At 40.7% G+C, this 115,343-nt stretch carries 106 protein-coding genes, 2 pseudogenes and 1 riboswitch (1 of these 109 cut by a window edge); of the genes and pseudogenes, 91 read left to right on the top strand and 17 right to left on the bottom strand.

Going from position 1 to position 115,343, the window contains the following annotated elements; all coding sequences use genetic code 11:
* The 21 genes from MHI32_RS14065 to MHI32_RS14165 all read left to right on the top strand — a co-directional run.
* Positions 1 to 194 carry the 3' end of a sugar phosphate isomerase/epimerase gene (locus tag MHI32_RS14065; protein WP_076219693.1) on the top strand. It extends 568 nt beyond the left edge of the window, so the window shows 194 of its 762 coding nt (coding positions 569–762); its start codon lies beyond the left edge, outside the window; it ends in the stop codon at positions 192 to 194.
* A gap of 32 nt (positions 195 to 226) precedes the next feature.
* Positions 227 to 1,315 carry a Gfo/Idh/MocA family oxidoreductase gene (locus MHI32_RS14070; RefSeq protein ID WP_312148057.1) on the top strand — a complete coding sequence of 363 codons (1,089 nt, stop codon included), beginning with the start codon at positions 227 to 229 and terminating at the stop codon, positions 1,313 to 1,315.
* 30 nt (positions 1,316 to 1,345) lie between these two features.
* Entirely contained in the window at positions 1,346 to 2,347 is a 1,002-nt protein-coding gene (locus MHI32_RS14075) for a Gfo/Idh/MocA family oxidoreductase (RefSeq protein WP_076194274.1), read from the top strand.
* A gap of 236 nt (positions 2,348 to 2,583) precedes the next feature.
* The gene (locus MHI32_RS14080) at positions 2,584 to 3,624 is read left to right on the top strand and encodes a hypothetical protein (RefSeq protein ID WP_076129344.1); all 1,041 of its coding nucleotides are present in this window, start codon (positions 2,584 to 2,586) and stop codon (positions 3,622 to 3,624) included.
* A 216-nt stretch (positions 3,625 to 3,840) separates the two neighbouring features.
* The gene (locus MHI32_RS14085) at positions 3,841 to 5,349 is read left to right on the top strand and encodes a malate:quinone oxidoreductase (protein ID WP_076129345.1); all 1,509 of its coding nucleotides are present in this window, start codon (positions 3,841 to 3,843) and stop codon (positions 5,347 to 5,349) included.
* A gap of 139 nt (positions 5,350 to 5,488) precedes the next feature.
* Positions 5,489 to 5,905, top strand: coding sequence for a GntR family transcriptional regulator (locus MHI32_RS14090; protein ID WP_076129346.1), 417 nt, complete (start codon positions 5,489 to 5,491; stop codon positions 5,903 to 5,905).
* A complete protein-coding gene (locus MHI32_RS14095; RefSeq protein WP_076280707.1) occupies positions 5,902 to 6,588 on the top strand; it encodes an ABC transporter ATP-binding protein in 687 nt (228 codons plus the stop codon). Before MHI32_RS14090 ends, MHI32_RS14095 begins: the two co-directional genes overlap by 4 nt.
* Positions 6,585 to 7,430 carry a hypothetical protein gene (locus MHI32_RS14100; protein ID WP_076305068.1) on the top strand — a complete coding sequence of 282 codons (846 nt, stop codon included), beginning with the start codon at positions 6,585 to 6,587 and terminating at the stop codon, positions 7,428 to 7,430. The genes MHI32_RS14095 and MHI32_RS14100 overlap by 4 nt, the downstream gene beginning before the upstream one ends.
* Before the next feature lie 24 nt (positions 7,431 to 7,454).
* A complete protein-coding gene (locus MHI32_RS14105; RefSeq protein ID WP_340012553.1) occupies positions 7,455 to 8,669 on the top strand; it encodes a hypothetical protein in 1,215 nt (404 codons plus the stop codon).
* A 207-nt stretch (positions 8,670 to 8,876) separates the two neighbouring features.
* Positions 8,877 to 9,359 carry a DUF2975 domain-containing protein gene (locus tag MHI32_RS14110; RefSeq protein WP_038570783.1) on the top strand — a complete coding sequence of 161 codons (483 nt, stop codon included), beginning with the start codon at positions 8,877 to 8,879 and terminating at the stop codon, positions 9,357 to 9,359.
* A 10-nt stretch (positions 9,360 to 9,369) separates the two neighbouring features.
* Complete coding sequence (locus MHI32_RS14115) at positions 9,370 to 9,585, top strand: helix-turn-helix transcriptional regulator (protein ID WP_076129351.1); 216 nt, start codon at positions 9,370 to 9,372, stop codon at positions 9,583 to 9,585.
* Positions 9,586 to 9,587: 2 nt separating this feature from the next.
* Positions 9,588 to 10,364 (top strand): DUF817 domain-containing protein, encoded by a 777-nt coding sequence (locus tag MHI32_RS14120; RefSeq protein WP_076135041.1) that lies wholly within the window; start codon positions 9,588 to 9,590, stop codon positions 10,362 to 10,364.
* A 184-nt stretch (positions 10,365 to 10,548) separates the two neighbouring features.
* Positions 10,549 to 11,205 carry a CatB-related O-acetyltransferase gene (locus MHI32_RS14125; protein WP_340012554.1) on the top strand — a complete coding sequence of 219 codons (657 nt, stop codon included), beginning with the start codon at positions 10,549 to 10,551 and terminating at the stop codon, positions 11,203 to 11,205.
* A 150-nt stretch (positions 11,206 to 11,355) separates the two neighbouring features.
* Positions 11,356 to 11,871 carry a GNAT family N-acetyltransferase gene (locus MHI32_RS14130; protein WP_076219091.1) on the top strand — a complete coding sequence of 172 codons (516 nt, stop codon included), beginning with the start codon at positions 11,356 to 11,358 and terminating at the stop codon, positions 11,869 to 11,871.
* 30 nt (positions 11,872 to 11,901) lie between these two features.
* Positions 11,902 to 12,138, top strand: a complete 237-nt coding sequence (locus tag MHI32_RS14135; protein WP_076219092.1) for a DUF3977 family protein — start codon at positions 11,902 to 11,904, stop codon at positions 12,136 to 12,138.
* Positions 12,139 to 12,254: 116 nt separating this feature from the next.
* Positions 12,255 to 13,643: a serine hydrolase gene (locus MHI32_RS14140; protein ID WP_076305070.1), complete on the top strand. Its 1,389-nt coding sequence runs from the start codon at positions 12,255 to 12,257 to the stop codon at positions 13,641 to 13,643.
* 1 nt (position 13,644) lies between these two features.
* Positions 13,645 to 14,334, top strand: a complete 690-nt coding sequence (locus tag MHI32_RS14145; protein WP_076302003.1) for a hypothetical protein — start codon at positions 13,645 to 13,647, stop codon at positions 14,332 to 14,334.
* 75 nt (positions 14,335 to 14,409) lie between these two features.
* Positions 14,410 to 15,492, top strand: a complete 1,083-nt coding sequence (locus tag MHI32_RS14150; RefSeq protein ID WP_340012556.1) for a CHAP domain-containing protein — start codon at positions 14,410 to 14,412, stop codon at positions 15,490 to 15,492.
* A gap of 19 nt (positions 15,493 to 15,511) precedes the next feature.
* On the top strand, positions 15,512 to 15,694 hold the full coding sequence (locus MHI32_RS14155; RefSeq protein ID WP_076194255.1) for a hypothetical protein: 183 nt from the start codon (positions 15,512 to 15,514) through the stop codon (positions 15,692 to 15,694).
* Positions 15,695 to 15,783: 89 nt separating this feature from the next.
* Positions 15,784 to 16,182, top strand: a complete 399-nt coding sequence (locus MHI32_RS14160) for an Rrf2 family transcriptional regulator (RefSeq protein WP_036678138.1) — start codon at positions 15,784 to 15,786, stop codon at positions 16,180 to 16,182.
* Positions 16,183 to 16,290: 108 nt separating this feature from the next.
* Positions 16,291 to 16,983: a class I SAM-dependent methyltransferase gene (locus MHI32_RS14165; protein WP_340012558.1), complete on the top strand. Its 693-nt coding sequence runs from the start codon at positions 16,291 to 16,293 to the stop codon at positions 16,981 to 16,983.
* Between the two features lie 336 nt (positions 16,984 to 17,319).
* Here MHI32_RS14165 and MHI32_RS14170 read toward each other — a convergent pair whose 3' ends face one another.
* On the bottom strand, positions 17,320 to 18,228 hold the full coding sequence (locus MHI32_RS14170) for an aldo/keto reductase (RefSeq protein ID WP_340012560.1): 909 nt from the start codon (positions 18,226 to 18,228) through the stop codon (positions 17,320 to 17,322).
* Between the two features lie 161 nt (positions 18,229 to 18,389).
* On the opposite strand from MHI32_RS14170, the gene msrA reads away from it, so the two are divergent.
* The 4 genes from msrA (at position 18,390) to MHI32_RS14190 (ending at position 22,462) form a co-directional block, all read left to right on the top strand.
* Complete coding sequence (gene msrA / locus MHI32_RS14175; protein WP_076185882.1) at positions 18,390 to 18,902, top strand: peptide-methionine (S)-S-oxide reductase MsrA; 513 nt, start codon at positions 18,390 to 18,392, stop codon at positions 18,900 to 18,902.
* A gap of 169 nt (positions 18,903 to 19,071) precedes the next feature.
* Positions 19,072 to 20,262, top strand: coding sequence for an ArsR family transcriptional regulator (locus MHI32_RS14180; RefSeq protein ID WP_076129361.1), 1,191 nt, complete (start codon positions 19,072 to 19,074; stop codon positions 20,260 to 20,262).
* 98 nt (positions 20,263 to 20,360) lie between these two features.
* Positions 20,361 to 21,068, top strand: a complete 708-nt coding sequence (locus tag MHI32_RS14185) for a response regulator transcription factor (protein ID WP_175620041.1) — start codon at positions 20,361 to 20,363, stop codon at positions 21,066 to 21,068.
* Positions 21,065 to 22,462 (top strand): HAMP domain-containing sensor histidine kinase, encoded by a 1,398-nt coding sequence (locus MHI32_RS14190; protein ID WP_340012562.1) that lies wholly within the window; start codon positions 21,065 to 21,067, stop codon positions 22,460 to 22,462. The genes MHI32_RS14185 and MHI32_RS14190 overlap by 4 nt, the downstream gene beginning before the upstream one ends.
* A 60-nt stretch (positions 22,463 to 22,522) precedes the next feature.
* On the opposite strand, the gene MHI32_RS14195 is transcribed toward MHI32_RS14190, so the two are convergent.
* Complete coding sequence (locus MHI32_RS14195) at positions 22,523 to 23,071, bottom strand: PadR family transcriptional regulator (protein WP_076129363.1); 549 nt, start codon at positions 23,069 to 23,071, stop codon at positions 22,523 to 22,525.
* Between the two features lie 154 nt (positions 23,072 to 23,225).
* On the opposite strand from MHI32_RS14195, the gene MHI32_RS14200 reads away from it, so the two are divergent.
* Positions 23,226 to 24,674: an MDR family MFS transporter gene (locus MHI32_RS14200; protein ID WP_076185870.1), complete on the top strand. Its 1,449-nt coding sequence runs from the start codon at positions 23,226 to 23,228 to the stop codon at positions 24,672 to 24,674.
* A gap of 78 nt (positions 24,675 to 24,752) precedes the next feature.
* On the opposite strand, the gene MHI32_RS14205 is transcribed toward MHI32_RS14200, so the two are convergent.
* Entirely contained in the window at positions 24,753 to 25,247 is a 495-nt protein-coding gene (locus MHI32_RS14205) for a DUF6803 family protein (protein ID WP_076129365.1), read from the bottom strand.
* A 129-nt stretch (positions 25,248 to 25,376) separates the two neighbouring features.
* On the opposite strand from MHI32_RS14205, the gene MHI32_RS14210 reads away from it, so the two are divergent.
* Entirely contained in the window at positions 25,377 to 26,057 is a 681-nt protein-coding gene (locus MHI32_RS14210) for an HAD family hydrolase (protein WP_076219101.1), read from the top strand.
* The gene (locus tag MHI32_RS14215) at positions 26,054 to 26,650 is read left to right on the top strand and encodes a GNAT family N-acetyltransferase (RefSeq protein WP_340012564.1); all 597 of its coding nucleotides are present in this window, start codon (positions 26,054 to 26,056) and stop codon (positions 26,648 to 26,650) included. The genes MHI32_RS14210 and MHI32_RS14215 overlap by 4 nt, the downstream gene beginning before the upstream one ends.
* A gap of 626 nt (positions 26,651 to 27,276) precedes the next feature.
* Here MHI32_RS14215 and MHI32_RS14220 read toward each other — a convergent pair.
* Positions 27,277 to 28,329: a 2,3-butanediol dehydrogenase gene (locus MHI32_RS14220; RefSeq protein WP_076308544.1), complete on the bottom strand. Its 1,053-nt coding sequence runs from the start codon at positions 28,327 to 28,329 to the stop codon at positions 27,277 to 27,279.
* 316 nt (positions 28,330 to 28,645) lie between these two features.
* Here MHI32_RS14220 and MHI32_RS14225 point away from each other — a divergent pair, with 316 nt between their 5' ends.
* The 16 genes from MHI32_RS14225 to MHI32_RS14300 all read left to right on the top strand — a co-directional run bounded on the left by MHI32_RS14225 (position 28,646) and on the right by MHI32_RS14300 (position 48,828).
* Positions 28,646 to 29,668, top strand: coding sequence for a LacI family DNA-binding transcriptional regulator (locus MHI32_RS14225; RefSeq protein WP_076185862.1), 1,023 nt, complete (start codon positions 28,646 to 28,648; stop codon positions 29,666 to 29,668).
* Between the two features lie 112 nt (positions 29,669 to 29,780).
* A complete protein-coding gene (gene cysK / locus MHI32_RS14230) occupies positions 29,781 to 30,713 on the top strand; it encodes a cysteine synthase A (RefSeq protein ID WP_340012565.1) in 933 nt (310 codons plus the stop codon).
* A gap of 921 nt (positions 30,714 to 31,634) precedes the next feature.
* A complete protein-coding gene (locus MHI32_RS14235) occupies positions 31,635 to 33,164 on the top strand; it encodes a TPM domain-containing protein (protein WP_340012566.1) in 1,530 nt (509 codons plus the stop codon).
* A 174-nt stretch (positions 33,165 to 33,338) separates the two neighbouring features.
* Positions 33,339 to 34,466, top strand: a complete 1,128-nt coding sequence (locus MHI32_RS14240) for a phosphodiester glycosidase family protein (protein ID WP_076125850.1) — start codon at positions 33,339 to 33,341, stop codon at positions 34,464 to 34,466.
* Between the two features lie 120 nt (positions 34,467 to 34,586).
* Entirely contained in the window at positions 34,587 to 35,519 is a 933-nt protein-coding gene (locus MHI32_RS14245) for a LysR family transcriptional regulator (protein ID WP_076105621.1), read from the top strand.
* A gap of 16 nt (positions 35,520 to 35,535) precedes the next feature.
* The gene (locus MHI32_RS14250; protein ID WP_076184511.1) at positions 35,536 to 36,651 is read left to right on the top strand and encodes a 5-methyltetrahydropteroyltriglutamate--homocysteine S-methyltransferase; all 1,116 of its coding nucleotides are present in this window, start codon (positions 35,536 to 35,538) and stop codon (positions 36,649 to 36,651) included.
* A gap of 139 nt (positions 36,652 to 36,790) precedes the next feature.
* On the top strand, positions 36,791 to 37,918 hold the full coding sequence (locus tag MHI32_RS14255; RefSeq protein ID WP_339190943.1) for a 5-methyltetrahydropteroyltriglutamate--homocysteine S-methyltransferase: 1,128 nt from the start codon (positions 36,791 to 36,793) through the stop codon (positions 37,916 to 37,918).
* Positions 37,919 to 38,083: 165 nt separating this feature from the next.
* On the top strand, positions 38,084 to 38,806 hold the full coding sequence (locus MHI32_RS14260) for a YebC/PmpR family DNA-binding transcriptional regulator (protein WP_036678376.1): 723 nt from the start codon (positions 38,084 to 38,086) through the stop codon (positions 38,804 to 38,806).
* 7 nt (positions 38,807 to 38,813) lie between these two features.
* Positions 38,814 to 38,876: riboswitch (Fluoride riboswitch) on the top strand.
* A 67-nt stretch (positions 38,877 to 38,943) separates the two neighbouring features.
* Complete coding sequence (locus MHI32_RS14265; RefSeq protein WP_340012567.1) at positions 38,944 to 40,254, top strand: voltage-gated chloride channel family protein; 1,311 nt, start codon at positions 38,944 to 38,946, stop codon at positions 40,252 to 40,254.
* Positions 40,255 to 40,699: 445 nt separating this feature from the next.
* Positions 40,700 to 42,265, top strand: a complete 1,566-nt coding sequence (locus tag MHI32_RS14270; RefSeq protein WP_340012568.1) for an ABC-F family ATP-binding cassette domain-containing protein — start codon at positions 40,700 to 40,702, stop codon at positions 42,263 to 42,265.
* Positions 42,266 to 42,360: 95 nt separating this feature from the next.
* On the top strand, positions 42,361 to 43,650 hold the full coding sequence (locus MHI32_RS14275) for an amidase (RefSeq protein WP_076125842.1): 1,290 nt from the start codon (positions 42,361 to 42,363) through the stop codon (positions 43,648 to 43,650).
* A 169-nt stretch (positions 43,651 to 43,819) separates the two neighbouring features.
* A complete protein-coding gene (locus MHI32_RS14280) occupies positions 43,820 to 44,410 on the top strand; it encodes a sigma-70 family RNA polymerase sigma factor (protein ID WP_076125840.1) in 591 nt (196 codons plus the stop codon).
* On the top strand, positions 44,388 to 46,013 hold the full coding sequence (locus tag MHI32_RS14285) for a DUF4179 domain-containing protein (protein ID WP_340012569.1): 1,626 nt from the start codon (positions 44,388 to 44,390) through the stop codon (positions 46,011 to 46,013). The genes MHI32_RS14280 and MHI32_RS14285 overlap by 23 nt, the downstream gene beginning before the upstream one ends.
* An 89-nt stretch (positions 46,014 to 46,102) precedes the next feature.
* Positions 46,103 to 46,330: a hypothetical protein gene (locus MHI32_RS14290; protein ID WP_076190427.1), complete on the top strand. Its 228-nt coding sequence runs from the start codon at positions 46,103 to 46,105 to the stop codon at positions 46,328 to 46,330.
* Between the two features lie 129 nt (positions 46,331 to 46,459).
* Complete coding sequence (locus MHI32_RS14295; protein ID WP_340012570.1) at positions 46,460 to 47,617, top strand: DHHA1 domain-containing protein; 1,158 nt, start codon at positions 46,460 to 46,462, stop codon at positions 47,615 to 47,617.
* Between the two features lie 68 nt (positions 47,618 to 47,685).
* Positions 47,686 to 48,828: a copper amine oxidase N-terminal domain-containing protein gene (locus MHI32_RS14300; protein ID WP_340012571.1), complete on the top strand. Its 1,143-nt coding sequence runs from the start codon at positions 47,686 to 47,688 to the stop codon at positions 48,826 to 48,828.
* A gap of 74 nt (positions 48,829 to 48,902) precedes the next feature.
* Here MHI32_RS14300 and MHI32_RS14305 read toward each other — a convergent pair whose 3' ends face one another.
* Entirely contained in the window at positions 48,903 to 49,703 is an 801-nt protein-coding gene (locus MHI32_RS14305; protein ID WP_076125834.1) for a polysaccharide deacetylase family protein, read from the bottom strand.
* 330 nt (positions 49,704 to 50,033) lie between these two features.
* Here MHI32_RS14305 and MHI32_RS14310 point away from each other — a divergent pair, with 330 nt between their 5' ends.
* Positions 50,034 to 51,575 carry an ABC transporter ATP-binding protein gene (locus MHI32_RS14310; RefSeq protein ID WP_340012572.1) on the top strand — a complete coding sequence of 514 codons (1,542 nt, stop codon included), beginning with the start codon at positions 50,034 to 50,036 and terminating at the stop codon, positions 51,573 to 51,575.
* The gene (locus MHI32_RS14315; protein WP_340012573.1) at positions 51,568 to 53,331 is read left to right on the top strand and encodes an ABC transporter ATP-binding protein; all 1,764 of its coding nucleotides are present in this window, start codon (positions 51,568 to 51,570) and stop codon (positions 53,329 to 53,331) included. The genes MHI32_RS14310 and MHI32_RS14315 overlap by 8 nt, the downstream gene beginning before the upstream one ends.
* 26 nt (positions 53,332 to 53,357) lie before the next feature.
* Here the strand turns inward: MHI32_RS14315 and MHI32_RS14320 are convergent, their stop codons facing one another.
* The gene (locus tag MHI32_RS14320) at positions 53,358 to 54,254 is read right to left on the bottom strand and encodes a LysR family transcriptional regulator (protein ID WP_076125828.1); all 897 of its coding nucleotides are present in this window, start codon (positions 54,252 to 54,254) and stop codon (positions 53,358 to 53,360) included.
* A 133-nt stretch (positions 54,255 to 54,387) separates the two neighbouring features.
* On the opposite strand from MHI32_RS14320, the gene MHI32_RS14325 reads away from it, so the two are divergent.
* The 5 genes from MHI32_RS14325 (at position 54,388) to MHI32_RS14345 (ending at position 57,620) form a co-directional block, all read left to right on the top strand.
* Positions 54,388 to 55,617, top strand: coding sequence for an MFS transporter (locus MHI32_RS14325; protein WP_340012575.1), 1,230 nt, complete (start codon positions 54,388 to 54,390; stop codon positions 55,615 to 55,617).
* 56 nt (positions 55,618 to 55,673) lie between these two features.
* Complete coding sequence (locus tag MHI32_RS14330) at positions 55,674 to 56,075, top strand: NUDIX domain-containing protein (protein WP_076125824.1); 402 nt, start codon at positions 55,674 to 55,676, stop codon at positions 56,073 to 56,075.
* A 190-nt stretch (positions 56,076 to 56,265) separates the two neighbouring features.
* Complete coding sequence (locus tag MHI32_RS14335) at positions 56,266 to 56,691, top strand: DMT family transporter (protein WP_076190424.1); 426 nt, start codon at positions 56,266 to 56,268, stop codon at positions 56,689 to 56,691.
* A gap of 31 nt (positions 56,692 to 56,722) precedes the next feature.
* A complete protein-coding gene (locus MHI32_RS14340) occupies positions 56,723 to 57,181 on the top strand; it encodes a DMT family transporter (RefSeq protein WP_076125820.1) in 459 nt (152 codons plus the stop codon).
* 121 nt (positions 57,182 to 57,302) lie between these two features.
* Entirely contained in the window at positions 57,303 to 57,620 is a 318-nt protein-coding gene (locus MHI32_RS14345) for an iron-sulfur cluster biosynthesis family protein (RefSeq protein WP_076125818.1), read from the top strand.
* A gap of 101 nt (positions 57,621 to 57,721) precedes the next feature.
* On the opposite strand, the gene MHI32_RS14350 is transcribed toward MHI32_RS14345, so the two are convergent.
* A complete protein-coding gene (locus MHI32_RS14350) occupies positions 57,722 to 58,330 on the bottom strand; it encodes a TetR/AcrR family transcriptional regulator (protein ID WP_076190423.1) in 609 nt (202 codons plus the stop codon).
* Between the two features lie 257 nt (positions 58,331 to 58,587).
* On the opposite strand from MHI32_RS14350, the gene MHI32_RS14355 reads away from it, so the two are divergent.
* From MHI32_RS14355 to MHI32_RS14390, 8 genes are all read left to right on the top strand, one after another.
* Positions 58,588 to 59,355 carry an SDR family NAD(P)-dependent oxidoreductase gene (locus MHI32_RS14355; RefSeq protein WP_076125815.1) on the top strand — a complete coding sequence of 256 codons (768 nt, stop codon included), beginning with the start codon at positions 58,588 to 58,590 and terminating at the stop codon, positions 59,353 to 59,355.
* A 326-nt stretch (positions 59,356 to 59,681) separates the two neighbouring features.
* The gene (locus tag MHI32_RS14360) at positions 59,682 to 60,317 is read left to right on the top strand and encodes a GNAT family N-acetyltransferase (protein ID WP_340012576.1); all 636 of its coding nucleotides are present in this window, start codon (positions 59,682 to 59,684) and stop codon (positions 60,315 to 60,317) included.
* A gap of 35 nt (positions 60,318 to 60,352) precedes the next feature.
* Positions 60,353 to 61,036, top strand: coding sequence for a response regulator transcription factor (locus tag MHI32_RS14365; RefSeq protein ID WP_076125811.1), 684 nt, complete (start codon positions 60,353 to 60,355; stop codon positions 61,034 to 61,036).
* Entirely contained in the window at positions 61,037 to 62,038 is a 1,002-nt protein-coding gene (locus tag MHI32_RS14370) for a HAMP domain-containing sensor histidine kinase (protein WP_076305504.1), read from the top strand. It abuts the gene before it with no gap.
* Between the two features lie 95 nt (positions 62,039 to 62,133).
* A complete protein-coding gene (locus tag MHI32_RS14375; protein ID WP_076125806.1) occupies positions 62,134 to 62,817 on the top strand; it encodes an ABC transporter ATP-binding protein in 684 nt (227 codons plus the stop codon).
* A complete protein-coding gene (locus MHI32_RS14380; protein ID WP_340012579.1) occupies positions 62,814 to 65,417 on the top strand; it encodes an FtsX-like permease family protein in 2,604 nt (867 codons plus the stop codon). The genes MHI32_RS14375 and MHI32_RS14380 overlap by 4 nt, the downstream gene beginning before the upstream one ends.
* A gap of 143 nt (positions 65,418 to 65,560) precedes the next feature.
* Positions 65,561 to 66,955, top strand: a complete 1,395-nt coding sequence (locus MHI32_RS14385; RefSeq protein ID WP_076125803.1) for a protoporphyrinogen oxidase — start codon at positions 65,561 to 65,563, stop codon at positions 66,953 to 66,955.
* Between the two features lie 187 nt (positions 66,956 to 67,142).
* The gene (locus MHI32_RS14390) at positions 67,143 to 67,409 is read left to right on the top strand and encodes a CD3324 family protein (protein WP_038570858.1); all 267 of its coding nucleotides are present in this window, start codon (positions 67,143 to 67,145) and stop codon (positions 67,407 to 67,409) included.
* 191 nt (positions 67,410 to 67,600) lie between these two features.
* Here MHI32_RS14390 and MHI32_RS14395 read toward each other — a convergent pair.
* Positions 67,601 to 68,240, bottom strand: a pseudogene (locus MHI32_RS14395) (DUF2935 domain-containing protein).
* Between the two features lie 325 nt (positions 68,241 to 68,565).
* On the opposite strand from MHI32_RS14395, the gene MHI32_RS14400 reads away from it, so the two are divergent.
* A complete protein-coding gene (locus MHI32_RS14400) occupies positions 68,566 to 69,117 on the top strand; it encodes a GNAT family N-acetyltransferase (RefSeq protein ID WP_076125801.1) in 552 nt (183 codons plus the stop codon).
* Between the two features lie 190 nt (positions 69,118 to 69,307).
* On the opposite strand, the gene sleB is transcribed toward MHI32_RS14400, so the two are convergent.
* Complete coding sequence (sleB, locus tag MHI32_RS14405) at positions 69,308 to 69,901, bottom strand: spore cortex-lytic enzyme (RefSeq protein WP_254847639.1); 594 nt, start codon at positions 69,899 to 69,901, stop codon at positions 69,308 to 69,310.
* A 223-nt stretch (positions 69,902 to 70,124) separates the two neighbouring features.
* On the opposite strand from sleB, the gene MHI32_RS14410 reads away from it, so the two are divergent.
* A complete protein-coding gene (locus MHI32_RS14410; RefSeq protein WP_076125797.1) occupies positions 70,125 to 70,676 on the top strand; it encodes a YdhK family protein in 552 nt (183 codons plus the stop codon).
* Positions 70,677 to 70,767: 91 nt separating this feature from the next.
* Here the strand turns inward: MHI32_RS14410 and MHI32_RS14415 are convergent, their stop codons facing one another.
* Positions 70,768 to 72,402, bottom strand: a complete 1,635-nt coding sequence (locus MHI32_RS14415; protein ID WP_076125795.1) for an MDR family MFS transporter — start codon at positions 72,400 to 72,402, stop codon at positions 70,768 to 70,770.
* A 29-nt stretch (positions 72,403 to 72,431) separates the two neighbouring features.
* The gene (locus MHI32_RS14420; protein WP_340012582.1) at positions 72,432 to 72,860 is read right to left on the bottom strand and encodes a MarR family transcriptional regulator; all 429 of its coding nucleotides are present in this window, start codon (positions 72,858 to 72,860) and stop codon (positions 72,432 to 72,434) included.
* Positions 72,861 to 73,128: 268 nt separating this feature from the next.
* Here MHI32_RS14420 and MHI32_RS14425 point away from each other — a divergent pair, with 268 nt between their 5' ends.
* The 7 genes from MHI32_RS14425 to MHI32_RS14455 all read left to right on the top strand — a co-directional run bounded on the left by MHI32_RS14425 (position 73,129) and on the right by MHI32_RS14455 (position 81,156).
* Complete coding sequence (locus tag MHI32_RS14425; RefSeq protein WP_340012583.1) at positions 73,129 to 74,190, top strand: MoxR family ATPase; 1,062 nt, start codon at positions 73,129 to 73,131, stop codon at positions 74,188 to 74,190.
* Positions 74,191 to 74,192: 2 nt separating this feature from the next.
* Entirely contained in the window at positions 74,193 to 75,992 is a 1,800-nt protein-coding gene (locus MHI32_RS14430; protein WP_340012584.1) for a peptidase, read from the top strand.
* Positions 75,993 to 76,028: 36 nt separating this feature from the next.
* Positions 76,029 to 76,490: an NUDIX hydrolase gene (locus MHI32_RS14435; RefSeq protein WP_076125878.1), complete on the top strand. Its 462-nt coding sequence runs from the start codon at positions 76,029 to 76,031 to the stop codon at positions 76,488 to 76,490.
* 72 nt (positions 76,491 to 76,562) lie between these two features.
* A complete protein-coding gene (locus MHI32_RS14440) occupies positions 76,563 to 77,633 on the top strand; it encodes a stalk domain-containing protein (RefSeq protein ID WP_076125789.1) in 1,071 nt (356 codons plus the stop codon).
* A gap of 171 nt (positions 77,634 to 77,804) precedes the next feature.
* Positions 77,805 to 79,670, top strand: coding sequence for an acyltransferase family protein (locus tag MHI32_RS14445; protein WP_340012586.1), 1,866 nt, complete (start codon positions 77,805 to 77,807; stop codon positions 79,668 to 79,670).
* Positions 79,671 to 79,760: 90 nt separating this feature from the next.
* Positions 79,761 to 80,267, top strand: coding sequence for a sigma-70 family RNA polymerase sigma factor (locus MHI32_RS14450; RefSeq protein WP_076125785.1), 507 nt, complete (start codon positions 79,761 to 79,763; stop codon positions 80,265 to 80,267).
* 1 nt (position 80,268) lies between these two features.
* A complete protein-coding gene (locus tag MHI32_RS14455) occupies positions 80,269 to 81,156 on the top strand; it encodes an RsiV family protein (protein WP_076125783.1) in 888 nt (295 codons plus the stop codon).
* Between the two features lie 594 nt (positions 81,157 to 81,750).
* Here MHI32_RS14455 and MHI32_RS14460 read toward each other — a convergent pair.
* A complete protein-coding gene (locus MHI32_RS14460; RefSeq protein WP_076125781.1) occupies positions 81,751 to 82,335 on the bottom strand; it encodes an AAA family ATPase in 585 nt (194 codons plus the stop codon).
* 231 nt (positions 82,336 to 82,566) lie between these two features.
* Between MHI32_RS14460 and MHI32_RS14465 the strand changes: the two genes are divergently transcribed.
* The gene (locus tag MHI32_RS14465; RefSeq protein ID WP_036677991.1) at positions 82,567 to 84,123 is read left to right on the top strand and encodes an ABC-F family ATP-binding cassette domain-containing protein; all 1,557 of its coding nucleotides are present in this window, start codon (positions 82,567 to 82,569) and stop codon (positions 84,121 to 84,123) included.
* A gap of 110 nt (positions 84,124 to 84,233) precedes the next feature.
* Positions 84,234 to 85,349 carry a phosphotransferase gene (locus MHI32_RS14470; RefSeq protein ID WP_340012588.1) on the top strand — a complete coding sequence of 372 codons (1,116 nt, stop codon included), beginning with the start codon at positions 84,234 to 84,236 and terminating at the stop codon, positions 85,347 to 85,349.
* Positions 85,350 to 85,421: 72 nt separating this feature from the next.
* Here MHI32_RS14470 and MHI32_RS14475 read toward each other — a convergent pair whose 3' ends face one another.
* Complete coding sequence (locus MHI32_RS14475; RefSeq protein ID WP_076125876.1) at positions 85,422 to 87,083, bottom strand: ribonuclease J; 1,662 nt, start codon at positions 87,081 to 87,083, stop codon at positions 85,422 to 85,424.
* Between the two features lie 129 nt (positions 87,084 to 87,212).
* On the opposite strand from MHI32_RS14475, the gene MHI32_RS14480 reads away from it, so the two are divergent.
* The 6 genes from MHI32_RS14480 to MHI32_RS14505 all read left to right on the top strand — a co-directional run bounded on the left by MHI32_RS14480 (position 87,213) and on the right by MHI32_RS14505 (position 93,458).
* On the top strand, positions 87,213 to 87,689 hold the full coding sequence (locus tag MHI32_RS14480; RefSeq protein ID WP_076184542.1) for a GNAT family N-acetyltransferase: 477 nt from the start codon (positions 87,213 to 87,215) through the stop codon (positions 87,687 to 87,689).
* 117 nt (positions 87,690 to 87,806) lie between these two features.
* Entirely contained in the window at positions 87,807 to 88,340 is a 534-nt protein-coding gene (locus MHI32_RS14485; RefSeq protein WP_076125775.1) for a TetR/AcrR family transcriptional regulator, read from the top strand.
* Between the two features lie 13 nt (positions 88,341 to 88,353).
* Positions 88,354 to 88,680, top strand: coding sequence for a multidrug efflux SMR transporter (locus MHI32_RS14490; protein WP_036677974.1), 327 nt, complete (start codon positions 88,354 to 88,356; stop codon positions 88,678 to 88,680).
* 17 nt (positions 88,681 to 88,697) lie between these two features.
* Complete coding sequence (locus MHI32_RS14495; RefSeq protein ID WP_076217536.1) at positions 88,698 to 89,057, top strand: multidrug efflux SMR transporter; 360 nt, start codon at positions 88,698 to 88,700, stop codon at positions 89,055 to 89,057.
* Positions 89,058 to 89,347: 290 nt separating this feature from the next.
* Entirely contained in the window at positions 89,348 to 92,824 is a 3,477-nt protein-coding gene (locus MHI32_RS14500) for a discoidin domain-containing protein (RefSeq protein WP_340012590.1), read from the top strand.
* A 292-nt stretch (positions 92,825 to 93,116) separates the two neighbouring features.
* Positions 93,117 to 93,458 (top strand): DUF1801 domain-containing protein, encoded by a 342-nt coding sequence (locus MHI32_RS14505; protein ID WP_036677965.1) that lies wholly within the window; start codon positions 93,117 to 93,119, stop codon positions 93,456 to 93,458.
* A gap of 80 nt (positions 93,459 to 93,538) precedes the next feature.
* Here MHI32_RS14505 and MHI32_RS14510 read toward each other — a convergent pair whose 3' ends face one another.
* Positions 93,539 to 93,961 (bottom strand): MarR family transcriptional regulator, encoded by a 423-nt coding sequence (locus MHI32_RS14510; RefSeq protein ID WP_172628892.1) that lies wholly within the window; start codon positions 93,959 to 93,961, stop codon positions 93,539 to 93,541.
* A 276-nt stretch (positions 93,962 to 94,237) separates the two neighbouring features.
* On the opposite strand from MHI32_RS14510, the gene MHI32_RS14515 reads away from it, so the two are divergent.
* Entirely contained in the window at positions 94,238 to 95,761 is a 1,524-nt protein-coding gene (locus tag MHI32_RS14515; RefSeq protein WP_076217540.1) for an MDR family MFS transporter, read from the top strand.
* A 79-nt stretch (positions 95,762 to 95,840) separates the two neighbouring features.
* Here MHI32_RS14515 and MHI32_RS14520 read toward each other — a convergent pair whose 3' ends face one another.
* Complete coding sequence (locus MHI32_RS14520; protein WP_076278428.1) at positions 95,841 to 96,926, bottom strand: helix-turn-helix transcriptional regulator; 1,086 nt, start codon at positions 96,924 to 96,926, stop codon at positions 95,841 to 95,843.
* A gap of 128 nt (positions 96,927 to 97,054) precedes the next feature.
* Here MHI32_RS14520 and MHI32_RS14525 point away from each other — a divergent pair, with 128 nt between their 5' ends.
* The 10 genes from MHI32_RS14525 to MHI32_RS14570 all read left to right on the top strand — a co-directional run bounded on the left by MHI32_RS14525 (position 97,055) and on the right by MHI32_RS14570 (position 108,296).
* Complete coding sequence (locus MHI32_RS14525) at positions 97,055 to 98,134, top strand: saccharopine dehydrogenase NADP-binding domain-containing protein (protein ID WP_340012591.1); 1,080 nt, start codon at positions 97,055 to 97,057, stop codon at positions 98,132 to 98,134.
* Positions 98,135 to 98,169: 35 nt separating this feature from the next.
* The gene (gene cysC / locus MHI32_RS14530) at positions 98,170 to 98,736 is read left to right on the top strand and encodes an adenylyl-sulfate kinase (RefSeq protein WP_076125754.1); all 567 of its coding nucleotides are present in this window, start codon (positions 98,170 to 98,172) and stop codon (positions 98,734 to 98,736) included.
* 166 nt (positions 98,737 to 98,902) lie between these two features.
* Positions 98,903 to 99,673 (top strand): flavodoxin family protein, encoded by a 771-nt coding sequence (locus tag MHI32_RS14535; RefSeq protein ID WP_340012592.1) that lies wholly within the window; start codon positions 98,903 to 98,905, stop codon positions 99,671 to 99,673.
* 76 nt (positions 99,674 to 99,749) lie between these two features.
* Entirely contained in the window at positions 99,750 to 102,134 is a 2,385-nt protein-coding gene (locus MHI32_RS14540) for a polyprenyl synthetase family protein (protein WP_340012593.1), read from the top strand.
* 166 nt (positions 102,135 to 102,300) lie between these two features.
* On the top strand, positions 102,301 to 102,798 hold the full coding sequence (locus MHI32_RS14545) for an RNA polymerase sigma factor (RefSeq protein ID WP_076125874.1): 498 nt from the start codon (positions 102,301 to 102,303) through the stop codon (positions 102,796 to 102,798).
* Between the two features lie 17 nt (positions 102,799 to 102,815).
* Positions 102,816 to 104,297, top strand: a complete 1,482-nt coding sequence (locus MHI32_RS14550) for a DUF4179 domain-containing protein (protein ID WP_340012594.1) — start codon at positions 102,816 to 102,818, stop codon at positions 104,295 to 104,297.
* A gap of 58 nt (positions 104,298 to 104,355) precedes the next feature.
* The gene (locus tag MHI32_RS14555; protein WP_076278432.1) at positions 104,356 to 104,982 is read left to right on the top strand and encodes an HAD family hydrolase; all 627 of its coding nucleotides are present in this window, start codon (positions 104,356 to 104,358) and stop codon (positions 104,980 to 104,982) included.
* A gap of 223 nt (positions 104,983 to 105,205) precedes the next feature.
* The gene (nhaC, locus tag MHI32_RS14560) at positions 105,206 to 106,573 is read left to right on the top strand and encodes a Na+/H+ antiporter NhaC (protein WP_340012596.1); all 1,368 of its coding nucleotides are present in this window, start codon (positions 105,206 to 105,208) and stop codon (positions 106,571 to 106,573) included.
* Positions 106,574 to 106,667: 94 nt separating this feature from the next.
* Positions 106,668 to 107,888, top strand: a complete 1,221-nt coding sequence (locus MHI32_RS14565) for a GNAT family N-acetyltransferase (RefSeq protein ID WP_076280668.1) — start codon at positions 106,668 to 106,670, stop codon at positions 107,886 to 107,888.
* An 84-nt stretch (positions 107,889 to 107,972) separates the two neighbouring features.
* Entirely contained in the window at positions 107,973 to 108,296 is a 324-nt protein-coding gene (locus MHI32_RS14570; protein WP_076302052.1) for a hypothetical protein, read from the top strand.
* Positions 108,297 to 108,340: 44 nt separating this feature from the next.
* On the opposite strand, the pseudogene MHI32_RS14575 reads toward MHI32_RS14570, so the two are convergent.
* Positions 108,341 to 109,207 (bottom strand): annotated as a pseudogene (locus MHI32_RS14575) (deoxyribonuclease IV).
* Between the two features lie 200 nt (positions 109,208 to 109,407).
* Positions 109,408 to 110,439 carry a M23 family metallopeptidase gene (locus MHI32_RS14580; protein ID WP_340012598.1) on the bottom strand — a complete coding sequence of 344 codons (1,032 nt, stop codon included), beginning with the start codon at positions 110,437 to 110,439 and terminating at the stop codon, positions 109,408 to 109,410.
* 191 nt (positions 110,440 to 110,630) lie between these two features.
* On the opposite strand from MHI32_RS14580, the gene MHI32_RS14585 reads away from it, so the two are divergent.
* The 4 genes from MHI32_RS14585 to MHI32_RS14600 all read left to right on the top strand — a co-directional run bounded on the left by MHI32_RS14585 (position 110,631) and on the right by MHI32_RS14600 (position 114,953).
* Entirely contained in the window at positions 110,631 to 111,386 is a 756-nt protein-coding gene (locus MHI32_RS14585) for a response regulator transcription factor (protein ID WP_036677929.1), read from the top strand.
* Complete coding sequence (locus tag MHI32_RS14590; RefSeq protein WP_340012600.1) at positions 111,383 to 113,134, top strand: HAMP domain-containing sensor histidine kinase; 1,752 nt, start codon at positions 111,383 to 111,385, stop codon at positions 113,132 to 113,134. The genes MHI32_RS14585 and MHI32_RS14590 overlap by 4 nt, the downstream gene beginning before the upstream one ends.
* Positions 113,135 to 113,328: 194 nt before the next feature.
* A complete protein-coding gene (locus MHI32_RS14595; protein ID WP_340012601.1) occupies positions 113,329 to 114,195 on the top strand; it encodes an SDR family oxidoreductase in 867 nt (288 codons plus the stop codon).
* 212 nt (positions 114,196 to 114,407) lie between these two features.
* Positions 114,408 to 114,953 (top strand): CueP family metal-binding protein, encoded by a 546-nt coding sequence (locus tag MHI32_RS14600; protein WP_076217553.1) that lies wholly within the window; start codon positions 114,408 to 114,410, stop codon positions 114,951 to 114,953.
* The last annotated feature ends 390 nt before the right edge of the window (positions 114,954 to 115,343 follow it).

Below are 115,343 nucleotides of genomic sequence, written 5' to 3' on the forward strand. Positions count from 1 at the left end.
TAAAAGATATGGCGATTGTTAATAGAAAACAGATCTTTGCTGAAATCGGTGAAGGGAATATGAACTATAAAGAAATTATCAATGTCTGTCGCGAAACGGGTGTTGAATGGTTCGTAGTGGAGCAGGATGTTTGCCGCCGTGATCCTTTTGAAAGCTTGGAGATCAGTCTGCGGTATCTTCTTGATACCTTATAGAATGGAGTAATACTAATAGAAGGAGGGTTTCTATGAATCGAAAAAATGGGATGACCTATGCACCAACGTATGAATCCAAACCCGTAGTGAAGCCGGGGGAATTCATCATTGCCGCTATTGCCCTAGATCACGGTCATATTTACGGGATGTGTAACGGACTGGTTGAGGCAGGGGCAGAGCTGAAATGGGTATATGATCCGGACGAGGAAAAGGTCAGAAGTTTTATTAGTAAATATCCCGGTGTCAAAGCTGCCGGATCAATGGAAGAAGTTCTGGAAGATCCCGAAGTACAATTAATTGCAGCGGCCGCAATTCCATCTGAACGAGGACCTTTAGGCAATAGAGTAATGGCTCACGGTAAGGACTATTTTACGGATAAAGCCCCCTTTACGACCCTGGAACAGCTTGAAACCGCTAGAGCAATGGCAGCTGCAACCAATAAGAAATATATGGTCTACTATAGTGAACGCCTTCACGTTGAAAGCGCTATCTATGCGGGGCAGCTGATTCAACAAGGCGCTATTGGCCGTGTCCTGCAAGTCATTGGATTAGGGCCACATCGTCTAAATGCTCCTAACCGGCCGGAATGGTTTTTCCAAAGGGAGAAATATGGTGGGATTCTATGTGACATAGGCAGTCATCAAATAGAACAATTTTTGTATTATGCAGATTGTCAGGATGCTTCGGTTATTCATAGTAAAGTGGCCAATTACAATCATCCGACTTATCCCGAATTAGAGGATTTTGGTGATGCTACTCTTGTAGGGGACAATGGGGCAACACAATATTTTCGCGTGGATTGGTTTACCCCTGATGGGCTGGGCACTTGGGGAGACGGGCGCACGATGATTATGGGGACTGAAGGATACATTGAACTGCGTAAATATACTGATATAAGTCGTTCAAATACACCGGATCATGTGTACTGGGTCAATGGGGAAGGGGAACATTATGAGCATGTAGCAGGAAAGGTTGGTTTTCCTTTCTTTGGTGAGCTAATCCTTGACTGTCTGAATCGGACAGAGCTGGCGATGACACAGACCCATGTGTTCAAAGCTGCCGAGCTATGTCTGAAGGCTCAAGAGCAAGCGATCAATCTAACCCCAGCAATACTCAGATAACGATGGAATGATGAACGGAGGGTAATATAGATGAAAGAACTTGGAGCAGCCATTATTGGATGCGGAGCCATTTTCCCTCTTCATGCAAAAACATTAACAGGCATCGATGGTGTGAGACTACTTGCGGTTGCAGATATTGATGCTGATAAAGCATTGCAGACGTCTAATGAATATGACTGCCAAGCCACTAATGATTATAGAGAAATTTTAAAGGATGACCGTATTCATGTTGTACATCTCTGTACGCCTCATTATTTACATGCAGAGATGGCTACGGAGTTGTTACAAGCAGGAAAACATGTCCTTACCGAAAAGCCTATGGCGGCAGATCTTCCTTCAGCCAGACGAATACTTGAAGCCGCACAGCAAAGCACAGGTCAGCTTGGTGTGGTGTTTCAGAACCGTTATAATGATGCCTCGATGTATATTAAGCAGGTGATTGACTCAGGAATATATGGGAAGCTGCTCTGTATGAAAGGAATCGTAACCTGGCACCGTAGCGAAAGTTATTATAGCGATAGTAACTGGAGAGGACGCTGGTCTACGGAAGGTGGAGGTCTGCTAATTAACCAAACCATTCACACACTGGATTTACTTCAGTGGTTTGGTGGAGAGGTGGCATCGGTGAAAGGGAGTATTACCACGGATGTGCTAAATGGGGTCATAGAGGTAGAAGATACCGCCCATGCCTGCATCGATTTCACTAGTAATGTCAGAGGGCTTTTTTATGGTACAAATACCTATCTGGAGAATTCTCCAGTGGAGCTGGAGCTAGTTTTTGAAAAGGGTACTATCAACCTCCGCAGAGATCATTTGTATCTTTGGAAGGATGGAAAGGAAACCTTGCTGTGCGAGCCTAGTTTCAGTGCCACGGAAGGTAAATCCTATTGGGGCACCGGGCATAAGAGACTGATTGAGGACTTCTATGAGCATGTCGCCAGGGGTCAAAAGTTTTGGTTGGATGGTGCTGAAGGGATAAAAGCGCTGGAGTTGGTGGCGGGGATTTATAGTTCATCGCAGAAGGCTGAATAAATAATAAATAAGCTGTATCAAAAGTAGAGTAATCTACGAATGATACAGCTTATTGTATTTTAATGTAAACCACTTGTACTCAATCCTCCTAAATCAACGAAACTCTAAATAACCTGTAACCTTCCTTGATAGCTTGTCCATGGGGTTGATTTATGTAATTATGTTCTTGGGTAAGTAATTCGTAGATTTACAATAAATATACACTGATGATTAACGGCAAGTAGGAGGGATTAGGAATGAGTGTTACATGGAAAAGAAGGATTCTGATCAATGATCCCATTTCACTAGATCCAGTTCAGATTCAGCAAGACTTGTACAGCGGCAACCAAGTTATTGTCCAGTTCTCTGATCCATCGACCTATGGTTCGATTCTGGATGAAGTAAATGAGCTTTGCGCGCGTTTTGATGAAAATTTTGGAGTGCGTTTTTATGGCCACTATTCTGTATCCTTTGATTGTGAGACACTCCTGCAGATTCCAAATGTTAAAATGCTGCTGCTGAATTGTCTTCACCAGGCACATAACACGAACGTATTGGCTAAGCTGAATAACCTGTATAGTCTGAGCGTGGGGATATATGAGCTTGAAAATCCGGAAATTCTGAGTATAGATACGTTACGGTCTCTAAGTATTTTAAATATTAGCTCGGAGAAAAAGATGCTTAATCTGGAATACCTAAAAGAATTCTCCCGTTTAGAACAGTTGCATGTTATAGGTAAGGTTAAAAACCTTGATGCTATTGGAGATCTGGAGGATCTTACCTATCTCGCGCTGCACTCCATCAGCAACAAACCCTTACATTTTATTAATCGGCTAAAGAAATTGAAAGACCTACGTATTTTACTTGGAGGCAGAGAACATATTCAGGACATCGAAGAAAATGAAATCGAGAGCCTGGAAATTTGTAGAGTCCGTGGCTTTCATGACCTGAGTAATATTTCGGTTTTTCGTGCGTTAAAAAAGCTTGTGATTGAAGATCAAATCCAGCTACGTGAGATTAACTTTGATCAGCAGATGAAGGCACTGGAAGAGCTAACGATTATGAATTGCAAAACATTGGCTCATTTGACGGGAATGGAGCAATTACCTTTTCTGCACAAGCTTCGTATTTTCAAAACGGCGATCGATTTTGATTCATTTATAGAACAAGAGCTTCCAATCGGCTTAACCACAATAGAGTTTGCAACTTTTAAAAGAAAAGTAGATCAGGAAATTCAAAAAACAATAGTGGGGTTGGGCTATCAAAACGGAATTGTCTACAATGAGAACAGGGCATGATGCAGCCTTTTTTTGTTCCATAAATCTTGAGGACTTATTTCTATCTTTTTTACAAGCTTTTAAATATTTTATTTTTTTCATATAATAGTAGATATTAAATTTATAAATAATTGTAATACACCATGATAAGGTTATAATTGATACAGAAAAGGTGTGACGCCTAAGAAGGAGCGCCCACATCCTTTCTGCAAAATTCAGGGGATAAGGATGGTAATAATGGGCAAAAGTGCAACTGATACAGACGTCATTTTAATTGGTGCCGGAATCATGAGTGCGACTTTAGGAACACTTTTGAAGGAATTAGTACCGGAATGGAAAATTAAAGTATTTGAAAAGCTTGAAAAAGCAGGGGAAGAAAGCTCTAATGAATGGAATAATGCAGGAACCGGGCATGCGGCGCTCTGTGAGCTTAATTATACTGTTGAAAAGCCAGACGGATCTATAGATATTAGCAAAGCTATTCAGATTAATGAACAGTTTCAGCTTTCGATGCAGTTTTGGTCTTATCTTGTAAATCGCAAGCTGATACATACTCCCCAGGACTTTATTATGCCGTTACCTCATATGAGTTTGGTGCAAGGGGAGAAGGATATAGCTTTTTTAAAGAAAAGATTTGAAGCGCTCTCAAAAAACCCATTATTCCAAGGGATGGAATTTTCTGCTGACTCTAAAAAACTGATGGAATGGATTCCGCTTATTATACAAAATCGTCCTGCGAACGAATCCATTGCGGCTACAAAAATTGACTCTGGAACGGATGTTAACTTTGGTGCTTTAACGCGTATCTTATTTGAGCATTTAAAGAGTAAAAACGTCGATCTTCATTACAAACATAGTGTCAATAGTATGAAGCGCAACAGTGCTGGCTTATGGGATCTAAAAATCAGAAATGCCAGCGGTAACATTGAACAACATACAGCGAAATTTGTGTTCATTGGTGGCGGGGGAGGAAGCCTGCACTTACTGCAGAAATCCGGTATTCCTGAAGGAAAACATATCGGTGGATTCCCAGTAAGTGGTATTTTTATGGTGTGTAATAATCCGGAAGTTATTGCGCAGCATCATGCCAAAGTATACGGCAAAGCTAAAGTTGGAGCCCCTCCAATGTCCGTACCGCACTTAGACACAAGATTTATCGACAATAAAAAATCACTGCTATTTGGACCATTTGCCGGCTTCTCACCTAAATTTTTAAAAACGGGCTCAATGTTTGATTTAATAACTTCTGTGAAACCGGATAACCTCATAACAATGCTGTCGGCAGGTGCTAAAAATATGTCATTAACAAAATACCTGATCGAACAAGTGCTGTTATCGAAAGAAAAACGTCTGGAAGAACTGAAAGAGTTTATCCCCAATGCCAAAATTGAAGATTGGGATCTTGTTGTAGCTGGTCAGCGTGTGCAAGTTATCAAAGATACAGAAGCTGGCAAAGGCACACTTCAATTTGGTACGGAGGTTATTAGTGCCGCTGATGGTTCGGTCGCCGCATTGTTAGGGGCTTCCCCTGGAGCTTCTACGGCTGTTCACGTGATGCTTGAAGTGCTTAACAAATGTTTCCCTCAATATATAAAAGAATGGGAACCCAAAATTAAAGAAATGATTCCTTCTTATGGTTTGTCACTAATGGATAATCCCGTGCTTCTGCAGAAAATTCACACTACAACAGCAGATACACTGGGTTTAGGTGGAAAAGAACATGTTTTTAATCAAAAGGTGTTTTAGTAATAAAAGAGCTGCCGAGAGGCAGTTTTTTTTTTTGCTCAAATCTGAACTATTGACACAAAAGTGTATTACACGTATAGTACATAAATGAGATGTATGAACCACTTAGTACACACACTTAGTATATGGAGTTGGTTGTATGACAGAAGAACAGAAATCAGGCGTCAGCTTTAATATTCGTGAGCCGGTATATATTCAAGTTGTGCGTCATTTCAAGGAACAGATCGCCACAGGGCAAATCGGAGCGGGAGACAAAATTCCTTCACGGCGTGAACTGGCATCAGTAATGAAGATTAATGCGAACACGGCGCAGAAGGCATATAAGGAAATGGAGGAACAGGGTTTGATCGTAACAGAAGGGAATTCCCCGAGCCGAATTACACAGGATCAACAAATCCTAAACTCGATTCGAGCTGAATTAATCGAAAGTGCAGTGGATATATTCATCAGCTCCATTCAGAATATTCAAATTCCAGTTGAAGAACTGGTAGAGATCATAAAGACAAAATATACATCCGAGCGCAAGTTATCTCCAGAGGGTGGTGACACAAGATGATCCAAGTGAATCAGATGGTGAAGAATTATGGATTCAAGAAGGTACTAAATGGTGTTAGCTTCACTGCTGCCAAGGGAGAGATTACCTGCCTGATCGGAATCAATGGTGCCGGGAAGTCAACAGTGCTGAAGTCCATCATGGGACTGACACCATTCAAAGGGGAAGTCTTAATCGATAATGTATCACTAACACCTGCGATGTATGAGAAAATCACTTTCATTCCAGATTCGTTAACGATGCCCTCTAATATGCGAATTGCTGATTGCTTGAGCTTTATGGCTGACTTTTATCGGAATTGGAACGCTGAACGTGCAAAGGAAATGCTTAAGTTCTTCCGACTGAGCTCTTCAGATCGCGTATCCTCATTGTCGAAAGGGATGGCTGCGAAGGTGAATTTGTTGCTGGGACTTGCCTTGGATTGTGATTACATTCTAATGGACGAGCCGTTCTCGGGAATTGATATGTTCAGCCGCGAGCAAATTACTGATGTGTTCACGAGTGAATTGATCGAGGATCGTGGTGTGATTATTACAACTCATGAAATTAACGATATTGAGCATTTAATTGATAAAGCGGTCTTGCTACAGCACGGGAAGGTAGAACGTGAATTCTACTGTGAAGAAGTTCGCGAGCAGGAAGGTAAGTCCATTACGGACGTAATGAGAGAGGTGTACATGAAATGAGAGCTTTTGTGAAGCTATTGAATTTTGAAATGAACCGATTTGCCAAAATATATATTGGACTCATGGTGCTGACAGTTGCCTTGCAGCTTGCAGCAGTCACCATCGGTGCTAATCATTGGCTGGATTCTGCGAATGAGGCAATGAGAGTGAATCAGTGGACGCTTGAGCAATATCACAATGTGACTGGATATATTCAGCTAAACAGTATGCTGTATGCTCGCTATAATGGACTTCTATATTTCGGACCCATATTTTTGAGCATAACAGTGTTGCTAATATATAGCTGCTTCATCTGGTACCGTGACTGGAGAGGTAAAAATACGATAGTATATCGCCTGCTCACCTTGCCATCCAATCGGGCGAATTTGTATTTTGCCAAGCTGGTTACGATCTTGCTATTCGCATTTGGACTTGTTGCCCTGCAAATTGTGCTTGTGCCACTGGAGCGTTTGATAGCACAGTCGATTCTTCCTGCTGAACTATATCGGAACATCTCGGTATTTGATTATTTGAAGTATTCTACTGTGCTTAAAGTTCTGGTTCCGCCCTACTTTTCTGAGTTTGTTCTATATTATGGACTGGGCATTACGGGCTTGATCGCCTTGTTCACAGCGATTCTAATGGAGCGGAGCTACAGACTGAAAGGGATCGGCTTTATCTTATTATACTTAGCGGTTCTAGCTGGATTAGCCTCAATACCCTATCTTATGGGTTATAGCAGATATGATAGCTACTTTTATCCCGGAGAAATCATAGGTGCTTGTCTCGGATTAATAGTGATTATTGCTGGAGGTTCGCTTTGGTACAGCTTGTATCTATTGCGTAAGAAAATATCGGTATAATTGAAGGGGTATGGAGGTTAGGGAATGAGAAAATATATGGTTACCGTCGTTCTTGTAGTGTTCTCGGTTGTTACAATCGGGACGTATTATGTACAGGCCTCACAAGAGACACTACCTAATTATAAGCTGACGATGGTTCAAGGGGATGCTTCTCTCGTTGAAGGTATAGCCTTATACGGAAATTATCTGACTAAGGGTAGTGTTTTTGGCATCAAACGAGCTAATATCACTACAAATGGTACAGATTATCCAGATGAAAAGTTAACGATCAGCCAAAGCTTAAACCGAAGACCAGTGAATACACAATTGGATAAATGGAGGGATCAGCATCGTCAGTTCATGCGTGGGAAGAAGAACTTAGCTGGGTTCTATGAAAATCAGGATATGCTTGCTTACGTGAATTGGACCGTAGATAAGCAGCAATCAAATGATCCATCAGCGAAGAAAAATGCTAGACTCAGTATTTCTGTGCTTAATAAGCAAAAAGATAATACGCAGGAAATCAGATCCGATATCAATGTGGATCATGATGTTTCAGATATCTATGTACAAAATGTACAGCTTGTTGATCAAGAGCTTGTTGCAATGGTGTTTTTGAATCACGGCGCCAAAGGTTATGTAACTGAACCGCAGATTATCCGTGTTAATCTAACAACAAAGGAGATTACGAATGAGCCGCTCGTATTACCAGGAGCTAAATCTGAAGCAGCAAATGGGGATAATCAATTCGTTAGGTTAGCCAATCAAAATCTGGATCACTCGGATCAATGGATTTTAACAGTTAGTAAAGATAATCATAAAAAGGCATATCAAGTAGATGTTGCAACAGGACAAATCTCGCCGCTCGCGTTCCAAGGGCATGAAATGTTATTGAATAATATTATGAATGCGTATGGACAGAAAATTTATTTCCTGCAAAAAGCTGTATCGGGTAAGGAGAATATAGGATTTACTGTGATTTCTTACGATCTCGTAAGTAAAGAATATGAGACTACTCTGAAGAATACAAATATAGATTTAAGTGAAAACATTACCTATGATTTTAAACAAGACTATCTCTATATTGTGGGTTATAAGAATATGGGTAATAAGTACTTCAAAGGTAATCGTCTGTATGTATTCAATTTGACAAGCGGTAACCTTGAATACGAAGGAAAAGCAGTATCAACAGAGGTTACAAATCAGGCTGAAGATGAAGCTAACATGGATTTGAATTTTATCGATCTCGGTCAGTATTAGAATTACTTGTAGAATAGAAAAATAGAGATAAAGAGATATGAAAAGGTACCAAGGCCGAGCTAATGACTTCTAATAGTCAATTAGCTCGGCCTTTTAGTCGAAATTATAAAACAACCAATAATCACTGTATATCGATTAAAATATATTGTAAAACGATAAATAATATGATAAATTCAATTCACAATAAATCTGTGAGGTGTGTTTTTTATGGAAAGAGGATCAACACTTTTTTTAAGGGCAGCGGTTATTCTTATTGGTATCCCGGTGCTTGCTTTGTGCATATTTGTGGTGCCGGAAATAGCGAGTTTCGCAGCAGAACTGTATCCGGATTATAGTTTATTGAAATATCTCATTGCCATTGATTTGTATGCCTCGGCGATACCTTTTTACTTTGCACTGTATCAAGCTTTTAAACTGTTAGGCTATATTGACAAAAACAATGCTTTCTCGGAAATGTCTGTGCAGGTTTTAAAGAAAATAAAATATTGTGCAATCATCATCAGTTGCTTGTATGTAGTTGGTATGCCACTCTTTTACCTCATGGCGGAGAAAGATGATGCCCCAGGGATTATAGTCATCGGCTTGATTATCATTTTTGCCTCCATGGTGATTGCCGTTTTTGCTGCAGTTCTACAAAAGCTTTTAAAAGAAGCTATTGATATAAAATCAGAAAATGACTTAACTGTCTGAGGTGAAAACAATGGCGATTATAATTAATATCGACGTGATGCTGGCTAAAAGAAAAATGAGTGTTACTGAGCTTTCGGAGAGAGTTGGAATAACAATGGCTAATCTTTCTATATTGAAAAATGGAAAAGCAAAAGCGGTGCGATTATCAACGTTAGAGGCAATTTGTAAGGCTTTGGAATGTCAGCCTGGAGATCTATTAGAATACAAAAATGATGAGGAAACATAAGAATGAAGTCAATAACACAATTACTGCATTTCGGATATCATCAGGCGATGAGTTGCATATTTCCAGTTGCGATTTTTGGGACTTTAGCTCTTTCTAACATAATAGAAATGCCTTTTCTTTACCGTTATGATGCCATTCTTCTAATACTGCTTACAGTGCAGTACCTCATGTACCGTACTGGATTAGAGACGCTGGATGAAATAAAAGTAATCTGTGTGTTCCACGTTATTGGTTTATTGCTGGAAATCTATAAGGTAAAGATGGGTTCATGGGCATACCCTGAGCCAGGGTTTACGAAGGTGTTTGGTGTACCCCTCTATAGTGGATTTATGTATGCAAGTGTCGCAAGCTTTATGTGCCAGATATGGCGAAGATTGAAAATGGATATGACCGGTTGGCCGGGGCTTGCTTCAGCGGGATTGTTGGGAGGAGCCATCTATTTAAATTTTTTCACACATCATTTCATTCCTGATTTTCGTTGGTGGCTGACAGCGCTTGTGGTTGTTGTCTTCTGGAAAACATGGATCATTTATAGGGTACGGACGGTTACCTATCGAATGCCCTTGACACTGGCCTTTTTTATTGTAGGATTTTTTATCTGGTTAGCTGAAAATATCGCTACATTTTTTAATGCATGGAAATATCCTGATCAATATCAAACGTGGCAACTGGTTAGTTTCAGTAAGATCAGTTCGTGGTTCCTTCTAGTGATCATTAGCGTCATTATAGTTGCCCAGCTTAAACATGTTAAGGCTAGCCGTAATCCGATAAATTCATAATTGAGCTGAGTTGGGACAATACGGTTGATTTGACGAATAAATCATTCGTTTGTTACAATGACGGCATCAATTAGGAAAAGGATGAGGACGATGGTTCGTCGTTTGAAAAGGTTTAAGAATGTCGCTACTGCATCAAGCTTCTAAGTATAAATGAATTACATTACTTAGAAGCGAGGGAAAGAAAATGAAACAACATCAGTTCAGCCACTGGTCTGAAATTAAGTATTTAAAGGATATTGTCACCAACCCAATGATTGAGGTAGGAGAGTACTCTTACTACTCTGGTTATTACGATAATCTTGATTTTGAAGATGGGTGTGTCAGATACATTTGGGGTGATGAACAATCAAGAAAGTTGTTTAATCCCAGTGAAGATTATGGTTGGCATTTAGATAAATTGATTATAGGAAATTATGTTTGTATTGCTAGTGGTGTAATTATTCTCATGGGTGGGAATCACAATCATCATCCTGAATGGATTACCGTGTATCCTTTTGTAGACCAGATTGCAAACTCTTACGAATCCAAAGGGGATACAATCATTGCTAGTGATGCCTGGATTGGGATGAATGCAATGATTATGCCCGGTGTGAAAATAGGCGAAGGTGCTATTGTTGCGGCAGGATCAGTTGTTGTAAAGGATGTCCCACCGTATACGATAGTAGGCGGCAATCCTGCTAAAGTGATCAAGCAACGGTTTACAGATCAAGAAATCGAAAAGTTAAAGGAAATGCGCTGGTTCGATTGGAAACGTGAGAAAATTGAACAAGCCACGTCTATCTTTTCCAGTTCATCTGTTGATCAATTATATGACTTTTACCTTAAAGAAATAAAAAAATAACAAAATCAGAACAGGCTGCCGGTATATTCGGCAGCCTGTTCTTTTATCTGACAGGTTCGTTTAACAATAATTGTTTTTTACCAGATTAATCCTAATTAGTATGTTAATATAGGAATGGACTCATTTAATAAGTTAGGAGGAAATTATATTATGGCCTTACCTTTACAAATCCGTCGAATGACACAAAACGATATTGATATTATACATATGGGGTTATCTGAGCATGACGTAAGCCAACCTCTTGATTATGTCCAACGTTGTTGGCAAGAAAATCAAAATGAAAAGCGAGTTACACTTTTAGCTTTTTGTGAAAATGAGTTTGTTGGATGGGGACATGTGGTATACAGGTCGGAATATCCTTATTTTGCAGAGAATAATATACCTGAAATTCAAAACTTTGACGTCATCCCGCCATTTAGGAAACGTGGGGTAGGAAGTGTATTAATTGAAGCTCTTGAAAAAGATGCTTTTACTATATCTAATACTATTGGTATTGGATTTGGATTATACGCTGACTATGGAACCGCACAACGGATGTATATAAAGCGTGGTTTTATCCCTGATGGGCGAGGAATCATGTACGATAATAAGCCTATTGAGCCTGGGGCACATGTTTGTGTGGACGATGATCTCTGCCTTTATCTTATAAAAACTATTGAGCAATAAAAGCAGCTCTTGTACGGGGGGAGATAGATTCTGAAGTATATCGAATTTGGTATCGGCAATACATGGCTTATTAGAACTGAAACGGAGTTAGAGGATGGAACGGAATATGAAGAAAAAGGCATAGTGACACCGGTAAAGTTCCGCTCGTTATATTTTAGGATTTGGATTGGCAAAACTGTAATCATTCTAGACTTAAAACAAGGCTTGAAAATATGTAAGAAGAGTCGTAAAACGTTGAAGATTATTTTTGGTATAACAAGTCTTTAGGTTAAGTATGACAAGGTTGCCGTCTAAATGAACAAATGGAGGAGACCTGACACGAGACTTAGTGCTCTACCTGAGAATTATTAAAAACTCAAAATATAACGACAAGCGAGGTTTAAATGGATAATCCAGAGAATTTGACCCAAGCGCTGTCTAAGTTTTATGAAGAACTTGAACGATCTGATTTACCGGTTAATACTTTTATGCTATTACGTAAGGGAGAAGTTATTACCGAGTTTTATCGTCAACCGTACCGCAAAAACGTTCCCCAGGTTTTATTTTCTCTAAGTAAGAGCTTTACATCTATTGCAGCAGGCATAGCATGGGATAACGGTTATTTTGAATTAACGGATAAAGTGGTTTCTTTTTTCCCGGATCAGCTTCCTAGCTCAATTTCACCTAATTTAGAGAAGATGACGATACATCATCTTCTTTCCATGAATACAGGACATAACAATAGTATCTATGGTGCGATAGCCAAGCAAAATGATTGGGTTCGTGCCTTTTTAGCTTTGGACGTAGAAGATGAACCGGGAAGTTATTACAATTACAATACACACGCCACTTATATGGTTTCGGCTATTATCGAAAAGACGACTGGAGAAAATCTTGTTGATTTTTTAATGCCAAGATTATTTACGCCATTGGACATAGAAAGACCAGAATGGGAGACTTGCCCGTTAGGAATTGTTGCTGGTGGAATGGGACTAAGCATACCAACAGATGGAATCGCGAAATTTGGCCAGATGCTCCTCAATCAAGGGGTTTACAATAGTCGTAGAATTGTTTCGAAAGATTATTTAAAGCTGGCGCTAAATGAACAAAGCGATAATCGTTGGGGACAAAATAAGGCTGACTGGTCAAACGGATATGGTTATCAGTTCTTTATGTGCAGGAATGGATGTAAGATGGGGAATGGAGCTTTTGGTCAATTGTGTTTCATTGATCCGAGTCAAGAGATTGTGATTGCTGCAACTTCAAGTTTTACCGAGATGAAGAAGTTACAGGATTTTTTAGATATCATATATGCAAAATTACTGAACTTTGATTGGCCAACGGTTGCATCTAACATTATAAAACCTCCTACATTTACCTCCTTAGTAAACAGGATAGTTAAAGTAGATTATAGATCGTACAGTGGAATTTATATCTTTGAAGATAATAAGCATAAAATCAAAGAATTAACACTGAAGTTTGAAGATGAGCACCTTAGTTTTTCTTTACTTTACGACGATCATTTAGATGAATTTCCGTTCGATTTTTTAAGGCCTACCCATGCAAAAAGTTTATTTATTAAAGACTTATCCCTTAGTGAGCAGGAAGTTTGTACATCTGCAAGCTGGCAATATGATGATTCCAAATTAATCCTCACGGTAAATTACATTGAAACCCCTTACGTAGTTGATTACACTTTGAGTTTTAGCGGTAAAAAAATTGAACTGCATATGCATAGGAATCTTTCCTTAGAGGATAGAGAAGACATAACTGTTATTGGTTGGGAGGGATGAAATGACCAAGGGTAAAGGTTGGATAGCTGTTTTATTTTTGCTGTTTTCTTTAGTTTTTGTGGGAATCACACATCAGGGTACTATGTTTGGGGATTACCTCTTCAGAACCATTGGAATTCCGCCTTGGAGCGAACCTGCGACAAACCATGGTTTACATTATTCAGCAATATTCGGGATCATTTTGTTAATTTTCAGTGGGAGTTTAACTATAAAGCACTTTAGACAGTGTTATAAAAAATATGTAGGCAGAACCGTTTTGCTTGCTATCATCATTTTCATTATATTATATCCATTTCTAACAGAACGATTGTATTATCTTGTGAATATGAACAATGATGGAATTGAAGTTGTGGATTTTCTGGAAAAAGATTCGCACTGTATGTACGGTACTCAAGAGGATATTGTGCAGGTTCAATGTACAATCAGGCTAATCAACTATGGCGGGCAAAATGAAACCGTTATGATCCGTCCAATCTTTCGAGAGTACGGTAATCCTCAAGGGATCTGGTCATTCGCAGAGGTTCAGCCGCAAGAGATTACCTTGTTACCAAGATCTAATATTAAACATAACATTCACTTTGAGAGTAAGTCTGACGCTCGGATTGCTGAATTCGGGGCGAACGGTAATACCGATTATTTTGGTGTGGAGTTCGTCAAGGATGGACATAAAAAGGAAGTCATTAGGGACTGAATTAATAAAAAGATTCATGTCAGTATTAGTTTTGATATTATTACAGCTGAGTAGTAACGGAAGGGAAGGTTTCCAGTGACTCAACGACTGATAACAAAAGTGAACCAGCGCCTCGATAGTGTGCGTGTGCTGGTTCAAGAAATGATCATGTCTATAGGTAGCGAACAATGGAAACAGGAAGCGTGTGTTCACCTGTACGGAGTGTCTAGTTTCGCTTCATTGCTTGCCATGAAAAGAGAACAAAATCAGGAATTGGCAGCCATTATAGGACTGCTTCATAATTATTATTTCTTCAAAACCGGAGTCAAGGAATTTCCAGGTCCCAACAGTGCTGATACCGTAAGGCCTTTATTAAGAGACTTGAATATGTTTACCAAAGAAGAGCTGACTCAAATTCTAAAGGCAATCTTCCATCAAGGGGACAGGAATAAAGTTCAGGGTCCCTATGAAGAGATTCTAAAGGATGCTCAAGTTCTACAATCATATTTTCAGAATAGGAATTGTATCTTAATGCCTCAGGACAATACTAGACTTCGGAATGTACTTCGTGAAATGACGATTCCAGAGGATTTTTTGGAAGAGATAGATTACAGTAGCGGGGCTGAAGTTCACCAGCCTACGGATAAACGAGGTAAGTTAGCTACTATTGCTGAAGCATTTGGAAAAGAAAACATTGTTGGAATACCAGGAAACGAACGATATCGAGAAATTTGTAAATATTGGCCTGACCAAGCGATTTATAAAGTATTACAAAACAATTGGTGCGCAGCATTTGTATATTACTGCTGTATGCAAGCTGGATTTCTGCTGCCGATTCGATATCCGAATGCTGATTTTCGATTAGCTGGCGTAGGGGCTTGGTTAGAGTGGGCGCAACTACCTGAGACCGCATTTTTTTATTTTGACGGGCAAGAGGGGTTTACTCCTCAGCGTGGTGATATTGTGATTTATGAAAAATTGCTAACTAATGACCCTCACGATCATACAGGTATTGTTTTAGCATGCGATGACAAGGAGATCTTAGTTGCTGAAGGAAATAGGGATAATCAGAATTATTCCAGTGTTTTCTACAGAGATCGCTGGCATTGCGTATATGGCTATATCCGTATCGCTAATGACTATGAATTTGAGTTTAATGGTGAGTATACTCCAATTTAGTTGAGGGGAGTTCATTCGGATGATCACAGTTAAGAATATTATGGCTGAGTATTTATTAATGTCTAACCCTAATTTTGAATTATTTTCAGAACAAGCTCTGGAAAAAAATACGCTGCAACAGCAAAAACATCTATATAAAACTCCGGTTTTTATCGTTACTTTTGAAGCAAAAAATGAGCCAGCTTGGGACAAAGATTCTTGAGCTTCTTCTCTTTTAAAAAGCGAACATACTTGCCTTTTAGCAATGTTAGAGTTATCATAGATTTCTAAAGTCGTTAATGGAGGTGCTGAATGAAATATTCCCAAGCGACAGATTATGCACTTCATGCAATGCTCTATATGGTGACGGTGGCGTCTGATAAGCCGGTGGGTGTTCAATTGCTTGCTGAGAAGTTAGGTGTTTCCCAAACCTATCTGTCCAAAATGATGACTAAGCTAGTGAAGGCTGGATTGATTCAATCTGCACCTGGTGCTAATGGTGGTTATCGTCTCAGACGCAAGTCGGAAGAAATCTCTTTTTTGGATATTATCCATGCAATCGAAGGAACGGCTTCCTTTTTTGAATGCAGTCTAGATCACGGAAGTGAATGTCTGATTCAACAGGTTGTGATTGACGCTGAGCGACAGATGGAGCAGTACTTAGAGAACACGAAAATTGCAGATTTGGCAAAAACGATGAAGACGGAGTAAAGATCCGTTCTTTTTTCGGGTTTATTAGAGACAATATAAATCCGTAATGACTTTAATGTGGGTTTTGATACTGAAATGTGAAGTTTAAAACAATGGAGGATGATTACAATGACTGAAGAGCAAAAATTAAATGCCAAGAGAGCGACCTATGAAAAAACCACTCATATTTCGATTCCCTCTTATGATTCATTATTTTCGATGATCCAATCTTATTTTCGCTTCGAATTAGGTGACATCCCTGTATCTATGCTCGTGGTCGGTGCGGGGGGAGGAAATGAATTTTCGGCATGGGGGCCATCTAACCCAAACTGGACATTTACTGGAGTGGATCCTTCGGAAGATATGCTAAAGATTGCGAGATTAAAGATAGATGAACTGGGCCTAGAGAGCCGTGTCAGTCTGATTCCTGGGACAATCGATGATCTTCCTCAGCAGGACTCAAAGTTCGATGTGGCAAGTTGTATTTTGGTCCTTCATTTCATCCATGATGTTCAAGAAAAATTGAAATTGCTTCGCTCCATAAAGGATAATCTGAAACCGGGTGCTCCATTTGTTCTCGTAAGTGCATATGGAGATTTGGATGATCCTGAACTCCACGACAGAATAAACGTATGGAAAAGCTTTTGGGTTGCAGGGTATGAATCTCCCGAAGCGTTTGATAATGTAAGTAACAATATTACGAAAATTTCTTTCCTTCCCGAAAAACAAATTGAAGAGTTATTGAAAGAATCAGGCTTCACAAGAATCACTCGATTTTATTCTACTGGAATTATGGCAGGCTGGATGTGTCACGCGGAGTGACTTGAATACTTTCGGACCCAGATGACGTTATTTGTATATATTTAGGCGTTGGAGCATGATTTCGGACTCCAGTGCTGCTATTCCTTAAATAGAGGGTGATATATGGTGATTATCATGCTCATAGCGGCTATGGAGTCCGCGAGCACCCTTAATATAGGAAAAAGTAGCGTATAAGGTCAACTGTGTCCTATAGTGCGATTCATAAGTGTGATTAGTACTTAATTAAACCAAGTTTAAGGATTAGATCAGCGATCAGGTAGCTTCAAAAAGGAGGGGGTGCCCAACAGCCATTGTATGGCTATGGACACCTCATTGTTTTTAACGAAAGTGACTAATCTATACATGAAGCTTGTAACGATTTGCTTTGCTTATCCGCTGAATGTCTGCAAGTTCCTCCGAAGTGAGTGGAGCTACATCAGCAGCCATTACATTGCTTTTTAATTGCTCCAGACTGCTTGCCCCAGGAATAATAACGGCTACAGATGGATTAGCTAGTGGATAATGAAGCGTTGTTTGTGCAAGATTGCGAGAGTCACTAGTTTCCTGCGAAAGCTGATCATGCAAATTCAGAAGTTCCTCACTACTGTAATCTAAGTAATTCTTCTCGGCTTTGCTGCGACCACGCTCTGATAGAATGCCCCCTGCTAAAGGCCCGCGTGCGATCATGCTAATTCCATGCTTAGCTAGCAGAGGAAGGATTTCTTCCTCAGGACGTCGATCTAAAATGCTATATTGGCTCATAACACTTACGATATTTGATTTTTTCACATATTCTCTAATTACATTAGGACGAATAGAAGAGATCCCATAATAGCGGATAAGACCCTCTTGCTTAAGTTCTTCAAAAGCTTCAATCGTTTCGTCAATTGGATCTTCAATAGTGCCGCCATGCAGCTGGTATAGATCGATGTAATCGGTTTGCAGCCGTTTAAGACTATCTTTGACTGCATTTTTAATATAGGCTTTTGAAGGATCCCAGCTCCAGCCTTCTTGGCCGGGAATTCTGCGGTTGCCAACTTTTGTGGTCAGGATTACATCCTGTCGACGTTGACGAATGGCTTTGCCAATAATTTCTTCATTACGGCCCTCATCATAAAGATCTGCTGTATCAACAAAATTGATTCCTTGATCGAGTGCTTCATGAACAATGGAAATGGCTTTCGCCTCATCCGTACCCAAAGACATACAGCCAAGTCCTATCTCACTTACATACAAATCAGATTGTCCTAAACGATTTTTTCTCATAGCGCATTCCTTTCTACTTCTGTTGTTGTTATATTATAACGTTTTGGAGAATTGAATTCTAATGGTGCTTCGGACTTCCATTGACTTTATGATCTTTTGGCTTTATCGTCATAGCATATATTATTTATTAGATGAAGATAGATAGGGAGAGATTTGATCATATGGAACAAGCGATGTTTGCAGGCGGATGTTTTTGGTGCATGGTGACACCGTTTGAGGAATTACCAGGCATTCATGGAATTGTATCGGGATACGCGGGAGGGTTAACTGAGAATCCAACCTACGAAGAAGTCAAAACCGGAACAACGGGGCATTACGAGGTTGTGCAGATTACGTTTGATCCAGCGCTTTTTTCATACGAGAAGCTGCTTGAATTATATTGGCCTCAGATTGACCCTACCGATGATGGTGGGCAATTCCAGGATCGAGGAACTCAGTACCGGACAGCGATCTTCTATTATAATGAAGAACAGCGTTTAGCAGCTCTTGCCTCGAAGGAACAGGTTGCGGTCAGTGGCAGATTCTCCGGTCCAGTCGTTACGGAAATTCTTCCGGCGCCAACTTTTTATCGTGCAGAAGAGTACCATCAGGATTATCATCATAAGAATCCCAAGCACTACAAAGAAGATCGGGAGCAATCCGGTCGGGATACTTTTATCGCTAAACACTGGTAAGTGTTGAAAAAACTTTAAACCAAGAGCATCCTGAGTCATTCATGGCTTACGGGATGCTCTTTTTGCATTATATACAAATTTTATTTATTTTAAATTCTACATACTTTCCACACATTTGTAGACTAAACTACTCTAAATCAAGCGAGAACATCACACAGGAGGGTTTAGGATGAAAAAAATCATACCATTTGTTGCCGTTAGTTTGCTTTTGAGTACAGTGTTAACAAGCTGCCAATCAGGCAATAATGTTCCATCTAAGGTTAATTCGCAAGCTAGTTCTGCAACGGTGGAGCAACCATGGATAGCTACGAAGAATACTACTCGTATTAACACTTCAGATCCGATTCAAGCCGCAGTGTTAGTTTCTCAGACTTTATGGACTGCGCAAACAAAGAATAATAGACCTTCAAGTGTAGTTTTGACGGATGTGAGTAATTGGCAGATCGCCGCAGTTAGTGCAGATTTGATTCATCATCCCAGTAATGGGCCTGTACTGTATACTACAAAAGAAGGGGTTCCTGAGGTTACTCTCGCTGAACTTAAGCGACTGAATCCAATAGGTGCTGAAGGCAATAAAGGGGTTCAGGTAGTGCTTGTTGGGCCTATGGCATCCAATGTCGAACAACAATTAAAGGCCATTGATTTAAAAGTAGACCGGATAGAAGGGGATGAGCCAGCGGCAGTAGCTCAGGCTATAGATACTTATTACGCCAAAGCAGCGGGTGAACTTCCAAAGTCGGTCATTATTGGTTCTATGGATAGCCCTGAGTACACGTTGCCAGCAGTGAATTGGATCGCACATATGCCTGAACCTCTTCTCTTTGTAACCAAAGACGAAATTCCTAACTCAACGGTCGAGGCTTTAAAAGAACGTGGAGGTAGCGCAACCATTTACATCCTAGGACCAGAAGACATTGTCTCAGCAGATGTAGAAAAGCAATTAAAAGAATACGGAACAGTTCTCCGTATAGCTGGAGAAGATGTTTTTAAGAACGCTATAGCTTTTGCAAGTTTTAAGGATGCCAATAACGGATTCGGCTGGGGAATCAATACACCCGGTCATAACCTGTCTTTGTTAACCACGGATTCAACGATGCTCGCTATCGCCGCTGCGCCTTTTTCTCATTTGGGGAAACATGCGCCGCTTATTTTTACGGAAAAAGACGGGCTGCCAGATTCAGTAATGGAGTATATGATGGAGCTTCAACCTAAATTTCAAGATTCACCAGCAGAAGGTCCTTACAATCATGCTTGGATAACTGGGGATAACCTTACAATAAATGAGCGAGCACAAAGTGAAATCGATGACATGCTAGAAATCTCACCTGCTGCAGGAGGCAATCCGCATTCCGGCCACTAACCATCATCACAGGCTGGCATCATTTAGGGATGATGTCGGCTTGTTCTGTGTTTTTTTTGTATAATGAGAAGAACTAGGTCATAAAGAGGGTGAACGGCTTGAATAAGCTACAGATACTGATCGTAGATGATGAATGGAACATGCGGAATTTATTGCGGATTTATTTAAGTAAAGAAGGGATGTCTACAAAAGAGGCGTCAACGGGTCATGAGGCACTCCAACTGTTGAAACAACACAGCTTTGACCTAATCTTGCTGGATGTGATGATGCCGGATATGGATGGCTGGCAGGTCTGCAAGCTGGTGAGGGAGTCAAGCTCTATCCCAATTCTAATGCTAACCGCACGTTCTGAAACCAAGGATAAGGTACGTGGTCTCGGTATAGGCGCAGATGATTATCTTACTAAACCGTTTGAGCCGGAAGAATTAGTGGCTAGGATTTATTCTCTGCTGCGGCGTTCAACACTTACTTTTGTTCAACAACCTCAGGAAAAGGTGCTCACATACCCTGATTTTAAAATATACCCAGAAGCTAGGGAGGTACATATTCAGGATACATCCATTGAATTCACGCTCAAGGAGTTTGATCTACTGGCCACTTTGGCGCAAAACACTACCCGGGTTTTTACGAGAGAAGAACTGGTGGAGCGATTATGGGGGAATAATTATGAGGGGGAGAATCGTGTTATTGACACTCATATTAAGAATATCCGCGAGAAACTACATAAAGCAGGCCTAGCCTATAATCCGGTTCAGACGGTGTGGGGATTAGGTTATAAATTTCATGCTCCCGGTAATCAGGTATGAAAAATAACATCATCGGACTTAAGCTCGGTTTTGTTATTATGTCTGTTTTTGTGGTTGTTTTGCTTGTTCTTGGAATTACTATAGACCGGATGTTTACAAGCTTCTATTACAACGAGATGCAAAAAGAGACGGAGGAACTCACCTCACATTTTATTGGAATGGCGGAATCGCAGGATAGTTCAAACGAGCAGATGATGAGTACCTTTGCAGAATTTTCGGATGTCAGTATCTTTAATATCTCGAAGGATGGCCATGTGATACTCCACTCGGGTGCACATGATCGTATGGATCGTTCATTCATCCAAGCTTCGGATGTTAGCCGGATTTTCGCTGGGAAAAGTGTTGATTTTGAGTATAAAGATCCTGCTGGACATTCTTATTTTATCATTGGAAAACCAATAATGGAGGGGGATACAACTCAGTCTGCACTTTATGTAATGTCCTCTACAGAGAGCATGAAGCAATCTTTGGCTTCCATCCGGAACCTCCTGCTGATTGCAGGAATAGGGGCTTTTATATTGGCTTTAGGGATCACTGGTGTGATCGCCATGATTTTGTCCAGACCTCTGATCAAGATGCAAAAGGCAACCCGGAAAATCGCGGCTGGCGAGCTGGAAACGAGACTGTCTATACGTAGTAACGATGAGATTGGTTTTTTGGCAGAGGCCATAAATGATCTGGCTGTCGATCTGCAACGATACAGGGATACAAGGCAGGAATTTCTGGCAAATATCTCACATGAGCTGAGAACGCCCATTACATATTTGGAGGGGTACACCAAGGTTATAAAAGATGGACTTTACGAGACCGAAGGGGAAAGAGATCTATACCTGGACATCATTCATCAGGAAGCACATCGGCTCCAGCATCTGGTGGATGATTTATTTGAACTGGCAAAGATGGAGGAAGGAAAGGTTACACTTACCCAAGAGTGGATCGATCTCAGTAAGCTAGCGGAACAAGCCGTGCGCAGAGTTGAACTGAAAGCAAAAGAGAAGGGATTACACCTGAAGCTTCAGCTTAGCGGAGATGCGTATATGATCCGTGGAGATCAAAAACGTATGGAACAGATTATAATGAACCTTCTGGAAAATGCAATTCGTTATACGGATGAAGGCGAGATTATTGTTCATGTGGAATTTGCAGCGGATGCTGCAACTCTAATAGTTGAAGATACAGGAATAGGTATTCCTGAGAAAGAGCTTCCCTATATCTTCGAACGTTTCTACCGGGTAGAGAAATCACGTTCAAGACAATACGGTGGTTCAGGTCTGGGGCTTTCCATTGTTAAAAAGCTGGTGGAATTGCATGGAGGCAAGATTCGAATGATGAGTCAGCCTGGAGCGGGTACTCGTTGCGAGGTGCAACTATTTAATCTATCTAAATCCGAATAAATGTAAGTAAAAAGAGACTTCAGATACAAAATGAGGTCTCTTTTTTGCATGTTTATAATGTTATTTATTCGACTCCAGCTCTTCAAGTGCCCATTCGCAAAATTGTATAGAGCTCTCCATATCAAGCACACGTTTGTGGATCAGTAAATAACGTCCAAAAGTGGTGGCTTTTAACTCACGCGTCTCACCGCGTTCATCACGTAAGACTTCGTTTGCTTTGAGCAAAACCTTGTATCGCTCCAGCTCACTTTTACAAAACTCTGCACGTTTTAGCAATAGGTCCTTGGCTTCTTCCGGGTTGGATAGCCATAAGCTATACAGCTTAAAATGCAGCTCATCCCGTAGCACCGGAGGCTCTGCAGTAGTTTCCACCCATTGCCGCAATTGCTCCAGTCCTGCTTTCGTAATGGAGTATTCTTTTTTATCCGGTTTATCGGTCTGTTCAATGAGCTTAAAGGTGATATAACCTTGCTGCTCCATGCTCATTAATAGAGGGTAGATTTGACTATGTCCAGCACGCCAGAGCGGCTTGATATTCTGAGTTAATTCATATCCAGACAATGAGTTAGCGCTAAGTAAAGCTAGAAGTCCATAAGACAGTGTATTCATTACTATAAAGCCCTCCAGTTATTATAAATCCGTTTTCATTGAATTTTTCGGGGATATGTCATCATTGACATATTGATCATACGATTATAACATTATTCAAGTCACCTTATATATGTAAAAGTAGACATATAAAAAAATAATGAGGAGGGGAAGCATGGAAGAAAATCAAGCAAGCAAAATACATTTTTGGCCGATCATGATTGCCATATTCTTCGGAAATTTCGTCTCTGTCTTAAGTACAACGACGATCAACATTGCTGTTCCTCTTTTAATGGATCATTTCAATACGAGTCTGAACACCATGCAATGGATGGTCACGGGTTTTATGCTGGCGACAGGAGTAACCGCACCACTCGCCGGCTATCTCGGAGGAAGATTCAGCTACAAAAGGCTTTATCTTTTCGCCTTGATGGGATTCACCATGTTCTCTTTGTTTTGTGCTTTGGCATGGGATCCAACATCATTAATTGTATTTCGGATGCTTCAGGGTTCGTGCAGCGGTCTCATCATGGCTTGTACGATGACCATCATATTTCAAGTAATACCGGGAGAACGCAGACCTTTTGCAGTAAGCCTCTGGTCGTTATCCGCGATGGTCGCGCCAGCCATAGGACCAACGTTTAGCGGGTGGCTGCTCCAATATGCCAGCTGGCATTGGTTATTCTTAATTAACATCCCTATTGGAATCATAGCTGTTATTCTAACCCTAACGTTAATTCCATATTATCGAATGAATATTCCGAAGTCATTTGATATTCCTGGTTTCCTTACCGTTGTCCTCGGTAGTTTATCATTATTAACTGCATTTAGCCAAGGCAATAGCTGGGGATGGACTTCGTGGAAAACCTTATCGTTAATCCTTTTGGGAGTTGTGTTGTTAGTTTTGTTTGTTTTGCGCGAGCTGAAGGCGGAGGTACCTCTGCTGAATTTGCGTGTATTCCGTAATCGCCGTTTTACCGCCATGCTTAGTATCTATAGTTTAGTTACGATTGCGATGTATGCCGGAACCTATTTAACCCCTTTGTTCTTACAAACGGTAGAAGGGGCTACAACGCTTAAAACTGGGCTGATTTTATTGCCGTCCTCGATCCTCCTTGCCTTATTGAGTCCAATCGTAGGTAAGCTGTATCCAAAGTTCGGACCTGTGAAGTTGATTTCTGCGGGTATTTTATTTATATTCATCGGTTTATTCATGCTTAGTCGGCTGCAAACGAACATATCTTATAGCTTTATTATGTGGGCGATGGTCGTTCGTAATCTCGGCATTGGACTAGCCAATGTTCCAAGCAGTACAGCCTCAATGGAGGAAATTCCTGTCGAATGGTCTGGGCATGCTACGTCGATCAACAACTGGGTTCGCAATGTGTTAAGCTCACTTGGGATTGCAGTATTCACCTCCCTGCTGTCGAGTAGATCCTTACTCCACTCTAAAGAGTTGATCAGCTCCGGTGCAAGTAATACAGATTCGATACGTTTGCTATCGTTCACGATGGGTGTGAATGATGTTTTTGTGGTAGGTTCCATTATTGTGTTGTTTGGATTTCCACTGATGTTTTTATTACGCAAGAAGCGTACTGTGGTAACTGTACAAAACGCAGGATAACCGGTACGATACAAAAAGCAGATCAAGGTTTTATCCTTGATCTGCTTTTTGTCTTAGATTACGTTTTGTTAATAAACTTTAATGCATCATATCGCCCATTCCACCCATACTCCCTACAATTTCCGGATTAATCATCCCAAATATCATCGCGATATGCGCCACGACCAAGAATCCACTAATAAGCAGAAAATGCAGCTTCATCTTGTGCTCTTCCGATCGTTTACGGGCAATCAGACCAAGATCTAACAAAGCCAGTGGCAATAAGAAGAGTACTCCGCTTAAATAGAAGCCCACGGCTACGATATCAACCCATGTGTGCCATTCCCCATTCACAGACAAAGGAATAAACGCAGTTGGGAACAAGTAGAGAAATACACCTGTGAAATATATCCCTGCGAGTATGCTGCAGACTTTGTTGAAGGATCGTAGTGGGCCTGTTAGATTCTTGGTGAACAAAATAATAAACTCTGTAATGGTAATCGTCTCAGCAAAAATCACGGGGATGGCCATGAATATAATCAAATTCCAAGGCTGGTTGTCCGCTAGCAAAGACATGTAATGCGTCATGTTCATAAGATACTCCTCCGATAATATGTAATAGCTTCAGTTACTTATCGTATTCGAGAAGTATGTGGAAAGTATGTGGAAACGAAGGTATGATAAATATATGCAATAATATCAGTCGAGGGGAGCAAGACAACCGTGGGAAGAGGATTACAAAACATTTTATTTGATTTAGATGGTACTTTAACAGACCCCAAAGAAGGCATCACCAAAAGCGTAGAATACGCTTTGAACAAATTTGATATACAGATCGAGCATTTGGATGAGCTTCTTCCTTACATAGGTCCTCCGTTATATGATTCATTTATCGAGCTGCACCATTTCACTGAGGAACAAGCGCTTCAAGCGGTTGCTTTTTACCGGGAGCGTTACAGTGCCACGGGATTATTTGAGAATATGGTGATTGAAGGTATACCCCAATTGCTGGAGGGACTTAAGACGAATGGATACTCATTGTATGTAGCAACCTCCAAACCGACTGTTTTTGCAGCACAGATTCTTGAGCATTATAAGCTCGATCATTATTTCAAACATATCGGAGGAAGTAATCTGGACGGTACCCGTTCTAAGAAGCAAGAGGTTATTCAGTACGTGCTTGATGAGAATGACATACATCCAGAGGAAGCGGTAATGATAGGAGATCGTAAGCATGATATCATCGGTGCTATTGGCTGTAGTGTTGAATCCATTGGAGTGACTTTTGGTTATGGTCCCAAGGAAGAGCTTGAACAAGCCGGAGCAGACCATATCGCCTTTCGTGTGGAAGAAATTGCAGATATCATTCAGCATATTTCATTGAGAGAACGGTGCACCAAATGAGTGTTATGAATACTGAAATACTTGACGGGAAATCGATTAAGCTGGTTCCAATAGATGAAAGTCATGCAGAAGGATTGGCGAGAGTGTTAAGAAATCCAGACATCTGGGAATTTACCTGGCGAAAAATAACGTCGGACGAGCAGGTGCAAGGATTAATCTCAACAGCTTTAGCGAATCAAAAGAACGGTTCACAAATTACCTTTACTATCATTGATAAAGCAACGGAGCGAATTATCGGAACCACTCGTATTATGCATCCGGATTTGGTTCATCGTAACGCTGAAATTGGATGTACCTGGATCTCACCAGACTATTGGAGAACTAGTGTGAACACAGAAGGCAAGTCGCTGCTGCTACACTATTGTTTTGAAGAACTAAAGCTGATCCGCGTAGAATTTACAGTGGTCGCGAACAACTTGAGGTCACAAAGAGCAGTAGAACGAATAGGGGCGGTTAAAGAAGGGGTTCTGCGCAAGCATAGAATCAAGTCTGACGGATCGATTCATGATAATGTGGTCTTTAGCATATTGGATACCGAATGGCCTGCTGTAAAAGAGAATCTGCATTATTTGATAATTGATAAATACGCATAAGTATAGATGAATCAGAGTGGCGACGGAAGCAATTTGTTAAAGCAGAGTGAGTGTTTAATTGTATTTTGTACAACTATAATTCCTTAATTGGTCGGGGCATAGATATAACTGTATTTAGTACATCTATATTCCTCATTTAATTCCTTATAGGTGGATTTTCAGGGTTTTAATTGTACAGAATACAATTAAAACAAGAATAGTTACTTTTGCATACGGAATAAGTGTACAGAATGCAGTTATTTCGCATTTACCCTATATCACTCTCCATTATCTCATTCGAATCCTTTAATTTCGGTACCAGAAGTATACCAAGAGGGAATGCACCGGAAGCTACGTTCTGTCTGAAAGGATTTCTTCAAGGCATCAGACTTGCAACTCCTGCTTAGTGAGGATGAATATACTTGGTGGATCAGCGGATGATTAAGCGAGTTAAGCCAGAGCGTATAAGGATTTGCCCATAAATTTGCTTAAACACCCCCCACAGATCAAAAACACCAGGCAGTGATACTCCAATCCCGGAGAATCGCTACCTGGTTTTTTTTAATAACAGAGACCGCTACAAATTCTAGAAAGAGCTGCTTGGAGCAGCGCCTTCTTTTATGATTCAGCCAATAGGCTGCTTATGGTTATTGTTTAGGACTTACAAGGATTTTCACTTGATTTTTTTCTTTCAAAAGAGCCTCAAACCCGTGATCAATCACTTCATTCAGTTTAATTCTCTTAGTAACAAGTTTTTCAGCAGGGAAGTACCCTTGTTCCATCAAGCTAATTACAGCTGGGAAAACATCACGGTAACCAATGATACCAGTTAAGTTGCGTTCTTTAAGTACGATATTGTTTGGAGTAATCGTAGCATCTTTTTCGAAAATACTAACGATCATGATTTGTCCACTCAATTTAGTGGAATTAATGGCTTGGGTTAGAACGGGAGGTACGCCTGTCACTTCAAACGCAACATCTACGCCACCATCGGTACGTTTTTGAATTTCTTCGACCACATCATATTGTTTAGGATCGATTACAATACCACCAAGCTCTTCAGCTTTACTCTTACGTTCCTCGGAAAGTTCTACTACATAGATTTCAGCAGCGCCGGATGCTTTCAAAGCTTCAATGACCAGCAAACCGATTGGGCCAGCACCGAATACTACAGCTTTATCTCCAACCTTCAGTTGACTGGAACGAACAGCGTGTAGAGCAACGGCAGAAGGTTCCACGAGAGCACCTTGTTCATAGGATAAGCTGTCTGGAATTTTGTGCACCATATGTTGGTCTGCTGCGACGTATTCTGAGAATCCACCGCCACCACCAGCCAAACCTAGGAAGCCCATTTTTTCACAAAGATTATATTTACCTTGTCGACAAGCCACACATTCACCACATGCAAAAACAGGCTCTACGACGACGCGATCACCAACATTAAACTTGCTAACGCCTTGACCTACTTCTACGATTTGTCCAGAGAATTCATGTCCCATTACGACTGGAGCTTTTTCACCAGTAAGGGGATGATCTGTTCCTTGGGGAATGAAAATAGGACCGGCTACATATTCGTGAAGATCGCTGCCACAAATTCCGCACCATTCGATTTTGATTTTCACTTTTCCTTCAAGGGCTGCTGGTTCTTCAATCTTTTCTAACCGTAGATCTTTGACGTTATGCCATCTTAATGCTTGCATATCATTCATCTCCTAGATTAATAATTAAATAATAAATAGTATTTTATTTCTGGAAAAGAGGAAACGTTTCCGAGAACAAATATGTCACATAATTTTCATATTGTCAAATTTAAATATTGAAAATATTAATATTGAAAATTAGTGAAATTTTTCACTAAAATAGAGTTATATCAAGCCTTTAGGCTCACAGTGGCAGCTGAGATAAGTATTCTTCTATGTACTATTATGTTATAATCTATACATTGGAATTTTGATTTTAGATGAGTGGAATAGAGATAAATACGAAAACGATTCCGGAAATAAGGGGACTATCAGAGTGGCTAATAAAAACAAAGTAACCATAGAGGATGTAGCGAAACGGGCGGGGGTAGGTATTGCTACTGTCTCAAGAGCCATTAATAATTCAGAGGGAATTAGTTCCAAGACCAAGGCGCTGGTACTGCAAGTGATTGAGGAGATGGGTTTCACTCCAAATACCTCTGCGCAAAGCCTCAAAATCCGCCAAACGAAGCAAATTGCTCTGGCCGTTCCTGACATTCGCAACGCAATTATTCCGGATATCGCCTGGTCCGTAGAGCAAGCCGCCAAACAACATAGCTATCGGGTAATTCAAATTAATACTTCTGGCAACCCGCGCACTGAGCTCGAAACGATTCGTGAGGTCAAAAAATTACATGTAGATGGACTCATTATCATGCCTCTTGCTTATCCAAAGACCATGGTAGAGTTAATTAATAAATCGAGTGTTCCGGTCTCCATCATTAACTACGGGAAAAGAATCACAGAAAATGTGAAAGCTGACGTCGTTAGTTTGTCACGTTTTGAAGGACAATTAGTGATGGAGCATTTAATCAATATCGGTCGTTCTAGAATTGCATATGCAGGGGCACAAAAAGATCTTATTGAAGATCGTTATCTTGCTTATCAGCAAGCTTTAAATCAAGTGGATATTTCGCTTGTTTATTTTGGCGAAGACTTTTCCTTGCAAACTGGACTACAAGCCGCTGACTATTTCTACAGCCTGACGCATATGCCAGACGCTATTTATGCAGTGAATGACATGGTGGCCATAGGTATTGTGAATCGGTTTAAAGAATTAGGCGTACGTGTTCCTGAAGATGTGGCGGTGGTTGGGGTAGATAATAACGCATGGACAACTATCACAACGCCTCAGATTAGTTCAGTTTCCATCATGGGGAATGAAGTGGCACGATTAGCCACACAGCTTCTTTTGCAACGTATTCAGGATAATATTACCGGGGAGTATCAAAGGGTGCAGCTTGATCCACGATTAATCGTGCGAGAGTCAAGTGTTTCGGTTAGACGTAGTACGAATTAAAGGCCTCAAGTTTGCGACTACTAAGAATGAATAGGTTGTAAATCCTTTAAATCCTGCTAGACTTAATACAGAGTAATTTGATTGGAAATTAAGAAATGAGGTGCGGATCATTATGGCTAATATTTATAAGAGCTTAACCGATCTGATCGGAAATACACCGTTATTAGAGATTTCAAAGTATAGTAAAACCCAAAACGTAGAAGCAAGGGTTCTTGCCAAGCTGGAATCTTTTAATCCTGCAGGTAGTGTTAAAGATCGTATTGGATATGCAATGATCAAAGATGCGGAAGAGAGAGGTCTCATTAATAAAGATTCTGTCATTATTGAGCCTACTAGTGGAAACACTGGGATAGGACTTGCTTTTGCAGCTGCTAGCTTAGGGTATTCACTGATCATCGTCCTACCAGATACATTTAGTATTGAACGCCGTAAATTAATGCTGGCATTAGGTGCTGAGCTTGTGTTAACACCGGGAACTGAAGGAATGAGCGGAGCTGTAAGAAAGGCAGAACAATTAGCTGCGGAAATTCCAAATTCATTTATTCCCCAACAATTCAGCAATCCTGCGAACCCGGAAATACACAGAACGACTACAGCAGAGGAGATTTGGCGGGATACCGATGGAGATGTTGATATTTTCATAGCGGGTGTTGGTTCTGGAGGCACTATCTCGGGTGTTGGGAAAGCGTTGAAAGAAAAGAACCCCGCAGTCCAAATTGTCGCCATCGAGCCGTTTGACTCTCCTGTTTTATCAGGAGGCCGTCCTAAGGGACATGGGATTCAGGGCATTGGAGCAAACTTTATTCCGGAGAATTACGATAATGAAGTGGTGGATGAGATTTTTCAGGTGAAAAATGATGATGCCTATAGCGTATCACGTGCACTTGCGAGAACAGAAGGATTGCTGGTGGGTATCTCCTCCGGAGCAGCTGTTTACGCAGCTACACAAATCGCTAAGCGTCCTGAGAATAAGGTCAAGACCATCGTGGTGATTCTGCCGGATACCGGTGAACGTTACTTAACTACTACGCTGTTTGATTTTTAACGGAACATGAGCGCTAGATCCAAGGAATTGGCTTTAAAAAGCAAGCAAAAGGTTCAGCTATAGGCTGAGCCTTTTTGTTGTTGGAGTATTGGCTGTATATCTCCAGATAACGGGTACCTCAAGTAACTTAGTAGTTTAAGGGGGATTCCAAACCTCCCATTTTGTATAGTAGCCAAGGAAGTTCAGTGTGTTACGGACCGTATTGCAGCTATTTCGCCTTTTCAGCTCATTTTGCTGCGTTATCGGACTGAATAGCACTTATTGGCCAACATTTGCGGATAAGTGGTGTGGTTTTGAGCAAATAGCTGCAACTGAGTCCGATAGCCTGCCGCAAACGCTCAAATAAACAGAATAACGTCTCCTGAGTCCGATGAATCGGCGAAAAGTGTGTTATCCAGCAGGGGATTCCAAAACTCCAATGTACCTCAAGTAACTAAGAAGTTTAAGAAGGATCCAAAACTCCCATTATCTCAAGTAACTTAGAGAGTTCAGGGTGTTACGGACCGTATTGCAGCTATTTCGCCATTTAATCTCATTTTGCTGCGTTATCGGACTGTATAGCACTTATTGGCCAACATTTGTGGATAAACAGTGTGGTTTTGAGTAAATAGCTGCAACTGAGTCCGATAGCCTGCCGCAAACGCTCGAATGAACAAAATAACGTCTCCTGAGTCCGATCCATCGGCGAAAAGTATGTTATCTCAGTAGGAGATTTCAAAACTCCAATGCTCTTGAGTTTGATCCATCAACACAACACGATGATTGCCCCTAAAGCGACTTGCACGCCTCAAATCACCCGCCTCACAAACTCTAACCGTTTTTTCCTGTTGTGTAATTTCCAGTTTAGAATAAAATGGAACTATTCCGCTAACCGCGCGTAACCGATAAATAAGAGAGATAATGATAGATCAGGAGGTACATATGAACACGAGAACTCTAAAAATACTGCTACATACCACACTTGCTGCCTTATTGTTAAGTCTATTGCTTTTGCCGGCCGTAAGTTTAGCCAAAACTGCTGTACCTAAGCATACAGGGTCATTTTATGTGAATGATTTTGCGAATGTGATTGACGAGAAAGCAGAGAATTACATGGTGAACTACGGTATTCGATTACATCAGGCTACTGGAGCTCAAGTTGTGCTTGTAACTGTCGACTCTACTGAAGGGGTTTCGATGGAAGAGTATGCAAAATCGCTTTTCAATAGCTGGGGTGTGGGGGCTGCGGATAAAAATAACGGGCTGCTGCTGCTCCTTTCTATAAAAGATGATGATTACTGGGCGGTACAAGGTAAAGGTATAGAGGAATCATTGCCTAACAGTAAGATTAAAGAGATTCTTTCACAATATCTTGAGCCGGATTTCGCAGCTAAAACATACAGTAATGGTGCTAGGAAGACGTATGGAGCTTTTATTCAAGCTATGGGTGGCACTTGGGCAGAAAATGTTGGCACCAAAAATTACGTATCCGATAATGCGGGTGTGCTCAAAAAAGTAACTAAAGACTATCTGAACGATTCCAGCAACAGATATAAAACAACAACCGGAAGTGGAATTTATGTGGTCACCGTAAAAAATGCTGGAGATAAAACATTGCAGGACTATACTTATATGAAGTTTGCTTCGGTAGGTGCTGGTCCTAAGGATGTTATGCTTGTATTGGACATAGGCGGAGACAACTATCATGTTCTACAAGGCAAGGATATCGACAAGGTTTTAACCAATGAGGTTATTAGTGATATTTTAAATACCGTGCTTGAACCCCAATTTGTGAAAAAAGATTACGGTACGGGAGCTACAACGACAGTTAATTCGTTCTACAGTTTCTTGTTAGCGAGAGCGGATCATCCGCAAGGAGTCACAGGAAACAACGGAAACAATGTTAATCCTGGGACTACAACGAATTCTGGTACTTCCTCTACTACAGCTACAAGTGGAGGTGAGGCGGTTAGTAAAAGCAAGGCTTTTCTAATTTTCTCAGCGATTTTTGGTTCGCTCATCTTATTTGGATTTACTGCTTCACGACGCAATAGATATATAGAAATGTATGGTTTGCCATTTAATCCATATAGCCAAAGGAATATACGCCGTTATGGTCCTTGGCATGGTCAAGCGGATTACGGTTATGGCAGACGCTGGCACAGACGTTATTATCATCACCACCATAGGAATACAAACAATTCGCAATCAAGTTTCTGGGGAAACAGTGGTGGCGGAGGCTCTACTAACGGTGGCGGTGCAGGACGGTATTCCTCAAGCAACGAGAACCATGGTGGTGGAGGTTCCAGCAGTGGTGGAGGAGCAGGAAGACATTCTTCAAGCTCATCCAGCCGCAGCTACTCAGATGATGATGATAGAGGCTCATCAGGTGGCGGCGGTTATTCCGGCGGTGGTGGCTCATCAGGTGGCGGCGGTAGCGCTAGCAGCGGTGGTGGAGTAGGAAGACATTAGAATTTGTTTAGCTTTAGATGAGCAGGTAGCCAAGATATTGGAAACCTGCTCGTTTTTTGTTTTTGAATGCTGACTATTTCTCAAACAGAAACTTTTAACGAAAATCATCGTCTATGATAAGGACGAGTTGTACATATTATCAAATTAGTAATATTTAGGGAGGGATACTCAGAAGTGAGCACTTCATCATTACCTCAACGTTCCAATGCACGCAATAAGAAACCTGTAAAGAAACCAATAAAAAAGCGGAAGAAACGGAGTTTTTTTCGCACCTTATCCAAAGTTTTTTTATTCTGCTTATTTTTAATGATCGCTGCTGGTGGATGGCTTTATTTTGCACCCTCGGCTCAGAACTTACGTTATACAATCGCAGATACGTTAATTACAACACAACATCGCTATATGGCTAAATATATTATAGGTGAAGATCAACTGAAGGACCGGGTAACCGAATATACCGCCCGTTTTGAAGAGATGGGGGACGAAATAGATACACATACGATTGCTCCCGAACCTGAGGTGGTAGAGAAGCCGCTTGTCGAGATTGAGAATGTCTCAGGCAGTGGCTATACCGGATATGTAATGATTGTTAATGATCCAACCAAAGTCCGACTAGGAATACCTAATAAGATTGGTTCAGGTGAAAAAGTAACCAGTATGGTGAAGCGTACAGGCGCTATCGCTGGAGTTAACGGTGGTGGGTTCGCTGATCCGAACTGGAAAGGTAACGGGTTTAAACCCATAGGAATTGTAGTCTCACAAGGTAAGTTATATTACAACGGTCTTGGCGGTAAAAAATCTACACAGATTGTTGGTCTGGATAAACAAGGAAAAATGGTTGCAGGGAATTATACGCTAGATGAGATTAGTAAAATGGGGGTTCAGGAGGCAGTTACTTTTAGCCCGCGGCTAATCGTCAATGGCAAAGGATTGATTAAGAATGCAGCGGAAGGTTGGGGGATTGCACCTAGAACAGCAATGGGTCAGCGGGCAGATGGCGCTATTATTTTTGTAGTAATTGACGGTCGACAGCCTACTTATAGTATTGGAGCAAATCTCTATGATGTGCAGCAGATTTTGCTTAAGCATGGAGCCGTGATAGCGGCTAATCTTGATGGTGGTTCTTCTACGGTACTAGTAAAAGACAATGAGATTATGAATAAACCTTCATCCCAATATGGTGAGCGGTATTTGCCTACAGCTTTTTTAGTTTTTGAGCATCCAGAACAGGTTGATATGCCAAATATCTGGAAAGGACTAGATCCTGCCAAGATTGATGCTGGGAAAAAGAGAACACAATAAGTACGCGTTATTGGGCACATAATAAGGATTATCTTGGAATGAGATGTGTATTTATGCTACGATATCAGCTAGTATGAAACAGAATGTAGTACGAATAGGTCTGGAACAGGGGGAATAGGAGTGACGTTGCAGCAGCTCCGCTACGCTATCGAAATTGCAAATAGTGGCTCCATGAATGAGGCGGCAAAGAAACTCTTTGTTTCTCAACCGAGCCTGTCCAACGCTATTAAAGAGCTTGAAAATGAACTTGGGATTACCATCTTTGAAAGGACGAACCGTGGAATCAGCATTTCTGTAGAAGGAATGGAATTTCTCGGATATGCCCGTCAAATCATTGAACAAACAGAGCTTATGGAGAATCGTTATACTGGGAAAAAGCGTAGCCCAATCTATTTTTCCATTTCGACTCAGCATTATGCTTTTGTGGTAGATGCTTTTGTGAGTCTCATGAAGCAAAGTGATGTCTCAGAGTACAACTTCAGCTTGAGAGAGACGCAAACCTACGACATCATCGAAGATGTGCGTACTCTCCGTAGCGATTTGGGGATTCTTTATATTAACGAGAGCAACTATAAGCATATGAATAAGCTGTTCAGTGACGGTAATCTGAAATTCACGCCACTCTTTAATACTGACCCACATCTTTATGTTAGAACTGGACATCCGCTTGCCCAGAAGGAAAGGATCTCGCAGGACGATATTTTACCTTTTCCGTATATTACTTTTGAACAGGGTGAGAACAATTCACTTCACTTCTCGGAGGAAATGTTAAGTTTTTCTCAGATTGAGAAGAATATTAAAGTGAATGACCGGGCAACCTTGACCAATTTATTAATGGGCACGGACGGTTATACAGTGGGTACAGGAATCATGGCATCCGATCTGAACGGTAATGGACTGAAGACGATTCCATTTGAGAGTAATGAAGTATTCACGGTTGGTTGGATTGCGCATAAAGATCGTAGACCTAGTGTGATGGCATCCAAGTATATAGAAATCTTAAATGACTTGGTTTCCGGAAGTTATTTTGATCTAAATCATTTTTTACTATAGCTGTAGGAGGATCGGTATGATTAGACCCGTAACTGGCACCCAGAGAAATGCTCCACCCTTTCGCTATGATATCGTCGGCAGCTTCTTGCGTACGGAAGAGATTAAAGCAGCCCGCCTCCAATATGAGAATGGTGAAATTACAGGTAGTGAGCTTTATGAAATAGAGAATATTGAAATTGCTAAACTACTGGAATTAGAAAAGGAAGTAGGATTATTAGCAGTAACAGATGGTGAGTTTCGCCGTTCCTGGTGGCATCTTGATTTCTTTGTCGGAATTAAAGGAACTGAAAAGATTAACTTAAACCAAGGGAATGGAAGAGCCGAAACGGTTCAGCGTGCAGAATCATTCCGAATTGTTGACCGGATTTCCTTTGAAGATCATCCCATGCTACAGCAATTTATAAAGCTCAAGGAAATGGCGGGAGACCGGTTACCCAAAATGACGATCCCTTCACCTGCCCTATTTCACTTTGTGGAGGAGTTTAATGGAAATGAAGTTTACCCTGATAAGGAAACTCTATTTCAAGATATCATCGCGGTTTACCAAACTGCGATTCAAGCCTTTTATGATGCAGGCTGCCGTTACCTTCAGTTAGACGACACAACTTGGGGAACGCTGAGCAGTGGCCGACATCGCGCACATTTACGCAGTAGAGGTACAGATCCCGATCAGTTAGCGAAGGATTACGTTAGGCTGATCAATGAGAGTATTGCGAATCGTCCGCATGATATGACCATCGCGCTGCACGTTTGCCGAGGTAATTTTCGCTCCACTTGGTTCGCTGCTGGCGGTTATGAGCCTGTTGCCGAGGTGCTTTTTTCCAATACCAAAGTTGATGCCTTTTTCTTGGAATATGATAATGAACGAGCTGGCGATTTCGAGCCCTTACGATTTATTAAAGACCAATTTGTAGTGTTGGGATTAGTAACGACCAAACATGGGGGTCTGGAGAGTAAAGAGCAGCTTAAGGCAAGAATCGAAGAAGCCGCGCAATATGTAGATATTGAGAAGTTGTGCCTAAGCCCTCAGTGTGGATTTGCTTCTACGGAGGAAGGAAATATTCTAACTGAAGAAGAGCAGTGGGATAAAATACGCCTTGTGATCGAAACCGCCCGAGAGGTCTGGTTATAATTAAATAAGCTAATTTGGTGGCCTGCTATAGCGTAAGCTTATGGTAGGCCATAGTTTTTAGGAGTTACCCTGTCCTGATTGTACAGTGCTATAGTGAATTCAACAGAAAAGCACAGACAATAAAGGAGGACGAACCCCTATGAGTACCATCCAAAAAGGAAAACAAAGAACTGAAGTGCCATTCAGAGTAGATATCGTTGGCAGCTTCTTACGTCCGGAAACGATTAAGAGAGCTCGTGTCCAATATCAAAATAATGAAATCTCCGCTGATGAATTGCGCAAGGTTGAAGATACAGAGATTGCCAGAGTTGTGAAAAAACAAAAAGCGATTGGATTAAAAGGTGTAACGGATGGAGAGTTCCGCCGCTCCTGGTGGCATTTAGATTTTATGTGGGGCCTTGAAGGGGTAACAAAGAAAGTCAGCCCAGTGGGCTACCTGTTTAATGGTGTAGAGACCAGAGCGGAAACTGCAGAATTATCCGGTAAAATCCGTGGGACTAACCATCCAATGATCGCTGACTACAAACAATTGGTTAGCATAGCGGGAAATGATGTAGTAGCGCGCCAAACGATTCCTTCGCCAGCGCAGTTCCTTGCTGAACTTCAGCGCAATCAAAAGACTACTGTAGCTGTTTACGACAAGCAGGATGAACTTGTGGCTGATATTGCTGCAGCTTATCGTGAAGTTATTCGCGATTTCTATGAGGCAGGTTGCCGTAATCTGCAATTGGACGACTGCACATGGGGTATGCTCTGTGATAAAGGATATTGGGAAGCCCGTCAAAAAGAGGGTGTAGATGTTAACGAAATCGCTAAGCTATACGCATTTGTAAATAACGAAGCGATTAAAGATCATCCAGCAGATATGGTTATCACGATGCATGTATGCCGTGGGAACTACGCGTCCACTTGGGCAGCATCCGGCGGATACGAGCCTATCGCAGAAGTGTTATTTGGAACGGTAGATGTAGATGGTTTCTATCTGGAGTTCGATACGGATCGGGCCGGAGACTTTGCACCCCTTAGATTTATTAAAGATCAGCAAGTGGTTTTAGGTTTGTTCAGTTCGAAGTCAGGTGAGCTTGAGAATAAAGAAGAAATCATTGGACGGATTAAAGAAGCTTCGCAATATGTGGATATCAATCAGTTGTGCCTGAGCCCACAATGTGGTTTTGCCTCTACGGAAGAAGGAAACCATCTGACAGATCAACAGCAATGGGATAAACTGCAGTTTATTAAAGAGATTGCAGATGAAATTTGGCAGTAATCTATAAAAAATTAGCAGGCTCCTGATTGAATCAGGGGCCTTTTTCTATCTGTATTGTGACAGCTTAGAGGATTAACCTACTACTGCACTTTACTAGAGCTATCGAAGAAGGGTATAATAAGTAACAATTGTTTTTAATTCATGTTGAAAGAGAGCGGGAACAATATGGGTCGTAAGTGGAATAATATTAAAGAAAAGAAAGCTTCCAAAGACGCAAACACTAGTCGTGTTTATGCAAAGTTTGGTGTTGAGATTTATGTAGCAGCAAAGAAGGGTGAACCCGATCCAGAAGCGAACCGGGCCCTGAAAGTTGTATTAGAACGTGCAAAAACTTACAATGTACCAAAAGCGATCATTGACCGTGCGCTTGATAAGGCTAAAGGTAGCGCTGAAGAAAATTATGAAGAGCTTCGTTATGAAGGATTTGGACCTAGCGGTTCAATGATCATCGTTGATGCGCTCACAAATAACGTTAATCGGACAGCTCCATTGATCCGTTCAACCTTCAGTAAGAATGGCGGAAATATGGGTGTCAGCGGATCAGTAGCTTACATGTTTGACTCTACGGCCGTTATAGGTGTGGAAGGTAAAACTGCTGATGAAGTAATTGAAATGATGTTTGATGCAGAACTTGATGTACGCGATGTGCTGGAAGAGGATGATGCAGTTATTGTTTATGCAGAGCCTGATCAGTTCAATGCAGTGCAAGAAGTATTCAAGAATGCAGGCATCACTGAATTTACTGTTGCTGAGTTAAACATGCTTCCACAAAACTATGTGGCACTCCCAGAAGATGCTCAAGCTCAATTCGAGAAATTGATTGATGCTTTGGAAGACCTGGAAGATGTTCAACAAGTGTATCATAACGTAGATTCAGAAGAAGAATAATTTAAGTTTTATAAAGGGCGATGGAGTTCGCCGTAACTGTCTCTCTGAGACTAATGACTCCTACCAGTGTGAGCTTCCCTGGTAGGAGTCTGTTTTATTGTTGAGACTAATTTATTTTGTCCTTAGGAGCTGTCGAGATGAATCCATGGTCTACCCGATGGTTTGAAATCACTAAGAAGCGAAGTTATTTTGCTCTTTGGAGTACATTTATCAAATGGATTGTGCTCGGCAGTGTAGTTGGTATTTTATCCGGCACCGCCTCTGCTTTTTTTCTAAAAAGCTTGGATTACGTAACAGATGTACGTTTAGAGCATCCAGGGCTACTTTATTTGTTGCCTCTTGGGGGAGTATTTGTTAGTTTCCTATATATGCGTTACGGAAAAAACAGCGCTAAAGGAAATAACCTTATTATAGAACAAATTCAGGATGGTAACGAGACCATTCCATTACGGATGGCACCCTTAGTATTGTTCGGGACACTGGTAACCCACTTATTTGGTGGATCCGCTGGGCGTGAAGGGACAGCTGTTCAAATGGGCGGAAGCCTTGCGGAATGGTTCGGAAAGCTGATTAAAATCAGTCCTCTGGATCGTAAGATACTGTTAATGTGCGGGATCAGTGCAGGCTTTGGTTCTATTTTCGGAACACCGCTGGCTGGAACCTTATTTGGTCTAGAGGTAGTAACCATTGGACTTATTAGCCAACAGGCATTACTTCCATGTTTTGTGGCTAGTTTTGTTGGTGATCTGGTCACCACTCGATTGTGGGGTGTTCATCATACACACTATGTAGTGAACGAATTTCCAGCTTTAAGTTTAATGATTATTCTAAAAGTGGTATTGGCCTCTGTAATTTTTGCTCTCGTGAGTATGCTTTTCAGTGAACTGACTCATTTTCTAAAAAAAATCTTCACCGCCAGGATAAGCAATCCAATGATAAAAGGTGCCGTAGGTGGATTAATTATCATTGCCTTAGTATTCCTTGTAGGGTCTCGTGATTACTTAGGCCTCGGAATTCCGTTAATCAAGGATTCTTTTGAGGGAGATGTCTCGCCGTTCGCTTTTTTATGGAAGCTGATCTTTACCGCCTTTACCTTAGGAACAGGATTTCAGGGTGGTGAGGTTACTCCGTTATTTACGATTGGTGCCACACTAGGAAATGTCTTGGCTGGAATATTACATGTTTATGGACCCTTTTTAGCTGCCCTCGGTTTTATTGCTGTCTTCTGTGGAGCTACTAGCACGCCTATCGCTTGCTTCTTAATGGGGATCGAGCTGTTTGGTTCGGAAGGAGCCATATACATGTTTATCGCTTGTGTGGTGAGTTATTTATTCTCCGGACATAGTAGTATTTATACTTCACAGCTTATTGGTGTATCGAAGAGCCAGTTCATTACTATTCCTCAAGGGACTAGGATCGGTACGGTCAAACGCGCCCGCAAAAAATAACAGCACCTCTCGGATGGTGGTTGACAAGTGCGGATACACGATTTAAAATGTAGCCAAACGAAGGGATGGTTCAACATGATTCATGTGGAAACTGAAAAATTATATACCAGAAGCTGCTCCGAACAATCGGATACAAACGATGAAACGTTGTCCGGAGCTTAATCAAAAAGCGAATCGCTTTTTATATCATCGAAAGATAGCTAGGTCATTTTAGTGTGATTATTCATGCTTATTTGATTACGCCATCTTCCGATGTTAATGATTAAGAGGCTGTAGACAATTTTCGTCTACAGCCTTTTGTGTTTATAATGTTCAGTTTCCAAACTGACAATTATCTATTTGTGCCGTCTATTCGTGCACTAATAAGCAGAAGGCTTGCGCCCAAGGGCGCGGTGTCTTCTGCTTTTTTTGTGCTTAAAAACAATTATAGAAAAGAGGAAAGCAAATGAGTTTACTTGAGGTTTCTAATGTATCACATGCTTTTGGAGATAAAGTGCTGTATAAACAGGTTTTTTTGGAAGTCTACAAAGGGGAGCATGTAGGTGTAGTGGGTCAGAATGGAACAGGGAAAAGCACATTGATTGGTATTCTGACGGGCGAGGTGACTCCTGATGGTGGAACGATTAAATGGCAGCCCAATATCAAAATAGGTCATCTTGATCAATACGCGGTTATTGATGGGTCAAGTACCGTTCAAAGTTATTTAAGGAGAGCGTTCACTGAATTATACGAAATGGAAGAAAAGATGAATGCACTTTATGCGGAATGTGCTGTTACTGGCAATGAAGTGCTTTTGCAGAAGGCAGCAGACCTTCAGGAACGACTTGAGGCGCTCGACTATTATTCTATCGAGAGCAATATCAGTAAAGTGGTTACGGGGCTAGGATTAAATGCAATGGGGATGGACCGTCCTATTGATCAGCTTAGTGGGGGGCAGCGAACCAAAGTTATATTGGCAAAGCTGTTGCTTGAACAACCTGATGTGTTATTGCTCGACGAGCCCACCAATTATCTCGACACCACGCATATTAACTGGCTTGCTGAATATCTGATAGCGTTCGATCAAGCCTTCATTGTGGTCTCTCATAACTACACTTTTCTCGATAAAATATCAACAAGCATTTGCGATATTGAAGGGGAAACGATTAAAAAATATCATGGCAAATATGCTGATTTTTTGAGACAGAAGGAGCATTTTCGCGAAAGCCATATCCGGCAGTACCATGCACAGCAGAAAAAAATTGAAGCCACTGAGCAATATATCCGGAAAAATGGTGCTGGTGTTAATTCTAGAATTGCCCGTGGCCGTCAGAAGCAGCTGGATCGTATGGAGAGAATCGCTGCACCGACGTTTGTCACTAAAGCATCTATCCGTTTTCAAGAGCTTCCTGTTACTGCACAAGTTGCGCTTAGAGTAGACCATCTTGTGGTTGGTTACGATAAGCCGCTGCTTCCAAAATTAACATTTTCCATTCGAGGAGGACAAAAGATAGTCATAGCAGGCTTTAACGGCATCGGAAAATCAACATTGCTGAAAACATTAGTTGGTCAAATCCCCTGTGTTGCCGGAGCATTCCGCTTTGCCGAACAAGTCTCTATTGGTTACTACGAGCAAGATTTAATTTGGGAAAACGATAGCATGACACCCATTGAAATCGTCGCATCGTTTTATCCAAAATTGACTATTAAGGAAATACGTCGTCATCTAGCATTATGTGTTGTAAAAGATAGTCACGTTACACAGCCTATCCGTACACTCAGCGGTGGCGAACAATCCAAAGTTAAGCTGTGTCTTTTATTGCTTACAGCATGTAATTTCTTAATCTTAGATGAGCCCACTAATCACTTAGATGCCGAAACAAAAGATGCTTTACAGAATGCTTTAATCCAATTTAAAGGTACAGTGATTCTGGTTTCTCATGAGGAGCAATTTTATCAAGGGTGGGTGGATCGTGTAATCAATATTGTGGATGAAAATAGAAATAGAGAACTAAAGTATAGCCATAGATAAGGTTACCTAGTAACATGAAGCTGTTCCAAATTAATACAATCGTCTTTAAATGGCTTCCTGGTTTAAGTGAATATTAAGGAGGGCTCCAATCAGACATGTACATTAATAAATCTTCGTTAGCTCAGTTTGCTCAGGGCAATAAGACCTCAGATGTGACCATGGATAGATATCTTACACAATATTTAGATCTTTACGATAAGGTAGAACCACACGTGCGTGCTTTTGTGCCAGAGGAGAACCGAGCAGATAGAATAAAAAATGAAGTGGCTAGGGTAAAAGAGAAGTATTCGGAATTTCCTAAACCATCGCTATATGGAATACCTGTTGGAATCAAAGATTTAATTCACTTAGACGGGTTGCCTACCTGTGCAGGGTCGAACCTTCCCCCACAAGCTTTGACGAAGTCTGAGGGCAGTTTTATTCAAAAGCTTCGGCAAAAAGGGGTTTGGTTCACCGGCAAAACAGTGACGGAGGAATTTGCTTATGCCGGACCTATCACGACCCGTAATCCTCATCAGCTGGATCATACGCCTGGCGGCTCTAGTGCAGGCTCTGCTGCTGCGGTTGCCGCGGGTATCTGTCCATTTGCGATAGGTACACAAACCTTGCGTTCTGTTATGGCACCTGCTTCATTTTGCGGAGTGGTCGGCTTTAAACCTAGTTATGCGCGTATCCCTATAGATGGTGTCCAATTGATGTCGCCATCTTTTGATACGTTTGGATTTTTCACTCAGGATATGGAGGGTATGGACTTTCTCGCCGCGGAGCTAGTAACAGAATGGAAACCATTTAATGAAGCTCGTAAACCTGTGCTAGGGATACCCGAAGGTGTATACATGACATTATTGGAGGATGACACCAAGATAACCTTTCAGAAGCAGCTTAAGAAGCTTGAGGAAGCAGGGTTCAGCATAAAAACAGTTGCGATGCCGTGGGAAGATAGCTTTATCTACGGAGATGCCATGGTGCGGTTTGTTCACGGAGAAATGGCGCAAGTCCATCATTCACTATTTGATATTTATAAAGATCTTTATGAGGATACCGTACGGCGGGCTATTTTATCTGGACGAACCATCACTGAGGAAGAACTGGAAGGATATCGTAGCGGACAAATCAAGCTCAGAAATGATCTATTAGATGTGCAGAAATCACAGGGGATTGATTTGTGGGTTTCGCCAGCTCAGGCAGGAACAGCTCCGCTGTGGGGTTCACGAACCGGATGGACCGGAATGACGGCCATTTGGTCATATGCTGGAGCGCCTGCGGTGAGTATTCCAGCTGCCTCTATAAATAACATGCCATTAGGATTTCAATGTATCGGGGCATATGGCAGGGATGAAGAGTTAATTTATTGGAGTAAAGTGGTTTCTTTAGCGCTTCAGTGATTCTATGGCTTTAGAAATGGATCAATTATTGTATTTTGTTCTAAAACGTAATCGGTAGATTACACAGTAGGTCTTCGTTTTATTTGAAGATCTACTTTTTTTTGTATAAAGTGAGAGTTTTTTTAATAGGGATCGTCTATATAGTATCGTGCTTCAAGGAGGCTTCAAGGTGAAGGGACATGTACCGAAAGTTGAAAAAGAGGATGAGAGGCTATGGATCCAAAATGTTCTCGATGGACATAAAGAAGACTATTCGTATCTTGTAAATCGATATAAGAATAAAATTTATGGGCTTTTGCGAGGAATGGGAGCCAATCATCAAGATGCACAAGACATAACGCAGGAGACGTTTATTAAAGCTTACCGTAAGCTGGCCTCACATGATTTGGATAAGAATTTTGCGGCGTGGCTATATGCTATCGCGACTAATTTACTGAAGGATTTGTGGAAAAAAGACCGACCGACAGCGAGTTTGCCGGACGACAATGCCGAACATTCTCTTTCGGATAATCCAGAAGAAGAATTAATGCGATCGGAGCATCGCACAGAGCTGCTTCACCTGATGCAGAAGCTCCCGTCTAATTATCGTACGGCTTTACTGCTTCGTTATACCAATGATTTAAGCTATGAAGAAATGTGTATGGTTCTAGATGTTCCATTAAGCAAGATTCAAAATGATTTATACCGGGCTAAACAGCGTTTGAAGCAGCTAATTACACTCCAGGAGGTGAAGACCGATGAGGTGCTTAAATTCCTATGAGATCGAAGAATATATTTTAAGCAAATCTATCTTACGAGATCAAGCCGTAGCTGAACATATGGCAACTTGTACGCATTGTAATATGATCTACGAAGCAGAGCTTGAGGAACAAGCTGAATGGTCGCAGGCTATGTATGAAGAGCGCTTACCAGATTCATTTACTGCTCAAGTAATGGCTTCTTTGGAACAAGTAGAGCTTGAGGAATTTACTCCAACACAAAGGAATCGCAAGCATCCGAAGCGCAATAAGTTGCTGAGATTATTTATGGGTGCGGCGTTGTTACTGGTTGTGCTAAGTGCCGTGATCTTATATTCCGTTCCTACACTGGCAGAGACTTTACGTTCTCTTTTTGTAAAAAACAACATGGACATTGGCCTTCTACGAGCACAAGAATTTGGGTTGGTAGAGCATCCTAATATTAAGGTGAAGGATAAGGGCTACACAATCAAAATAGATGAAGCAGTGGCAGATCCTACACGGGTAATTGTTGCGTTACAGTTGTTTGGACCAGATGGAAAGCATGATAAAAAGCGGTTGGCCCTTAATGATGGGAACAGTATTGCGATTAAGGATGATCAAGGGAAGGTTGTTGGGGAGTTATACGATATAGGATTTACCAGTGACTTTTACTATTTGATCGCTAATTTCACTGAACCTCTGCAAACTGATCGAATTACGGTCGAAGGTCATATTACTGAATTGGGAAGTGAACGCAAGAACATCCCTACTCTTAAAGGCGATTGGAATTTCAATTTTTCTATGGATATGACAGAAGCGAATAAACAAACAACCTCCATGCCACTAACGGGTAGCTACACCTCCCCGGACGGTTTAACTATGACCTTGAAAAAATTAACTCATATGGTGCAAGGTGTTCGTTTTGAGTTTGATACGCAATTGAGTGAAGAGGCATTGACCCGTTCTCCTGGCGAACTATGGAAGCAACAGGGCTTGAAATTCCATTTTGAGGATACAGCAGGCGAAGAGATTCACAGTGTTAATGCTAGAAAGTTTCCTAATAAGAATAGCGTGATGTCCTACTCTAACCTTCCCGGGGCAACAAAGGGACTTATGCACTGGAGCTATACGTTTAAATATTTACCTCAGGATACGCCTTATACTTTCGTATTGGATGGATATTTCATCCCAGAGAAGGATGGTTCTAGTGTGCAATTTGAGCCTGCCAAGTTGAAAGAACAGCCGATTCCCTTTGCATTTGACGGGGATGAACTGATGTTAAATGATTTTACAGTGGAGTCATCTCCCGATAACAATGTATCAGCGAAGGAAGGTGTATTACATTTTAGAGGAAGATTGAGAAATGAGTTTTTAAATAGTGAATGGATATTTAAGACACTAGATGGCAAGGAGTACAAACTCACTGAACAAGGAGCTTTTACTACTAAAGGGGTAGGATGGAAAGATGGTTATATTGAATTTATCGAGTCTCAGTCAAATAATCAAAAGAAATATTTCCAATTCCGTGCCGATGGCCTTACACAAATTCCCGAGCAGCTTCAATTAGTGCGCACGATAAACAATCGAATGTATGCTAATGTAGACTGGTCCGTTCCTATCATGGAAGCTAGCAAAAAAGAGTAAATATAGTTATTTGGTTTCCGGATTGTACAAGCAAATAAGGGGGAATAAGCATCTCATATACTATCACAATCGAAAAGAGGTGGTAGTTTATGACTGCTGCAGAGAAGAGAAAAATTCAAAGAGCTTTGAACGCATTGCGTAAGCAAAGAGTGGTTCTGAAAGAAAGTCTTAAAAGAATTGAAGCCATTCTTTGCAGGTTGCCTATTGGCAGTCGTGAAAGATTTGAATTGTTAGCAGTAAGAGACTCAATAGTAGAAGCGCTTCGACTAAATGCAATTGCCATTAGAAATTTAAAAGATGCTACTTGTTCTTGTTAATTACCCTAATACCAGTTCTACGCAGTTTTTGCGTGGAGCTGGTTTTTTTGAAATAATAAGATTCAAACTATCCGTTATGATACTATAAACTTAATATGTCGATAACGTAAAAAAGAGAGGAAACCATTTATGACTAACAAACTATACTACAATTCTACATACCAGACTGATTGGCCAACCCGTGTGACTGAAACCATAGAACGAGAAGATGGGCTTTATGTTCTTTTAGAAGAGACGGCTTTTTATCCGCATGGTGGTGGACAACCCTGTGATCTTGGAGCTATTCAGGGAATCCCTGTGCTTGATGTAATCAGTGAGGAAGAGCTTGTACTGCATAAGCTGGAACGTTTACCTAATGAGGAATCGGTAACTTGTCAGATCGATTGGAATAGAAGATTTGACCATATGCAGCAGCATAGTGGCCAGCATTTGCTCTCAGCGGTTTGTCTAAAATATAACTTTATGACCTTAAGCTTTCATTTAGGTGAGGACTATTGCACTATTGATATAGAAGTGCCAGAACTGTCTGCTGATCAACTGTACTCCATAGAGAGAGAAGTTAATCGGCAGATTTACTTAAATCACAATATTCTCAGCTATTTCGTAACAGGGGAAGAGGCTTCACAGCTTAAATTGGTTAAACAGCCAAAAGTGACAGACAACATCCGGATTGTTGAGATCAAAGATGTTGAATACAACGCTTGTGGGGGGACACATGTGTCCTCAACAGGTGAAATTGGGATAATTAAGCTTTTGAAAGCTGAGAAAATAAAAGGGAACACACGGATTTATTTTAAATGTGGATATCGTGCTTTAGAGGAATTTAATACTAGTCAGCAAATCCTTGGTACACTATCTTCCAAATTCAACACAGGCAAAGATGAGATTATTGATCGAATTGAAAAATGGGAAAATGAACAAAAGCTGCTGCAAGCTGAAATTTACCTGCTTAAAGAAAAAAATGACGACTATGTTGTGCAAGAGCTTTTAAATGAGCAAGCGGGAAAGATGATCGCACAAGTATTTGAAGATAAATCGCTAAAAGATCTACAGAGCTTAGCAAATAAGCTGACTTCGAAATGTGATCTTCCTGTATTATTAGCTACTTCTGCGGAGAATAAGGTTGTTTTTGCGCAGAATGGGAGCACGGAGATTTCCTGTGGAGCTTTTTTCAAAGCTCATCTAGGCAGCTATAATGGTAAAGGCGGGGGCAGCGATAAACTGGCGCAAGCAGGATTCCCAACTTGGGAGGATGCTTTGGCATTTTATGAGTTTGCTAGAGGGTGAGAAGAAACTTTTTCCATTATCTTCCGTCTAATTACATATGATTATAAGGTCGAAGGAGACGGATATAAATGAATAAATGGAAGGTAACACTAGGGATCTTTGCAGTTTTGATTTTAAGTACTGGGTATGGAGCGGTATCTGCGCAAGCAGACAAGCAAATTCAATTCAACTATAAAGAAATTGGAATCAGCAGTAAACAAGTGATCGCGGAGAATACAACTTTTGTACCCTTGAAATCACTTGCAGATGCTATGGGTTATACGTTATCGTGGGATCAAAAATCCAAAATGGCCAAGCTGGTACGTCCAGAGCGTGAAGTCATCTTCACCGCGGGTACTGCATCGTCAAAAGTGAACGGGGCAGCGATGGCATTAACAAAATCTCCTCGTATCATAAAAGGTTCGTTGTACTTGCCATTGGTCTCTGCAGTCAGTGTACTCGGGGGTAAAACCGCGCTCAATAAAACGGATGGGGTTATCCAAATCGTAGATGAACCTAGATTTGTTGCTGCTTCTGTAGAAGGTAGATCCTATTGGATATCTCAAAAAAACGCTAATTTATATTACCGGGCTACGGCAGCCGGGAAACCAGTAATTATTGGCCAACTACCCCTTAAGGAGTCAGCTTACAATCATGGATTTGAGATTAAAAAACTTGGAAATGGCACGGACTTACTCCAGTTAACGGACAATCACTATGCAATGTTTAATGATTTCAGCAACAGCTATCAGGTACTAGTTCAAGCAGGTACAATAATTAAGCAAATGGATTATCATTATATGATCTCTGCTTATCCACATGCGCCTCAAGTACCTTCCACTCAGGTGTATATGACCGATGGGAAGAATGTTCAGTATATTACTAAGGATGGCGGTTTGGGCAAGTTGTTTGAGATGGAGAAATTAACCGGGGCAACCGGTGATTTCATAGTGGAGTACGCCGCGGAGGATGTGGCACTTGTTCGCTTATTAGATACAACACAATTATATATTGTCTACAGCAGTACAGGAGAAATCGTCAATCTCAGTGAACAACTGATTACTAGTGAGGATCGTAAAGAATGGGATAAAGTAAATGATGGCAGAGATCAATACATTCTGAGCAGAATGTTAGGGATGAAAAGCCGTAAGGGGAATGTGCTGACATTCACCTATACGCCAATCCTTGAGGAAAAAGCAAAAACAGTGACATATACACTTCTAGCGAAATAATTCGGAATCACATCAATATAATTAGTACAAAAAAGGAGCGGTGTTGAACATCGCTCTTTTTTATGTATTTATGATTATTTCGTTGTCATCATACTTCCACCCTTAATCTGAACGGGTTGATCATTTATAGATACCCAAACATCTATGGCAGAATTGTTGCGGATAATCGTTTTGTCGGCACTTAATTTCAGTGAATACAGGGCAGTGACATAATCATAAATCTCAATATTAGTAGCGTACCAAATATCTGAATGTCCACCTGCTTGTTGGCAAAAAGTTTCGATTAACTCCCAATTGTTCTGCTGTGCGAACTCATAGCTATGGCCCCAAACATAACAGAGTCTTAGTTTCTGGGAGGGTCCTTCCATTGTGAATCGCTCCCAAACCTGATGCAGATCTTCAATATGGTGGCAGGTTGGATGCCATTCCATGAAATTAAGAGGCATATCAAACTGTTTGGTAGAGTGAACAGTGCGGCTGTATTCAATTCCAACGGACTGAAGTGGTGCAATTATCTCCTGAGAGTATGTACCGTAGGGGTAGGACATGCCTCGCACTGGATAATCCACCAGCTTTTCCAATCGTTTACGGTCTTCGAACAACTCTTCAATTACCATCGGTAAAGGAAGACGCTCTAGATGTGGGTGAGTAACGGAATGGGCGGACACTTCATGATTCCTGAGCGAATGCTTAACATCAGCGGGCGATAAGAACCCAGGTGCATTGATCATTGCACTATTTAAATGGAAGGTCCCTTTGATTCCATATTGATCAAAAATACCAGCCAAGCGGATATCGTGTTTCTGGCCGTCATCATAGCTCATAGTGAGCGCCTTTGATAATCCGCCTGGGAATAAGTTGAATTGAAGTTTCATGAATTCACACTCCTATAATTTGGTGAGCTTGAAAGTACTTCTTCCAATTATAAACAATTAACGTTATAATCAGATTCCACGTTTGAAAAGGAAAGAGTTTTCAGTGAAAAATATACACTTAAGGAGAGATGCTATCTGCCTGACTTTCTCTACGTTGTAAAGCTACTCTATGTAAAAGACAAAAGAAACTCACTTTTATATTTTATCACTAACCTGCTGAGCCCACCAATTCTATTTGCAGAGCTGTTCATAACGAAATATGTGGTTGACCTCATTCAGAACTTCACGACTAACGCCTACCTACATATCTTACTATTGGTAAGTTCACTGATGTTAATTTTATATCTGGCTGGCATCAATGGTTCTCTTCGAGCCATTTCTGTAACCAATTTAACGGCAACCAGTATTTATGAACTGGAACATAGTATTTTGGCTAAGACCTCTAAATTATCGACGGCTTTATTGGAAGATCCCGCAACAAAAACGATTAGAGAAAAAGCAAAACGGCTTTCCCTGATCGATTTTTTAGATCAATGGACCGGGGTGACAATCCACTTTATAACATTGATCGCACTAATCGTAGTCCTATCCTGTTATGGCTTTTATATCCTGGCAATGTTCATTTTAGTAGTACAAATTCTGCAGCTTTACCTCATCAGATGGATGTCTCGGAAAGTAGAGGCCATTTCAGCGAATCAAACCTCCTCTGTACGAATGATTAATTATATCGTTGATTTGCTGGTTAGTAGAAATACCCTCCCGGAAGTAAGAATGTACGGAATGTCCTCCTACTTGGTTACCACAATGAAAGAGATCTTTAATGGGAATTTCAAACAAATGCACCGAAAAGTTATTTTATCTGAGACCTTAAGCTTCTCCCAAAGTATAACTATGACTTTATTAAACGGGCTTACGATTGCTATTTTAGCAATTACGCTTGGAGGTAGCGGGCAGAGCGCCGGACTTTTCGTATTATTACTTCAGATATCTAGTCAATTATTTATTGTCATTCCTGCACTAACAAGGATGTATTCTGATCTGACCAAAAGTCGCGTGCGCTTCAATGAGTATAGTGCGTATTTGGAACTTGAAGAGCAAGTTCAAAGAGATCCGGAAGATTCCATAAGGAATACCGATGCGATGCAGATCATAATTCAGCAGTTGAATTATCGTTATGCAACCAATGCACAGGACACGCTTAAAAATATAAACATGACCCTCAAACCTGGTGAACGAGTTGCTTTTGTAGGTGAGAATGGTTCAGGAAAATCCACGCTCATCAAGCTGATAGCAGGGTTATATCATCCAACAGCGGGAAACATCCAGTGGTTTAATGGAGAGCAGGAAGTTCTGGCTCATAACGTCACAAAGGGTGTGAGAGTTGTTTTTCAGGATTTCACTAAATTACATAGACCAATTCGAGAAAACATAGCCATGGGGAATATTGCTGCCATGTATGACGATTCAAGATTATTAGCTGCGATGAGAAAAGCAGAAGCCGATTCTTATGGTGTTGCGTTGGATACTTTAGTAGGTCCACAGTTTGGGGGGATTGATCTGTCTGGTGGACAATGGCAAAGACTTGCGATTGCACGTGCATATCTCAACAACGGCTCGCTTACGATTTTTGATGAACCTACTGCAGCCCTCGATCCTTACGCGGAACAGCAGGCGTTTGAAACCTTTATGAAATTAGGAGAGCAGCAGACCTCCATTATTGTGACACATCGGCTATATATGTCCAAATTCGTTGATAGAATTTTTCTGTTTGAGCATGGAGAAATCGTTGAAAGTGGAACACATGAAGAATTAATGAAGTTGGATGGTAAGTACAGGGGAATGTTTAACCGCCAGTCCTCTTTATATGGCTGAGAAAGGAGAGATTCTGCTGAGAAGAGACCTTAAGAATATTTTAACGATACTGGCACGGATGGTTGGAAAAAGTCCAGCAATCTCAACAATAACGATCATAGTTCCTGTAATCAGTGGATTATTAACTTTTTACTCGTATTCTGTTCAAGTTCATATCATTAATGCAGTAGCTGCTGGTGCGATAACCTTTCTTCCGATTCTATGGTTTGTTTTAATTCATGGGGTACAAGCCTGTTCAGTGAGTATAACCAACATAATGAAAAGTCGAATGAATGCGGAACTAACTCTCGCTTTCCAATCCGAGCTGATAGATATTGCAAACCAAGTTGACTTTGAGGATTTTGATGATGAAGAGTTTGGGAACAAGCTGCAAAGAGCTAAAACAATAGTTGGAGAAGATTTAGAGGGAATTACTGGTTTTTTGCTGTCCAGTGTAGGGAATGTCTCAGGACTTATAAGTATCATCTGGTTATCGGCTACAAGTGGATATTTTTTTGTCACACTGGTGGTGGGTTTAATGATCGTATCTACTTTATCTTTTCGAATGTTTACAGAGATTAAAGTTAGAAGAACAGGGCGAGAGCTTACTTTTGACGGAAGAATGGGAGATTATCTAGCTGTAACTTTGGAAGATCCTAATGCGATTAGGGAAATGCGAATCTATAACTCTATCTCCTATTTTACGGATCTCTGGGCAAAGCTTATGAAAAAGCAGCATGATAAAAGGTATAGTGCCAGGAAATTCGAGATCAAAACAGGGATGATTGTGGCTATGGTTCAGACGAGTGCTATTTTTATCGTATTGGTCTATCTGTTAAGTAAAATGGGGGAGTCAAATACAGTTACTGTGGGGACAATCTCAGTATTATTTCTGGCTTTGTTAACTTGTGGTGGTAAAATCATGAGTTTGACCTGGCCGCTAAGCAAGCTTTACATCAGCAGCAGTAAATTATATGACTTAAATGAAGTGCTTACCTATAAAAATAGAGATTTCCGAAAAAATAATATCAATAACAGCTCTGAAGCTATGCTTCCTATTACCGTTTCAAATGTCTATTTTAAATACGCCAAATCCAGTAAGTATGTTTTATCTAACATCAATATGGTCATAAAGCCCGGTGAGAAAATAGCCATCGTTGGAGAAAATGGAGCAGGAAAGTCTACCTTGATCAAATTGTTATTAGGGCAGTACACTGCTAGTTCTGGATCTATTTACTGGAAAGACCGTCCAGAACCTCAAGGTAAAGTATCCGTCGTGTACCAGCATTCTATTAAATTCGAAATGACACTAAGAGAAAACATCATGTTGGGTGATGCCAAATCTTCGCCGGACGATGTGAAAATACTAAGTATTCTGGAAAAATGTGAGCTGATGGATTTGTTTTACGAATTAGGGGGACTAGATGTAAGGTTAGGTCAAATGCTTGAAGGAAGCAGGCAGCTATCAGGCGGACAGTGGCAAAAGCTGGCGATAGCGCGTGCGTTATATAATGATGCGGATCTTATAGTGTTTGACGAACCTACTTCTGCGATTGATCCGAATGCTGAGATGCAGATCTATACACAATTATTAGATATCTGCCAAGATAAAGCTGCGATCTTCATTTCACATAGACTGGGCTGGGCGAAAAATGTTGATACGATCTATGTTATTGATAATGGAAGTATAGCTGAAGTGGGGCAGCATCAAGACTTAATAAATAATAAAGGGATTTATGCAGATATGTACGCTTTACAATCATCTTGGTATAACTAAAAATGCTTAGCATAGTAGTTTTTACCTTAATTATATTCATGAGGTTTACTAAAAAAATCTACAGCAAATTTCCGGAAATGTATAGCTGCTTGCGATAAAAAGTGCTTTCTGCTCCATGCGATGCCAAAAGAGCGTTGACATAGTGGTTCTGTTATTTTTAATTGAACAATTTCTGTATTTTGACTTCTTCTGCCTAAGGAGAGAGGGAGGGTGAAGGTGATTCCTAGTCCCATTTCTACTAGGGTTTGAATGGCGCTTACTTCTTCAAGCTCAAACGTAATTTGAGGTTCAAATCCAGCTTGTCGGCAAAATTCATCTGAAATTTCACGGAAATTATATCTAGAAGATAAAGAAATGAAATTCTCACCTGCAGCTTCTATCAAAGAAATACTCTTTCGATTAGCAAAGCGATGATTCTTGGGCACAGTTAAACATAATTCTTCTTCTGCTAAGGTATGCCACTCGATATCTGGTCCGGTAACAGGTGTAGATGATATGCAAAAATCAATCGCTGCACTCTCTAAATCATTTCTCATTTCTAACGCAGAGCCGAGCTGACGTTGGATGATCCGTACATGCGGATGAAGGGTAAGAAATTCTTTTAGTAAAGTGGGCAATACATACGGGAGTGTGGCCGCAATGGAAATTACACCATGTTCAAGTCCAGCCATATCTGTGAGCTCACGCTGTCCTTCTTCAAGTTCCATAAAAGCTTGCTCGACACGTTGCAGATAGGTTTTTCCGAATTCGTTCAATTTTATATTTCTGCCTTGTCGCTCGAATAAGGGAACACCTAAGTTTTTCTCTAAACGCTGTATGGAATTACTAAGGGAGGGCTGAGATACATTTAATTCTTTTGCGGCCTTAGTCATGTGTTCATGGCGTGCAACTGCCTGAAAATATTGAAGCTGAAGGAATTCCATAACAAAAACCTCACTTTACTTATAACTCTAATGTGATCTATCGATCATATAATATGTATTTTACTTAATTAATTTTCAGTCCTATACTATTGTAACATATAAAAAGTTATAGGTAGGATGGAGAGAGTCTGTTGTGATTAGAGAGAAAATATGGACCCGGAATTTTATTGTTGTTTGCTTAAGTAGTTTTTTTATGTTCCTGACCTTTTACGTTCTGGCAACTGCATTCCCGTTATACGTAAAGGAAAGCTTACACGGGAATCAGCAGCAAATGGGGTTAGCGATTACTATCTATGTAATAGGGGGAGTTTTGATCCGTCCTTTTTCGGGACAATGGGTCGATAAATTCGGCAAAAAGAAAATGGCGGTTATTGGGCTAACCATATTTCTAATCGCCTGTATTGGTTACTTCGGATCTAATGGAATTGTATTATTCCTGGTAATTCGTTTCCTACACGGAATGAGTTATGCTGTTGCCTCGACAGCTACTAGTACAATAGCCTCGACGCTAATTCCTTATTCACGTCAAGGAGAAGGCATCGGTTATTTTAGCATGTTTATGAGCATTGCTATGGTCATTGGACCCGCATTGGGTCTTTTTCTCTGGAAAGATGAGAATATTAATGTACTACTGTTAGGCGTGTGTGTGATTGCCGCTCTCTCGCTGTTATTCACGTTAGGTGTTCGGATGCCAAAAGAAGATAAGGCTAACGTTATTGAAGCTGTTAAGAAACCTGCTAAGACGCGAAAAGGGCTTCGCTGGAGAGACGTAATCGAGCCGAAAGCCTTGCCGATATCACTTGTCGGATTTACGCTTGCTTTTTCCTACAGCTCCTTGTCTGGATTTATAGCTTCTTTTACGAAAGAAATTCATCAATCACAGCTTACTGGTTATTTTTTTGTGGCTTTTGCAATTATGATTGTATTGTTTCGCCCGGTTATAGGTAAAGTATTCGATAAATATAATGAGCATATTCTCATCTATCCCGGAATTCTAATCTTCGCCGTTGGATTGCTTAGTTTAAGTCAAGCTCGGTCTGGTTTGATGTTAATGATGTCTGGTGTCATTATGGGAATTGGATATGGTGCACTTATGCCATGTTTCCAGACTCTTGCGCTTAAATTAGCGGCTAAAGATCGTAGAGGTAGTGCGAATGGGACCTTTTTCTTGTTATTTGATTTGGGTTATGGAGCGGGCTCGTATTTCATGGGTTTAATTGCTTCTTATACGGATTACCGAATGATGTATGAGGTTGCGGGGGGAGTAACACTTCTTTCGCTTGCTGCGTACTATTTGCTTCATCATGTACCTCAGGCCAAAGCTAAGCTGCACATACAAAAATCAAATATAGACGTTGTATAAATAGATGGTCTTGGCTGTATGATATAATTATTAGAAAAAAATATGGGGAGAACTGTATGACTACAATCATTGATAAAATTGCATGGATTCATATTCAGAATGGACAAGTTTTGTGTGCGCGTTCCAAAGGGAAAGATACCTATTATTTGCCTGGAGGAAAAAGAGAAGCTGGAGAAACAGACGAGGAGACGCTCGTGCGCGAAATCGAGGAAGAGATCTCTGTTCGTATTAAACCAGAAACCATCTCCTATTTTGGAACCTTTGAAGCGGAAGCTCACGGTAAAGCTGAAGGCGTCATAGTAAAAATGACATGTTATATCGCGGATTTTGAAGGTACACTTAGTCCTGCGTCGGAAATTGAAGAGTTATCCTGGTTATCTTATAAGGATCGAAATCGTGTTTCAGTCGTTACACAGATCATTTTCGATCAATTGCATGAGCATAAATTACTTTCCTAATCCACAATTTAAAGTTCTGAAAGCCCGTTTTAAGCCTAAGAGATGGCTTGAGGCGGTCTTTTTTTTGAAAATATACGAAAGGCTTATAGGGGCAACAACATCGTTTATTTTGCTTTGGGACAGATGTCCTTTTTTAAAGGCCTGAATTGCTTTTTAATATGTAAGAGATCGAAGTTGAGGAGAGAGAGAAATGAGAGGAATTATATTTGCGTTTTTAGCGGGGGCTTGTATCACTCTGCAAGGAGTATCTAATGCTCGAATTAGTCAAGATATTGGGACTTGGCAAGCTGCGACAATTACACAGTTAACAGGATTTATCATGTCGTTACTAATCCTTTTATTTGTTAGAGATGGGAAATGGCAAGGATTAAAAGAAGTAAAACCATTATATCTAATTGGCGGATCTTTTGCCGCAGTCGTTATTTTCAGTGAAGTCACTGCCATTCAACAGATTGGCGTTACTTTTACTATATCGACATTGCTCATTGCACAGCTATGCTTGACCTTCTTAATTGATATTAAAGGCTGGTTTGGGATGGAAAAACGACAAATGAGACTCCCACAGTTTATTGGAATAGGGTTGATGATTGCTGGAGTAGTGATTTTGAAATTCTGAGAATACAATCAACAACTGGAGGAGTTACGTTATGATTTTAGGGTTAATATTAGCGCTTGTCGCGGGTTCATTCGTTAGTTTACAAAATATTTTTAATACGAAGGTTAATCAAAAGGTTGGATCTTGGGCCACAACGACGTTAGTATTAGGGTTGGGTTTTCTGGCTTCCTTTATTATGAGTCTTATCTTTGAAGGCGGCCGAATATTTACTTTGCGAAATATGGAGCCTTGGTACTGGATCAGCGGATTGATCGGGGTGGGTGTAGTAATCTGTCTCGTGCAAGGCACCAAACGTCTTGGGCCAACCTATGCGATCTCGATCGTATTAATCTCTCAGCTTGGGTTTGCTTTATTGTGGGATTCCCTCGGCTGGTTAGGGCTTGAAAAGGTTCCATTCACCTGGAAGCAGTTGGTCGGAGTACTCGTGATTGTTGGCGGTATTCTAGTGTTTAAGCTAGGGGGTGCCCGGGAGACTCAAAAGTCGGCTTAATTTATCCTCAGACTCATGTTTGTCAAAATAGAAGTGATGTCAGTCACACGAGAGTGAAAGCAAATCAATCTATACTTTGGGAAAGTAGTAACTCAATTATAAATAAGGAGCAGATCATCCAATGTTCATACAATTGAACTCTCTAACTACAGAAAAGTTAAATGAAAACCTTGGTGAACGACCAGGTTATTTTAAATTGTTCTTCGATACAGAGGGCTGTGGTTGTAATGGCGTGATCGTAATTCAGATTATTAGTGAACCCCATGCTACAGATATTGAAGTTCAGAAAGAGCCCTTTACTTTTTTTGTGGACCGTCAACAGGAATCTTTATTTGATGAACAGATGCGACTTGAAGCAGATGAGAATTACCCGTCATTCAGATTAAGTAGTGATTCGGGCCTGTTAGGAAGCAATATTCGAGTAAAAGATATTCGCTGAGTAGAGCACTGCTACACTAAAAACCAGAGCATTTGAGATCATCTCTCAATGCGCTGGTTTTTTAAATTTCGTTCCTATATATGGCACTTGCAATTCGTTTCTTACCCATTGGATTTTTTCATAAAAGCTATATGGTCTATTTTGCTGTTCACCAGTGTAATTAACTGTTCTGCCATGTAGCTCGCCGAATATTTGAAATTGACTTCAGCCCAGTGCATAATGACACCTACTGTAGCAGACATTTGGTAACTCAACATAATTTCATAATCCACAGGAGCAGCATCAGCTTCTATCTCAATTCGCATATCCTCACGCATGGATTCCCGTAAACGGTCGAACAGTTCAACAGTCATTTTCCCTCGTTCCACTGCGGATAAGGCTAAAAACTCCGCTTTATGCCCCTCAATATATTCGAACAGCTGCAGAATGGAAGGGAAGACCTCCGTTGCCTCAATACGTTCCAATCCCTCATAAGGGTCTAATAGCGCCTCTCCTATACCCTGTAGAAATTCATCATGTATTTCCTTAAGCAAAGCCTCTTTACTCTCAAAATGTTTATAAAAAGTCCCTCGATTGTAATCCGCTCGATTAGTCACGTCCAATATCGTAACTGAATCATAGCTATTTTCCAATATTAGCTCAACGAATGCAGATTTCAGAGCTTGGCGTGTTCTTCTGGTTCTTCTGTCTTCATGTTCTTCCTGTATCAAAAAAACTACCTCCAGCTATGATCTTTTTATCGTTCATTTATAGTTCTTACTTTAAAAGTAACAAAAGATCAGCTAATGTTCAAGATTTAGACATAAGTAAACACGTAGAGCAAGTATGTTGGTTAGGCGACATTACTTAAAATTCTGATTATTGAACAGGTTAACTAATGGGGTGTACTCTAGTAATAGAGATAGGTTATCCCATCTCCTAAGACTATAATATATAGCCAATTCATAACAAAGGATGCGAACATACAATGAGTGAATCATATGTAAAAACTGCTGTAATTACTGGAGCTGCAGGTGGAATCGGTAAAGAGCTTGCCCGTCGATTGTCTGATCGTAAACTGAATCTTGTACTTGTCGATCTGAATGAAGAAGCGATAAAAAATGTCATCCAAGATTTAGGCTTAAATGAAACTAACTCTTTAGCTGTAGCTGCGGATGTCTCTAATGAAGAAGACGTTCAGAATTATGTTAATAAAGCGGTAGAGAAATTTGGAACCATTGATTATTTTGCAAACAATGCCGGAATTGAAGGTCCAGCAGGTCAAATCGAAGAGCTTAACGTTAAAGCACTTGATCTTGTATATAACGTCAATGTTCGTGGTGTATTTCTTGGACTACATTATGTAATTCCTGTGATGAAAAAACAAAAATCAGGTGCTATTCTGAACACTTCTTCTCTGGCAGGACTCATGGGTGCACCAGGTATGGCCCCTTACATTATGTCTAAGCATGCTGTAATTGGTCTGACTCGCGTAGCTGCAAATGAGCTTGCACCACTTGGTATTCGTGTAAATGCGGTACTCCCAGGAACGATCAATACACAAATGATGCGTAAAATTGAAAATAATTTTGGAAGCGCAGAAGAATACAAGGCAGCTAACGAAGCTGCAACACCTATGGGACGCTACGGAGAACCGCAAGAGGTTGCCGCTGTGATGAACTTCCTTCTGTCGGATGAGGCTTCATTCGTAACGGGTTCTCTATATACAGTCGACGGTGGTATGATAGGTCAATAATGCAAGCTGATTTCGATCATTAAGGATACTCCAAATAAAGGATTGGGCCTGTGCGTCAAGCATTGGGTCCAATTCTTTTTTATTTAGGATACCCGGATCGGATTTTATAATAAGCAATTTGCTGAATTATCTTATAGAATATACAAAGGGGATTTAATCTTTTTAAGTATTGATCAGTGATTTAGATAAATTGTTGGCGAGGAGTGTTCATATGCATGAATTATCTCATAATATAAAATCCTTGCATCCCCTTACTCCATACCAACGCGCTTTTTGGTGTTACAAGTTGATCTACAAAAATCCAGCCCGGATTATTTCCCTCGATAATGGAGAGAATTTCAGGAGGCGATCACACCAATGAGTTATTTATTAAGAGCTTAGATAGTTATATATCCAGTCATATTGCACCGAGGATGAAAAAGCTTGGGCTGGAGTATTTTGAAGTCTCAGGTCAACACAATGAATGGAATCTGGCATTGATGTTTCCTTCTAGGAAGCTATATCCTTTTGAACAAATGGTGTTCAAGTTATTCCACAAGCCCGTTGAGTCCCTTAATAATGCGATTAGAATTATAAATCTTAAAATGCTGGACTGGGAGGACTTAGATCTAAAGAATATAGAATTTGTACATGATAATATTGATTTATTCTGGTCATCGAAAGAAGACTTTAGGGCAAAAGGCTATGGATATGCTGCTGTTGAGGGAACTGAGATTATGGGTGTATGTTATTCTAGTTTCGTTACGGAGGATACACATGCTATCGGAATTGAAACTCTCTCCAAGTATCAGAATAGAGGAGTGGGGACTCATTTAGCGGCCTTAGTAGCGGAGGATATACTTACAAATGGTTTTACACCTTACTGGGACTGTTCATTAGATAATGAAGCTTCCCGAAAGCTAGCGCTCCGTTTAGGATTTCAGCAAATTCATCAATATAAGTGTAGTGCTTTTTCAATATGACGGTTTCGCAAATTATTAGGTTAGGATGAACATTGATGAGAATATTGCTCGTAGAGGACGATAGAACGATTGCTTCAGGACTTGAATATTCCTTGCAGCAGGATCATTTTGAAACTATTTTATGTTATGATGCAACCTCTGCTAGGAGGGTGTTGGCGGAGCGGTTATCTGAAGTAACACTTTGCATTTTTGATCTCTCTCTACCGGATGGCAGCGGATATGATCTGTGTAAGATCGTGAAGGAGCGGAGCGATATTCCGGTCATCTTTTTAACTGCGATTGATGACGAAGTTAATGTAGTGATGGGACTTGATATGGGAGCAGACGATTACATAACTAAGCCATTTCGGATTCGCGAGCTGTTATCACGCATTAAATCGGTGTTAAGGAGATATAACAAGCAGGCTCAAACTCCATCTAATTTTGAACTAGAGAATATACGGATTAATACGCTTGAAGGAAAAGTTTATAAGAACGGCGATGAAGTTCTGCTAACAGCATTAGAATATCGTCTGCTTCTGATATTTGCTAATCATGTGGGACAAGTCCTTTCCAGAAATCAGCTGTTAGAGCGGATTTGGGATGTCGCCGGAGAATTTGTAAATGATAATACATTGTCTGTGTATATTAAACGCTTAAGGGAAAAGTTAGAGGATAACCCGCAAGAACCCACACTGATCAAAACAGTACGCGGTTTAGGGTATAAGGTTGGTGATTAGATGTTACGAAACAGAGAATTTAGATGGTTATTACTAACGATGACTACGATCAGCCTTCTGGCGATTATAGGAACGGCATTTATTTCATCAGCAGCGATGGGGATCACGGCGGTAACTTCAGTTCTGCTTATAGGTTGTTGTTTATTATTTACCCGCTGGAGATACCGCGAAATTGAGAAGCTTTCAGGGTATCTACGTCAAATTAGCAGCGGTAATTATTCGCTCGATGTTCGTGATAATCAGGAAGGCGAGCTTAGTATCCTGAAAAATGATATTTATAAGGTGACGTTGATGTTATCGGAGCAGCGTTTGCTTTTGCAAGAGGATAAAATAAAGCTTACCAATGCGATCTCCGACATCTCCCATCAGCTCAAAACACCACTTACCTCCATGACCGTGATGGCAGATTTATTAAGCGATCCTGATCTGGACGTTGAGAAAAGAATAGAATTTACGCGGAAAATCAGCCTTCAGCTCGATCGGATTGGCTGGTTGGTTTCTTCATTATTAAAGTTCTCAAAGATCGATGCCGGAACCATTCAATTTAAAAAAGATTCAATAAAAGTAAAGAAGCTTGTTCAGAAATCTATGGAGCCCATACTGATTCCAATGGATATTAAGGAGCAACGGATCCTAATCGAAGGTGAAGACGCTACCTCATTTATAGGCGATTACAATTGGACAACTGAGGCGATGATTAATATTCTGAAAAACTGTGTAGAGCATACACCTGCTGGGGGAGAGATTGCGATTTCTTTTGCAGAAAACACGCTGTTCACGGAAATTGTCATTACTGATAATGGCAAAGGAATTCCTAAGGCAGAGATCCCCTATATTTTCAAACGATTCTACAAGGGTACAAATGCAAACGAAGACAGCGTTGGAATCGGACTTGCCTTGGCGCAAAGTATTATCACTGAACAAAACGGCACGATTGATGTGGTGAGTGAAGTAGGAAAGGGGACACAATTTCGGATCAAATTTTACAAGCAAGTGATTTAACACTTATGGCTTAGTGACTAGAATGTCACTTAAGAGTCACTGAAGAGTCATTGTAGACAGATATACTGATCTCATCAACAAATGGGGGTCTAACAATGGATATTTTAAAGATTGAACATCTGTCTAAAACATATGGTAAAGGCGAGACCGCAGTAAAGGCTCTGGATGATGTATCTTTTTCAATTAAAAAAGGTGAATTCGTAGCGATTATTGGACCATCCGGCTCAGGAAAATCAACGATTCTGCATTTATTAGGTGGGGTGGATAGACCGACAAGTGGTAAAGTATTTGTAGATAACACGGATATTTATGATTTGAATGAAACACAGCTGGCGATCTTTAGACGCAGACAAATTGGTCTTATTTATCAGTTCTATAATCTCATACCGGTGCTGACGGTTGAAGAGAATATCACACTTCCGTTGCTGCTCGATCAGCATAAAGTGGATAAGAAGCAATTTGCAGATACCGTGAAGGCGTTAAATTTGGAAAATCGTTTAAACCATCTGCCGAATCAGCTATCAGGCGGACAGCAGCAGCGGGTATCCATAGGCAGAGCATTAATTAGTAACCCTGCAATTATGCTGGCAGATGAGCCAACTGGTAATCTTGACAGCAAGAATAGCAGTGAAATTATTGAATTATTAAAAATGTTTAATAAAACGTATAATCAAACACTGATTGTGATTACTCACGATGAACGTATTGCCTTGCAAGCAGATCGGGTTATTACTATTGAAGATGGAAGGATCGCTAAAGATGAGGTGATTCGTCCGTGAATATCGTAAACAAATTAACTATAAGACATTTGAAACAGAATAAGCGAAGAACATTGGTAACTATCATTGGAGTTATCATTTCAGTAGCTATGGTAACGGCTGTGGCGACGTTAGGTTTTTCTTTTATGGAATTAATGAAGAAGCAAAGTATCTCTACAAATGGAGAATGGCATGTCCAATATAGAAATGTTACTAAAGCTCAGCTCAAAGCGATAGAAACAGATGATGCGACAAAAGCCCTAGTGATCTCCAACGATCGTGGCTACGCCCCTTTAGAGGATGGGAAGAATGAGAATAAACCCTATTGGTATATCAAGGAATATAATGCAGCTGGTTTTAAACAATTTCCGATTGAACTGCTGGAAGGTAGACTCCCGAAGACAAACCACGAAGTAGTCATTTCTGAGGAGATTGCAAAGAATGCAAAAGTCTCTTACAAGATTGGTGAAACTTTAACGCTTGATGTGGGTGAACGTGTCACTAGCGATGATGAAAATAGTGGCCAACCCCTATCTCAGAATGAACGATTACGGACTGAAGAGGATACCTTGCTTGAAAAGATTATTCATAAAAAATCAATGAACTATACGATTGTGGGAGTGATAAAACGTCCTACTTGGGAACCAACATGGTCTCCGGGTTATACTGCCATAAGTTATGTGGATGAAAGCATGATTGGAGCAGCTGAAAAAACCACAGCGACGGTTGTATTAAAAAAGGTGGACAGCTCCATATACAAGCATGCAGAGGAATTGGCAAAAGAAAATAAGATCGAGTCGATCTCTTATAATAATAGTCTGCTCCGCTATTATGGTGTGACGAATAACGATGGCTTACGTAACACACTTCTTTTATTGTCAGTAATTATTATGGTTGTGATTATCATTGGTTCCGTTTCTTTAATCTATAATGCTTTTGCAATCTCTGTCTCGGAGCGTGCACGTCATTTAGGGATGCTCTCCAGTGTAGGGGCTACAAAGTGGCAAAAGCAGAATTCAGTGTTTTTTGAAGGAATGATTATCGGTTTAATTAGTATTCCAATTGGGATCATTTGCGGTATAGCAGGCATCGGGATCACTTTTATGTTTATCAATTCGATGATTAAAGATGTATTAGGGATAACTGAGAGATTAATGTTGATTGTTACACCTCTGTCTCTACTAACCGCTTGTTTAGTTTCAATACTGACAATTTTTATATCCACCTATCTTCCAGCCAGAAAGGCTTCAAAGATCTCGGCAATTGATGCGATCAGACAAACAACCGATGTTAAGCTCTCAGGTAAAGCGGTGAAAACATCCAAGTTCGTGCGCAGATTGTTTGGTATTGAAGCAGAAATTGGTTTGAAGAATTTAAAGAGAAATAAACGCAGGTACCAAGCAACCGTGTTCTCACTTGTCATTAGTATTGTTTTATTTTTATCTGTATCAGCGTTCACTTCTAATATGAGAAGATCGGTAGAACTCTCACAGGATGGTTTGAACTATGATATCCAAGTATATATGGGGACTGAGGACGCTCAAAAAGTGGACCGGTTGACGAACTCGATATCCAAATTACCTAATATAACGGAATATAATGTGACTAAGGAACTCAGTGTGAGTTCATGGATTGATGAGAAAAATATGGCAAAAGAATTGCAAGAGATTGTGCAGGCGGATAAGAGTGTTCTAAAGAACGGGAAATATCCTTACTATATTCAGATCTATGCACTAAATGAACAGAGTTTGAAAACCTATGCAGAAACGGTCGGTATAAATTATGAACAACTAACGAAGCTTGATCAGATGACTGCTATTGTGAATGATACGGTTACCTTTGAGGATGAGAAAGCTAAAAAAATTGTTGAGACCAAAGCTTTTCACTCTGAAGTCGGCCAAAAGCTTGAGCTTATTTATACGGATTGGGATACCAAAAAAGAGACGAATTTATCACCAGTAAAAATTGTCGCTCTAACTGATAAACGTCCAATGGGAGTACATTCAGCAATGGTTGGTGGAATAAACATCATCGTCTCTAAACAAGTCTTCGATAAACTAACAAATGATGCGATGAGCAAAGATATTCAAAGCCGGCTTAACTTGAACAGCACAAACCCATTAACGACACAACAAGCCATAGAGGAAATGAAAGAGCGGAATATCTATGTTCAAAATGTGTATCAAAATAGACAAAATAGTGAGCAGATGATCATGTTAATGTCTATTTTCACCTATGGTTTTATTGCTTTGATTACTTTAATATCAATTGCGAATATTTTTAATACGATATCAACTAGCATATCTCTTCGTAAAAGAGAGTTTGCGATGCTGAAGTCTGTGGGCATGACGCCAAATGGTTTTAATAAAATGATTAATTACGAAAGTGTTTTTTATGGAATAAAGTCACTACTATATGGGCTTCCGATTAGTATAGTTATTATGTACTTGATCTATAGATCAATGATGAGCAGCTTCTCTTATGGATTCACACTTCCGTGGATGAGTATCTTGTGTGTCATATTGGCAGTGTTTATCATCGTTAGCGCAGCTATGTTATATTCAAGCTCAAAAGTGAAAAAAGAGAACATTATCGATGCATTGAAACAGGAAAATATATAACTATTAGCCCATCATTGCCGCGTTTAACGCGGCTTTTTTGTGTCATATCTGACACGTTGGTATGTAAATTCTTATAAATTCCTATGATATAATGTACACAATTGAATTGAACAGATTATAACCACGAGGTAGGTGTCAACGAATTGAGAACAGTTGTCGTGATTGGCGGGGGAATTACTGGATTGTCTACCGCTTACTATTTACAGAAATCTATAGAGCATAACAAGCTAGATGTAAAAATCATTTTGGTTGAAGCCAGCGATAGACTGGGCGGCAAAATCAGAACACTAAAACAAGAAGACTTCATTATGGAGTCTGGGGCAGATTCTATTGTCACTCGCAAAACGAATGTTGCACCTCTGATTGAAGAGTTGGGTATTCAAAATGAGGTTGTATATAACGCGACAGGAATATCCTTTATTTATACAGAAGGTAAACTGAAGCAAATTCCTAAAGATGCAGTCTTTGGCATTCCGCTCAGTATGGAGTCGCTTGCTACAACAGAACTGATCTCAGCTGAAGGAAAGGTTGAAGCACTCAAAGATTTCTACACTCCCAATAATAAGTTTACGAAAAACGATTCCGTGGGTGATTTTCTAGAAGCTTTTTTTGGAAAAGAACTTGTCGAGAAGCAAATTTCACCGGTTCTTTCAGGTGTATATTCCGGGAAGCTAAGCGAACTTACAATTGCCTCAACGCTGCCTTATTTGATTGATTATAAGAATGAATATGGCAGTATTATTCAAGGCTTATCCGCAAATAAAGCCAAATTTCAAGGGAATGGTGATAAGAAGTTCATGTCATTCAAGGGAGGTGTATCTGCCTTGATCGACTCTATGGAAGAACATCTTTCTAATTCGGAGATCATCAAAGGGATTCGTGCCGAAAGAATTGAGAAGCGTGGAGAGCAGTACCAGGTAACTTTGGCAGATGGACGAATCATAGACTCCGATGTTGTCGTACTTGGAACGATGCATTCTACTGCACAAGCGCTACTTCAAGACGAAAAACTAAATGAAGATTTCAATCAGTTATATAATAGTTCTATGATTAGTGTATATTTAGGATTTGATATCCCCGACAGTCAGCTGCCTGCGAATGGCACAGGGTTCATCACTGCCAACAGCGATGATGTTCTATGTAATGCGTGTACGTGGACAAGTCGCAAGTGGGAGCATACGTCAGGACAACAGCGTCTGCTTGTCAGACTCTTTTATAAAAGCTCAAACCCTCATTATGATTCGTTGATCAAGCTATCTGAAGAGGAACTATTGAAGGTGGCTTTGAAAGATATACAGACCAGTCTCGGGATAACAGGACAGCCAGCTACCTACGATGTGACCAAATGGCATGATGTAATGCCAAACTACCATAAACTTCATCATCAAATTGTAGTATCCTTAGAGAAGAAGATGACAGACAGGTATCCTAATGTTATCCTTGCTGGATGCTCCTATTATGGTGTAGGCATTCCAGATTGTATTGCGAATGGAGAAAAAACAGCAGAGCGTATTTTGGAACAAGTAATTTCACATTAAAAAGGAGGGTGTACAATCGTGAGAAGATTAGCGATCAGCTCTATGCAAAGTCTAGACTTATAAACAACGGCGGTTGTTTGTATAGAGCGAAAAATTGATTTTACCGCTAGTGCAGTGTGCATGGGTTGTTTAAAGAATAGACTTTGCTACCTTCAAACTCATAAAAAGTTTAAGGAGCAGAGCGATTATGAAATATGTAAATGCAGATACGATTTTCCCAAAAGAATTATTAGAGGAAATTCAGAAATATATCAACGGGGGTATGGTTTATATCCCTAAGCCTGAAGAATCACATGTAAAATGGGGCGAAAAGTCAGGGAGCAGAAAATACTTAAGATCTAGAAACATCGAAATCTGTCTAAGGTTTGCTGTGGGTGCAACGGTTGACCAGCTTTCAGATGAATATTGCCTATCTAGGGATAGTATTAAGAAAATTGTTTATTCAAAAAAATAGCTTATCATCCAAAAAAACCACGTTAGAAGAAACTCTGACGTGGTTTTTGGAGTTTAATTATAATTCATCCATCTTTTTATTTGCGGCATTAATAGCTGTACTAGAAACCTTTGTTTTGTATAGTGCTTCTTTCATCATTGTCATTGCTTCTAATTGCAACTTAATCGCTTTTAAATTGATTTCATGTAATGCTATACGATTTGTTTATTCATATTCAAAGAGGCTTCAAATGCATCAATTATATACAGGAATCGTTCTGCTTCTCGGAATACATGATCCGCAAGCAATGGATGGATGATGCTCTTTATTCGGCATTCCTCAATAAGATCACGTGCCGTTTTCTTAAAGTCACGGAGAGATTTAACTGAGACTTTATTCTCGTCAAGTTGCTGACTGAGCAGGGGTTTGGTTTTCATTAATAATTGCGTCTGATAAAAGATCTAACCTACCCTGATTCAGTTCTTCCAGTCGATTTCGAAAATAGTTGGCTTCCCTACTGACATGATCCACTAATAAGGGGAAGTTCGTTCCGCCTGGAAGCTTACATTGTAGAATTAGACCTAGTATTTTTCTTTTAAACGCCCAGATATGTGAAGCTGCACTATGAACTTCCTCATTAAACTTCCGTATTACAGCTGGATCAGAATCCACAGTAAATCCGAGTGATCTATTCTCTATGGCTTCGAATGTGACATAGAATTGGTTTGCTTCATTAATTAGTTGCGTGTCTTCACAACGAAACCCTAATTTAAGAAAAAAAGAGTGTTCTTTCATGATTCGTGACCAGAATCTTATTTCATCTAGAGATCTCGAAACAAAAGGATCCGGCATATCTGAGCGCACCTCCCATTTTTATACAATTGTAATATGCGTGAGGTTTGTACTGTATCCGCAAAAGTTAAGACGAGTATATAGAAGTACAGTAGGTACGGTTAACTTAATTATCAAATATAAATGGTGACATTATATAAAAATTAATTCTAATCGAATATGGCATATAACTAGAGCGAGGTCGTAATTATACTAAAAAAGAAGTGACATTAGACAAGAACTTGTGGAGGTATGATGGAGATTAAGCTTGTTCCAGTAACCATAATATTTTAGTGATCTCCATAAATATATTCAGGAATTCGACAGAAGGTAGGGAGGGAACGACATGAATATCACAATCACCTTAACTGACAGTGCCTCGAAGTTTATTATTAACAACCTTTACCCACTATACTTACACGATCTATCAGAAATATGGGGGACGATTCCTAATCGATACGGGGTATTCGAGGAGGACGAGACACAGTCACTGCAGGAACAGAATAAAGTCTTCGACATTTGGTGGGAGAAAGCTGGCATTTTGTATCCTTATTTAATAAAAGAAAATGATATTCCAATAGGGTTTGCATTAGTTGCTACACCACCATATACTCCGTCTGCTTGTGAATTCTATTTGAATGAATTTTTTATTCTACGGCCTTTCCGTGGTAAGGGGCTCGCTGAATATGCGGCTAAGGAAGTCTTTAAGCTTCATTTGGGTAACTGGGAGCTACAAACGAATCCCACGGATACAAATAGGAGAGCACAGCATTTTTGGAGGAAAACTTTAAAAGAATACACTGGGGATAGTTATTTAGAGGAATGCGGGAAGTCATATGATGATGAATTAAAGATGATTTTTACATTCAATAACCAATCAGAATTATCGAATCCATAAAAGGGGATTTCGAAGTTATGTTTAAGAATTCATTCCTAAAAGCAAAAGCTTATAAGTACAATTCACTGCAATATTTGGTGGCTTTAGTGCTTGAAATGGATGCTAACACAACCGAATAGGTTTAATAATAAAAGCCGATCTAACTATCGTAGTTAGATCGGCTTTTGTTGATCTTAGCTATTTGATGTAATTAACTCGCAAATATATGCTTACCAATTTTTAAGTTTTGCGGACGTGACCAAATCCATGCACTAGTTGCTGTATCGGGATTGAAATAATAGATTGAATGGTTTGTGGGGTCCCAACCTCGAACAGCATCAAGAGCAGCTAAATAAGCTGTCTGATTTGGTGTAAGCCAATACTGGCCGTCAGATACGGCTGTGAAAGCTCCTTTTTGGAATACAACTTCTTTAATATTGTCAGGAAATTGACTAGATTGTATACGATTCATGACTACTGCACCCACTGCAACTTGTCCAACATAAGGCTCACCGCGAGACTCACTGTAGATAACTTTAGCCAAAATATCCATTTCATTAATATTAAGTGTGTGTTTTTTTAAAATATTCCAAGTTTTTGTCCCCGAAATTCCATCAGCGCTTATGCCATAGGCCTTTTGAAATTTAGCAACCGCTGCTTTCGTTTGTGATCCGTATACCCCATCTAAGGGCTCAGTATAGAAATCAAGGGTTTTTAATCTATATTGTAGATCCCATACATCTCCTGAAGAACTTCCTATGGTTAATAGCGGAGCTGCATTAGCAGAACCGATCATAGTAGCCATGCTCACCAGACCCAAAAGAAGCAACAAAGTGAATATTTTAGTCTTCATTATAGTAGCCTCCTTTCAGAAAACATTATAAATATAGTTTAATCATTGAGACAACACTCATTTAATGGAAAATAAATTACTGTTTTACAAACTGTAAATCCTTAGTTCCGTTTGTGATTTTCTGAAATGGGTAAAATAATACTTATAGGCAGATAAAATTTCGGAGGTCTTTTATATGAAAAAGCAATTATTTCTACTAGTCGTCGCAGCTGCTTTCAGCTTAAGTGCTTGTAGTAATGACAATAGCTATGGCAATCAGATGTCTTCTAACGATACACAAATGGAACATAACTCACATTCAAGTTCAGGTGAAGTTCCAAAAGATCTGAGGGTAGCGGAGAATCCTACTTACAAAGTAGGAAGTGAAGCTGTGATCCAAACTGACCATATGGAAGGGATGAAGGGAGCCATTGCGACAATTGTGGGAGCTTATGAGACGACAGCATATAATGTTTCCTATAGACCTACTACAGGAGGTCAACCGGTTACAAATCATAAGTGGATTATTCATGAAGAAATAAAAGAAGCAAAGGATATATCCTATCAACCAGGCTCAGAGGTTATTATGGAAGCTGATCATATGAAGGATATGAAGGGTGCAACGGCTCAGATTAACTCAGCAGAAAAAACCACTGTCTATATGATTAATTACAAACCTACTACGGGTGGAGATGAAGTGAAAAATCATAAGTGGGTAACAGAAGATGAGCTTTCACCTGTAAAATAATAGATCAACACAAAAACTGCAACTTACTCAGTTACGCATGAGTACGTTGCAGTTTTTGTTGTTTTATAGTCAGCTTCAAAATAATTTGCGGTTAGGTTTTATCCACTGCAAGTTTTGAAGATTTCATGTTTGACAGGTCCTGTTCAGCTTCTTCAGGAACTGGCATTTGGTTAGAAGTACGAAGTGGAAGCTCCTTCAGGAAGAAGACAAGCACGAAAGCTACAACAAGCACAATGGTTCCGGTTAAGAACACGGATGACAATGTCTGTCCTAAAGCATCACGGATACCCTCAATCATTTGTAAGAAGACAGGCTGTACATCGGCTGGCAGACTAGCTTGAGTCTGTTCAAGCAATGGTTTGTTCATTAATGCCTGTGGATTAGCGAAGGAGAGCATTTGCTCAGCAAGTTTTGGATCTATCTGTGTGAAATCCGGTGCTGATGACGATTGCAGAGCTTCCTTCAAGTTTTTAGTAAGACTATTGGACATAACGGTACCCATGACTGCGATACCGATCGTACCGCCTAAATTACGGAATAATTGTGAGGAGGCCGTTACTACACCTAGTTCTGTGTGTGAAACCGCATTTTGAGTAGCTAGTGAGAATACTGGCATCCCCAATCCTAACCCAAGACCAAACACAATCATACTTAGGACAGCCATCGGTACATTATTCATAAATACCATAATTGTCATACCGGCAATCATAATGGGTATTCCAATTAATGCGTAACGTTTATACTTCCCTTTTTTCGCCATCTTTTGACCGGTAAGGGCACTGGCTACAACCATAACGATCGACATTGGCATAGTAACATACCCTGCATATGTCGCGGAGATCCCCAGAACACCTTGTACGAAGAAGGAAAGATAGATCATAGCTCCCATCATACCGAAGTTCATAATAAAACCAATAATATTAGATATGGTAACTACACTATTCTTAAATAGATGAAGCGGGAGTATTGGATTTTTAGCTTTGGATTCGACAAAAATAAAGAGAAGTGCCGAAACGACTGTTCCCGCCAACAGGCCGAGAATTTGCGAAGAACCCCAATCATATTCTGTACCTGCCCAGGTGAAGGCAAGCAGTAGAGGAACGATGGTAGTTGTCATTAACAAGGAACCTAAATAGTCGATGCTGGTTGACTCTCCGCGTTTGCCTTTAGGAAATAAGGTAAGAATCATCACGAAGGCCACTACACCAAGCGGTAGGAAGATCCAGAACAGCCAATGCCAATCCATATTGTCGATCAAAAAGCCTCCAAGCGTTGGTCCAAGCACACTGGAGAAACCGAATACGGCCATCATCAACCCCATCCATTTACCACGTTCACGCGGAGGGAATAAGTCACCTACGGCAGTAAATGCGGTGGATTGAATAATACCTGCACCTACCCCTTGAATCCCACGATAAATGATAAATTGATAAACATCGGAAGATGTTCCTGTCAGAAAAGCCCCAACCATAAATAATAGAATACCTGCTAATAGAAAGGGTTTACGTCCGAACATATCAGATAACTTACCGACAAGAACGGTTGCTATTGTTGATGTTAATAAATAAATGTTAATAGTCCAAGTATAGTAATCCATGCCATCAAGAATTGCGATTATACGCGGCATAGCAGTACTTGTAATTGTCTGATTAATCGCTGCGAACAGCATTGCAGCCATAATAGCTATCATAATACTAAGTTTTCGTTTGCTGGATAAATGTTCCATTCGATTGTTTCCCCGCCACTTTTTAAATTTTATCTCTTGTCTAAATCAGAAATTATTACTGCGAAAATTCTTCTTAAATGCTCAATATCTTCATCGGGCAGTATCTTAAAGTAAGATTCCATAAGTTCTTGATGGCGTTCCTGCACCTCTTTAATCGTTGCTGCTCCTTTCTGCGTAATGGTGATGTGTACCACTCTTCGATCATCCTTGGCGCGTTCCTTATTTACGTAATCTTCAGCGATTAATTGGTCTGTTACGCCTGTAATTGCTGCTGAGGTAATACCAAGAGCTGCAGCAATCTGTGATACGTTTTGTGGACCGTTCTTAGATAAAGTCCTGAGGGTTTTGAACTGTGTAATATTTAGGGGGTAGTCTTGTTTGTTCCAATCTTGAGAGATTCCTTTTAAAAAGGATTTGAACATAGTAGAAATCTGAAGAAAATCTTCATTATTAGCCAAATCACGCCTCCTAAAGTTATGAAATAGGGCGGAATAAGTAATTCCATTAAATTTTAGATAACAACTAAATGATTAACTACTTAATTATTAAAGCGTGAAACAATATATCATCCTTTTTTATATCTCGTCAAGAAAAGGTTTGTTTTTTCGAATGAAATAGAGTGGGTTGATAATATTGTTGTTGAAGCTCGTTCCTGAGCTAATGAATTATTTGTTATACTGTGTATAGTTATCGTTATTATCAATACATTAAAAAAGGAGCATTTATTTGAATCTAGCAACGCCTGTAACACCTATTCAACTTATGCAAGTACTTCTAAACGTTTCTGTGATTCGCCCTGTTTTTATCTGGGGGGCGCCTGGTATTGGGAAATCTTCGCTAGTAGAAGCTTTTGCTGATCAGGTGGGTCTTCCTTGTGTGTCTCTATTAGGTTCTCAATTAGCACCTGAAGACATCATTGGAGTCCCGCAAATCGTTAACGGTAAGAGCCAATTCTGTCCTCCAAAAATGATTGCTCGGGATGAACCTTATTGTTTGTTCCTGGACGAGCTTAATGCCTGTTCTCAAGAAGTGCAAAAAGCTTTTTATAGTCTCATCCACGAACGCCGCATAGGCGATTATCACCTACCTGAGGGCTCTATAGTAATAGGAGCTGGTAACCGTGCACAAGATAGTGCAATTGTTAAACCTATGTCCTCCGCGCTTATCAATCGGATGTTCCATATACAGTTAAATGTATCGTTTCAGAATTGGATCTCTTGGGCATATGAGCATAACATTCATCCTATGGTTATTGAATATCTGGAATTGCGTCCCGATCATTTGTGGAGTGCACCTCCAAAGACTGAAGAGCCTTTCTCCACGCCACGCTCTTGGCATATGCTTAGTGATGCACTACATGAGTTTGGCGATGATATAAATGCGGATACCGTGGGGATTTTAGCGAATGGTTCACTGACACCTGCTCACGCCACACAATTTAGGGCTTTTTATAAAAATCTATCTGGAAAATATGAACTTAATCAAATTATAGATGGTAAATCCTCATTTCCAACGGCTCCAGAAGATCGGGATCTCCTGTATTTCCTGGCGCAATCCTTGCGTGCCCAGATTATCAAAGAACTCCCTCCGATTAAAGATAACGTACGAGATGGACATCGCCAATTTGCACACACTGTTAAAAAGCTGATTAAAGACCTGTCCGTCATTAGCTTTGAAATTGCACAGCTAGTAGTTGCTAAGCAGGAGCAAAGTGATAATATTCCAGATTGGTTAATGGTTGAAATTGTACGTGATTTACCACGTCTTGCAATAAAAGAGCGGGGGTAAATATGGCTAAAAAAACAACTCCAGATAATCCCGCTTTGAAAAATTTTAATGAAGCATGTTCGTTAATCGCGGATCATCCTATTTTTGCGCCGTTATCTGTTCGAGCTTCGATTATTCATAATGAAAATAGTCCCTATCCTGAAGACGGCTGGGCAATTGTCACTAATAACGGTTATATTTACACTCATCCTAAACGGCGTGGCGAGGTTGCTGAATGGATGTATGTTTTGGCACATTGTTTTCTTCATTTAGGTCTTGGACATTTAAAGATTAAAGAGAATCAAGTGGCGTGGAACGTTGCATGTGATGTGTACATAGCAAAGTTTTTAAATGACTTGAAGCTTGGGAAAGTACCCGCAGATATGGAGTCGCGTATTGATCTTACAATTAAAGATGAACAACAGCTTTACGAGCAGTTTATGATAAAAGGAATTCCGGACACCTCCAGATATTTTGGGACTGCGGGTGTTTCAAAACTGGATATGAATGTTAGAGAAACCACCAAAAGATACTGGGGAAAAGCACCGGATTGGGAAGCCTATTTTGCTTATGGGTTATCTAATGCTGTGACGAATGCAGTAAGTGTTGCTGGAGGCCATGCTAATACTATTAGTGACCCTACACTTTCATTAACCGCTCCACAACGTGCAAAACGATGGTTTATGGACAGATATCCTTTATTAGGTGCGCTTGCCGCCGGCTTTGAGATTATAGAAGATCCAGCGATATGTCGGCGATTTGATATTTCCATAGCTGCCATTGACGTTATTGAGCGCAAAATATTTATGAACCCTGCAGCCGGACTAAACGATGAGGAGTGTATTTTCGTGATGGCGCATGAGCTTCTGCACGCGGGGCTTCAGCATCACGAGCGATGTCTTGGCCGGGATCATTATCTTTGGAATGTGGCTTGTGACTACGTAATAAATCTATGGCTAGTAGAAATGAGTGTAGGGGAGTATCCGCGAATTGGACTCTTATTAGATCCTGAGCTTAAAGGTTTATCTGCTGAAACGATTTATGATCGTATGGTCGGAGATATCCGCACTTATAAGAAACTGGCGACCTTGAGAGGGAATGGACTTGGTGACATTTTAGATAACGGTTCATCAAGTTTTTGGGATGCGAGAGAAGGACAGACGTTAGATGATTTCTGTAAAAATGCTATGCAACAAGGACTGATGTATCATGAAGAGCAAAGCCGCGGTCTTTTGCCATCAGGCCTAGTTGAAGAGATTAGAGCGCTGGGCCAGCCACCTATTAAATGGGATGTAGAGCTTGCTCGTTGGTTTGATCATTATTTCTCACCGCTTGAGAAGACCAGATCTTATTCACGAATTAGCAGACGTCAATCTTCTACGCCTGATATCCCTCGACCACAGTGGGTTCATAGCGGTGCTGCAGATGATGGCCGCACTTTTGGAGTTATTTTAGATACCTCAGGCTCAATGGATAAAAAGCTTCTGGCCAAAGCATTAGGGGCCATTTCAAGTTATGCGCAGGCTCGTGATGTTCCTTTTGCACGGATTATCTTTTGTGATGCTTGTCCTTATGATGCAGGTTACATGCCCCCGGAGGCTATCGCGGATCGGGTACAAGTGAAGGGAAGAGGGGGAACGATCTTACAACCAGCTATTGATTTGATTCAACAAGCTGAGGATTTTCCGAAAAAAGGACCACTTCTAATTATTACAGATGGTTATTGTGACAAGCTGACCATTAAAAGAGACCATGCTTATATCTTGCCCAAGGGAAATGACTTGCCTTTCTCACCCAAAGGACCTGTATTCAGAATTAATTAGGGCTTAGAATAAATTTAGAGCGAGGTAACAATGGATATGAATCCCCCCAAACATATTCTTTCAGCAGCTACAGTTGTATTCAATGATCAAGAAGAAATCTTATTAATAAAAGGTCCACGTAGAGGATGGGAGATGCCAGGCGGACAGGTTGAAGAGGAGGAGTCCCTTATAGAAGCAGCAATCAGGGAAGCCAAAGAAGAATCGGGCATTGATATAGAGATTAATAAGTTCTGCGGAGTTTTTCAAAATGTTGATCGATCTATATGTACTAACCTATTTCTAGGGAAAGCCATCGGCGGCGAACCTGCTACTAGTTCCGAGAGCTTAGAAGTTGGTTTTTTTTCGATAGAACAAGCATTGGAAATGGTCACATGGAAAAACCTCAGACTGCGGCTGGAGTATTGTCTAAATGATGAGGTGCAGCCTTTTTACGTAGAGTTACGGGGTACAGAAGTTGAAGAAATTATATTTAAATTAGAAAACCAGCAAACTTTTTAGAGGTCCTCCTGCGTCCTAGCTAATGAGTGTCATCGGAAGGCACTTATAAATAGAGATGGAGGATGACGAGATATGAACAAAAGAACAAAAAATCTATTTAAAATGAGTGCAGTTGGATGTGTAGCCATTATGGGAGTGAGTGCAGCTTCTTTACCGGTTCATGCTATGGTTTCCACACAAGTAACAGCTAATGTTTCTGCGGCTTTACCGTCGAAGGCACCAGCCCTTGCTGGCATAAAAGTGCAAGAAAAAGTACTTAACACAACAAGTAAATACCTGATTGCAGATTTAAAAGTACCACAGCTAACAGGAATGCTGGATACTCATTATCAAGATGAACTGAACGATATTATCCTCTCTCATGCTGAAAAGGATCTGGCACAGTGGGAGAAAGACGCCGCAGAAATGGGCAAAAAAGCACAGGCTGATCAAATGGAATTTCATCCTTATACTCTTTATATTACTTATGATCTGAAATCAGATGGAACAGGTTCTCCAGCAGGCGTTATCTCCTTGACTGTTACTACTGAAGGTTCTGAAGGTGGAACAAGCATGCCGCGGATCGATACTTATAATGTGAAAAATATAGCTGAGGCAGAACCTGTTGCGCTAACGGATCTACTGGGCGCTAACTACAAAGAGAAGCTCGATGCAGACATTCTGGCAGCGATTAAAAAGGATTCAGATAAATATTTCTTAGAAGAGTACACAGGAACTTCAACTGAGCAGTCGTTCTATATCGATAAAGGTAACTTAGTAATCGTATTCCCTAAATACAGCATTGCGCCAGGTTATGTAGGTTCACCAGAGTTTCGGTTCAGCTTAAATCATAGTTCAACGGATACAACTAAGCTTGATTTGAAAAAAGTAGCTACTTTCACGAATAAGAAAGGCGTGCTCATGGTATCGCTTCGTGATGTGGCCAGTCAACTAAACTATGAATTGAAATGGAATCAGTCTACCAAAACCGCTGAGTTGATGAAAGGAGCACAGTGGACAAGTGTTACGCTTAACAAAGATTCATACTTCTTCGCAAAAATGACTCCTAAAGCTTTAGGTGCAGCACCTGTTCTGCAAGATAACAAAACCTATGTACCTGTTCAATTCGTATCAGAAATTCTTCAGGTTGAAGTTCAGAAATAACCATTTAGAAGTTTGTGAAAGTAGTTTGATTTATTAAAAACATCCCGCAGGGTAATTCTTGCGCGGGTGTTTTTTTACTTTTGATAACAGATTAGCCAGTTTAAAGAACTTTTTGAGCTGCTCCTGCGTCCTGCCTATGAACAACAAATTAAGGGTAAGGACTGAAACAGAATGAATGACAACAAGCGTTATATGCCTGGTATTGATGGACTAAGAGCTTTTTCCGTACTCGCTGTCATAGCCTATCATTTGAATTTGAAATGGGCTGGGGGTGGACTGCTGGGAGTGGGAATCTTTTTTGTGATCTCGGGTTATCTCATCACAGACCAAATCATTAACCAATGGGAGCGTCATCGAAGATTGGACCTTCTGGACTTTTGGATACGTAGAGCATGGAGGTTGCTGCCGGCGACGATAGTCATGCTGATCGTTGTCACCATATGGCTCTTAATCATAGATCCCACGAGATTAAATGGGCTGACAGGAGATTTCATGTCATCACTATTTTACGTTAATAACTGGTGGTTAATATTTCATGATGTTTCGTACTTCGAAAGTTTTGGACCTCCTTCTCCGATCGGACATTTATGGTCACTTTCTATTGAAGAACAGTTTTATATTCTATGGCCGCTGCTGCTCGTATTAGGACTAAAGATCATACCTCGTCGAGGTAAACTTATTGCCTGGATTCTGGCTTGTGCTGCTGTCTCAGCTTTAGCCATGGCTATGTTCTATGTACCGGGCACAGATCCAAGCAGGGTCTATTATGGAACAGATACTCGCATATTTGCACTTCTAATTGGAGCGGCGCTTGCTGTTGCATGGCCTAGTCAGAAACTTAAAAATACAGTCACAGAAAGATCTCGTTATATGTTTGATATCATTGGTGCTCTGGGACTGCTGGTATTAATGGTGCTAGTTTACCGGGTTAACGAGTTTGATGAATCACTATATCGGGGTGGATTTTTGATCATCTCTATCATTACTGCAGTAGTGATTGCCGTGCTTGCTCATCCTGCCAGCTCTCTTGGACGGAAAATGGGCTGTAAACCCTTGCGATGGATAGGTGTACGTTCATATAGCTTATACCTTTGGCATTATCCCGTAATAATTCTTACCAGCCCTAATGGGAATCCAGATGAGAGCGGCGTGCTTCGAATTATCCTTCAGTTAGCAGGAAGTTTTCTACTGGCAGCCTTATCATACAAATATGTCGAGGAGCCGCTCCGGCGGGGATCATTAAGAAACATTTGGAACAATTGGAGTGCAAAACAACGCCGCAGCTACCGCCCAGTCTTTCTTATGACCATGATCTTTTTGATTCTTATTCCGATTGCCTGCAATGGATATTTATCCAACGCTGAATCTGACACACTTCCAATCGAAGTTGCAGATAAGCAGAATGTACAGCAAGAGGGAATAGCGCAAGATCCAATAGATCACAACTCATTGGCACCACCCGTAGAAAAAGATACGACTGATGTTGAAAAGCAAAAACCTGACACTGAAGAGAAACAAGTTGAACCAGAAGGAAACATAGCGGTAACCGGGAAAAATCAAACTGGAAAGAATATTACGGCCATTGGCGATTCTGTCATTTTGGATGCAGCACCATTTTTGGTAGAAAGTCTCCCTGGTATTGTTATCGATGGAAAGGTCGGCAGACAGATGATGCAGGCACAGGAGGTGGTTGATCAGCTTAGAGCACAAGGACGCTTAGGGGAGCGGATGATCATAGAGCTGGGGACGAATGGAGCTTTTAACTCCAAGCAATTACGTAAACTACTAAACTCGTTAAGCGATGCGGAGCAGATTCTTTTGGTCAATACACGTGTGCCGAGAAAGTGGGAGCAGACTGTGAATTCCACCCTTTCAAAAGTTTCCAGTGAATTCAGGAATACGACCATAGTAGACTGGTACTCAGCTAGTGAAGGAAAAGACGACTACTTCTACAAAGATGGTGTTCATTTGAAACGTGAGGGTGCCAAGTATTATGCATCAATTCTAATTAAAGCTTTGGAAAAAGAAAATAAATAATTTATTTGGAATCTCCAAACTTTTTTATACTCACCAAACGTCTTACTCCTGTTACAACACCAGATCACAAACAGAGAAGGATAATCGACCATGTTGAATAGGAAAACCGAGAAAATATTGACGCGATGTATCAAAGAAAACAAAGAAAATGTATACCGGCTTGCTTACAGTTATGTGAAAAACAAAGAGGATGCCCTCGACATTGTGCAGGATTCTATTTATAAAGCGATGACACGAATGGATTTGCTAAAGGATCACGATGCCGTGAAAAGCTGGTTTTACAGGATTGTCGTGAATACTTCCTTAGACTTTTTGCGCAGAAACAAGAAGGTTCAGACGATGGAGCCAGAGATAATAGAAACCTATAGTCCGGCTGTTGAGGATAGCTATACAGATATGGATTTGAAAAGAACACTGGAAGAGCTGCCGGCGAAATACCGAAGTGTGATTGTGCTTAGATATTTTGAGGATATGAAGATTAATGAAGTGGCTGAAGTTCTTAATGAGAACACCAATACAATAAAGACAAGGCTGTATCAGGCCCTTCAGTTATTGCGGGTGAAGCTGAATGATGAAGCCTTAAAGGAGATAAAGTAAGATGGACGAAAGAATACAAGAATTACATAAAGAGTATACCGATATTCCCATTCCGGATGAACTTGATTTGATTGTAAACCGTTCTATAAAGCAGTCACTTAAAGCCAATAGAAAAAAACACACGACAACTAAGTGGGTGGCCAGTGTTGGTGCGGCCGCAGTTATTTTTCTAGTAGCCATAAACACCAGTACAACCGTAGCTAGTGCATTATCTTCCATTCCAGGCGTAGATCGGATAATAAAAGTACTAACTATTAAAGAATACGTTGTAGAAGAAGAGAACTACGATGCAAATATCAAGGTTCCAGCCGTTACGGATATGGAAAACAAAGAACTGGAGCTTGGATTGAACAGCAAATATTTAAGTGAGAATAAAGCACTATACGAAAAGTTCCAAGCGGAGATCGAAGCGTTGAAGGAACAAGGTGGGGGCCATTTGGGGCTGGATGTAGGTTATGAAGTGAAAACGGATAATGAGCGCATTTTCTCCATTGGCAGATATGTTGAGGAAACCGCTGGTTCATCTTCAATGGAAGTTACTTTTGATACGATAGACAAAGAGAACCAGATCCTTATTACATTGCCAATGCTATTTAAAGATGATCAATACATTGAACGCATCAGCGAAAATATTAAAGAACAGATGATTGCCCAAATGAAAGCAGACTCTGAGAAAGTTTACTGGATCCCTGAGTATGGCGATGATGTACCAACGGATCAGTTTACCTCCATTACGAAGGATCAGAGCTTTTATATCAACACCGAAGGTAAGCTTGTGATTGTGTTTAACAAATACGATGTCGCACCGGGTTATATGGGCTCCGTTGAATTTGTGATACCAACCGCGGTGCTTGCTGATGATTTGGTCAGTCAGAAGTATATTCAATAAAAGAATTTTGGGAATAACGTGATCTGAGTCAGAAACCCTGCACAAAAGGTGATAAATGTGGAAATAATGTCATCTAGGTCCGAAAGTTTAGCCAAGGCTTTTTGTCCAAACCTCAAACATCGTTTGCTCTCGTTATTTTACGGGTGACGCAGCAGCTATCGGACTCAGCTGACCCTAAACGCAGCATTATCGCACTTTTGCAATTCTATCGGACCGTATCGTCGCTATTGGCACGAAAACCATCCCCCAAGCGCACTTTTCTAACGAATAGCTGCACTGGGGTCCGAAACTCTGCACAAAAGGTGATAAAAGTGGAAATAACGTCATCTGAGTCCGAAAGTTTAGCCAAGGCTCTTTGTCCAAACCTCAAACATCGTTTGCTCTCGTTATTTGACGCGAACGCTGCTGCTATCGGACTCAGCTGACCCTAAACGCAGCATTATCGCACTTTTGCAATCCTAACGGACCGCATCGTCTCTATTGGCACGAAAAACACACCCCAAGCGCACTTTTCTAACGAATAGCTGCACTGGGGTCCGAAACTCTGCACAAAAGGTGATAAATGTGGAAATAACGTCATCTGGGTCCGAAAGTTTAGCCGTAAATAAATCGTTCTACTGCCGCAGCAGTAGCAGTAATATCCGGGTTAGAATTGTCGATCAACGCAATATTTTCAGCCGGGAGCGGCCATTCTACCGTACGGTTGCCAAGAGAAGTGCGGAATTCATTCCAATGCTGGAACTTCCATTCATCTAGTGGTGATTGTCTGTTTTGAATTCGTTCCCGGTACAATTCCTCGTTGGCTAACCCTACCAAGACAACCTTGACCTCAACATCATGAAGGGAACGCCCGATCCGAGCTAATTCATGGCTGATCCAGTCAGAACTGGCCGCCTCTTTGGTAAAGGGACCAACCACAAAAGCATCGACGTCCAAGCTTATATTATCCAGCGCAGCATCCATAGTGATTCGATAACCTAAATCGCGGCATAACCTTTTGTACTCTGCTGAGTCTCTATCTGCCGGATCCAGTCCGTGTAAAGTCATTATCGCGTCAGCAGCAGGCCGTAGTAGAATATCCATATCGAAAAAAGGTATTTTGCGCCGCGAAGCAATCGCTTTAGCTAACGTTGTTTTGCCTGCTCCAGCTGGACCAAGAAAAAATACAAGTTTATTCATTTCTAATTCTCCTTAGTTCTCAAGTCAACTCCAATGTGTATCTATGCATACTATCATATAAAAGATGACGAGCAATCGCCAGCGTAATCCCATTCTCGGCAAATGACGGTCCACAAAACTAAAATTGCTCGCGGATTAGCCCATAAAATGATAATTTTTTGCTTCTCCATTGAGTTTTTAGCTAATCCTGCTTATAATATAGCGAGAAAAATAAGAAAAAGGTGTCCATAAATGAGCATATTAAATGTTGAAGGATTAAGTCATGGCTTTGGAGATCGTGCGATCTTTAAGGATGTTTCATTCCGTCTCCTAAAAGGCGAGCATATCGGATTATTCGGCGCTAACGGCGAAGGAAAATCCACTTTTATGAATATTGTTACAGGCAAACTGCAACCTGATGAAGGTAAAGTCGAATGGTCCAAGCGGGTGCGTGTTGGCTACCTCGATCAGCATGCAGTGTTAACCAAAGGAATGACGATTCAAGATGTACTCAGAAGTGCTTTCCAGTACCTGTTCGATCTTGAGCAAGAGATGAACGATATGTATGGCAGAATGGGTGACGTTTCACCTGAAGAGCTGGAAAAGCTGCTTGAAGAAGTAGGTACCATCCAAGATACACTTACAAATCAAGACTTTTACATGATCGATGCGAAAGTACAAGAAACCGCGCGTGGACTAGGGATTACTGACATTGGATTGGATCGCGATGTAGCCGATCTTAGTGGTGGTCAACGCACCAAAATCTTGCTTGCTAAGCTATTGCTTGAAAAACCAGATATTTTGCTCCTCGATGAGCCTACGAACTATTTGGATGAGCAGCATATTGAATGGCTGAGACGTTACCTTCAAGAGTATGATAATGCTTTTATTCTGATCTCACATGATATGCCATTCTTGAATAGTGTTATCAACCTGATCTACCATATGGAAAATCAAAAGCTGACCCGTTATGTGGGTGATTATGAGCAATTCCAACAAGTCTACGAAATGAGAAAACAACAGCTTGAATCTGCTTATAATCGCCAAAAGCAAGAAATAGCAGAGCTGAAGGATTTCGTAGCTCGTAACAAAGCCAGCGTGGCTACCCGTAACATGGCGATGTCCAGACAGAAGAAGCTCGACAAGATGGAGATCATCGAGATTGCCAAGGAGAAACCGAAACCACAGTTTAACTTTAAAGAAGGTAAAACTGCCGGCAAGATGATTTTCGAAGCAAAAGAATTGGTTATCGGCTACGACTCTCCATTGTCCAGACCGCTCAATTTGTTGATGGAGCGTGGACAGAAGATCGCGTTGGTTGGGGCAAACGGAATTGGTAAAACAACATTGCTGCGCAGTATTTTAGGTGAAATCTCTGCATTGTCTGGTTCAGTAGAACGTGGATATCATCAGGAGATTGGCTATTTTGAGCAAGAGATGAAAGAAGGCAATTACAAGACTTGTATTGAGGAAATCTGGGATACATTCCCGTCTCTGTCACAATTCGAAGTACGTGCTGCTCTAGCTAAATGTGGATTAACCACGAAGCATATTGAGAGTAAGATTGCTGTACTAAGTGGTGGGGAAAAAGCTAAAGTGCGTCTATGTAAGCTCATTAATAGCGAAACTAATATTCTCGTATTAGATGAGCCGACGAACCACTTGGATATCGATGCCAAAGATGAACTGAAACGCGCTCTAAAAGCATACAAAGGAAGCATTCTTATGATTTCTCACGAACCCGATTTTTATCAGGACATCGTAACCGATATCTGGAATTGCGAAGATTGGACAACGAAAGTATTCTAATAAGTAAGTCTTTGATGAACAAGCCTATGAGTGATAACGAATCTGTTACGCTTCATAGGCTTTTTTTAGCGGAATAGAATGGGATCTTAACAGAGACAGGGAGGGTCTATGTGCTAGAGAATAAAATGGATCAGCTTAACAGCTGTGTTCAGCGGATTTTTGAAGAATCCGAAGCAAAGATAGTCAATTTTACATGTGAAGATTTAAATTATAAAACACCTAACTTTACAACAGCGGGTATCTTTCGTCTAAGCGGTTTTGCATCTATTAATCAGAAGCAGCTTCCATGGTCAATCATATTAAAGATAATCAAGCCAGATAGTGCGGAGAAAGATAATCTTCAGCATCACAATTACTGGCGACGAGAAGCTCTAGTCTTTGAATCCAAGATTCTCGACGAGCTTCCTAGCTCAATCAAGGCACCTAAGTGTTATCTTGTTGAGGAACAAGCAGATGGTACCGTATGGTTATGGATGGAACGAATAGATGGGGAATATGCTTACACAAAGGAACAGTTTGATTACATCGCTGAACAGTTAGGTCGTTTCAATGGAACTTATCTGACAGGAAAGAAAATTCCTGATGAGAAGTGGATTTGCAGAAACTGGCTTAAATCATGGACTACCTCGAGTAAAATCTACGCCCCTAATCCAGCAAAATATATAAATCAATTACACAATGATAATGAACGTAGTATCTGGACATGGTTCCAAGACTTCACAGACCAGATTGACAGAAGGTTGCGTTCTTTGAATAGCTTGCCGCGAGTGCTTGCACACCAAGACCTCAGTCAAATGAATATGCTGCTAACTCAAAGTGATACGGACGGCGAACGGCTAATATTAATTGACTGGCAATTTATGAGTATATCGGGGATAGGTGAAGACCTTGGCAAAATGTTTGGCGTAAATATGAGCTTAGGAGTTTTTCCTAATTATCGCTACGAGGAATATAAAGAGTCTTTATTCCAAAACTATATCGAGGGATTAAAAGATTCAGGATGGCAGGGGGACGAGTCCCTTGCAAGATATGGTTATTGTTTAGGCACTGCTTTACGTTGTATCTGGGAAGTGCCTCAATACTTTTCATTGGCCGCACAGTTAAAAACGGATCCAACTAACCTAAAGCTTCAAGATCGAGTTTCCCAATTGGAGCAAATTATTAATATTCAACGGAATATGGCGACAGAATGTATCAAGATGAATACATGGGCGCAATTTAGTTGAAATGTAGTTAAAATCTATCCTCTACAACTGGATACAAAGAGAAAAGGAGCTCCCCACGGGAACTCCTTTTTATTAAACCTCAATGATGATTGGAAGAATCATTGGCCGTCGTTTCGTTTTTTCGTATAGGAACTTACTTAATGATTCTTTGATGGTCTGCTTGATGATATTCCATTGGCCGAGATCCGTTTCGTTCATTTTTTTAAGGGTCGATGTTACATGCTGGTTGATCTCGTCCATTAAATTATCGGAGTTACGGACATAAACGAATCCCCTGGAAATAGTGTCTGGCTCGTTTAATAGACGTCCATCGGTTTGGCTCAGTGTAATCACTGTAATCAGAATGCCGTCTGCTGACAGCTGGCGACGATCGCGAAGCACAACATTTCCAATATCTCCGATCCCAAGGCCATCTACTAGAATTTGCCCAGCAGTCACTCGACCGGATTGGCGGACAACACCAGACGATGACTCAACGATGTCTCCATTTTTTAGAATAAAGATATTTTCCGGTTTGACGCCTACCGCCTCCGCTAACAAGCTATGATGATGCAGCATACGGTATTCACCATGAATCGGAATAAAGTATTCAGGTTTCATTAGAGTCAGCATTAGCTTAAGCTCCTCTTGGCTGCCATGCCCGGAGACGTGAAGCTCACTGCGTGAACCATAGATGACTTTAGCACCCAGCATATATAAATTATCGACAATCCTTGAAACATTCCGTTCATTTCCCGGGATGGGATTGGCTGCGAGCAGCACCGTGTCCCCAGCCTGGATCTCCATCAATCGATGGCTTGAGTTCGCTAAGCGGGATAGTGCGGCCATGGGCTCTCCTTGACTGCCTGTACATAAAACAGTTACCTGTGCCGGAGGGAGCTTAGCAGCTTCTGCAGGTTCGATCAGCATATCGTCCGGAATGTTCAAATAACCGAGTTCTTGGGCCACTCTGACTACATTTACCATACTTCTGCCGAGTAAGGTCAATTTACGTTCAGTTAAATGAGAAGCATCAATGATCTGCTGTAGACGATGTACATTTGAGGCGAAGGTAGAAATAAAAATTCTACGGTCTGCTTTTAAAAAGGCTTCTTCTATGTGAGCGCCAACAAGCTTTTCAGAAGGGGTGAAGCCAGGACGCTCAGCATTAGTGCTTTCTGACAGCAAGATCTTTACACCGTTTTTCCCAATATCGGCCATTTTATGTATATCTGGATACTGCTTGTTGACAGGCGTCATGTCAAATTTGAAGTCTCCCGTATGAACTACGATACCTTCAGGTGTATCGAATACTACGCCAAGGCAATCTGGAATACTATGATTTGTATTAAAAAATGTTGTAGTAATGGCTCCCAGGGTCAACGTGGATTCTGAATTAATACAATGGAGTTTCGTTTGTCGTAAAATTCCATGTTCCCTAAGTTTATTTTCGATTAATCCTAAGGTTAAACGGGAAGCATATATTGGGATATTCAACTGTTTAAGCAGGTAAGGAATCCCGCCGATATGATCCTCATGTCCGTGAGTCACCACCAACGCTTGTACCTTATCAATATTATTTAATAAATACGAAACATCAGGAATAATTAGGTCAATCCCTAAGAGACTTTCATCTGGGAATTTAGAGCCGCAATCAATGACAACAATATCATCTGCGTATTGCAGGATATACATATTTTTACCAATTTCATGAACCCCGCCTAATGCTGCAATCGAGAGTTGCTTAGCTGCCATTTTCATTGAAGCCCCTCCTAAATAAATTTCTCTATATTATGTTTGAATCCCATTATAATTATCCATTCTGAAGCTTGATACAATATAATAACTGAAGAAAGCTAATCGAAAGATAGGAGAACGTTACTCATGAATATCCGACTATTACAAATGAAAGATAATAGCTCCATTGAAAAGGTCATTAGGGACTGCCTAATTGAGTTTGGCGGGAATCGCTCGGGTCTAGCCTGGGAGGATGACAGCCTGCATCATTTATCAGATGATTATAATCATAGTGAGAATCGGGCTTATTGGGTTGTCGAAGAGGGAGGGGAAGTATTAGGGGGTTGTGGCATTGCTCCTTTCGGGAATGATGACAAGATATGTGAGTTGCAAAAAATGTATTTATCTCAGTCGATTAGAGGTAACGGGATAGCCAAAGAACTTTTAAATACAGCGTTGGACTTTGCTAAGCTTCATTACAACCAATGTTATTTGGAGACACTTCAAAACATGCACGCAGCTAACCGTTTCTATATGAAAAATGGATTTGAGCTTTTGGATGAACCGCTTGCGGGGTCGGAGCATTTCGCTTGTGATGCTTGGTATATTAAAAATTTAATGTGAATTGCTTTAAAAATGTTGGAGGCCTGGATTACCAGGCTTTTTTTGATCTAAGGTAATGATTTTTTATTTGACAATAAAACCGTCCAGACGGTATAGTAAATAACAGAGGTGATTATCGTGAACAGTAATTCAAAACGAAGTAGTATTTTATTAGCAGCTTCTATAGTAGTTAAAAATAATGGGGTGGAGAAGCTTACGCTTGAAGCCGTTGCCAAAGAAGCGGGGGTCAGTAAAGGTGGACTGCTGCACCATTTTCCGAATAAGGAAGCTTTAATAAAAAGTATGGTGGAAGAGTTAACAAGTGATTTTTTCAGTAATGTTCAAGAAAGAGTAGCGAATGCATCTAGAGAAACGGGGAAGTGGGGACGAGCGTTTGTTCAGGCGATTGACGACGATCTTAAGGAAGAGCAAGAGATTAGCACCGCGCTTTCGGCTGCTCTTTTTACGAATCCGGATATCCTTAAGAAATTTCAAGATCAATACTCAGTATGGCAAAACAATATAGAGAACGATGGAATAGATCCTGTACGTTCCACAATTGTCAGGCTGGCAGCGGACGGTTTATGGTATTCAGAAATGTTCGGATTAGGAGCTTTAGATAAGGATTTACGAGATAAAGTAATTCAAGAATTAATAAACATGACGGAGTAAGGAGGGGCTATTGTTGAATTCATATGTGTTACTGGCAACAGCGATTATCTGCGAGGTATTTGGTAGCTCCATGCTTAAGGTTTCTAACGGGTTTAAAAAGATTTTACCTTCAATAGGAGTCGTACTCGGCATGGGTTCAGCCTTTTATTGTCTTTCTTTAGCGCTTTCAACGATTCCACTAGGGACGGCTTATGCTATTTGGTCGGGGGTAGGTACGGCTTTAACTGCGTTAATTGGAGTCATCATTTATAAAGAAAACTTCAATCTGAAAAAACTACTCGGCCTGATTCTTATCATTGGTGGAGTAGTCATTATGAAACTTTCTGGTGGATCTCATTAGAGCTTGGAGGAAATGTTATGAACAAGAATAAGGGTTTTTGGGTACTTGGGGTAGCTATTATAAGCGAAGTAATAGGTACAACTATGCTGAAAATGTCAGAAGGGTTCACACAAATATTGCCTACTATAGGTGTTATTATTGGTTTTATTATCGCATTTTATAGTTTGTCCATAAGTCTCAGAGTTTTACCTTTAAGCCTAGCTTATGCGATTTGGGCAGGTGTAGGTACAGTTCTAACCGCCATCGTTGGTATCGTAATATGGGGGGATCCATTTAGTATGCTTACACTTGCAGGCATAGTATTAATAGTTGGAGGTGTGGTTTTATTAAACTCTCCAGATTCAGCTAATGAAAAAGAACTTAAAACCACAAGTTAATCTTCATAAAAAACTAAGGCCTGAGAAATCAGGCCTTTATTTGATGGACGTGATGTTAATAGATTCCATATTTAGGGTAGTTTCGCGATATTGGTATCACATATCTTTTCCGTAGAATTACATCTTATAGCTTGATCCGCTCTTTCTCTATAATGAGAGTGTCTCACATTGAAAGGAGGATCGGTTGTTATTTAATGTGCTCTGAGATGAATTTGATTGTAAACGCTATCATTTGAGCACTCCGATAAGGCGACACGTTAGTGAGTATCTACATTAAGAGGAGGATTATAATGCGCAACAAGTATGTCGTATGGTCGCTTGTAGTAACCCTGTTGATTTCAAGTTTATACCTGGCAGCGGGTCCGTTCACATTTGTTAGTGCCTCTGGTGGCGCGAATTTGACGCTGGGCAAAACTGTGACGGCTAGTGGTCAATCACAAACGTATAGTCCAAACAATGTGAAAGACAGCAATCAAGAGACGTATTGGGAAAGCAGCAATAATGCATTTCCGCAATGGATCCAAGTAGATCTCGGTACAGAGACAAGTATTGACCAAATCGTATTGAAGCTGCCAACGGGCTGGGAGACGCGTACGCAAACACTCGCCGTTCAAGGCAGCACAAATGGATCTACATTCACTGACATTGTTGGTTCAGCTGATTATGTGTTCAATCCTTCAGCAGGAGGGAACACCGTTAAGATTGATTTTTCAGCAACCAGCACTCGTTATGTACGCCTGAATGTAACAGGCAATACGGGTTGGCCGGCAGCGCAAGTATCTGAGTTCGAAATTTATGGAGCTAGTACACCAACACCGACGCCAACAGCCACACCAACGCCAACAGCCACACCAACGCCAACAGTTACACCAACGCCAACAGCCACACCAACGCCAACAGCCACACCAACGCCAACAGCGACACAAACGCCAACGGCCACACCTGTTGCGGGCAGTAATATCGCGGTTGGCAAATCGATTACCGCATCTTCTAATACGCAATCATTTGTGGCAGCAAATGCTAATGACAACAACACCAACACATACTGGGAAGGTGGCAGTAATCCTAGTTCATTGATACTTGACCTGGGGTCAAACTACAACGTTTCCTCCATCGTTCTAAAGTTAAATCCAGCCGCTGCATGGGGAGCACGTACCCAAACGATTCAAGTGCTCGGTCACAATCAGAACACAACGACATTTGGGAATCTGGTGTCAGCACAATCGTATTCGTTTAATCCAGCTTCAGGAAATACAGTAACCATTCCTGTTACCGCAACTGTCAAACGTCTACAGCTTAATATTACTGCCAACTCGGGTGCTCCAGCTGGACAGATCGCCGAATTTGAAGTATACGGTACTCCAGCTCCGAATCCGGATTTGGTGATTACTGGCATGTCCTGGTCACCAACGAATCCGGTTGAGTCTAATGCGATTACGCTGAACGCAATCGTAAAGAATATCGGCAATGCCAGCTCTCCAGCTACTACTGTTAATTTCTATTTAAATAATGAGCTTGTAGGCTCAGCTCCGGTAGGTGTACTAGCAACTGGAGCATCGACAACAGCATCGATGACACTTACCGCAGGAGTTAAGCCTGCCGCAACGTATTCAGTTAGTGCCAAAGTTGATGAAGACAACCTAGTTATCGAACAAAATGAAGCGAATAACAGCTACACGAACCCAGCGTCACTTATTATCGCTCCAGTGTCCAGCTCTGACTTAGTGGGAACTGTTACATGGACACCAAGTAATCCTGTTGCTAATAACAATGTAGCGTTTAATGTAAATCTTAAGAATCAAGGAACCATTGCCTCTGCAAGTGGTTCACATGGTATAAGCGTTGTTCTTAAAAACTCTGCGGGTTCCACTATTCAAACCTATAATGGATCTTATAACGGTGCCTTAGCAGCGGGGGCAATAGTTAATGTAGCGATTCCAGGGACTTGGACAGCGATTAATGGTAACTACACAGTCACCACTACTGTTGAAGTGGATGCTAATGAGATAGCTGCCAAGCAAGCGAATAATGTAAGTGTTTCTAATCTCGTTGTCTATGCTGCGCGTGGTGCAAGCATGCCGTATAGTCGATATGATACCGAGGATGCTACACTCGGGGGTGGCGCGATATTGAAATCGGCGCCAACCTTTGATCAAGCATTAATCGCTTCTGAAGCTTCTGGCCAGCGTTATATAGCTCTTCCTTCGAATGGTTCGAACTTAGAGTGGACGGTCAGACAGGGTCAAGGCGGCGCAGGTGTAACTATGAGATTTACAATGCCTGACTCTGCAGATGGGATGGGATTGAATGGTTCACTGGATGTGTATGTGAATGGAGCGAAAGTAAAAACAGTTTCCTTAACCTCATACTACAGCTGGCAGTATTTCTCAGGTGATATGCCTGGCGATACACCTAGTGCTGGACGTCCACTATTCCGTTTTGATGAAGTTCACTGGAAGATGGATACACCCCTCCAACCTGGGGACAAGATTCGAATCCAGAAGAACAATGGAGATAGCTTGGAATATGGTGTGGATTTCCTTGAAATTGAATCTGTTCCAACAGCAATTGCCCGCCCAGCTAACTCCGTATCTGTAACAGATTACGGTGCTGTGGCAAACGACGGACAAGATGATCTGGCAGCTTTTAAAGCTACTGTAAATGCAGCCGTGGCAAGCGGAAAGTCTATTTATATTCCAGCAGGAACCTTTAATCTTAGCAGTATGTGGGAGATTGGTTCTGCTAGTAATATGATCAATAACCTCACTATTACTGGTGCTGGTCTCTGGCACACCAATATTCAGTTCACCAATCCTAATGCTGCGGGCGGTGGTATTTCACTCCGTATTTCAGGTAAGCTAGATTTCAGTAATGTATATATGAATTCTAATTTGCGCTCACGTTATGGACAAAATGCAATTTACAAAGGTTTTATGGATAACTTTGGAACCAACTCTATTATCCATGATGTCTGGGTAGAGCATTTTGAATGCGGAATGTGGGTAGGCGACTACGCTCATACACCAGCGATTTATGCTACCGGGCTGGTAGTTGAAAACAGTCGGATTCGGAACAATCTTGCAGACGGCATCAACTTCTCGCAAGGAACTAGCAATTCAATTGTACGCAATAGCAGTGTGCGAAATAATGGTGACGATGGTCTTGCAGTATGGACCAGTAACACAAATGGTGCACCTGCTGGTGTGAATAATACCTTCTCGTATAACACCATTGAGAATAACTGGCGTGCGGCAGCGATTGCTTTCTTTGGAGGAAGTGGTCATAAGGCTGATCATAACTATATCATTGATACAGTTGGTGGTTCCGGCATACGTATGAATACCGTTTTTCCAGGTTATCATTTCCAGAATAATACGGGTGTAGTTTTCTCAGACACAACCATTATTAACAGTGGTACGAGTAAAGATCTTTATGGGGGTGAACGTGGCGCAATTGATCTTGAAGCATCAAATGATGCTATCAAGAACGTTACATTTAATAACATAGACATCATTAATACCCAGCGTGATGCGATTCAATTTGGATATGGTGGTGGATTCGAGAACATCGTGTTCAACAACATCAATATTAACGGTACAGGACTTGATGGAATAACAACTTCACGATTCTCAGGTCCACATAAAGGTGCAGCTATTTACACCTATACAGGCAATGGTGCTGCAACCTTTAATAACCTGACAACCTCCAACATTGCTTATCCGAATCTGAATTATATTCAGAGCGGTTTTAATCTAACGATTCATTAATTTTATGTACGAGGTTAAGGGAGAAGCTCTTAGGAGCTTTTCCCTTTTTAGCTTGTAACGAGCTGGATATCTCTAAATTGCCAGAAGGATAATGACTACATGAACAAGAAATTAATATAAGGGGAATTTAAACTATTAAATTTTTGAAATTCTTTTGCGGATGTGTTGATTTCATCATCTTATGTTCGTCATAGCAGATGCGTCGGATCTCAAAGGACCTCCTGATTTTGTTAAACAACTTACTGCGCTTATTCAGGCAAACCATTTAATTACTTAAAGGGAGAGATGAAAAATGAATCAGGAAGTAATCGATTTTATTGAAGCGCTAAAAGAATCATGGCAGGTGGAGTTGTCCACCTCACTACGTGAGGTTGTTCATCAGGCTATACCGGATGTGCAGGAACGTATTCAGTATAAGAAACCTCATTTTTTGAAAAATGGAAAATACGCTGCGGCCATCTCGACATCAAAAGACGCAGTCAGCTTTGTAATCTTTAATACAACCGAGCTAACGCTTCCTGAGGGAGCATTTGAGGGACCACCTGAAAGGAAAACCCTGAAGCTTCGAAAAGGAGACACATTTGATTCTGCACAATTGGTCTCTTTAGTTGCTCAAGCTTCAGCTTCTCTTTGAGCCATACTTATATTAAAAGGACGATATCTCAAAGTCATTTGACTTCATGGGATATCGTCCTTTTTGACGATTATACAGTTTTAGTTACTCGTTGTAGTGCTGAGATAGTGAATCTGCTCTTCCAGGATGGTACTTGCTTTGCCTAAAAATGTTGTTATAAGCTCAAGCTCCTGCTCAGTAAAGGAAGACGCCAGTTTAACCATCTTAGTGTGCAAAGGAAGGTAGGCATTTCCAACCTCGTTATTCTCATATAAAGGAACAATAATCACCTTACGACGGTCATTGGGATCATGTTCTCTGCGAACAAAGCCGTTTTTTTCAAGTCGATCAACTAATGTGGTAATGCTGCCTGTAGTAAGTCCAGTTAATTTGGATAGCTCGCCGGCGGTGATAGGACCTTTTTCATGAAGGATATCTATAGATAGAAAATCGTTATTGTATAACCCTAGAGAAGTTGCTACTTTTTGCTGATACAAAACCGTTCGGCTGCCTAGGCCCCGCATGCGTAAAGTTAAGTCTTCCTGCTGAATTGTAACTTGATTGTGTCGATCTCTTGACAAAAGAGGACCCTCCTTTTAAAATGTTTATATCTTGATAGTCAAGATAATTAATAAACAAGATGCTTGATGAACACCTAATTAATTGTCTTGATTTTATCGAATTATTCACTAATTTGCAAAGGGTATAACATCACGTGGTTTGGAATGAAGCCTGTGCACAATCCTTTAACAATTAGAGTAGAACTAAACATTTGGGAAAAGTGGAGGAGAAAAAGGAGCATGGAAAAGAAAAATAAAGTTGGGGTTATTATAGTAGCTCTATTGTTGGCTACACTTATGGCATCAATGGATAATACTATACTTGCAACCGCAATGGGAACCATTGTAGGTGACCTTGGCGGCTTTGACAAATTGATGTGGGTTACGTCCGCTTATATGATAGCTGAGATGGCGGGTATGCCGATTTTCGGTAAATTATCGGATATGTATGGACGTAAGCGATTTTTTATTTTCGGTATTATTGTTTTTATGATTGGTTCAGCTTTATGTGGTACGGCAAATTCTATTGTTCAGCTTAGTATTTATCGGGCAATTCAGGGTATTGGTGGAGGGGCACTCGTTCCTATTGCATTCACGATTATGTTCGATGTAGTGGCCCCAGAAAAACGGGGGAAAATCGGTGGGTTATTCGGTGCTGCCTATGGTATTTCCAGTATTTTTGGTCCTCTTATTGGCGCTTATATAGCGGATTATATTCATTGGTCTTGGGTCTTTTATATCAATTTACCCATTGGTGTTATTGCATTCTTTATGATCGCTTTCTTCTACAAAGAATCTGTTGAGCATTCCAAAGAAAAAATTGATTATCTTGGGGCTTTTACACTTGTAGCTTCAATCCTTTGTCTCATGTTTGCGATTGAGCTCGGGGGTAAGAAATATGCTTGGGACTCGACAATGATTCTGGGATTGTTTATGGCTTTTGTTGTGTTTTTAATTGGTTTTATTGTTATCGAACGTCGTGCAGAAGAGCCAATCATTACCTTTGGCATGTTCAAGAATCGTCTCTATTCTACGAGTAATGTTATGGCGATATTTAGCGGAGCGGCATTTATTACAGCCTCGGTGTACATTCCAATTTATATTCAAGGGGTTCTTGGCGGGTCTGCCACAAATTCGGGGCTTGTTCTACTTCCGATGATGATTGGTTCTGTTATCACTGCTGCTGGCGGAGGATTCTTGCTCTCTAAATTTAATTATCGCACGATCATGATTTCTACGTTAGTACTCCTTGTAGCAGGTATGGCTCTACTTACCACACTAACACCAGACTCCTCCCGGTTTATGGTCACTATTTTTATGTTTCTGGTGGGTCTTGGCATAGGTTCATCATTTTCTGTTCTAAGCAATGCAGCGATTCATGGATTTACAGCAAGACAACGGGGTTCTGCAAGTTCGACACTTAGCTTCACACGGGAGCTGGGAATGACACTTGGCATTACGGTATTTGGTATTATTCAAAGTCACATTTTTTCGAATAAACTAGCTTCCATGTTCAGTAAGGGAGGCGCGGCACCAGAAGGTGTTAATCTAAGTGATCCAAGTACAATTTTGACTCCCGACACACGGGCCAAAATTCCCTCTGAGGTTCTTGATAAAATCACCGAAGGATTATCTTCTTCTCTTGTTCATACCTTTGCTTGGGCGATTATTCCATCAGTTATAGCTCTAATGGCAGCATTTGTGATGAGCAGGGAGAAGTTTGACCCTGCTACTGAGCTGGAAGAATTTACGGCATCGCATTAAGGAAATAAAAGATAAAAATTAAAGCCCAAGTCCTTTGTTAATAAAGGCTTGGGCTTTTTTGATAAGAAGCTCGGCGATCCTATTTCTCTGAAATGCTATAACGAGAATGTAAATGCCAGATAAGCTCTCTACGGCTACTGACACCTGCTTTAGCAAAAATGGATTTTAAATGATCCTGAACCGTGTAAGCAGAAATATGTAATTCAGCAGCCAATTCTTTAGTAGATAATCCGCGAATTACTCCTTCAAGTAAATGCTGTTCCCGTTTCGTCAGATCATACGCTTCTGCAATGATAGGAAGCATATCTGCTGGACGTGCAGGCTCGAATGAAATGGCAATTTGCGTCTGACCGTCGTATGCATGAAGCCGGCTAGCCCGGATCACTAGATAAGGTCCGTCTGACATCCGGATACAGGACTTTGCCATCCCCGAAGATTCAGAGGGACTATTGATTGCTTGTGTGCTCACCGCCCGAATTGGTCGTGGTAGGATATGGTGATCAATTTTTTCTAATGAACGAAGTTTCTCTAACCAGCGGTCTGCTGTAGGATTGGAGGAGAGGAGCACTAGTTGATCAGAAAGGACGGCAATTCCGGAACCGTAATCTTCTTCCAGCCAAGTCTGATTTCTCTCAGGCAACTCAAGACTGAAAGCCCGCATTCTTGCGGCAATCTCAGGAAGCATTAAGGCTATCCGTACACAATCTTCCTGTGAAAATACAGGCTGACCCGACTTTCTGTAAAGTGTCAGATACCCCCAACACGCATCTCCATGAACAAGTACAGCGCGTAATTCATCCTCAAATCCTGCCGGAGACAGTACTTTTTGATAGCGAGCACTCAAATCTGGCTGCCCTTCGGTTGCTTCATATAAAGTAGCTACGTGCACTTTACTATGAACCATTTGCTCATAGGGATTAATATCGTCTTCACCGTATTCGATCTGGAACAAGTGATGATGAATGGATTCCACGTTATCTTCTGTAACCGCACCTGTCGAGAGTAGTGTCTGTGGATCAACATGGGTACAGCAGGCAGCATCAAAGGGTACAGCTTCGCGTAAAATTGACAGTAATGAAGTACGGTAGCTATGTGAAGAATCAGAAACAGCACCTAACCGTATGATTTGTTGTTTAATATGATTAAGTTGTCTTATGGTTTTCATAGGTCAGCCCTCTAGTCATGGAGTATAAAAACAAGTATCCCACATTTATGGGATAGTGAATGTAAACCATATCCGTATAATTGAGAATGGTTCTTAATTATTTCTATTATATAGGATGCGGTGATAAAATGCAGAGAAAAGAAGATATTGTAGTCGTCGGTGGATATGGCCATGTAGGGCGTACCATTTGTGAAATCTTAGAGAAAAAATATCCTGGAAAAGTATATGCTGCAGGGCGAAGTCTTGTAAAAGCAAAGCAATTCAGTCAAGCAACTGATGGGAAAATTAAGCCGATGCAGTTGGATATTAATAAACCTTTACCTACTGATAAGTTAGAACGAGTGAAATTAATCATTATGTGCTTAGATCAAACGGATACGGATTTTATAAGAGCTGTGTTTCGAAGCGGTATTCATTATGTGGATGTATCTGCGAACGGTTTGTTTTTGAATGAAATTGAGAAATACCAGAGAGAAGCCGAAGACAATGGGTCAAGTGCTGTCTTAAGTGTAGGACTTGCTCCCGGCATCACAAATCTCCTGGCCCTTGAAGCAGAGCGGCAGATGGATCAGATTGAGGAGATAGAAATTGCGATTATGCTCGGATTAGGTGATTCTCATGGCAAAGCGGCGCTAGAATGGACAGTTGACAGTTTAGCAGCTAAGTTCGAAGTGAAGCAGGGTAATCGCCAGGTTGAGGTGGAGAGCTTTACAGACAGAAGGTTGTATCATTTTGGTGATGAGATGGGTAACCGATATGCTTACCGTTTTCCATTCTCAGATCAACAGACACTTAGCAGAACACTAAAATCATCGTCTATCTCTACACGATTTTGTCTTGATTCAGCTGTAGTTACTAAAATACTGGCAATAACGAAAAGAACTGGAGCCGTTCGCTTACTGCAAATAGGCTGGCTGAAGAATTCAATTGTTCGTGTTATGGGGCGGCTGCATTTGGGGGATGATGGGTTCGCTATTAAGGTTGAGGCACATGGAAGAAATTCAGAAGGTAAATTACATCATGCGGATTTTTTATTACAAGGAAAGAATCAATCTATCATTACGGCAAAAGTAACAGCGGCAGTAGCAAAACTTCTATATGATTCACCACCCCCAGGTGGAGTTTACCATATTGAGCAGATGACTGATATAGCGTATATACAGAAGGAATTAGGATCAGCCATTTCTCTCAAGACTGCGGTAAACTAGTATAATATTAATCATATAGAAAGGGGCGTCTTAGAATGAATAGAAAAGATTGGGAGCTGTTGAACGGTCATAAAGCGGGCGTGTTTTGGTTCACAGGATTATCAGGTTCAGGAAAAAGTACACTAGCACAACAAGCTGAAAAAGAATTGTTTAAGCAAGGCATCCGATGTGCTGTGATCGACGGCGACCAGCTAAGAAAAGGTTTGAATATTGATTTAGGCTTTTCAGAAGAGGATCGTAAAGAAAATATGCGTCGCGCAGCCGAAGTAGCATCTATGTTTTTGGATCTAGGCTTTATAGTGCTTGTCCCGATGATTTCACCTTCTTCAGCTGCTAGAGAAGCGATTAGATATCGTTTTCAGTCTGGCGAGTTTGCAGAGGTTTATGTGCAATGTTCATTAGAAACCTGCGAACAACGTGATCCTAAAGGGCTGTATAAGAAAGCTAGAAAAGGTGAAATTCGTGAGTTTACAGGTATTGATGCTATTTATGAAGCCCCTGAACATGCCGAATTGACAGTTAACACAGAGATTTACGATATGGAGAGCAGTGTGAATCTGCTAGTTGATTTTGTTACACATAATTACGCTAAAAAGATATAGAGGGAAGTTAACAGAAGCCTGGTCAAGTCGGGCTTCTTTTTTTTGCATTCTCAAATGGAATTATATCGCATAAAAGGGATCAAGGTGCTACAATATGAATGAATAAAATATTATTCATTCATATTGATAGGTCTTATTCAAAATATGCATATATGGAGGGGTTCAAATGAAAAAAGTTACTGCATTTATTGGGAATCAACAAAAGCATGCGACCTTTGAAGCGGTTTGTGAATTTGGCAATAATTTAAAAGCATATGGTGATATTGAATTTGAGTATGTCTTTTTAAAAGATTATCGGCTTGAATATTGCCGGGGCTGCAAGATATGTTTCAATAAAGGTGAGGAATATTGTCCACTAAAGGATGATCGCGATGTATTGATGGAGAAAATGATCCATTCTGACGGAATTATTTTCGCCACACCTAATTATGCATTTCATGTATCGGCACCGATGAAGAACCTCTTGGACCGGCTTGCTTTTGTATTTCATAGACCTCGATTCTTTGGGAAAACCTTCACGGCTATTGTCAATCAGGGGATCTTTGGAGGCAGCAAAATTGTGAAATACCTTAGTAATATGGGCGAGAATTTCGGATTTCAAGTTACAAAAGGCTGTGTCTTGACTACTTTGGAGCCAAGAAAAGAAGTTGCGCAGAAAAAAATGACGAGAGAAATAAAGAAAGCCTCCGAAAGATTCTATAAGGACCTTATGTCGCCCAAGACTCCAGTTCCTTCTTTTCTCAGATTAATGCTGTTTCGAATGTCACGTACAAGTATAAAAACAATGCTTGATGATCATTCCAAGGATTATCGTTATTACAAAGAACAAGGCTGGTTTGAGTCGGGTTATTATTATCCTGTTTCATTGGGTCCTATAAAAAGGACAGCGGGTCTGATCTTTGACTTTATTGGGAAACGTATGGCGAAGAATTCGTAACCATAAAGACACTTCTCCGTATAAGATATGAACATGACCGACAATTAACCAAAAGAGAAGTTGAGGTAATCCACCTATGAATGTGAATGTAACCGATCATGCCGATTCAGCCTATTCGCTAGCCGAGCAGAGGGCGGCTCAGTATTTTATTTCACTGCAATTGCAGTTCAAAGAACAAACTTATGTATCTACTCTCACTGAAGATATTCAATTATGGAAAAAACATCATATTCATCGCCGCTCATGGTTGTCATTTTTCTCTAGAGGGAAAAGGAAACCTGATTCGCAGGATTATCATAGGTATATAGGCTGGCTGAATCTTAACGGTAAATTGGATGATTATTTAGATCGCAGCGTGTCCTATTTATATATGAGGGATCTGGGCAAAGCCTTGGATTCTACTGATACACAAAACAGGATTCAGCGAATGGTTGCTGACATTAGATCTCAATTGATCCCAGACGATTCAACAACGATAAGAGATCAATCGGAATTTATGAGCTTGGCAGGAGTATATCGCTGGGCGCAGAAAGAAGGCGTCGAGACCGCCACCATCTGGGTGATCGACAAGCTAAAGAACGTATCAACCCATATTCCGCAGGAAATGAATGCTGAACAAGCGCAGCGTAAGTTAATTAAGATCATTATCGGGGTCATTCTGCATGTAATGGAGGAAATGGGGGAGAGTACCCCACCTTTGGAACGTTCTAAGAAGCTTAGCGAAGCCATTAGACTTGGTTATTCTTATGGGCTGACTTACCCTTTTATTGATGATCTTCTCGATTCCAGTGTCTTAACGGTTCAAGAAAAAGAGCAATTTTCCCTCATGATACGCGACGCTATCCTTACTAGATCTGTGCCTGACCTTGGAGAATGGTCCGGAGAGAACATGGAATTCATTCGATACGTACATTCGGAGCTTAGTGAAGCTTTCGAATATATTAAAAGCTATCAACGTCCAGAAATGCAGAACATATTTTTCGAGCAATCCTTTGTATTTTTTCAATCTCAGGAGCTGGACCGTGTTAAGGAACTTTCCAATGCTAAATACACCAATGAAGAGCTTTATATCCCCATTATCTTAAAATCCTCTTCTTCCCGTTTAATTGTCCGATCCGTTATTAGTGCACCTACAGATGATGGATTTGATCAACGCACTTTTTATTATGGTCTTTACAATCAACTGGCTGATGATTTTGCAGATATGTTTGACGATATGAAAGAGGGAGCGGTAACCCCGTATACCTATTTTCTGAAATACCGTGATCAACGTTCAGATTTGATAAACCCTTTTGAATTATACTGGACCGTCATCTCTCATCTAATCCATTCCGTATATCACTCCGATGCCAAAACCCGTGAAGTGATTCTAGATCGAGCAATTAACGGTTTGAAGCGTTGTAAAGAACGTCTGGGTACTGAAAAGTATAAAGAGATTATGGAGATCTTTGCTTCGGGTCAACCCGAATTTAATCGTCTCGTGCAGCAAATGGTGTTGAAAGCTGATGATGTGGATTTTTTTGACAAACTACTAAGAGATCAAATGCTTACGAATTTAAAAAACAACAAGCAGGAAAAGGTGGATTTTCACAATACGATTCAAAAGGTTCGTGGTGAAATCAACAATCAATTGCCAATTAATAAACCTGTTGGGACACCAGCTATGAAAGAAATGTTAATTGATGCAGCCAATTATAGTTTAGAGGGTGATGGCAAGCGAATACGACCTATTCTGACTTGGGTTATGGGGGTGAACGAATACGGATTAGACAGCGCGGCAATTGTGCCGCTTTTGAGGTCTTTGGAATATATGCATACTGCATCCTTAATTTTCGATGATCTGCCCTCTCAGGATAATGCCTCCACTCGAAGAGGCCGTTCAACTCTACATGAGGTGTATAATAGCGCAACGGCGGAATTGACAGGACTCTTTCTAATTCAGAAGTCGATTGAGGAACAGGCATCCCTTTCTACATTCGATGCTAAATCCGTAATTGCTTTAATGCAATATTCAGCTCAAAAGGCGGAAGATACCTGCATGGGGCAAGCGATGGATTTGAATTCTAAAGGAAAAGCATTGACGCTAGAGCAATTAAATATGATTTGTTTCTATAAGACGGGCATTGCGTTCGAAGCTTCACTAGTTATGCCAGCGATTCTCGCACAGGTTAAGGAGACAGAAATTGAAGCTTTGAAGAAATTCGCTTATCATGCGGGGATTGCTTTTCAGATTAAAGATGATTTACTCGACTTGGAAGGGGATTTACAATTACTGGGTAAGCCCACAGGGCAGGATGTTGAGAATAACAATGCAACGTTTGTATCCATTCTGGGTTCAGAAGGCGCTAGAAAAGAGATGTGGGAGCACTATTGTCTTGCCATGGAGGCGCTAAAAGAGATCCCCCGCAATATCAATTTTTTAAAACATCTATTGAATTATATGGTTAATCGTGATCGATAAATATGAAAATGGAGTGTTGGCATCTTTGCCAGCACTTTTTTATGAAAAAAATCAATCGTTTTTACGTTCAACTCCGTCTTACTTATAAGAACATCAGAACGATGACTTTATCCTAATACCGACACTGACAAAAAAAGAGGGGGTGTGGTGAGTGGTGGATAGGACGATGGACGAGGTCAGAATGGTTGATTTTGCCCGAATGGATGAGGAAGTTTTCTTTAAACGCCTGTATGTGGAGCATCGGAAAATGTACACCGTCGCATATAGTTATCTACGGACAGAAGCGGACGCGTTAGAAGTTGTACAAGAGGCTTCATGTCGAGCCTGGATGAAACGTAAGAAGCTTAAAGATGAACAGTCATTTACACCTTGGTTGATTCGAATTACGATCAATTGCTGTATGGATGAACTACGACGAAAAAAACGAGTGATTCCTACGGAGAAGCTGGCAGAGGTTGCAACTCAGGAAATGAAAAGTAACGACCGGATTGATCTGGAACGTGCTCTGAACCGATTAAAGCCCAAATATCGGCATGTGGTACTTCTTAAATATTACAATGACATGACTACAATCGAAATCGCAAAAGTGCTAAAAAAACCTGAAGGTACAATCAAAACCTGGTTACGTGAGGGACTTAAACAGCTTCGTAATGTGCTGAAGTGATATGGGAGGTGAACGGAGTGACAGATAAAGAAGATCGTATTTTGCAGAAAAATGTTAATGAAATGAATCAGAATACTGAAACTTTACAGGAAATGAAAATTTATAACGCGATGCGAAAGGGAATTATGGAAGGAAAAAAACGTGAGAAACGCCGCGTTTATACCGCAGGTTTGGGAGTGATCGCAGCTGCAGCCGCAGCCCTATTATTTACATACTCTTCAATCGGGTTACCGGCCAAGGAAGTGGCTCAACCTTCAGTTCAAACCGCCAGCCCTAAAAATACAGATGATTTTGCAGCGTATCGTTCATTTTCAAGGTTAGAACCAGCGCTTGCTAGTGCTCTGGAACAGAATCTCGTGATGCCGGTGGGTCAGAGCGCGGAAAACAAGGGGTACCGAGTGGATGTAACTGGTGCAGTAACAGATGGAAGGAAGGTGTATATTCTATACAGTGTTCAGAACAATACAGACAAAGAAGTTATACATGCGAATTTTGCGCTTCAATATGAAGGCATACAGGAGTCGAATCTACATAAAGGTGCTGCACTAAGTATGCTTGCCAGCGATAACCTAATTCAACCAGGCCAGTCTAAGGATTTTATATACACTACTAGTCTTTCACCAACGGTTAAATATCCAAAGGAAGTAAACTATAATGTCATTCTCACTGAAACTTCAGATAAGGCGCTACAATCCAGTAGTAATAAGTACCGGACTAATCTGGATGTTGCTTTCGAACTTAATCCTGATATGCTCAAAGCACAGGAAAGAATTCTAAAAACGGATAAAACGCTGACAGTTGACGGGCAAAAGATTAAAGTGAATCTAGTGCAATATACACCGCTTAGTACCTATGTAGATTTGGAGTATGATCTGAACAATGATAAACAAATTTTTCAATTGATTAATCCAGTTCTGATTAATACAAATGGTGGAGCTACCGAAAAATTATTTTACCCCGACATCGTCAACTCAGACAATTCTGAAGTCTATTCGGACAACTCCAAGTTCACGCTGGTGTTCAGGAACAGCCAGAGCAGTCTAAACCGTCAGCCAGACACCGTTTCATTAAAAACCTTTGGTATCTCGGCAGTGGAAAAGAATAAAATGAAAATTGTTGTCGATCTCAATAAGCAGCAAATCATTGAAGCACCGGGAAGTGGCCTTGAGCTTGTTGTTCCAACGCAAGAGAATTATGCAGATGAAGGAGAGATCTTGTTGCGGCATACAATTACTGATGCCGAATATTTAAAATACTACACTAGACTTGCTGAGACTTTTACTGATGCGGAAGGAAATGTGCATAAAAGAGCAATCAAAACAACTTCGGCAGGAAACTTCGGTGGTTACATGACTTCAAAGGAGGGTACAGCCGTGGATGAAATGCGTTATACTTTTGGAAAGGGAGCGAAAGATTATCCTCAACCCCTAACGATTATGCTAGAGAAATATATCAATCCGATTATGGATACGCAAGCCGTAGAGTTATTTACTAAGTAATAGATTAAGCTTAACGATTAATAATCTTGTATTAGTTGTAATCCTATAGGAGGTAGTTATGCGTAATTATAACACTGTAATCTTTGATGTGGATGGAACCTTAATTGATACAGAAATCGCTGTTTTGAGTTCTCTGCAAAAGATGTTAAAGGTGGATCACAACAGAGAGTACGAATTGTCAGAGCTCTATTTTGTGTTAGGTATTCCCGGTTCAGCTTCTTTACCACAACTTGGGATCGAAGATATTCATGAAGGTAATGAGAGATGGAATGTTTTCATGAAAGATTTCTATGATACTATTAACATCTTTGACGGAATTGTAGATGTAATGAGTTCATTACAGTCAAAAGAGATCGTTCAAGGAATTGTGACTTCCAAGACAAGAGATGAGCTAAATGACGATTTCGTTCCATTTGGCTTAACTAAATATTTATCATATACCGTTATCGCAGAAGATACAGCAAAGCATAAGCCACATCCAGACCCCTTGCTAGAATTTATTAGAGTATCAAAAGCAAACCCTGAATCATCTATTTACATAGGGGATACGATTTATGATTATGAATGTGCAAGAGATGCTGGTGTCGATTTTGGATTAGCTTTATGGGGATGCAAGCAGCATGAGCATATTCCCGCGAAATATAAATTTGAAACTCCGCAGGATATTTTAAAGCTGCAATTGTAAAGTGAATAGGGTGAATATATAGCAGAGCGGCATTTTGCCCTCTGTTTTTTTAATGGAAAAACCTTCATTGTATGTTCTTAACATTGACTCTTCTCTATCTTATCGTTAATATTACCTCTGTGCTTCATTGCCCAAAAGCCTAAAAGCTTAAAAGCTTAAAAGTAAGGAAGAACCGCAATCTCCGAATTTTATCCCAATCACAATGTTAAGGAGCACTATCGTTATGGACCGTCAGCTTAGTTTTTCAAAAAGTATGATAATCATCGCTTTTATTTTCGCACTTCTTTTTGTATCTATTTTCCTATTGAAAGCAGAACCTCATATCCCTCTTCTCGCAACCACAGTTGGCACAGCAGTCTTATTGGGTTTATTTGGCGTGTCATGGAAAGATATTGAGGCAGCTATCATTAAAGGCATCCAAACAGCTATAATGCCCATTCTTATCCTCATGCTAATCGGAATATTGATCGCTGTATGGATGATGAGTGGTACGGTGCCTACACTTTTATTTTATGGTATGGATTATATTAATCCGAACTACTTTGCAGTAAGCGCGTTATATGTCACAATTGTCGTCTCTATGTTTACTGGAAGCTCATTCACCACCGTTAGCACGATCGGCGTAGCATTGATGGGTATTGCTTTGACGACAGGGATTTCTCCCACACTTGCTGCTGGAGCGATCATTTGCGGAGCTTGTTTTGGTGATAAAATGTCACCTTTATCTGATACGACGAATTTTGCACCTGCAGTGGTAGGTATATCCTTGTTCACACATATTCGTAATATGATGTACACAACGATTCCGGCGCTTATAATAACTACTGTCTTTTTCTTGTTCGCACCAAAAGCCGATGCGATTGATTTATCGTCGATTCAGGGGATTAAGTTTGCTCTACAAGATGGATTTCATATCCACTGGTTAACGTTGATCTCACCACTTGCCGTTATTATTTGCTCAATCAAACGAATCCCAATCCTTCCTACACTGATGGTTGGCATTGTCACTGGTCTTCTGGTGACCGCTATTATTCAGCAGCAGGCAGAAATCGGTGTCTGGTTCAGTGTGATGCAGAATGGATACGAAAGTACTATTGCCAATGAAACCGTTGCTTCTATCGTTAACCGAGGTGGAATGCAATCAATGATGAGTTCAATTTCACTTATCTTGATTGCTTTATCATTAGGCGGACTAATACAACATTGTGGTGTCATAGAGGCTTTTTTTCGCAAAATCATTCAACCCCTCAAACGTAAAAGCAGTATCGTGCTTATGAGCGGTGCATCATCCATTGCGGTTAATGGGATGACTGGTGAACAGTATCTTTCTATTTTGTTGCCCGGTCAAATGTTCAAAGATGAATATAATCGCCGAGGCATTCCAGCAAAGACACTATCCCGTACGTTAGAGGATTGTGGAACCCTTGTTAATCCTTTAATTCCTTGGGGAGTTAGCGGTGCTTTTTTCGCTGCTACACTAGGTGTTCCGGTAATTGAATATATACCTTATGCCATCCTTCTGTGGTTAAGCCCATTCATCACGTTTGCGTATGCTTTGATCCCGAAGCTGCAAAAGAACTCGTTAGGCTAACCTTCTCTGAAAGAATGTATTTATTGAACGGATATAAAGAATAATAAGAGTGATTTCTGATTTATATCTGGGGAATTCAGCGGGGGTATTGCTAGTGAGTCGCAATAAGTTGCAGGATAGAATCAGGTTAGCAAATGTCGAGACTAAACATGCAGAGCAATTTAATAATTTATTACGTTATGTATTTCAAGTGACGAATCGTGATTTACAAATCTTTGGTTGGGAAAATCGTGAAATCACCCAAGCGAAGCTGCCAGTTCTAAAGTATGCTGATGTGGTCGGTTGGTTTGATGGTGATAAATTGATTTCACAGTTAGCAGTATACCCATTTCAAGTAAATATTTTTGGGCGAATTTATGAGATGGGTGGCCTGACGGGCGTTGGAACCTATCCCGAATATGCTAATTTAGGTTTAATGAATAAGCTGATGTTGCATGCATTAACTAAAATGCGGGGCCGCAAGCAATCAATTTCTTATCTATTTCCGTATTCTATTCCGTATTATAGGCGGAAAGGCTGGGAGATCATTACCGATAAAATCTCATTTGAAGTTCCGGATACCCAGCTGCCGAAAACTAAAAAAGTTCCTGGGAACGTGGAGCGGGTAACTATTGAACATCCAGATATCAAGGAGATATATGATCAGTTCTCCATGCAGCATCATGGAGCTATGCTTCGAAATAAGTTGGCTTGGGAAGAATATTTACGCTGGGATCTGGATGAAATGACAGTGGGCATCTACTATAACAATGAAGATTTGCCCACAGGGTATTTGTTGTATTGGGTTGCTGAGGAGATCTTTTACATCAAAGAAATGGTATATATTAACGAAGAAGCTCGCGTGGGATTATGGAACTTTATAAGTGCACATTTTTCGATGATTACTCTTGTCAAAGGGGATATTTATAAAGGGGAGCCGCTTTCCTTCGTTTTAGATGATGGTGACATCAAGGAAACCATTGCTCCTTATTTTATGGCCCGGATAGTGGATGTGCAATTATTTATCGAACAGTATCCGTTTAAAAAACAGGATAAAGATGGTTGCCTTATCTTCACCTTGAGTGATCCGATGCTGGAATGGAACCGGGGTACATTTACGCTTAATGTGGATAAAGATGGAACAGGTGTTTTGCACGCAGGAGGGACTAACCCTTCCTTGTTGATTGACATTCCTACTTTAACCACGATGTTAATGGGCTATAAGCGACCTACCTATTTGGCTAGGATCGGTCGGATCCAGGCAGATGAAGCTACAGTTCAATTCCTGGAAGGGTTAATCAGGCCAGAACATCCCTATTTCTCTGATTATTTTTAAAAAGCATACTCTAATGAGTGTGCTTTTTTGTTCTTTTATAGTAGAATTGATTCTCGGCAACACTAAATGATATGGGGTGTAAGAATGGCGATTAATTTCACCAAACCAATGATCCAAAGGTTAGAACAAGAAATCATAGAGGTAGAGAGCAAGCTCAAAAACGTGAAGAACAAGAAAGAAAAATCCAAATTCAAAATTAATCAATTAGAACAGGATATGAAATTTAGCAAGTCTCACACAGATTTGAGCAGTAAAATGACGCGAATCAAAAAGCTTAACGATGAAATTAAGAACATGAATCGCCTGCAAGCTGATCTTTCCAAAGAATTAACAGCAAAGAAAAACTCGTTAAAAAAACTCCAGCTAAATGGAACCGCACCTACTACAATTGATTCCACAAAAGGATAGTCGATCATGGCTGCACAGATGAAAAACCGCGTAATTGGCGGTTTTTATTTTTTTACCAGCTCATTTGTTTCTCTCCTTAACAAGGAAATCTCATGCTTATAGGGTGCGTTTACATATTTCTTTTCACCGATGGAGGGAGTCTCTAGGAGTTTGGGAATGGTTGATAGTTGAGGATGGTGGACCACATATCGAAGCGCCTGAAGGCCGATATATCCGTGTCCTATATTTTCGTGCCTGTCTTTATGTGAGCCCATAATATTCTTTGAATCATTGACGTGAATTACCTTTAGTCGCTCTATTCCGATCAATCGATCAAATTTATCCAATATGCCATCAAAATCTTCTTAACCGGCATCATGGATATGGCAAGTATCCAAACAAATTGATAGGCGCTCATTATGGGTCACTCCATCAATAATAGCTGCAAGTTCTTCAAAAGAGACTCCACATTCACTACCTTTTCCAGCCATAGTTTCTAATGAAACCTGAACATTTCGTTTATCTGTTAGCACTTCGTTTAAGCCTTCCACGATCCGAGAGATTCCAGCTTGAGAGCCAGCACCAACATGGGATCCAGGATGTAGGACGATTTGGGTTGAACCCAAAGCTTCTGTTCTTATGATTTCTGATTGAAGAAACTCTATACTATGCTCAAAGACCTGTGCCGAAAGTGTATTTCCTAAGTTAACAATAAATGGAGCGTGTACAATAATATTAGAAATACCGTTATCTCTCATATGAGCATGTCCTGCTTCAATATTCAAAGCTTCAATGGGTTTGCGGCGTGTATTTTGTGGGGCTCCGGTATAAAAAAGGAAGGTGGTCGCTCCATAAGAGGCTGCCTCTTCACTAGCTCGAAGGAGCATTTTTGTTCCGGTCATAGACACATGAGAGCCTAGGAGTAAAGACATCGGGGTTGACACTTCCTTTTCTCTGAAAAGAGAGCCATATTTAGTCACTATATATCCTATATGTCTATTATTATTTGTGAATTACCCGGATTATATGTATTGGTATTACAAGAAAGTAGGATGTTTTTTAGGGAAGATCAAGGTTGTCTCATCTGATTTATTATTTATGAGAGACAACCTTAGCGACCCGGAATTTAGCGCTAATTAGCGGCGGAAATAGTCTCACCTTGAATTGGTTTTAAATTTTGCTCCCATTTAACTCTGATTGCCCGGGAAGTGAATAGATCAGCTCCATCTGAGATTTGGAAGTGTAGATGGGCCTCGCTCGTATTACCAGAATTACCTGTTAAGCCAATAACTTCACCTTTTTCGACTTTATCCCCCGGTTTTACAGTAACTGACCCTTGTTTGAGATGCGCCAAATGACTATATTCCCCGCCATGATCAATGACAACGATATTTCCGGTAGCTTGATTCGGATTCATGACCCCAACTGGCTCATTGTCTTTAATGTCATTCACAACCGATACAACGGTGCCGTCCGCTGGAGCGAGAATGTTTTTGCCAAAGGCATAATAGCTTTCATTTTTTAGTGGATCTCCTGTATAGGAATAGTTATTTTTGGTTTGTATAAAATCGTAAGCGTACCGCTGGATTTCTAACTCATAATGATAATTCACAAGCACATTTTCACCACCCCAAAATACATACCAATCTCCCTCAAACGGCAGTGCGTATTCATGTTTGCTTAGTACATTGTCGGTTTCAGGAGAAGGGGTAAGCTCTTGAACTTGAATTAATGTAATCCTCCCATCCGGATCAAACATCCCGACAAGCCCCTTATTGCCAGCATCACTAACCCATGTGCGTCGATCAAATCCATTAAGCTGCATGGTCGATGCCTTTTCCAATGTATGGATACCCTTAGTGAATTCTTTTCCTGTCTCTGTTAATTCTGCTTCACTTATTTCATCTTTTAAAGGCTGATTAAAGCGGGCATACAACTCCTTGTACTTCCCGTCCAGTAGAATCTTTGATAATTCATCTGGAGAAAATCCGCTCAGAATGGCAACTGTGGCCGGGCTTGTTGTCTGCTCCGCCTTTTCAGTAGTCGGCACATCTGCATTCTCTCCTCCACAGGCAGCCATTAATAAAGACAGTGACCCTACAGCCAAGGCAGTTCTTGTATTCAAAATAACTTTATGAATGATTTTTTTAGGTTTTTTGTTCATATATATCGCCTCCCAGTATTACGATTGTAGCAGTCTATCCTTAGCTCTTCTGAAATTCTATATTAACACTTACATAATTTACTAGCTATTTAATGAATACGAATTAAGCTTCCGTTAAGATTAGTAAGATTGCTAGCCAAAAAAATCATGCTATGATGTTAAAAACGTCTATTGTGAAAGGGAAAATTTATATGAATGAGGCTTCAATTTTATTGGTTGATGATGAGGTATCGCTTTTAGACATTATGGAGACAGTGCTGCGTAAGGAAGGCTACGTCAATATAGATACAGTGCAAACAGGTGAAGAAGCAGTAAGTGCCTGTGAATCCAAAAAATATGATTTAATTGTGCTGGATGTAATGCTGCCCGGACGAAGTGGTATCGAAATCTGCCCTTTTATCCGTCAGACGACGGATGCCCCTATTCTTTTTCTGACTGCTCGAACGTCTGATTTCGATAAATTAACGGGATTTGCTATAGGCGGAGATGATTATATTACCAAGCCCTTTAACCCGCTTGAAGTGGTGGCTCGTATAAGAGCACAGCTGCGGAGATATTTTGCTTCTGCTAACCAACAGGCTACTGGCAAGAGTGTAGAAATAGTCCCCCATAAATCTGCAAATGTATATGATTACGGAAGGTTTAAGCTAGATGAGACAGCGGGAGAACTCCTGGTAGAGGGTCAGTCTGTTGCTTGTCCGGCACTTGTATTTCAACTGCTGGTCTTCTTATGCAAACATCCCAATCAGATTTTCAGCAAAAGTGAGTTATATGAGAAAGTATGGGGCGATGAAGCACTGAGCGATGATAATACGGTCATGGTTCATATTCATCGAATTAGAGAACGTATCGAAGCAGACCCGTCCGATCCAAAATTTATTGTTAACGTTAGGGGTCTTGGTTATAAGCTGGTGAAGGTAGACCGCCAGGAGTTGTCCATGCCATGAATATCAAACGTCGGTTAACGTTAAGGTTCGTTCTACAGCTAGCAATTACGGGAATGGTTGTTCTCGCTATTGCAGCAGTAACGTTTACTTGGATGCTGTTGCGTTTTCTCGATATCAGTATTACGCGTGATTTTGCTAATGTTGGCTTAGAGCAACTGGTTGAATCCTCCAAAATCGATGAGAAGGGCATTCAATTTTCCCCGAGCTTGCTGGAGCAAGTGAAGAAGAATAAGGGCTGGCTGCAAAATATCGATGAAAATGGAAAAGTTGAAAGTGCCTACAACACTCCAAAAGATGTCCCAATTCAATATGGACCGGGTGAAGTAGTCGCCTATTGGACAGGGACTCAGCCTTTTCCGTATACTCTGGCTGTATGGATTCAAGAGAAAAATGGGAGACAATTCACGCTTCTTTATGGCGCGCCAAATATACTAGATCCTCTGTTAAAAAAAATGAGCGAAGGTACATTTGATGCAGTAGATGGAGATCTGGTTCTGCCTGATTCGATTGAAAGAGAAATTAAATCATCACAGGCTTTTGTTCAACTCATCGATTCATCGGGTACGGAGCTGCTCTCCTATAATAGGCCAAAGATGATTCCCACCAAGTACTCAGTGCCAGAGCTAGCACTACGCACTCTCTACAGTGAACGTTACGGCTATCATGTCCGATCTTCTTTTGATAAACAAACGGGCCAAACATGGATCGTTGGACAACCGAACGTAAAGGGTGCAGATACAGGACAAAAGGTATGGGTACCTGAAGAGGTTAAAATTGTCATTAAAGGCTCATTAGCAATGCTCGCGGCTTTATTGCTTGCATTTATATTGCTATCTTTATGGCAAGCTCATAGGTTTGGAGCGCCAATGCTGCATATGCTTGTATGGCTCGATTCTATTGGAAATGCCATATATACAGAGCCTTTGGACCGTAAAGGAAATCGTCGTAGTCGAACACACGTAGGTATATGGAGGCGGAGATACCGGGTTTTTTCTGATGTAATGGTCTCCATAGAGAAATTATCTGCTAATTTGCAGAGAGATCAGACGTTGCGGCAACAAACAGAGAATTTGAGGGAAGAATGGATCGCAGGTGTTACACATGATTTAAAAACTCCTTTATCTTCTATAACTGGTTATGCCCATTTACTGGCGGAGCCTTCTTATGATTGGTCGAAAGAGGAAGTTCGCAAGTTTACAAGGACGATGCTAGATAAATCAGCCCATATGGACATGCTGATCAGTGATCTTGCCATGACCTATCGGCTAAAAACAGGGATCAAGCCACCAGAGCTGATGGAAGTGGAATTGAACTCTTGGTTACATCAAACCCTTGATCAAGCTGCTGCAAATCCCGAATACGGGAAGCAGCGAATTATATTTGTGCCGGCACCAAACGAAGTGAGAGCCCGATTGTATACTCCATGGCTAGAGCGGGTTGTGAACAATTTGACTGCGAATGCTTTACTTCATAACCCCTCGGATACGATTTTAACGGTTTCGCTTACTATGAATGATTTGGACAGTGGATTTACTATTCAATTTTCCGATGATGGCGATGGAATGGATGAAGTCACACTTAACCGATTATTTGAACGTTATTATCGAGGAACGGACACCGTATCTAGCTCCAACGGATCCGGCCTTGGCATGGCGATCTCCAAGGGATTAATCGAATGTATGGAGGGCAGGATTGCTGTTGAGAGTAGCCCTGGACAAGGAACCATTATTAAGTTGAGTTGGAGCTAATCATAGAACCAGCGTTTTTCCTAACGGAAATGACGGTGGTTTTTTGTTCTGAATATAATTTTTTAATTCTCCTGTTTATTATCCAGCCAGAGTTGGGATCATAAATAAGTTGACATCCAAACTGATTGTAACTACAATAGTTACAGGTAGTGGTTAAAATAAATTTATCATCCTAATTTGAGGAGGAAGTAAAAATGAAAATAGCAATAACAGGAGCAACAGGTCAATTCGGATCATTGGTGATAGAAGCTTTACTTAAAACTGTACCCGCAAGTGATCTTGTAGTTAGTGTGCGGAACCCAGAAAAAGCAAGTGATCTTCAGGCACGTGGAGTGGAAGTCCGTCATGGTGATTTTGATCAACCTGAGACGCTGGAATCAGCATTTGCCGGTGTGGATCGATTATTAATTGTATCTGCAGATGGTGATAATGAAACCCGGATTCGTCAACATAAAGCAGCTGTTGCTGCTGCGGAAAAAGCAGGCGTCGGCTTCATTGCCTACACAAGTGTAGGACAAGCAGACAAGAGTGAGCTATTTCTTGCTGAAGTTCACCGCATCACCGAAGAAGCTATTCGCGCAACTGGCATTCCTTACAGCTTCCTCCGTAATAACTGGTATTTGGAGAATGAGATCGGCTCCATTCAAGGTGCTCTAGCAGGTGCCCCATGGGTGACTTCAGCAGGGAATGGTAAAGTTGGCTGGGCTACACGCGGAGATTATGCAGAAGCTGCAGCAAATGTTCTGACAGGTGACGGACATGAGAACACAGTGTATGAATTGTCTGGCAACCCTTTAACACAAGAAGAATTGACTGAGATCATAGGCAGTGTAATCGGTAAAGAAATCAAAGTAATCCAGGTTGACGACGAGGCTTATGCCAAGACCATGTCGGAGGTGGGTGTCCCAGAAGCTGTGCTTCCAATAGTTGTAGCTATACAACGTGGGATTCGTGAAGGTTGGCTTAATATTGAAAGTAGCGATTTAGAGAAACTGCTGAAACGTTCAGCTACTCCTCTTGCGGATGTCATTCGTGTTATGGTCGGTAATTTACAAGCATAATAATATAAAAGATAAAAGGCTTCCTCGAGGTTGAAAAACCAGTGAGGAGGGCTTTTTTTGTGTTGATAGAGGATGAATCAAATACATAACTTTTCACTATTTTGCCTTGTTCATAATTGTGTTAGTTTAGTTTAACTAGTTATACTAAAAGAAATGGAAGATACTTTGAGTGAGTACATAATCTGGCGAATAAGCGAAGGAGATGATTACAAATGAAAAGAAATATCTTGGTGGTATCGGGAGTGGCGGTTGTTGCATTAGGTGCGTATTTGTTATTGGGAGGTATCGATAAGGATACGCCTTCAGCACAAGATACAACCGACATTAAGCAATTAGTGCAAGAATATAGTTCAAGCAGTCTGGAAAACCTGTCCGCGTCTATCACTTCTGAGCAACTTATTGTAACCGATAGTAACAATAAAGAGAAAACTTACGACTTGCCTAAAGATGAGTTTTTTGTTTCTATAGCTCCATATGTGGAGAATACGCATCCTTGCGCAACACATAGCTTGACTGGCTGCCAAGGGGAATTAACGGATGATGAGTTTAAAGTATATATCGAAGACAGCGAAGGCAATGTGATTGTGGATCAAGAAATGAAATCGCTATCTAACGGATTTATTGATCTTTGGTTGCCCCGGGACAAACAATATAACGTAACCATTGAGCAGGACGGAAAAACAGCAAAATCTGAGCTTTCCACTTTTAAGAGTGATAATACATGTGTTACAACTATGCAATTGGCAGAAAGTATCTAAAAAGTTGTAGGGAGAAGACTTGGAAAGCGAATGCTCAGAAGGATGTTTCTTAAGCGATGTCGAATTCGTTATTCATAATCCAATTTGATCTTTCTTCTGATGTATTCTGTATTGGACTTTCGCCAAATGTCCATCGTATCGGACTCCATTGCAGCTATTTTAGATTTTCGCTGCATTTTTCAAGCTTATCGGACTGCATAGCTCTTATTGGCTTGTAATGGCACAGAATTGGAGTGTATTTAGGGAAATAACTGCATCTGGGTCCGATAACCTGGTGAAATGCTATAAATCTACGAAATAAGTGCACCTCGGTCCGATCTAGCGGAGAGTTAGAAAGTGTTTGGGAAAAGAAATCAAAAGTATCACACGAATGATCAAAAGAAATTGCTT

Origin of the sequence: Paenibacillus sp. FSL H7-0690 (assembly GCF_037980415.1) — a bacterium.
Lineage (GTDB): Bacteria > Bacillota > Bacilli > Paenibacillales > Paenibacillaceae > Paenibacillus_AQ > Paenibacillus_AQ odorifer.

Coding starts and splice junctions, on each gene's coding strand:
- MHI32_RS14205 (WP_076129365.1), bottom strand. CDS start 25,247: ATGAACATGACGCATTACATGTCTTTGCTAGCGGACAACCAGCCTTGG.
- MHI32_RS14450 (WP_076125785.1), top strand. CDS start 79,761: ATGTTGAATAGGAAAACCGAGAAAATATTGACGCGATGTATCAAAGAA.
- MHI32_RS14365 (WP_076125811.1), top strand. CDS start 60,353: ATGAGAATATTGCTCGTAGAGGACGATAGAACGATTGCTTCAGGACTT.
- MHI32_RS14390 (WP_038570858.1), top strand. CDS start 67,143: ATGAAATATGTAAATGCAGATACGATTTTCCCAAAAGAATTATTAGAG.
- MHI32_RS14125 (WP_340012554.1), top strand. CDS start 10,549: ATGAAACAACATCAGTTCAGCCACTGGTCTGAAATTAAGTATTTAAAG.
- MHI32_RS14410 (WP_076125797.1), top strand. CDS start 70,125: ATGAAAAAGCAATTATTTCTACTAGTCGTCGCAGCTGCTTTCAGCTTA.
- MHI32_RS14595 (WP_340012601.1), top strand. CDS start 113,329: ATGAAAATAGCAATAACAGGAGCAACAGGTCAATTCGGATCATTGGTG.
- MHI32_RS14285 (WP_340012569.1), top strand. CDS start 44,388: ATGAGGTGCTTAAATTCCTATGAGATCGAAGAATATATTTTAAGCAAA.
- MHI32_RS14460 (WP_076125781.1), bottom strand. CDS start 82,335: ATGAATAAACTTGTATTTTTTCTTGGTCCAGCTGGAGCAGGCAAAACA.
- MHI32_RS14510 (WP_172628892.1), bottom strand. CDS start 93,961: ATGCGGGGCCTAGGCAGCCGAACGGTTTTGTATCAGCAAAAAGTAGCA.
- MHI32_RS14295 (WP_340012570.1), top strand. CDS start 46,460: ATGACTAACAAACTATACTACAATTCTACATACCAGACTGATTGGCCA.
- MHI32_RS14500 (WP_340012590.1), top strand. CDS start 89,348: ATGCGCAACAAGTATGTCGTATGGTCGCTTGTAGTAACCCTGTTGATT.
- MHI32_RS14375 (WP_076125806.1), top strand. CDS start 62,134: ATGGATATTTTAAAGATTGAACATCTGTCTAAAACATATGGTAAAGGC.
- MHI32_RS14475 (WP_076125876.1), bottom strand. CDS start 87,083: ATGGCAGCTAAGCAACTCTCGATTGCAGCATTAGGCGGGGTTCATGAA.
- MHI32_RS14305 (WP_076125834.1), bottom strand. CDS start 49,703: ATGAAACTTCAATTCAACTTATTCCCAGGCGGATTATCAAAGGCGCTC.
- MHI32_RS14600 (WP_076217553.1), top strand. CDS start 114,408: ATGAAAAGAAATATCTTGGTGGTATCGGGAGTGGCGGTTGTTGCATTA.
- MHI32_RS14265 (WP_340012567.1), top strand. CDS start 38,944: ATGAATCCATGGTCTACCCGATGGTTTGAAATCACTAAGAAGCGAAGT.
- MHI32_RS14095 (WP_076280707.1), top strand. CDS start 5,902: ATGATCCAAGTGAATCAGATGGTGAAGAATTATGGATTCAAGAAGGTA.
- MHI32_RS14590 (WP_340012600.1), top strand. CDS start 111,383: ATGAATATCAAACGTCGGTTAACGTTAAGGTTCGTTCTACAGCTAGCA.
- MHI32_RS14155 (WP_076194255.1), top strand. CDS start 15,512: ATGATCACAGTTAAGAATATTATGGCTGAGTATTTATTAATGTCTAAC.
- MHI32_RS14270 (WP_340012568.1), top strand. CDS start 40,700: ATGAGTTTACTTGAGGTTTCTAATGTATCACATGCTTTTGGAGATAAA.
- MHI32_RS14535 (WP_340012592.1), top strand. CDS start 98,903: ATGAAAAAAGTTACTGCATTTATTGGGAATCAACAAAAGCATGCGACC.
- MHI32_RS14345 (WP_076125818.1), top strand. CDS start 57,303: ATGTTCATACAATTGAACTCTCTAACTACAGAAAAGTTAAATGAAAAC.
- MHI32_RS14455 (WP_076125783.1), top strand. CDS start 80,269: ATGGACGAAAGAATACAAGAATTACATAAAGAGTATACCGATATTCCC.
- MHI32_RS14250 (WP_076184511.1), top strand. CDS start 35,536: ATGATTAGACCCGTAACTGGCACCCAGAGAAATGCTCCACCCTTTCGC.
- MHI32_RS14170 (WP_340012560.1), bottom strand. CDS start 18,228: ATGAGAAAAAATCGTTTAGGACAATCTGATTTGTATGTAAGTGAGATA.
- MHI32_RS14085 (WP_076129345.1), top strand. CDS start 3,841: ATGGGCAAAAGTGCAACTGATACAGACGTCATTTTAATTGGTGCCGGA.
- MHI32_RS14335 (WP_076190424.1), top strand. CDS start 56,266: ATGAGAGGAATTATATTTGCGTTTTTAGCGGGGGCTTGTATCACTCTG.
- MHI32_RS14320 (WP_076125828.1), bottom strand. CDS start 54,254: ATGGAATTCCTTCAGCTTCAATATTTTCAGGCAGTTGCACGCCATGAA.
- MHI32_RS14435 (WP_076125878.1), top strand. CDS start 76,029: ATGAATCCCCCCAAACATATTCTTTCAGCAGCTACAGTTGTATTCAAT.
- MHI32_RS14585 (WP_036677929.1), top strand. CDS start 110,631: ATGAATGAGGCTTCAATTTTATTGGTTGATGATGAGGTATCGCTTTTA.
- MHI32_RS14105 (WP_340012553.1), top strand. CDS start 7,455: ATGAGAAAATATATGGTTACCGTCGTTCTTGTAGTGTTCTCGGTTGTT.
- MHI32_RS14110 (WP_038570783.1), top strand. CDS start 8,877: ATGGAAAGAGGATCAACACTTTTTTTAAGGGCAGCGGTTATTCTTATT.
- MHI32_RS14300 (WP_340012571.1), top strand. CDS start 47,686: ATGAATAAATGGAAGGTAACACTAGGGATCTTTGCAGTTTTGATTTTA.
- MHI32_RS14130 (WP_076219091.1), top strand. CDS start 11,356: ATGGCCTTACCTTTACAAATCCGTCGAATGACACAAAACGATATTGAT.
- MHI32_RS14080 (WP_076129344.1), top strand. CDS start 2,584: ATGAGTGTTACATGGAAAAGAAGGATTCTGATCAATGATCCCATTTCA.
- MHI32_RS14355 (WP_076125815.1), top strand. CDS start 58,588: ATGAGTGAATCATATGTAAAAACTGCTGTAATTACTGGAGCTGCAGGT.
- MHI32_RS14580 (WP_340012598.1), bottom strand. CDS start 110,439: ATGAACAAAAAACCTAAAAAAATCATTCATAAAGTTATTTTGAATACA.
- MHI32_RS14145 (WP_076302003.1), top strand. CDS start 13,645: ATGACCAAGGGTAAAGGTTGGATAGCTGTTTTATTTTTGCTGTTTTCT.
- MHI32_RS14430 (WP_340012584.1), top strand. CDS start 74,193: ATGGCTAAAAAAACAACTCCAGATAATCCCGCTTTGAAAAATTTTAAT.
- MHI32_RS14400 (WP_076125801.1), top strand. CDS start 68,566: ATGAATATCACAATCACCTTAACTGACAGTGCCTCGAAGTTTATTATT.
- MHI32_RS14115 (WP_076129351.1), top strand. CDS start 9,370: ATGGCGATTATAATTAATATCGACGTGATGCTGGCTAAAAGAAAAATG.
- MHI32_RS14290 (WP_076190427.1), top strand. CDS start 46,103: ATGACTGCTGCAGAGAAGAGAAAAATTCAAAGAGCTTTGAACGCATTG.
- MHI32_RS14070 (WP_312148057.1), top strand. CDS start 227: ATGAATCGAAAAAATGGGATGACCTATGCACCAACGTATGAATCCAAA.
- cysC (WP_076125754.1), top strand. CDS start 98,170: ATGAATAGAAAAGATTGGGAGCTGTTGAACGGTCATAAAGCGGGCGTG.
- MHI32_RS14465 (WP_036677991.1), top strand. CDS start 82,567: ATGAGCATATTAAATGTTGAAGGATTAAGTCATGGCTTTGGAGATCGT.
- MHI32_RS14235 (WP_340012566.1), top strand. CDS start 31,635: ATGAACACGAGAACTCTAAAAATACTGCTACATACCACACTTGCTGCC.
- MHI32_RS14505 (WP_036677965.1), top strand. CDS start 93,117: ATGAATCAGGAAGTAATCGATTTTATTGAAGCGCTAAAAGAATCATGG.
- cysK (WP_340012565.1), top strand. CDS start 29,781: ATGGCTAATATTTATAAGAGCTTAACCGATCTGATCGGAAATACACCG.
- MHI32_RS14340 (WP_076125820.1), top strand. CDS start 56,723: ATGATTTTAGGGTTAATATTAGCGCTTGTCGCGGGTTCATTCGTTAGT.
- sleB (WP_254847639.1), bottom strand. CDS start 69,901: ATGGCTACTATGATCGGTTCTGCTAATGCAGCTCCGCTATTAACCATA.
- MHI32_RS14555 (WP_076278432.1), top strand. CDS start 104,356: ATGCGTAATTATAACACTGTAATCTTTGATGTGGATGGAACCTTAATT.
- MHI32_RS14310 (WP_340012572.1), top strand. CDS start 50,034: ATGTTAATTTTATATCTGGCTGGCATCAATGGTTCTCTTCGAGCCATT.
- MHI32_RS14545 (WP_076125874.1), top strand. CDS start 102,301: ATGGACGAGGTCAGAATGGTTGATTTTGCCCGAATGGATGAGGAAGTT.
- MHI32_RS14495 (WP_076217536.1), top strand. CDS start 88,698: ATGAACAAGAATAAGGGTTTTTGGGTACTTGGGGTAGCTATTATAAGC.
- MHI32_RS14480 (WP_076184542.1), top strand. CDS start 87,213: ATGAATATCCGACTATTACAAATGAAAGATAATAGCTCCATTGAAAAG.
- MHI32_RS14200 (WP_076185870.1), top strand. CDS start 23,226: ATGGAAGAAAATCAAGCAAGCAAAATACATTTTTGGCCGATCATGATT.
- MHI32_RS14195 (WP_076129363.1), bottom strand. CDS start 23,071: ATGAATACACTGTCTTATGGACTTCTAGCTTTACTTAGCGCTAACTCA.
- MHI32_RS14540 (WP_340012593.1), top strand. CDS start 99,750: ATGAATGTGAATGTAACCGATCATGCCGATTCAGCCTATTCGCTAGCC.
- MHI32_RS14570 (WP_076302052.1), top strand. CDS start 107,973: ATGGCGATTAATTTCACCAAACCAATGATCCAAAGGTTAGAACAAGAA.
- MHI32_RS14275 (WP_076125842.1), top strand. CDS start 42,361: ATGTACATTAATAAATCTTCGTTAGCTCAGTTTGCTCAGGGCAATAAG.
- MHI32_RS14315 (WP_340012573.1), top strand. CDS start 51,568: ATGGCTGAGAAAGGAGAGATTCTGCTGAGAAGAGACCTTAAGAATATT.
- MHI32_RS14215 (WP_340012564.1), top strand. CDS start 26,054: ATGAGTGTTATGAATACTGAAATACTTGACGGGAAATCGATTAAGCTG.
- MHI32_RS14520 (WP_076278428.1), bottom strand. CDS start 96,926: ATGAAAACCATAAGACAACTTAATCATATTAAACAACAAATCATACGG.
- MHI32_RS14260 (WP_036678376.1), top strand. CDS start 38,084: ATGGGTCGTAAGTGGAATAATATTAAAGAAAAGAAAGCTTCCAAAGAC.
- MHI32_RS14120 (WP_076135041.1), top strand. CDS start 9,588: ATGAAGTCAATAACACAATTACTGCATTTCGGATATCATCAGGCGATG.
- nhaC (WP_340012596.1), top strand. CDS start 105,206: ATGGACCGTCAGCTTAGTTTTTCAAAAAGTATGATAATCATCGCTTTT.
- MHI32_RS14075 (WP_076194274.1), top strand. CDS start 1,346: ATGAAAGAACTTGGAGCAGCCATTATTGGATGCGGAGCCATTTTCCCT.
- MHI32_RS14255 (WP_339190943.1), top strand. CDS start 36,791: ATGAGTACCATCCAAAAAGGAAAACAAAGAACTGAAGTGCCATTCAGA.
- MHI32_RS14370 (WP_076305504.1), top strand. CDS start 61,037: ATGTTACGAAACAGAGAATTTAGATGGTTATTACTAACGATGACTACG.
- MHI32_RS14140 (WP_076305070.1), top strand. CDS start 12,255: ATGGATAATCCAGAGAATTTGACCCAAGCGCTGTCTAAGTTTTATGAA.
- MHI32_RS14330 (WP_076125824.1), top strand. CDS start 55,674: ATGACTACAATCATTGATAAAATTGCATGGATTCATATTCAGAATGGA.
- MHI32_RS14360 (WP_340012576.1), top strand. CDS start 59,682: ATGGAGAGAATTTCAGGAGGCGATCACACCAATGAGTTATTTATTAAG.
- MHI32_RS14165 (WP_340012558.1), top strand. CDS start 16,291: ATGACTGAAGAGCAAAAATTAAATGCCAAGAGAGCGACCTATGAAAAA.
- MHI32_RS14220 (WP_076308544.1), bottom strand. CDS start 28,329: ATGCAAGCATTAAGATGGCATAACGTCAAAGATCTACGGTTAGAAAAG.
- MHI32_RS14100 (WP_076305068.1), top strand. CDS start 6,585: ATGAGAGCTTTTGTGAAGCTATTGAATTTTGAAATGAACCGATTTGCC.
- MHI32_RS14190 (WP_340012562.1), top strand. CDS start 21,065: ATGAAAAATAACATCATCGGACTTAAGCTCGGTTTTGTTATTATGTCT.
- MHI32_RS14445 (WP_340012586.1), top strand. CDS start 77,805: ATGAATGACAACAAGCGTTATATGCCTGGTATTGATGGACTAAGAGCT.
- MHI32_RS14415 (WP_076125795.1), bottom strand. CDS start 72,402: ATGGAACATTTATCCAGCAAACGAAAACTTAGTATTATGATAGCTATT.
- MHI32_RS14525 (WP_340012591.1), top strand. CDS start 97,055: ATGCAGAGAAAAGAAGATATTGTAGTCGTCGGTGGATATGGCCATGTA.
- MHI32_RS14180 (WP_076129361.1), top strand. CDS start 19,072: ATGAAAAAAATCATACCATTTGTTGCCGTTAGTTTGCTTTTGAGTACA.
- MHI32_RS14515 (WP_076217540.1), top strand. CDS start 94,238: ATGGAAAAGAAAAATAAAGTTGGGGTTATTATAGTAGCTCTATTGTTG.
- MHI32_RS14090 (WP_076129346.1), top strand. CDS start 5,489: ATGACAGAAGAACAGAAATCAGGCGTCAGCTTTAATATTCGTGAGCCG.
- msrA (WP_076185882.1), top strand. CDS start 18,390: ATGGAACAAGCGATGTTTGCAGGCGGATGTTTTTGGTGCATGGTGACA.
- MHI32_RS14440 (WP_076125789.1), top strand. CDS start 76,563: ATGAACAAAAGAACAAAAAATCTATTTAAAATGAGTGCAGTTGGATGT.
- MHI32_RS14160 (WP_036678138.1), top strand. CDS start 15,784: ATGAAATATTCCCAAGCGACAGATTATGCACTTCATGCAATGCTCTAT.